Source organism: Bordetella tumbae (assembly GCF_054780995.1).
In genome coordinates this window covers 1-114,430 of record NZ_BAAGVG010000010.1, presented here as the reverse complement: position 1 = coordinate 114,430, position 114,430 = coordinate 1, and the positions used below count along the sequence as shown (strand labels likewise).

General features: G+C 60.9%; 99 protein-coding genes and 6 tRNA genes (1 of these 105 cut by a window edge). 55 read left to right on the top strand and 50 right to left on the bottom strand.

What is annotated here, in order from left to right; genetic code table 11:
- The 4 genes in view from ACYVI2_RS07795 to ACYVI2_RS07780 are tightly spaced (at most 50 nt apart) and all read right to left on the bottom strand, a layout consistent with a single transcriptional unit that may run on beyond the window.
- A protein-coding gene (locus ACYVI2_RS07795) for a citryl-CoA lyase (RefSeq protein ID WP_415822557.1) crosses the window boundary here: on the bottom strand, positions 1-10 show its 5' end (the start). Its footprint begins 797 nt before the window's first position; 10 of the gene's 807 nt are visible here — the first part of the coding sequence; it begins with the start codon at positions 8-10; its stop codon lies off the left edge, out of view.
- Between the two features lie 50 nt (positions 11-60).
- Positions 61-957 carry a dioxygenase family protein gene (locus tag ACYVI2_RS07790; protein ID WP_415822558.1) on the bottom strand — a complete coding sequence of 299 codons (897 nt, stop codon included), beginning with the start codon at positions 955-957 and terminating at the stop codon, positions 61-63.
- 31 nt (positions 958-988) lie between these two features.
- Entirely contained in the window at positions 989-2,290 is a 1,302-nt protein-coding gene (oxlT, locus tag ACYVI2_RS07785; protein ID WP_415822560.1) for an oxalate/formate MFS antiporter, read from the bottom strand.
- 48 nt (positions 2,291-2,338) lie between these two features.
- A complete protein-coding gene (locus ACYVI2_RS07780; protein WP_415822562.1) occupies positions 2,339-3,481 on the bottom strand; it encodes a CaiB/BaiF CoA transferase family protein in 1,143 nt (380 codons plus the stop codon).
- Positions 3,482-3,602: 121 nt separating this feature from the next.
- Here ACYVI2_RS07780 and ACYVI2_RS07775 point away from each other — a divergent pair, with 121 nt between their 5' ends.
- Positions 3,603-4,511 carry a LysR substrate-binding domain-containing protein gene (locus ACYVI2_RS07775; protein WP_415822563.1) on the top strand — a complete coding sequence of 303 codons (909 nt, stop codon included), beginning with the start codon at positions 3,603-3,605 and terminating at the stop codon, positions 4,509-4,511.
- A gap of 1,048 nt (positions 4,512-5,559) precedes the next feature.
- Here the strand turns inward: ACYVI2_RS07775 and ACYVI2_RS07770 are convergent.
- From ACYVI2_RS07770 to ACYVI2_RS07745, 6 genes are all read right to left on the bottom strand, one after another.
- Positions 5,560-7,221, bottom strand: a complete 1,662-nt coding sequence (locus tag ACYVI2_RS07770) for an OFA family MFS transporter (protein WP_415821313.1) — start codon at positions 7,219-7,221, stop codon at positions 5,560-5,562.
- Between the two features lie 156 nt (positions 7,222-7,377).
- Positions 7,378-7,632 (bottom strand): formate dehydrogenase subunit delta, encoded by a 255-nt coding sequence (locus ACYVI2_RS07765; RefSeq protein ID WP_415821312.1) that lies wholly within the window; start codon positions 7,630-7,632, stop codon positions 7,378-7,380.
- Between the two features lie 6 nt (positions 7,633-7,638).
- Positions 7,639-8,469 carry a formate dehydrogenase accessory sulfurtransferase FdhD gene (gene fdhD, locus ACYVI2_RS07760; RefSeq protein ID WP_415821311.1) on the bottom strand — a complete coding sequence of 277 codons (831 nt, stop codon included), beginning with the start codon at positions 8,467-8,469 and terminating at the stop codon, positions 7,639-7,641.
- Between the two features lie 28 nt (positions 8,470-8,497).
- Positions 8,498-11,383 carry a formate dehydrogenase subunit alpha gene (fdhF, locus tag ACYVI2_RS07755; RefSeq protein WP_415821310.1) on the bottom strand — a complete coding sequence of 962 codons (2,886 nt, stop codon included), beginning with the start codon at positions 11,381-11,383 and terminating at the stop codon, positions 8,498-8,500.
- 17 nt (positions 11,384-11,400) lie between these two features.
- On the bottom strand, positions 11,401-12,936 hold the full coding sequence (locus tag ACYVI2_RS07750; protein ID WP_415821340.1) for a formate dehydrogenase beta subunit: 1,536 nt from the start codon (positions 12,934-12,936) through the stop codon (positions 11,401-11,403).
- Between the two features lie 143 nt (positions 12,937-13,079).
- The gene (locus ACYVI2_RS07745) at positions 13,080-13,649 is read right to left on the bottom strand and encodes a formate dehydrogenase subunit gamma (RefSeq protein ID WP_415821309.1); all 570 of its coding nucleotides are present in this window, start codon (positions 13,647-13,649) and stop codon (positions 13,080-13,082) included.
- A 157-nt stretch (positions 13,650-13,806) separates the two neighbouring features.
- Between ACYVI2_RS07745 and ACYVI2_RS07740 the strand changes: the two genes are divergently transcribed.
- Complete coding sequence (locus ACYVI2_RS07740; RefSeq protein WP_415821308.1) at positions 13,807-14,889, top strand: substrate-binding domain-containing protein; 1,083 nt, start codon at positions 13,807-13,809, stop codon at positions 14,887-14,889.
- Between the two features lie 36 nt (positions 14,890-14,925).
- Positions 14,926-16,038: a GTP 3',8-cyclase MoaA gene (gene moaA / locus ACYVI2_RS07735; protein ID WP_415821306.1), complete on the top strand. Its 1,113-nt coding sequence runs from the start codon at positions 14,926-14,928 to the stop codon at positions 16,036-16,038.
- Between the two features lie 70 nt (positions 16,039-16,108).
- On the opposite strand, the gene ACYVI2_RS07730 is transcribed toward moaA, so the two are convergent.
- Genes ACYVI2_RS07730 through moaC form a run of 4 tightly spaced genes read right to left on the bottom strand, consistent with a single transcriptional unit; the run spans position 16,109 to position 18,563 of the window.
- Positions 16,109-17,314 carry a molybdopterin molybdotransferase MoeA gene (locus ACYVI2_RS07730; RefSeq protein WP_415821339.1) on the bottom strand — a complete coding sequence of 402 codons (1,206 nt, stop codon included), beginning with the start codon at positions 17,312-17,314 and terminating at the stop codon, positions 16,109-16,111.
- A 41-nt stretch (positions 17,315-17,355) separates the two neighbouring features.
- Positions 17,356-17,838, bottom strand: a complete 483-nt coding sequence (locus ACYVI2_RS07725; protein ID WP_415821305.1) for a molybdenum cofactor biosynthesis protein MoaE — start codon at positions 17,836-17,838, stop codon at positions 17,356-17,358.
- A 4-nt stretch (positions 17,839-17,842) separates the two neighbouring features.
- The gene (locus tag ACYVI2_RS07720; RefSeq protein WP_415821303.1) at positions 17,843-18,094 is read right to left on the bottom strand and encodes a MoaD/ThiS family protein; all 252 of its coding nucleotides are present in this window, start codon (positions 18,092-18,094) and stop codon (positions 17,843-17,845) included.
- The gene (gene moaC, locus ACYVI2_RS07715) at positions 18,075-18,563 is read right to left on the bottom strand and encodes a cyclic pyranopterin monophosphate synthase MoaC (protein ID WP_415821302.1); all 489 of its coding nucleotides are present in this window, start codon (positions 18,561-18,563) and stop codon (positions 18,075-18,077) included. The genes ACYVI2_RS07720 and moaC overlap by 20 nt, the downstream gene beginning before the upstream one ends.
- A gap of 144 nt (positions 18,564-18,707) precedes the next feature.
- Here moaC and ACYVI2_RS07710 point away from each other — a divergent pair, with 144 nt between their 5' ends.
- From ACYVI2_RS07710 to ACYVI2_RS07700, 3 genes are all read left to right on the top strand, one after another.
- Entirely contained in the window at positions 18,708-22,445 is a 3,738-nt protein-coding gene (locus ACYVI2_RS07710; protein WP_415821301.1) for a DUF748 domain-containing protein, read from the top strand.
- A 119-nt stretch (positions 22,446-22,564) separates the two neighbouring features.
- A complete protein-coding gene (locus tag ACYVI2_RS07705) occupies positions 22,565-23,068 on the top strand; it encodes a peroxiredoxin (protein ID WP_415821300.1) in 504 nt (167 codons plus the stop codon).
- Positions 23,069-23,230: 162 nt separating this feature from the next.
- Positions 23,231-24,631 (top strand): MFS transporter, encoded by a 1,401-nt coding sequence (locus ACYVI2_RS07700; RefSeq protein ID WP_415821298.1) that lies wholly within the window; start codon positions 23,231-23,233, stop codon positions 24,629-24,631.
- Between the two features lie 24 nt (positions 24,632-24,655).
- Here the strand turns inward: ACYVI2_RS07700 and ACYVI2_RS07695 are convergent, their stop codons facing one another.
- Positions 24,656-25,528, bottom strand: a complete 873-nt coding sequence (locus ACYVI2_RS07695) for a LysR substrate-binding domain-containing protein (protein ID WP_415821296.1) — start codon at positions 25,526-25,528, stop codon at positions 24,656-24,658.
- Between the two features lie 155 nt (positions 25,529-25,683).
- Here ACYVI2_RS07695 and ACYVI2_RS07690 point away from each other — a divergent pair, with 155 nt between their 5' ends.
- From ACYVI2_RS07690 to ACYVI2_RS07640, 11 genes are all read left to right on the top strand, one after another.
- Positions 25,684-26,682, top strand: coding sequence for a Bug family tripartite tricarboxylate transporter substrate binding protein (locus tag ACYVI2_RS07690; protein ID WP_415821295.1), 999 nt, complete (start codon positions 25,684-25,686; stop codon positions 26,680-26,682).
- Between the two features lie 32 nt (positions 26,683-26,714).
- A complete protein-coding gene (locus tag ACYVI2_RS07685) occupies positions 26,715-28,097 on the top strand; it encodes an MmgE/PrpD family protein (protein WP_415821294.1) in 1,383 nt (460 codons plus the stop codon).
- Positions 28,098-28,121: 24 nt separating this feature from the next.
- Positions 28,122-29,105 carry a Bug family tripartite tricarboxylate transporter substrate binding protein gene (locus ACYVI2_RS07680; protein WP_460490288.1) on the top strand — a complete coding sequence of 328 codons (984 nt, stop codon included), beginning with the start codon at positions 28,122-28,124 and terminating at the stop codon, positions 29,103-29,105.
- Positions 29,106-29,185: 80 nt separating this feature from the next.
- Positions 29,186-30,085, top strand: a complete 900-nt coding sequence (locus ACYVI2_RS07675; protein ID WP_415821291.1) for an NAD(P)-dependent oxidoreductase — start codon at positions 29,186-29,188, stop codon at positions 30,083-30,085.
- A gap of 189 nt (positions 30,086-30,274) precedes the next feature.
- On the top strand, positions 30,275-31,018 hold the full coding sequence (locus ACYVI2_RS07670; RefSeq protein WP_415821289.1) for an SDR family NAD(P)-dependent oxidoreductase: 744 nt from the start codon (positions 30,275-30,277) through the stop codon (positions 31,016-31,018).
- A 123-nt stretch (positions 31,019-31,141) separates the two neighbouring features.
- Positions 31,142-32,113: a branched-chain amino acid ABC transporter permease gene (locus tag ACYVI2_RS07665; RefSeq protein WP_415821288.1), complete on the top strand. Its 972-nt coding sequence runs from the start codon at positions 31,142-31,144 to the stop codon at positions 32,111-32,113.
- Complete coding sequence (locus ACYVI2_RS07660; protein WP_415821287.1) at positions 32,113-33,888, top strand: branched-chain amino acid ABC transporter ATP-binding protein/permease; 1,776 nt, start codon at positions 32,113-32,115, stop codon at positions 33,886-33,888. The genes ACYVI2_RS07665 and ACYVI2_RS07660 overlap by 1 nt, the downstream gene beginning before the upstream one ends.
- A complete protein-coding gene (locus tag ACYVI2_RS07655) occupies positions 33,881-34,588 on the top strand; it encodes an ABC transporter ATP-binding protein (RefSeq protein WP_460490291.1) in 708 nt (235 codons plus the stop codon). Before ACYVI2_RS07660 ends, ACYVI2_RS07655 begins: the two co-directional genes overlap by 8 nt.
- A gap of 47 nt (positions 34,589-34,635) precedes the next feature.
- Positions 34,636-35,853, top strand: coding sequence for an ABC transporter substrate-binding protein (locus ACYVI2_RS07650; protein WP_415821285.1), 1,218 nt, complete (start codon positions 34,636-34,638; stop codon positions 35,851-35,853).
- Positions 35,854-36,017: 164 nt separating this feature from the next.
- Positions 36,018-36,407 carry a cupin domain-containing protein gene (locus tag ACYVI2_RS07645; protein WP_415821284.1) on the top strand — a complete coding sequence of 130 codons (390 nt, stop codon included), beginning with the start codon at positions 36,018-36,020 and terminating at the stop codon, positions 36,405-36,407.
- A 28-nt stretch (positions 36,408-36,435) separates the two neighbouring features.
- Entirely contained in the window at positions 36,436-36,762 is a 327-nt protein-coding gene (locus tag ACYVI2_RS07640; protein ID WP_094822564.1) for an NIPSNAP family protein, read from the top strand.
- 41 nt (positions 36,763-36,803) lie between these two features.
- On the opposite strand, the gene ACYVI2_RS07635 is transcribed toward ACYVI2_RS07640, so the two are convergent.
- The 3 genes from ACYVI2_RS07635 to ACYVI2_RS07625 all read right to left on the bottom strand — a co-directional run bounded on the left by ACYVI2_RS07635 (position 36,804) and on the right by ACYVI2_RS07625 (position 39,972).
- On the bottom strand, positions 36,804-37,673 hold the full coding sequence (locus ACYVI2_RS07635) for an EamA family transporter (protein WP_415821283.1): 870 nt from the start codon (positions 37,671-37,673) through the stop codon (positions 36,804-36,806).
- Positions 37,674-37,846: 173 nt separating this feature from the next.
- Entirely contained in the window at positions 37,847-38,842 is a 996-nt protein-coding gene (bioB, locus tag ACYVI2_RS07630) for a biotin synthase BioB (RefSeq protein WP_460490287.1), read from the bottom strand.
- A 437-nt stretch (positions 38,843-39,279) separates the two neighbouring features.
- Entirely contained in the window at positions 39,280-39,972 is a 693-nt protein-coding gene (locus ACYVI2_RS07625) for a LytR/AlgR family response regulator transcription factor (protein WP_415821282.1), read from the bottom strand.
- A gap of 183 nt (positions 39,973-40,155) precedes the next feature.
- On the opposite strand from ACYVI2_RS07625, the gene ACYVI2_RS07620 reads away from it, so the two are divergent.
- Positions 40,156-41,232, top strand: a complete 1,077-nt coding sequence (locus tag ACYVI2_RS07620; protein ID WP_415821281.1) for a sensor histidine kinase — start codon at positions 40,156-40,158, stop codon at positions 41,230-41,232.
- Here ACYVI2_RS07620 and ACYVI2_RS07615 read toward each other — a convergent pair.
- From ACYVI2_RS07615 to ACYVI2_RS07605, 3 genes are all read right to left on the bottom strand, one after another.
- Positions 41,227-42,111: an HpcH/HpaI aldolase/citrate lyase family protein gene (locus tag ACYVI2_RS07615; protein WP_415821280.1), complete on the bottom strand. Its 885-nt coding sequence runs from the start codon at positions 42,109-42,111 to the stop codon at positions 41,227-41,229. The genes ACYVI2_RS07620 and ACYVI2_RS07615 overlap by 6 nt on opposite strands.
- 360 nt (positions 42,112-42,471) lie before the next feature.
- Positions 42,472-43,674, bottom strand: coding sequence for a CaiB/BaiF CoA transferase family protein (locus tag ACYVI2_RS07610; protein WP_415821083.1), 1,203 nt, complete (start codon positions 43,672-43,674; stop codon positions 42,472-42,474).
- A 6-nt stretch (positions 43,675-43,680) separates the two neighbouring features.
- Positions 43,681-44,652, bottom strand: a complete 972-nt coding sequence (locus tag ACYVI2_RS07605; protein WP_415821084.1) for a Bug family tripartite tricarboxylate transporter substrate binding protein — start codon at positions 44,650-44,652, stop codon at positions 43,681-43,683.
- A gap of 157 nt (positions 44,653-44,809) precedes the next feature.
- Between ACYVI2_RS07605 and ACYVI2_RS07600 the strand changes: the two genes are divergently transcribed.
- Both ACYVI2_RS07600 and ACYVI2_RS07595 read left to right on the top strand, forming a co-directional pair.
- On the top strand, positions 44,810-45,703 hold the full coding sequence (locus tag ACYVI2_RS07600; protein WP_415821085.1) for a LysR family transcriptional regulator: 894 nt from the start codon (positions 44,810-44,812) through the stop codon (positions 45,701-45,703).
- Positions 45,704-45,839: 136 nt separating this feature from the next.
- Positions 45,840-46,604: a fused MFS/spermidine synthase gene (locus tag ACYVI2_RS07595; RefSeq protein ID WP_415821086.1), complete on the top strand. Its 765-nt coding sequence runs from the start codon at positions 45,840-45,842 to the stop codon at positions 46,602-46,604.
- A gap of 123 nt (positions 46,605-46,727) precedes the next feature.
- On the opposite strand, the gene ACYVI2_RS07590 is transcribed toward ACYVI2_RS07595, so the two are convergent.
- From ACYVI2_RS07590 to ACYVI2_RS07560, 7 genes are all read right to left on the bottom strand, one after another.
- Positions 46,728-46,804, bottom strand: a tRNA-Asp gene (locus ACYVI2_RS07590).
- A 41-nt stretch (positions 46,805-46,845) separates the two neighbouring features.
- Positions 46,846-46,921: transfer RNA gene (locus ACYVI2_RS07585), tRNA-Glu, on the bottom strand.
- 18 nt (positions 46,922-46,939) lie between these two features.
- Positions 46,940-47,015, bottom strand: a tRNA-Ala gene (locus ACYVI2_RS07580).
- 61 nt (positions 47,016-47,076) lie between these two features.
- A tRNA-Asp gene (locus tag ACYVI2_RS07575) sits at positions 47,077-47,153 on the bottom strand.
- Positions 47,154-47,194: 41 nt separating this feature from the next.
- Positions 47,195-47,270 (bottom strand) — tRNA-Glu (locus ACYVI2_RS07570).
- A gap of 33 nt (positions 47,271-47,303) precedes the next feature.
- Positions 47,304-47,379: transfer RNA gene (locus tag ACYVI2_RS07565), tRNA-Ala, on the bottom strand.
- Positions 47,380-47,624: 245 nt separating this feature from the next.
- Complete coding sequence (locus ACYVI2_RS07560; protein ID WP_415821087.1) at positions 47,625-48,134, bottom strand: MarR family winged helix-turn-helix transcriptional regulator; 510 nt, start codon at positions 48,132-48,134, stop codon at positions 47,625-47,627.
- Positions 48,135-48,534: 400 nt separating this feature from the next.
- On the opposite strand from ACYVI2_RS07560, the gene ACYVI2_RS07555 reads away from it, so the two are divergent.
- The 11 genes from ACYVI2_RS07555 to ACYVI2_RS07505 all read left to right on the top strand — a co-directional run bounded on the left by ACYVI2_RS07555 (position 48,535) and on the right by ACYVI2_RS07505 (position 60,128).
- Complete coding sequence (locus ACYVI2_RS07555; RefSeq protein ID WP_415821088.1) at positions 48,535-49,791, top strand: amidohydrolase/deacetylase family metallohydrolase; 1,257 nt, start codon at positions 48,535-48,537, stop codon at positions 49,789-49,791.
- A gap of 8 nt (positions 49,792-49,799) precedes the next feature.
- The gene (locus tag ACYVI2_RS07550; protein WP_415821089.1) at positions 49,800-52,178 is read left to right on the top strand and encodes a xanthine dehydrogenase family protein molybdopterin-binding subunit; all 2,379 of its coding nucleotides are present in this window, start codon (positions 49,800-49,802) and stop codon (positions 52,176-52,178) included.
- Positions 52,175-52,990 (top strand): FAD binding domain-containing protein, encoded by an 816-nt coding sequence (locus ACYVI2_RS07545; protein WP_415821090.1) that lies wholly within the window; start codon positions 52,175-52,177, stop codon positions 52,988-52,990. The genes ACYVI2_RS07550 and ACYVI2_RS07545 overlap by 4 nt, the downstream gene beginning before the upstream one ends.
- Complete coding sequence (locus tag ACYVI2_RS07540; RefSeq protein ID WP_415821091.1) at positions 52,987-53,508, top strand: (2Fe-2S)-binding protein; 522 nt, start codon at positions 52,987-52,989, stop codon at positions 53,506-53,508. The genes ACYVI2_RS07545 and ACYVI2_RS07540 overlap by 4 nt, the downstream gene beginning before the upstream one ends.
- Positions 53,498-54,226 carry an SRPBCC family protein gene (locus ACYVI2_RS07535; RefSeq protein WP_415821092.1) on the top strand — a complete coding sequence of 243 codons (729 nt, stop codon included), beginning with the start codon at positions 53,498-53,500 and terminating at the stop codon, positions 54,224-54,226. Before ACYVI2_RS07540 ends, ACYVI2_RS07535 begins: the two co-directional genes overlap by 11 nt.
- A complete protein-coding gene (locus ACYVI2_RS07530) occupies positions 54,223-55,362 on the top strand; it encodes an oxamate carbamoyltransferase subunit AllG family protein (RefSeq protein ID WP_415821093.1) in 1,140 nt (379 codons plus the stop codon). Before ACYVI2_RS07535 ends, ACYVI2_RS07530 begins: the two co-directional genes overlap by 4 nt.
- A 59-nt stretch (positions 55,363-55,421) precedes the next feature.
- Positions 55,422-56,573, top strand: a complete 1,152-nt coding sequence (locus tag ACYVI2_RS07525; RefSeq protein ID WP_415821094.1) for an ABC transporter substrate-binding protein — start codon at positions 55,422-55,424, stop codon at positions 56,571-56,573.
- A gap of 80 nt (positions 56,574-56,653) precedes the next feature.
- Positions 56,654-57,514, top strand: coding sequence for a branched-chain amino acid ABC transporter permease (locus ACYVI2_RS07520; protein ID WP_415808824.1), 861 nt, complete (start codon positions 56,654-56,656; stop codon positions 57,512-57,514).
- Between the two features lies 1 nt (position 57,515).
- A complete protein-coding gene (locus ACYVI2_RS07515) occupies positions 57,516-58,580 on the top strand; it encodes a branched-chain amino acid ABC transporter permease (RefSeq protein ID WP_415821095.1) in 1,065 nt (354 codons plus the stop codon).
- The gene (locus ACYVI2_RS07510; protein WP_415821096.1) at positions 58,577-59,437 is read left to right on the top strand and encodes an ABC transporter ATP-binding protein; all 861 of its coding nucleotides are present in this window, start codon (positions 58,577-58,579) and stop codon (positions 59,435-59,437) included. Before ACYVI2_RS07515 ends, ACYVI2_RS07510 begins: the two co-directional genes overlap by 4 nt.
- Complete coding sequence (locus ACYVI2_RS07505; RefSeq protein WP_415821097.1) at positions 59,424-60,128, top strand: ABC transporter ATP-binding protein; 705 nt, start codon at positions 59,424-59,426, stop codon at positions 60,126-60,128. The genes ACYVI2_RS07510 and ACYVI2_RS07505 overlap by 14 nt, the downstream gene beginning before the upstream one ends.
- Before the next feature lie 35 nt (positions 60,129-60,163).
- On the opposite strand, the gene lnt is transcribed toward ACYVI2_RS07505, so the two are convergent.
- From lnt to miaB, 5 genes are all read right to left on the bottom strand, one after another.
- The gene (gene lnt, locus ACYVI2_RS07500) at positions 60,164-61,798 is read right to left on the bottom strand and encodes an apolipoprotein N-acyltransferase (RefSeq protein ID WP_415821098.1); all 1,635 of its coding nucleotides are present in this window, start codon (positions 61,796-61,798) and stop codon (positions 60,164-60,166) included.
- Between the two features lie 120 nt (positions 61,799-61,918).
- On the bottom strand, positions 61,919-62,821 hold the full coding sequence (locus ACYVI2_RS07495; RefSeq protein ID WP_415821099.1) for an HlyC/CorC family transporter: 903 nt from the start codon (positions 62,819-62,821) through the stop codon (positions 61,919-61,921).
- A gap of 149 nt (positions 62,822-62,970) precedes the next feature.
- The gene (gene ybeY / locus ACYVI2_RS07490; protein WP_415821145.1) at positions 62,971-63,453 is read right to left on the bottom strand and encodes an rRNA maturation RNase YbeY; all 483 of its coding nucleotides are present in this window, start codon (positions 63,451-63,453) and stop codon (positions 62,971-62,973) included.
- Positions 63,454-63,587: 134 nt separating this feature from the next.
- A complete protein-coding gene (locus ACYVI2_RS07485; RefSeq protein WP_415821100.1) occupies positions 63,588-64,613 on the bottom strand; it encodes a PhoH family protein in 1,026 nt (341 codons plus the stop codon).
- Positions 64,614-64,621: 8 nt separating this feature from the next.
- Positions 64,622-66,121 carry a tRNA (N6-isopentenyl adenosine(37)-C2)-methylthiotransferase MiaB gene (miaB, locus tag ACYVI2_RS07480; protein WP_415821101.1) on the bottom strand — a complete coding sequence of 500 codons (1,500 nt, stop codon included), beginning with the start codon at positions 66,119-66,121 and terminating at the stop codon, positions 64,622-64,624.
- Positions 66,122-66,290: 169 nt separating this feature from the next.
- Here miaB and ACYVI2_RS07475 point away from each other — a divergent pair, with 169 nt between their 5' ends.
- From ACYVI2_RS07475 to ACYVI2_RS07460, 4 genes are all read left to right on the top strand, one after another.
- Positions 66,291-67,070 carry a phosphatase PAP2 family protein gene (locus ACYVI2_RS07475; RefSeq protein WP_415821102.1) on the top strand — a complete coding sequence of 260 codons (780 nt, stop codon included), beginning with the start codon at positions 66,291-66,293 and terminating at the stop codon, positions 67,068-67,070.
- A 263-nt stretch (positions 67,071-67,333) separates the two neighbouring features.
- Entirely contained in the window at positions 67,334-68,032 is a 699-nt protein-coding gene (locus ACYVI2_RS07470) for a gluconate 2-dehydrogenase subunit 3 family protein (protein ID WP_415821103.1), read from the top strand.
- Between the two features lie 3 nt (positions 68,033-68,035).
- On the top strand, positions 68,036-69,805 hold the full coding sequence (locus tag ACYVI2_RS07465) for a GMC family oxidoreductase (RefSeq protein ID WP_415821104.1): 1,770 nt from the start codon (positions 68,036-68,038) through the stop codon (positions 69,803-69,805).
- 10 nt (positions 69,806-69,815) lie between these two features.
- Positions 69,816-71,174 carry a c-type cytochrome gene (locus tag ACYVI2_RS07460; protein ID WP_415821105.1) on the top strand — a complete coding sequence of 453 codons (1,359 nt, stop codon included), beginning with the start codon at positions 69,816-69,818 and terminating at the stop codon, positions 71,172-71,174.
- 466 nt (positions 71,175-71,640) lie between these two features.
- Here the strand turns inward: ACYVI2_RS07460 and secF are convergent, their stop codons facing one another.
- From secF to queA, 5 genes are all read right to left on the bottom strand, one after another.
- Entirely contained in the window at positions 71,641-72,573 is a 933-nt protein-coding gene (gene secF / locus ACYVI2_RS07455; RefSeq protein ID WP_415821106.1) for a protein translocase subunit SecF, read from the bottom strand.
- A 50-nt stretch (positions 72,574-72,623) separates the two neighbouring features.
- Entirely contained in the window at positions 72,624-74,504 is a 1,881-nt protein-coding gene (secD, locus tag ACYVI2_RS07450; RefSeq protein WP_415821107.1) for a protein translocase subunit SecD, read from the bottom strand.
- A 138-nt stretch (positions 74,505-74,642) separates the two neighbouring features.
- Positions 74,643-74,984, bottom strand: a complete 342-nt coding sequence (gene yajC / locus ACYVI2_RS07445; RefSeq protein ID WP_415808678.1) for a preprotein translocase subunit YajC — start codon at positions 74,982-74,984, stop codon at positions 74,643-74,645.
- Positions 74,985-75,212: 228 nt separating this feature from the next.
- A complete protein-coding gene (gene tgt / locus ACYVI2_RS07440) occupies positions 75,213-76,349 on the bottom strand; it encodes a tRNA guanosine(34) transglycosylase Tgt (RefSeq protein ID WP_415821108.1) in 1,137 nt (378 codons plus the stop codon).
- Positions 76,350-76,351: 2 nt separating this feature from the next.
- A complete protein-coding gene (queA, locus tag ACYVI2_RS07435; protein ID WP_415821109.1) occupies positions 76,352-77,404 on the bottom strand; it encodes a tRNA preQ1(34) S-adenosylmethionine ribosyltransferase-isomerase QueA in 1,053 nt (350 codons plus the stop codon).
- A 316-nt stretch (positions 77,405-77,720) separates the two neighbouring features.
- Here queA and dacB point away from each other — a divergent pair, with 316 nt between their 5' ends.
- Positions 77,721-79,166 carry a D-alanyl-D-alanine carboxypeptidase/D-alanyl-D-alanine-endopeptidase gene (gene dacB / locus ACYVI2_RS07430; RefSeq protein WP_460490286.1) on the top strand — a complete coding sequence of 482 codons (1,446 nt, stop codon included), beginning with the start codon at positions 77,721-77,723 and terminating at the stop codon, positions 79,164-79,166.
- 246 nt (positions 79,167-79,412) lie between these two features.
- Positions 79,413-80,051, top strand: a complete 639-nt coding sequence (gene upp, locus ACYVI2_RS07425) for a uracil phosphoribosyltransferase (RefSeq protein WP_415821110.1) — start codon at positions 79,413-79,415, stop codon at positions 80,049-80,051.
- Between the two features lie 225 nt (positions 80,052-80,276).
- Here the strand turns inward: upp and cysG are convergent, their stop codons facing one another.
- On the bottom strand, positions 80,277-81,692 hold the full coding sequence (cysG, locus tag ACYVI2_RS07420; protein ID WP_415821111.1) for a siroheme synthase CysG: 1,416 nt from the start codon (positions 81,690-81,692) through the stop codon (positions 80,277-80,279).
- Between the two features lie 525 nt (positions 81,693-82,217).
- Here cysG and ACYVI2_RS07415 point away from each other — a divergent pair.
- From ACYVI2_RS07415 to ACYVI2_RS07400, 4 genes are all read left to right on the top strand, one after another.
- Positions 82,218-82,883: a hypothetical protein gene (locus ACYVI2_RS07415; protein WP_415821148.1), complete on the top strand. Its 666-nt coding sequence runs from the start codon at positions 82,218-82,220 to the stop codon at positions 82,881-82,883.
- Positions 82,884-83,011: 128 nt separating this feature from the next.
- Complete coding sequence (locus ACYVI2_RS07410; protein WP_415808683.1) at positions 83,012-83,329, top strand: ElaB/YgaM/YqjD family protein; 318 nt, start codon at positions 83,012-83,014, stop codon at positions 83,327-83,329.
- A gap of 38 nt (positions 83,330-83,367) precedes the next feature.
- On the top strand, positions 83,368-83,847 hold the full coding sequence (locus ACYVI2_RS07405) for a phage holin family protein (RefSeq protein ID WP_415821112.1): 480 nt from the start codon (positions 83,368-83,370) through the stop codon (positions 83,845-83,847).
- Positions 83,848-83,850: 3 nt separating this feature from the next.
- Positions 83,851-84,261 carry a hypothetical protein gene (locus tag ACYVI2_RS07400; protein WP_415821113.1) on the top strand — a complete coding sequence of 137 codons (411 nt, stop codon included), beginning with the start codon at positions 83,851-83,853 and terminating at the stop codon, positions 84,259-84,261.
- A gap of 100 nt (positions 84,262-84,361) precedes the next feature.
- Here ACYVI2_RS07400 and ubiD read toward each other — a convergent pair whose 3' ends face one another.
- Entirely contained in the window at positions 84,362-85,906 is a 1,545-nt protein-coding gene (ubiD, locus tag ACYVI2_RS07395; protein ID WP_415821114.1) for a 4-hydroxy-3-polyprenylbenzoate decarboxylase, read from the bottom strand.
- 85 nt (positions 85,907-85,991) lie between these two features.
- On the opposite strand from ubiD, the gene ACYVI2_RS07390 reads away from it, so the two are divergent.
- A complete protein-coding gene (locus tag ACYVI2_RS07390; protein ID WP_415821115.1) occupies positions 85,992-86,825 on the top strand; it encodes a transglycosylase SLT domain-containing protein in 834 nt (277 codons plus the stop codon).
- 14 nt (positions 86,826-86,839) lie between these two features.
- Here the strand turns inward: ACYVI2_RS07390 and ACYVI2_RS07385 are convergent, their stop codons facing one another.
- Positions 86,840-87,820, bottom strand: coding sequence for a Bug family tripartite tricarboxylate transporter substrate binding protein (locus tag ACYVI2_RS07385; RefSeq protein ID WP_415821116.1), 981 nt, complete (start codon positions 87,818-87,820; stop codon positions 86,840-86,842).
- Between the two features lie 229 nt (positions 87,821-88,049).
- Between ACYVI2_RS07385 and ACYVI2_RS07380 the strand changes: the two genes are divergently transcribed.
- Together ACYVI2_RS07380 and ACYVI2_RS07375 are read left to right on the top strand one after the other, a co-directional pair.
- Entirely contained in the window at positions 88,050-89,033 is a 984-nt protein-coding gene (locus ACYVI2_RS07380; RefSeq protein WP_415821117.1) for a tripartite tricarboxylate transporter substrate binding protein, read from the top strand.
- Between the two features lie 22 nt (positions 89,034-89,055).
- On the top strand, positions 89,056-89,865 hold the full coding sequence (locus ACYVI2_RS07375; protein WP_415821118.1) for an aspartate/glutamate racemase family protein: 810 nt from the start codon (positions 89,056-89,058) through the stop codon (positions 89,863-89,865).
- On the opposite strand, the gene ACYVI2_RS07370 is transcribed toward ACYVI2_RS07375, so the two are convergent.
- Positions 89,813-90,766, bottom strand: coding sequence for a LysR family transcriptional regulator (locus ACYVI2_RS07370; RefSeq protein WP_415821119.1), 954 nt, complete (start codon positions 90,764-90,766; stop codon positions 89,813-89,815). The two genes, ACYVI2_RS07375 and ACYVI2_RS07370, sit on opposite strands and share 53 nt — an antisense overlap.
- Before the next feature lie 136 nt (positions 90,767-90,902).
- Here ACYVI2_RS07370 and ACYVI2_RS07365 point away from each other — a divergent pair, with 136 nt between their 5' ends.
- Genes ACYVI2_RS07365 through ACYVI2_RS07350 form a run of 4 tightly spaced genes read left to right on the top strand, consistent with a single transcriptional unit; the run spans position 90,903 to position 95,125 of the window.
- Complete coding sequence (locus ACYVI2_RS07365; RefSeq protein WP_415821121.1) at positions 90,903-92,348, top strand: FAD-dependent oxidoreductase; 1,446 nt, start codon at positions 90,903-90,905, stop codon at positions 92,346-92,348.
- 8 nt (positions 92,349-92,356) lie between these two features.
- A complete protein-coding gene (locus ACYVI2_RS07360; RefSeq protein ID WP_415821122.1) occupies positions 92,357-93,715 on the top strand; it encodes an MmgE/PrpD family protein in 1,359 nt (452 codons plus the stop codon).
- Positions 93,716-93,724: 9 nt separating this feature from the next.
- Positions 93,725-94,489, top strand: coding sequence for an SDR family NAD(P)-dependent oxidoreductase (locus tag ACYVI2_RS07355; protein ID WP_415821123.1), 765 nt, complete (start codon positions 93,725-93,727; stop codon positions 94,487-94,489).
- Between the two features lie 33 nt (positions 94,490-94,522).
- Complete coding sequence (locus ACYVI2_RS07350) at positions 94,523-95,125, top strand: cysteine hydrolase family protein (RefSeq protein WP_415821124.1); 603 nt, start codon at positions 94,523-94,525, stop codon at positions 95,123-95,125.
- Here ACYVI2_RS07350 and ACYVI2_RS07345 read toward each other — a convergent pair.
- The 7 genes from ACYVI2_RS07345 to ACYVI2_RS07315 all read right to left on the bottom strand — a co-directional run bounded on the left by ACYVI2_RS07345 (position 95,112) and on the right by ACYVI2_RS07315 (position 103,254).
- Positions 95,112-96,092: a Bug family tripartite tricarboxylate transporter substrate binding protein gene (locus ACYVI2_RS07345; protein WP_415821125.1), complete on the bottom strand. Its 981-nt coding sequence runs from the start codon at positions 96,090-96,092 to the stop codon at positions 95,112-95,114. The genes ACYVI2_RS07350 and ACYVI2_RS07345 overlap by 14 nt on opposite strands.
- A 16-nt stretch (positions 96,093-96,108) precedes the next feature.
- Positions 96,109-97,104, bottom strand: a complete 996-nt coding sequence (locus tag ACYVI2_RS07340) for a Bug family tripartite tricarboxylate transporter substrate binding protein (protein ID WP_415821126.1) — start codon at positions 97,102-97,104, stop codon at positions 96,109-96,111.
- 40 nt (positions 97,105-97,144) lie between these two features.
- On the bottom strand, positions 97,145-98,128 hold the full coding sequence (locus tag ACYVI2_RS07335; protein WP_415821127.1) for an electron transfer flavoprotein subunit alpha/FixB family protein: 984 nt from the start codon (positions 98,126-98,128) through the stop codon (positions 97,145-97,147).
- Positions 98,121-98,930, bottom strand: coding sequence for a hypothetical protein (locus ACYVI2_RS07330; RefSeq protein WP_415821128.1), 810 nt, complete (start codon positions 98,928-98,930; stop codon positions 98,121-98,123). The genes ACYVI2_RS07335 and ACYVI2_RS07330 overlap by 8 nt, the downstream gene beginning before the upstream one ends.
- A 5-nt stretch (positions 98,931-98,935) precedes the next feature.
- Positions 98,936-100,312, bottom strand: coding sequence for an FAD-dependent oxidoreductase (locus ACYVI2_RS07325; protein ID WP_460490285.1), 1,377 nt, complete (start codon positions 100,310-100,312; stop codon positions 98,936-98,938).
- Positions 100,313-100,343: 31 nt separating this feature from the next.
- Positions 100,344-101,822, bottom strand: a complete 1,479-nt coding sequence (gene tcuA / locus ACYVI2_RS07320) for an FAD-dependent tricarballylate dehydrogenase TcuA (RefSeq protein ID WP_415821130.1) — start codon at positions 101,820-101,822, stop codon at positions 100,344-100,346.
- Between the two features lie 277 nt (positions 101,823-102,099).
- A complete protein-coding gene (locus ACYVI2_RS07315) occupies positions 102,100-103,254 on the bottom strand; it encodes a pyridoxal phosphate-dependent aminotransferase (protein WP_415821131.1) in 1,155 nt (384 codons plus the stop codon).
- A gap of 31 nt (positions 103,255-103,285) precedes the next feature.
- On the opposite strand from ACYVI2_RS07315, the gene ACYVI2_RS07310 reads away from it, so the two are divergent.
- The 4 genes from ACYVI2_RS07310 (at position 103,286) to ACYVI2_RS07295 (ending at position 108,511) form a co-directional block, all read left to right on the top strand.
- The gene (locus ACYVI2_RS07310; RefSeq protein WP_415821132.1) at positions 103,286-104,407 is read left to right on the top strand and encodes a hypothetical protein; all 1,122 of its coding nucleotides are present in this window, start codon (positions 103,286-103,288) and stop codon (positions 104,405-104,407) included.
- A gap of 144 nt (positions 104,408-104,551) precedes the next feature.
- Positions 104,552-106,840: an NADP-dependent malic enzyme gene (locus ACYVI2_RS07305; RefSeq protein WP_415821133.1), complete on the top strand. Its 2,289-nt coding sequence runs from the start codon at positions 104,552-104,554 to the stop codon at positions 106,838-106,840.
- 46 nt (positions 106,841-106,886) lie between these two features.
- Positions 106,887-108,050: a patatin-like phospholipase family protein gene (locus ACYVI2_RS07300; RefSeq protein ID WP_415821149.1), complete on the top strand. Its 1,164-nt coding sequence runs from the start codon at positions 106,887-106,889 to the stop codon at positions 108,048-108,050.
- On the top strand, positions 108,047-108,511 hold the full coding sequence (locus ACYVI2_RS07295; RefSeq protein ID WP_415821134.1) for a barstar family protein: 465 nt from the start codon (positions 108,047-108,049) through the stop codon (positions 108,509-108,511). The genes ACYVI2_RS07300 and ACYVI2_RS07295 overlap by 4 nt, the downstream gene beginning before the upstream one ends.
- Before the next feature lie 241 nt (positions 108,512-108,752).
- Here the strand turns inward: ACYVI2_RS07295 and ACYVI2_RS07290 are convergent, their stop codons facing one another.
- A complete protein-coding gene (locus ACYVI2_RS07290; protein ID WP_415821807.1) occupies positions 108,753-109,493 on the bottom strand; it encodes a 16S rRNA (uracil(1498)-N(3))-methyltransferase in 741 nt (246 codons plus the stop codon).
- Between the two features lie 233 nt (positions 109,494-109,726).
- On the opposite strand from ACYVI2_RS07290, the gene tkt reads away from it, so the two are divergent.
- The 3 genes from tkt to ACYVI2_RS07275 are packed head-to-tail and all read left to right on the top strand — an operon-like array spanning position 109,727 to position 113,989.
- Positions 109,727-111,763 (top strand): transketolase, encoded by a 2,037-nt coding sequence (tkt, locus tag ACYVI2_RS07285; protein ID WP_415821777.1) that lies wholly within the window; start codon positions 109,727-109,729, stop codon positions 111,761-111,763.
- Positions 111,764-111,778: 15 nt separating this feature from the next.
- Positions 111,779-112,789 carry a type I glyceraldehyde-3-phosphate dehydrogenase gene (gene gap / locus ACYVI2_RS07280; protein WP_415821778.1) on the top strand — a complete coding sequence of 337 codons (1,011 nt, stop codon included), beginning with the start codon at positions 111,779-111,781 and terminating at the stop codon, positions 112,787-112,789.
- 6 nt (positions 112,790-112,795) lie between these two features.
- Positions 112,796-113,989 (top strand): phosphoglycerate kinase, encoded by a 1,194-nt coding sequence (locus tag ACYVI2_RS07275; protein ID WP_415821779.1) that lies wholly within the window; start codon positions 112,796-112,798, stop codon positions 113,987-113,989.
- Positions 113,990-114,430 lie beyond the last annotated feature (441 nt).

Sequence of the window (114,430 nt, the reverse complement as noted above, 5' to 3'; positions counted from 1 at the left end):
CGATTTTCATGATGTGTCTGGAGCGTAGAGGGAATATCGTCAAGAGATGAGGGAGTTGATTCACACGCGAACGGGCGCAAGGCAGAAATCGAACGATGCGCTCCAAAATGGGGTGGCGAGCGTTCGGCCATCATGCGCGGTGCCGGGAGGATGATGTTGGAAATCGACGATCAAACTGTCTCGAACACCGAAGACCACGTCGGAGTCGATGTATGGGCTGTTGGCGACGAATAGGTGGGTGGTGATATCGACATAGCCGGGGGCGGAGAGTTTGAAATGGATATGGCCGGGGCGATTCGGGTGTTGCCCTATTTTGTTGATCATGAGACCCACAGGACCGTCCATGGGAATAGGGTAGTAGTTGGGCCGGATCGACCAGAATGCGTAGCGGCCGTCGTCGCCTGTCGCGAAACGTGCGCGTGCCAGCATGTCGGTTTGGCCCTCGATCTGCATGTCATAGACGCCTTCGCCGTCGCCTGACCAGACATCCAGCACGACACCGGAAAGGGGATTGCCTTGCAGATCCGTGACGCGGCCATGGTAGTAGGCGGGTTCGCCAGCGACACCGGCTGCGATGTCGCTGCCCATTTCCTTGAGTGGGGCGCCGGCCCAGTAGTACGGGCCCTGAACCGTCGCCTCGGTTGCGGCCGTCGCTGCGGCGCAGGCGGGGGCGATGGCCGATGCGCGGGCTTGAGCCGCCATGACGACTTGCATGGACGCGCCCAGTGTGTCGGATAGCAAGATGAACTCCTGCCGTTTATCGGTACAGGTTTGGCCGGTTTGCGTCAGGAATTCAATCGCAGACATCCATTCTTCGGGTGTGAGATCGACTTCGCGGATGAATTCGTGCAGCTTGGTGACGAGAGCCGTCATTAGCGTCTTGAATCGCGCATCCTGCGTGTCTGCCAATCGCGCAATCACCGCTTGCGTCAGGTCCAGACTTTGCTGATCGTTCAACTGTGTTCTCCTTTGGTCGTGTTCCAGGGCTTTACGCTTGTTTCTGCAGATGGGCATTATTCACCCAACGAATGCGCATGGGTTGCAGCACAAAGAACGCCAGCAGCGCTGCCAGAATGTCGAGCCCGGCGATGGAATAGAAGATCAGATCCCAGGATTGCGTTTTCTCGTATAGCAGCGCGGCGAGAGGGCCTCCCAGGATGGAGCCGACCGCGGTGGCGATCAGCAGATAGCCGAAATTCCTGGCGGCATGTGTTGTCCCGAATGCGTCGGCCTGCAGCGAAGGAAACAATGAATAGATTTCACCCCAGCCAAAGAACACGACCGCAGACAGCAAGACGAACGCGACAGGGTTCGATCCGAATTTGAGCAATAGCAGAATGGAGGCTGCTTCCATCAGAAAGGCGATCAGCATGGTTGGCTCGCGGCCGATCCTGTCGGATATCCATCCAAAAAAAGGACGAGTCAGTCCGTTCGCAGCACGATCCAGGGTGAGCGCGAGCGGCAGTGCCGCCATTCCCAACACGAGTGTCTGATCCGATATGCCGAAATGCACCGCGAGTGCGCCAAGTTGAGAGATGGCCATGAGTCCACCCGTGGCGACCAGGGCCATAATGAAAAACATGAGCCAGAATAACGGGGTGCGCAGCATTTCACGCGAGTTGAAATCACGTGTAGACGCCATCCCCGGCTGGGAAGGGAGTTCGGCGCGCGGCGGTGCGCTTGCGCGTTTCATGCCCAAGGACGCGAGCACGATGACGGCCGATAGCATCATGCCGAAAACCACCAAAGTCGTTTGCAGGCCGTGATCACGAATACTGGACGCGATGGGGAATGTGGTGACAATCGCACCGAGCCCATAACAGCCTGCCGCCATGCCGACGGCGAACCCTCTGCGGCGTGGGAACCACTGCACCATGAGCTCGATGACGGCGACATACACCCATCCTGTACCGATACCCGAGAGCACGCCGTAGGTGATATACAGCAGCGGCAGCGAGGTGACATAGGCCGAGCTTATCCAACTGAGCCCTACCAGCAAGCCGCCTGCCGCTGCAAAGGCCCGAGAGGAAAATCGGCTGGCCAATTCGCCATGCAGAGGGCCGATACCGCATTGAAAAATGCTGAACAACGCAAAGGTGACTTGCAGGGCCGACAGCGAAACGTCCAGTGAGCTTTTAAACGGTTGAACAAAAAGCGCCCAGACATACTGGGGGCTGGAGATTGCCATCATGGCAATCATGCCGAGTACCAGTTGAATCCACGGTTGGCTGCTGCGGCTTTGATCGGCTGGCCCTGAGGCAGCGATTGCGGGCGTTGATGAGAGCGTCACGGTTGTCTCCATTCATTATTTTTTCGGGACCTGCCACTCAATGTCGGTTCAGTTTTGCTTTGTCTGCAGTGCGGCCCTGATTTCAGCGCTGTGTTCGCCAAGCAGTGGCGGAGGAACGACGTCCAGAGGCCTTTCGCCATCGAAACTCACTGGCGATCGAACGGTCCTCCAGGCGCCGAGCGTCGGGTGCAATCCCTGAATTTCAAGTTGCAGATGTTTCGCCTGGGGATCCTGCAGCGCCTCGCTGGTGTCGTACATGGGCGCATGCGGAACATCCTCGGCCTCGAGCCGCCTGCACCATTCTTCACGAGTACGCGTCGCGAAAATCGAGCCCAATACATCGATCAGCGTGGCTTGATTGCCAATACGCGCCTCACGCGTGGCGAACCGCTCGTCCTGAAAAATATTCGGACGCTCAATCGCCCGGGCCAGGCCTTGCCAGAACTTTTCAGGCGAGGACATGTGCAGCGCTACCCATTTCCCATCTGCGCATTTCAACGTATAAGACTGCGAAACGCTGGGCCGGCTATACGGGCCCATCACCTCGTCTTCGGCGAAGAAATGCGTGAACGCGTCCAGGTTAAAGTGGCTCATCGCCTCCAGCATCGACACCTCGACAGATCGGCCCGTGCCCGTCCGGCCTCTTTCGACCAGCGCACCCAGAATGCCGTAGGCCGCATAAAAGCCCGTCAAGGCATCTGCAATGGCGGGGCCGACAACGCGAGGGTTTTCGGGATTGATCAACAGATTGAGAAAACCGCTCGCCGCTTGCGCCACCGTGTCATAGGCAGGCCGCCCCGCGGCAGGGCCGGTTTGGCCGAATCCGCTGATCGCACAGTAAATCAATCGTGGATTGATCTCACGCAGCCGTGCTTCGCTAGCGCCAAGGCGGGCCGCTGCACCCGGTCGAAAATTCTGGATGTAGACATCCGCTTCGCGTATCAGCGCATCGAAAACCTCGGCGTCTTCCGCCTGTTTGGTATTGAGCGTAATGCTGCGCTTGTTGCGGTTATAGGTCTGGAAATGCGGGCTGTAGAGTCCTCCCTTGAATGCGCGGAACGGATCACCCGTGTCAGGCTGTTCGACTTTGATGACATCGGCTCCCAGATCGGCGAGCAGCATTCCTGCCGCAGGGCCAGTGATGAACGTACCTTGTTCTACGACGGTGATTCCATCCAATACTTTGGCCATGCGTGTCGTCCTCGAGCGTAAGAAGGAGTGAGAGCTTGAGCAAGGCTAATCGAGCCAAACAAAAGATAGAAATGATTATTTTCTCCAGTTATCATTGATGGCATCGATTGATGGGGCCAGTATGGAATTACGTCATCTCAGATACTTCATTGCGCTGGCGGGGACATTGAACTTCACACGTGCCGCTGAAAGCGTGCACGTCACGCAATCGACGTTGTCTCATCAAATTCGCCAACTGGAAGACGAAATCGGGCAATCGCTCTTTGACAGGATTGGAAAGCGAGTCTTTCTGACTGAGGCGGGCGAGGCATTTCTGGAGTACGCCTCTCGCGCGTTATCCGAAATAGATCAAGGCCTGGGTGAATTAAAAGCGCGTGACGTTTCGATGTCGGGCGTGCTGCGAGTCGGCACCACGCATACGTTTAATCTGGGATTCATCCCCGAGTGCGTCGCTCAATTTCTGTCGCGGCATGCCACCGTGAAAGTCGTGATCGAGGAACTGCCGGCCGACGCCATCGTCGCCAGTCTGGACGCGGGCCAATTGGACATGGGTGTGGCTTATCGTCCCGAATTACGTTCTGGCTTACGTTTTGAGCCCTTATTCAACGAGGAACTTGTCCTCGTCGTGGCTAAGGCACATCCCTGGGCGCGTCGGAAGCGAATTCGTATGATAGAACTGCATCGAGAACCCTTGGTCATGTTGCCGCGCAGCTTTTCCACCCGTCGCATGTTGGACGAATTTTTCAGCGCAGCCGGCGCAGCGCCCAACATCATTGCAGAGATGAACACCGTAAACGCCATGTTCGGATTGATTTCTCGCATGCACGTCGGCGCCATCGTGGCAACCAGCGCCGTAGGCGAAAATAAAGGGCTATGCGCCCTGCCTCTGGAAGGCCCAACCCCCATGAGAACGCCGGGCCTTCTGTTCAAGAATGACCAACCCCCATCCAAGCTCGCAAGAGCCTTCGCAGCCCTGATTCGCAAGACAGCAATGACCTCTACACACAGTTCCAAACGGCCGGCGAAATAATCCTTCACTCTGGCTCGGTCATCACTAAACGCTGTCTCCTTCCCAGATGCATGCGTTGCTCAAACGCTACTGCTGGGCGTGGGATGCATGAGTGCTATTGGACGTCGAAGCGGGGCAGTGACCGTGTTGGCGCTTCACGGAGTCGGTCGGCCGCCTGCGCGTCCGACTACCGCATCGCTCGTCTCGTCCGGCCCCTTCGGGCCTACCTACGACGTCCGCTCGCGCGACTCCGAGGCGCGCCAACACGGTCACTGCCCCGCTTCGACTCACAGCATCTCTGATTCCCTCGTCGCTGGGACGGGTGGTCTACGTAGGCTTCGTAGGCGATGATTTCTGCAAAGATGAAAATCTTGCAGGGCTGCTATTCATTGGCGCCTACGGGCGCGCCAATGAATAGCGTTCGTGATCGGCATGCGAGGGCTTTAGCATCGGAGATAAACAGAAGATCTCTCGAGCGACGATTTCTCATAGGCCATCATATTGTTCGCACCACGATTTCGCGATATTCAAAGATGTGCGACCCATCTCCGCATGCATCAACTCTAGCCAAGCAGATCTTCCAAACTGGCACCACGCCACCCCGCCGCATGCCCGGGCCAATCGCTATTCGCGCGTGTGCAGGGCACGCGCGAATAGCAGCCCTGCAAGATCTTCCTCTTTGCCAACACGGTTGCAGAAAAATGCCAAGCAAAACAGCCGTGCCAGCGATGTGATGAGCTTGAGTTACTGCGAGTCGAGCCGAGGCAATCGGGCCCTGGGGGCGCCTCAAAGCCGAGTGGAGCGGACGTTGAAGGGAGCGCGAAGGCGCGGACGAAACGAGCGAACACGGTGTCCGGCGCCCGCGCGCCGGACCGGCTTTGTGAAGCCCCCACGGCCCGATTGCCTCGGCTCGACGTCCAATAACCACACCAACCTCACCCCATCACCCAGACCACTCACAAAATTTGCAAGACACACCCGAGCAAGCACAACGCCTTCCACCCACCAAAAAACAAAAGGGCATCCAGTCCCCCAGATGCCCAAGACAACCTCCATTCCTACAGCGATATCAAAACAACACCGCCGTCTTCTGTATCGTCGTCCAAATCCCCCAAGCCAACGGAATCCCCACGCAACCCCATGCAAACACCACAAACGCAAATGGCGTCTTGAACGTAGAGATAGACTCCCCGCGAACCTCAGCCGCCACCGCCCGCTCGTGCGCCAACGCTTTCTCCCGTGCCAGTTCCTCGTCACTCATAAAGTATTTAGGATCCACCGGACGAATAGCCAGATTGCACAAGAACCCCAACACCAGCATCCCTGCCAGCACATACATCGTAATGTCATACACCTGCGCGCGCGGCACGCCGATAGACAACTGATACTCGCGGATATAGTTCACCAGCACCGGCCCAAAGATCCCCGCCGCCGACCATGCCGTCAAGATTCGGCCATGAATCGCGCCCACCATCTGCGTACCGAACAGATCCGCCAGATACGCCGGCACCGTCGAAAACCCGCCACCGTACATCGAGATGATGATGCAGAAGGCAATCACAAATAGCGCCAATGCCCCCAAATGCGCCGACCAGGGAATCGACGAGTACAGCACAAAGCCCAGCACCAGGAATACAAAATACGTCAGCTTGCGCCCCAGCTTGTCCGACAGCGTGGCCCAGAAAAAACGTCCGCCGATGTTAAACAGGCTGAGCAACCCCGTGAACCCTGCCGCCGTGGCCGCAATCGTCGCCAGCTGCGTCTTGTCCAACTGTCCATAGAGCAGCTCGGGATGCCCGATCAACGTGCCGCCAAACACCTCCTGCAGCAGCGGCGACGCCATCCCGAGGATGCCAATCCCTGCCGTCACGTTCAGGCACAGCACCAGCCATACCAGCCAGAACTGCGGAATGCCCCAGACACGATTCACATGCACGTGCCCCTTGGTAATCATCACGTTATTGGCGTGCTTGACCGGCTCTTTCCAGCCCTCCGGTTTCCAGCCGCTGGGCGGGATGCGATACCCCAGTGCGCCAGATACCATAAAGACAAAATAGATGATGGCCAACGCCAGGAACGTCTGCGCCACACCCAAGCCCTCTGGCGTGGCGAAGTAGCGCATCAGCATATCCGCCAACGGCGCGCCGATCATGGCGCCGCCGCCAAACCCCATGATGGCCATGCCTGTGGCCATCCCGCGCCGGTCGGGAAACCATTTGATCAGCGTACTGACCGGCGAGATATATCCCAGGCCCAAGCCAATACCGCCAATGACGCCAGATCCCAGCCACATCATCCACATTTGATGCAGATGAATGCCCGCAGCAGAAATGAGCAGGCCGCCGCACCAGCAGACGGCGGCCACGATACCTGCCTTGCGCGGCCCCGCGCGTTCCAGCCAGCCACCCCACAGAGCGGCCGCGCAACCCAGGAGCACGAAGAACAGCGTGAACATCCACCCCATGGTGGAAATGCGCCAATTGCATTGAGTCGTAAACAGCTCGGCAATCAGGCTCATATCGGCCGAGCAGGTCGCGACCGATCCGCCTAGCGATCTGGACAGCGGCAGCCAGAATACCGAGAACCCATAAGCCATCCCGATACATAAGTGGATCGCCAAGGCCGCAGGCGGTACCAGCCAACGATTGAAGCCAGGTCCGGCAATGGTGCGCTCTTTGTCCAGAAAGCCTGGCCGGGCGCCCGGTAAATCCAGTGTGGCGGTGTCGCTCATAGTGTCTCCTCAGGCACGGCGCAAGGGCCGCAATGGGTGCTCGCGCGATATGGCGGCAACCTCTAGGTGGTATTTATTGATATTGGAAATACGAGCAGCGAGGTGAAACATGAAATGAAAATCAGATGAAGCTTCGGGCGAAAACGGATACACGTATCAAACAGATCGGGCCGGGATCAGCCGCACGCGATGTCTCGTGACCGCCTCGACGATCAACGCATGCAGGCGGACATCGTCGGCCTGGCCATCCGTGTGCTCAGCCAAGAAATTCAGCAGCGCAATGCGCATGCGAGGTTCCCAGGATTTTTGAATATGAGTGGCGGCGCCTTCGAGGGCCTCTTCGCGGTCGGGCAGGGCATCGAAATAGTCGCCAATGCGATTGGCCATGCGGATCAAGTTGGCAATATCCATGACGGTTCAGCTCTGGATGCGTTCAGCGTGTGAGTAAATGGTGGCGTCGGCATTGCGCACGAAGCCGAGCAATGCCACGTTAGAGTTTTGTGCCAGGCGGACAGCCAGCGCGGTCGGCGCCGAGACCGCGGCCAGGACGCCTATTCCGGCGGCCGCGCATTTCTGCACCATTTCGAAACTGGCGCGGCTCGACACCAGGGCCAGGCCCTGCCGCAACGGTTCATCGCGACGGGCCAACGCACCAATCAGCTTGTCCAGTGCGTTATGACGTCCAACGTCCTCGCGCACCATGCGTACTTGTCCATAGGTATCGGCCCATGCCGCTGCATGGGTCGCCCCGGTGATATCGTGCAAGGTCTGGTTCGCCCGCATCGCTCGCATCGCCCGCAGGATCGCCGATATCGCGATAGGCGAGGCATCGGGAACGGGCGCGACTTCCCGCAATACCTCCGGCAGGGTTTCGACACCGCACAACCCGCAGCCCGTGCGGCCTGCCATCGCACGCCGGCGTTCTTTCAGGCGGACCTCGCAGGCGCTCGAAATCTCGATCTGCACGACGATGCCGTTGTGTTGCGGGACGATGTCTATGCCTCGCACGTCGGTGGGCCGGTCGATGATGCCCTCCGTCAAGGAAAAGCCCAGCGCAAAGTCTTCCAGATCGGCTGGCGAGGCGAGCATCGTCGCATGGCTGATGCCGTTGTATTCCAATGCGATGGGTGTTTCCTCGGCGACGCGATCGATCTGCGTGACAGGCTCGGCCGTGCCGCCGCGTACGCGCACGACAGCGGCTTGCGCGTACGCGGCGGGGTGCTGGGTAAACGAAGGCTGACGATCCATGAAATCAATACGTATCGAAGAAGACGATCTATTTACTGACGAGGGCGGCTTCGGTTTCACGGGCACGCTCTCGCAGCAGTTTTTGCTGAATGTCGGTAAAGCGTGACCATTGGCGTTGCCATTCAGACGGTTGCGAGACCCGCATCACTTGCACCGCGGTGACCTTGTATTCCGGGCAGTTGGTTGCCCAATCGGAATTGTCTGTGGTCACTACGTTGGCGCCGGACTCGGGAAAATGGAAGGTGGTGTATACCACGCCTGGCTGCACGCGGTCTGTAAGGGTGGCGCGCAGCACGGTTTCGCCCGAACGGCTTTGCACGCCGACCCAATCGCCTTCGGATACGCCGCGGTCTTCGGCGTCCTGAGGGTGCATTTCCAGCACGTCTTCGCTGTGCCAGGCCACGTTGTGCGTGCGGCGGGTCTGGGCGCCCACGTTGTACTGAGACAGAATGCGGCCCGTCGTCAGCAATAGCGGGAATTTGCGTGTGCTGCGCTCATCCGACGGGATGTACTTGGTGATCATGAATTTGCCCTTGCCCCGGACGAACTCATCGATATGCATGATGGGCGTGCCATCGGGCGCAGACTCGTTGCAGGGCCATTGCAGGCTGCCCATTTGATCGAGTTTGGCGTAGGTCACACCCGTGAACGTAGGCGTGAGCCGGGCGATCTCGTCCATGATCTCGCTGGGGTGCGCGTAGTTCATGGGATAGCCTAGCGCATTCGAGAGCGCGACGGTGACCTCCCAGTCGGCCATGCCGTTGCGAGGCTCCATGACTTTGCGCACGCGCGAAATGCGGCGTTCGGCATTGGTGAAGGTGCCGTCTTTTTCCAGGAACGATGAACCGGGCAGAAAGACGTGCGCGTATTTGGCCGTCTCGTTCAGGAACAGGTCCTGGACCACGATGCATTCCATGGCCGCCAGCGAGGCAGCCACGTGCTGTGTGTTGGGGTCGGATTGCACGATGTCTTCGCCCTGGCAGTACAAACCCTTGAAACTGCCGCCCAACGCGGCCTCGAACATATTGGGAATGCGCAGGCCCGGCTCGGGTTGCAGGGTGACGCCCCAGTCGGCCTCGAATTGCGCACGTGCCGCGTTATCGGAGACGTGACGGTAACCCGGCAGCTCATGCGGGAACGAGCCCATGTCGCACGAGCCTTGCACGTTGTTCTGGCCGCGCATCGGGTTCACGCCCACGCCTTCGCGGCCGATGTTGGCCGTGGCCATGGCCAGGTTGGCGATGGCCATGACGGCGGTCGAGCCTTGGCTGTGTTCCGTGACGCCCAGGCCGTAGTAGATCGATCCATTGCCGCCGGTGGCGTAGAGCCGGGCGGCACCGCGCACATCGGCCGCAGGCACGCCTGTGATATCGGCGGTGGCCTCCGGTGAATTTTCGGGGCGCGCGACAAAATCGCGCCATTCGTTAAAGGCTTTGGCTTCGCAGCGTTGCGCTACGAAGTCCTCGGCCACCAGGTTTTCCGTGACGATGACATGAGCCAGCGCGGTCAACAAGGCAACGTTGGTGCCGGGACGCACGGGCAGGTGATAGTCGGCCTGGATATGCGGCGAGTTCACCAGCTCGATGCGGCGAGGGTCGATGACGATCAAGCGCGCGCCCTGGCGCAGGCGGCGTTTCAGCCGCGAGGCAAAGACCGGATGCGCGCTGCTGGGATTCGAGCCCATCAGGACAACCACATCGGTATGCATGACCGAATCAAATGTCTGCGTGCCCGCGGATTCGCCCAGGGTTTGCTTCAGGCCATAGCCGGTCGGCGAATGGCAGACGCGGGCGCAGGTGTCGACGTTGTTGGTGCCAAAGGCCGCACGAACGAGTTTTTGTACGAGCCAGGTTTCCTCGTTGGTGCAGCGCGAGGATGTGATGCCGCCGATGGAGTCGCGGCCGTACGTGGACTGCAGGCGGCGGAATTCCGACGCGGTGTAGGCGATGGCTTCTTCCCATGAGACTTCACGCCAGGGATCCGTGATGTTCTTTCGGATCATGGGGTTGAGCACGCGTTCCTTGTGCGTGGTGTAGCCCCAGGCGAAGCGGCCCTTGACGCAGGCGTGGCCGCGATTGGCCTGGCCGTCTTTCCAGGGCACCATGCGCACGACTTCCTGGCCTTTCATTTCGGCCTTGAAGCCGCAGCCGACACCGCAATAGGCGCAGGTCGTGATGACCGAGTGTTCGGCCTGGCCCATCATGATGACGGATTTTTCTTGCAGGGTAGACGTGGGGCATGCCTGGACACAGGCGCCGCAGGAAACGCAATCGCTTTCCAGGAAGGACTGGTTCTGGCCGGCGGTCACGCGCGAGGCAAAGCCTTTGCCGGAGATCGTCAATGCGAATGTGCCCTGGGTTTCCTCACAGGCGCGCACGCAGCGGTTGCAGACAATGCATTTGGACGGATCGTAGGAAAAGTACGGATTGGACGCGTCGGTTTGGTCTTTCAGATGATTGGCGCCCTCGTAGCCGTAACGCACCGCGCGCAATCCCACGACGCCCGCCATGTCCTGCAGTTCGCAGTCGCCGTTGGCGGGGCAGGTCAAACAGTCGAGCGGGTGGTCGGAGATATAAAGCTCCATGACGCCGCGCCGCAGATCATGCAGTTTGGGCGTTTCGGTGGTGACCACCATGCCGTCCTCGACTGGCGTGGTGCATGAGGCGGGATAGCCGCGCCGACCCTCGATCTGCACCAGGCACAAACGGCACGAGCCAAAGGGCTCCAGGCTGTCGGTGGCGCAGAGTTTCGGAATGTTGATTCCCGCCTCGGCCGCGGCACGCATGACGGAGGTGCCTTCGGGAACGGAGATTTCCTGGCCGTCGATGGTGAGGGTGACGAGGCGGGCATCCGTTTGTGTGCCTCGGGCGGGCGTGCCCAGATCGCGGTCGCGTTTGATAACGGTTTCGAGCATGGCGGGTCTCGTTCGAATCAGGCCTGGTGAGAGGCGGTTGGGCTGCCGGACGTGGCGGATGCTGCGATGCCGAAGTCTTCAGGGAAATGGTTCAGCGCGGACAGCACGGGATAGGGCGTCATGCCGCCCAATGCACAGAGCGAGCCGCCCAGCATGGTGTCGCACAAGTCGCGTAGCAGATGAATGTGCTGCTCGTGTTGCGGGCCGCCGGCACGGATTTTGTCCAGCGTTTCCTGTCCACGTACCGCACCGATGCGGCAGGGCGTGCATTTGCCACAGGACTCGACGGCGCAGAATTCCATTGCATAACGCGCCATGCGGCTCATGTCGACGGTATCGTCAAAGGCGACAATGCCGCCGTGGCCTACCATGGCCGAGATCTTGACGTACGCCTCGTAGTCCAGCGGCACGTCCCATTGGGATTCAGGGAGGTAGGCGCCCAGCGGACCACCGACCTGTACCGCGCGCAGAGGCCTGCCCGAAGCACTGCCGCCACCATAGTCGTACAACAACTCGCGCAGTGTGATGCCGAATGCGACTTCGACGAGGCCGCCGTGTTTTAGATTGCCCGCCAGCTGGAAGGGCAGCGTGCCTTGCGAGCGGCCCATGCCGTAGTCGCGGTAATACGCGGCCCCTCGCGCCAGAATCACGGGCACCGTGGCGAGCGAAATAAGATTGTTGATGACGGTGGGTTGGCCGAACAATCCGGAGATCGCGGGCAACGGAGGCTTGGCGCGCACGACGCCACGTTTGCCCTCCAGGCTTTCGAGCAGCGACGTTTCCTCGCCGCAGATATAGGCGCCCGCGCCTTTGCGGACCTCGAGGTCAAAGCGTTTGCCGCTGCCGTGTATATCGTCACCTAGCCAGCCTGCGTGACGAGCCCGGGCGATGGCTGCGTTGAGCGTGGCGATGGATTGAGGATATTCCGACCGGACGTAGATATAGCCATAGGTCGCGCCGACCGCCAGGCCGGCGATGGTCATGCCTTCGATCAGCACAAAGGGATCGCCCTCCATGATGAGCCTGTCGGAGAATGTGCCGGAGTCGCCTTCGTCTGCATTGCAGACGATGTATTTCTGCGGCGCGGGTGTGGTCAGGACGGTTTTCCACTTGATGCCCGTGGGAAAGGCGGCGCCGCCACGCCCGCGCAATCCGGACGTCGTGATTTCCTCGACGATCTGCTCGGGCGTCATCGTCAATGCGCGCCGCAAGCCTTGCAGCCCCTCGTGAGCGACGTAATCGTCGGTAGACAGTGGGTCGGTGATGCCGACTCGGGAAAACGTCAGGCGCTGCTGGTTTTTGAGATAGGGGATTTCTTCGGTCAGTCCCAGATTCAGGGGATGTGCACCGCCATGCTGCCAATCGGCGGCGAACAGGCTGGTGACGTCTTCGACCTGAACGGGGCCATAAGCGATGCGGCCCGACGGCGTCACGATTTCGGCCAGCGGCTCCAGCCAGAGCATGCCGCGCGAACCATTGCGCACTAGCTGGACCGTGAGATTGCGGCGGCGGGCCTCTTGTTCGATGGCCAGCGCGACGGCGTCGGCGTCCATGGCCAGTGCCGCTGCATCGCCAGGCAGGTAGATGGTGACGACGTCAGCGCTGGCTGATATGCCTGTCGACGATGCAGCGGTGGCGCTATCAGTGGTCATCGTGGTGTCAACGGATGTGACAGCGGGCTGAGAGGGAGAGGCGTTCATGCTTTCGCCTCCTGAGTGTGTTGCATCGCGCGATCCAGGATGCGGTCAAGCTTGTCGGGCGTGACGCGCGCATGAGGTTTGCCGTCCAGCATGACGGCGGGGGATTGCGCACATAACCCCAGGCAATACACGGGCTCGAGTGTGACGGCGCCATCGCTCGTGGTGTGATGAAAATCGCAGCCCAGCGTTTGACGCACATGGTCGGCGAGACGCTCGGCACCCATGGCTTGGCAGGATTCTGCCCGGCAGAGTTCCAGCACATGCCGGCCAGCGGGTTCGGTACGGAAATGGGGATAAAAACTCACGACGCCATGGACTTCGGCGCGGGACAGGTTCAGGGCCTCGGCAATGGTGGGCACCGCGTCGGCCGGAATACAGCCGAGCTGGTCTTGTACGTCGTGCAAGATCGGCAGCAGTGCGCCGGGCTGGCCGTGCCACTGAGTGGCGGCCTGTGCGGCGGCTTTGACGGCCGGCGCGGCTGATTGGCGAGCGGCCGAAAGGGCCGAGTCACCGCCGCGTGCACCGGCACTGCCGGGGGGATTCGGCTTTGCCTGGGGGGTGGGCATGCAGGTCTCCTGGTGGCGGCCTCGTGAACGGGCCGCATCGGTTTTTATTGCCAGCAGGTTGCATTAATAATATGCTTTATAAAACATATAAAATGCGTGCAACTTGCTCGATGGGCGTACTCTAAACGCCTAATTTCCGACGTTCAATAGGAAATTAATGACATATAAGTTCCGAATCGGGCTGCGCCCGCAGTGGGTACTGGAGGGCGACGCCGAGCACCCGCCCCAGGCGCTGCATGACATGTTGGCGTTGTTATCCGCGATCGATGCGACAGGCAATATCGCCGGCGCCTGCCGGGCCTGCAGTTTGTCGTACCGGCACGCCTGGGGCGTGTTGCGCCGTTTCGAGGCCTTGTTCGGCACGCCCTTGTTGATCACCAATCGTCGTCAGGGCACGAAGCTGTCGCCATTCGCACAACGGCTGTTGTGGGCCAACCGCCGTATCGAGGCCCGGTTGATGCCCACGCTGGAGAGCCAGGCATCCGAGTTGCAGGAGGAGCTGGAAAAACTATTGCCCGAGGCGATGCCGCACCTGCGTTTGCATGCGAGCCATGGTTTCGCGGTCGAGGCATTGATGCAACACATGAGCGGACGGCAGCCCGGCCTGGAACTGCGTTATCGCACGGCAATCGAGGCGTTGGCTGCGCTGGAGCGCAACGAATGCGACCTGGCGGGTTTTCAGGTGCCGAGCGGTGCATTCGAGGGGCCCATCATGGCGCGTTACGCCCAATGGTTGTCGCCGGATGATTATCTGTTGATCCATCTGGCAGTGCGCAACACGGGCTTGTTCGTGATGCCCGGCAATCCGAAGCATATTCGCGGTATGGCGGATCTGGCGCGGCCGGATGTGCGTTTTGTGAATCGGCAGATCGGCTCCAGCACCCGTTATCTGGTGGGTTTGATGCTGGAGGAGGCGGGCGTATCGATCAGTGAGGTGCAGGGGTACGAGACCAATGAGTTCACCCATATGGCGATCGCGGCGCATATTGCGAGCGGGATGGCCGATACGGGTGTGGGTGTTGAGACGGCCGCGTGGCGGTTCGGACTGGATTTCATCCCGCTGGTGCTGGAGCGATATTTCTTTGCCATACGCCGCGAGTCGCTGGAAACGCCCGCCATGCAAGACCTGCTGGGCATCATGCGCGGCCGTGAATACCTGTCGTACGTGCGTCAATTGGTCGGGTACGACACGACGAATACGGGGCAGTTACAGACTTTGCGCGAGGCGTTCGGTGGATAGAAAGAGTTCCGCGCCATTGCGCGATATGATATTTGAATGAGCAAAGTTATTTTCCTGACCGATCACACTGCGTCGCGAGCCGCCCAGCTGCCGCAGTCAGCGTTGCCGCCACCAGGGCAGCCGGCGAAGGATAAGTTTGCCCGGCCGATGCGCGATTTGCGGATTTCGGTCACGGATCGCTGTAATTTCCGATGTACGTACTGTATGCCGCGCGAGGTTTTCGACGGCAATTATGCGTTCATGCCGCATTCGGCGATGCTGTCGTTCGAGGAAATCACCCGCGTGGCGCGACTGGGCGCACAACTGGGTGTCCAGAAAATTCGACTGACGGGCGGCGAGCCGCTGCTGCGCAAAAACATCGAGGTCCTGATTGGCATGCTGGCCGAATTGCGTACGCCAGACGGCAGGCCGCTCGAACTGACGCTGACCACCAACGGCACCTTATTGAGCCGTAAAGCGGCGGCGTTGAAACAGGCTGGGCTGACGCGGGTGACGGTGAGCCTGGACGCGCTGGACGCCGAGATGTTTGCACGGTTGAGCGATAGTACGTTTACGCCGGACGACGTGTTGCGCGGCATCGATGCTGCGGGCGAGGCGGGGCTGGCGCCTGTCAAGATCAACATGGTGGTGCGTCGCGGATTGAACGATAGCCAGATCGTGCCGATGGCAAAGCATTTCCGGCATAGCGGCCATGTGCTGCGATTCATCGAATATATGGACGTAGGTAACACCAACGGCTGGAATTTGCAGGAAGTCGTGCCCAGCGATGAGGTCTTGCGCCGGATTTCGGGCGAGTACCCGTTGCGGGCGCTGGATGCCGAGGTGATGGGCCGTGTGGCAGAGCGTTGGACCTATGCCGATGGCGGCGGCGAAATCGGCGTGATCTCCAGCGTCACCCATGCATTTTGCAGTGGGTGCACACGTGCACGGTTGTCGCCGGAAGGCAAAATCTTTCTGTGTTTGTTTGCGTCGCAGGGACACGATCTGCGTACGCTATTACGCAGTGGCGCCGACGATGAACAGGTCGCGCGTGCGATGGCCGGGATTTGGGCGCAGCGCGATGATCGATACTCTGAACTGCGAGGGCGCGGCGTGCCGGTCGTGCCGCAGGGTGAGCGCAAAGTAGAGATGAGTTATATCGGAGGTTGACTCGATTTGAGTCGATGCACAAAAAAGGCGGCTGTTAAATAGCCGCCTTTTTGCATGCTGATTTGACGGGTCACGCCAGCCAATGCGCGACGTCGTAGTACTTCACGATATCGCCATCGTTGACAGTTTCTCCTGCCGGGGTACGCGCCAGTCCGCTTGCCCAGGGCATGGAACTGATCACGGACGAGTCCTGATTCGCGTAAGGCACGAGTTCTGGTGCGCCGTCGGCAGTGTGGCGCCATTGCACACGCAGAAATTCCTCGCGGCTGTCTTTGTGCGGACGCGACAGGCGCAGCGCTGCGGTGCTGACTTGGGGGAATGGATTGGTCCGCCCTTGCATGCGTCGCACCAGCGGCGAGACCAGCATGGCATACACCGCATAGACCGAAACGGGATTGCCCGGCAGGCAGACAACGGGTTTGCCGTCGATATGGGCCAAGGCGACCGGCTTGCCCGGTTTCATACGGACTTTCCAGAGCGCCAGTTTGCCGCCCAGGGACTCCAGTACAGGTTTGACGAGATCCTTTTCACCGACGGATACGCCGCCGATACTCAACAGCAGATCGCAGTCGGCCAGGATGGTAGTGATGGCGGCGCGCAGGTCGGGTTCGTTGTCGCGGGCATGCAGCACGTGTATTGCCTGTGCGCCGGTTTTCTGCACCAAGGCGGCCAGCATGGGGCCATTGCAGTTGTAGATCTGTTGCGCGGCGCGTGCTTGGCCGGGATGAACCAGCTCGTCGCCGGTGGTCAGAATGCCTATGCGCAACGGCGCAAACACCTGAACCTGAGTCAGTCCCTGAGAGGCCAGGAGCGCGATATGCGCGGCCTCCAGCACGGTGCCGGCGGTCAGCAGGGGCTGTCCGGTGGTGGTGTCCATACCGCGTTTGCGTACGAATTCACCGGCTTTCGGGGCCTGCAGGATGTGGACCTGCCCATCGGATTCACGGGTGTTTTCCTGGATGACGATCGTGTCTGCGCCATCGGGGATCAGGCTGCCCGTAAACAGCCGTGTGGCTTGGCCCGGAACTAGCGCGGCGGGCATTTCTCCTGCATAGGTGCGCTGCTGAATAGGCAGGACGACATCAGGCTGGTAATCCGCGTAGCGAATGGCATAGCCATCCATGGCGCTGTTATCGGCTGGTGGCAGATCCAGCGTGGCTGCCAGATTGAGCGCCAGGACACGGCCCACGGCGTGGGCCAAGGATACGGTTTCGTGGCGAGTGATCGGCGCAGCGGCCTGGGCCAGCAGGGTTTGAGCACTGTCGAAATCTAGCAGATCGTTATTCATGCGGTGTCGGTCGGGCAGGACGGTATGGGCTAGCGGCGGAGGGAATTGGGGTCATGCGAGTCGTTCCAGGCCTCGGTACGTTCGTGGTCGGCTTGGCGCGATTCGACCCAGAAACTGCTGCCATCGGACAGGGTTTCCCGTTTCCAGAACGGCGCACGGGTTTTCAGGGCGTCGATCATGTACTCGCAGCCTCGGAACGCGTCGCCGCGATGGGCGCTAGCAGCGGCTACGAAGACGATCTGGGCGCTGCGGGGCAGGGCGCCGACGCGATGGGCAATGACGGTACCGGCCAGTTGCCAACGCTCGCGCGCCGTGTCGGCGATTTCATGCAACTCGCGTTCGCACATGCCTGGGTAGTGCTCCAGAAATAGCGTTTCGGTCGCTTTGTCGGAGGAAAAGTCGCGCACATAGCCCGTGAACGTGACGATCGCGCCAGCCTGAGCGCCGACTTGCTCGCGCAGGCCCGCCAGCAATGCCGTGCTGTCGAAGTCGGCTTCCTGGACGATGATCATGATGTCAGCCTCCTGTGACGGGTTCGAAAATCGCGACCTCATCGCCTGGCTGGATCGAGGCGGTGGCTTTGGCGTGGTTCTGGTTGATCGCCAATTTCAGGCGCGCCGCGGGTGCGAGGTCTGGATACTGGGCCTGCAGGGCTTGCAGCAGTTGGGTGCCCGTCGTCGGCTCGGCCAGCGGCCAGGCTTCGTTGCGCTTGCCCACCAGGTCGGCGACCCGCGCGAAATACAGCAGATTAATCGTTGCGCCACTCACCGCTTTTTCCTCCCGCCTTGTATTCAAGGTGTATTTGTTCAATCAGAATGCCTTTGTCGGCCGCCTTGCACATATCGTAAATAGTCAGCGCTGCGACGCTGCAGGCGGTCATTGCCTCCATTTCGACGCCGGTTTTGTAGCGGGTGCGGCAGGTGGCCCGGATCTCGACAGTATGGGTGTCGTCGTTCAGGGCGAACTCCACCCCGACAAAGGCCAGCGGCAGGCTGTGGCAGAGCGGGATCAACTCTGCGCAGCGCTTGGCCGCCAGAACGGCGGCGACCCGGGCGGTGTTGAGCACTTCGCCCTTTCCCTGGCCCGGCTGGGTCAACAGGCCATAGGCCACTGCGTTCATGCGTACGCGGCCAGCCGCAATGGCGATGCGGTCGGTTTCGGTCTTGGCGCCAACGTCAACCATGCGGATCTGGCCGGATTCGTCCAGATGGCTAAGCGTAGGAGAAGAAGAGGACATGGGTAGAAAAAATGTTAACGATTGAAAACGAAGGCGGGTTTTCGCCCGAGCCAGGCTGGTCTACACCCTATGATAGACGAGCTATGGCTCCGGGTGGATAATTGCCCTTGCCTATGCCCCGCTGTTCACACCAGGAGATGACGCATGGCCCTTACGATGCCCAGGTTGAGAATCACTCGGCGTCTTGGAAAAATCCTTCTGTGGATAGTGGCCATTATTCTCATTCTGTTCGGCGTGGCTGCCTGGCAGGTACCCAAGGTGCTGCGTTCAGCGCTGACCGGGGATGTCGCCCAACTGCTGGGCCGGCCGGTTCAGGTCGGTGATATCAGTTTTAATCCTTTTACGTTGACCGTGCGAGCGCAGGACCTGGCAATCGAACAGCCGGGTGGCGCGGCGCCGTTGCTGCAGGTCGGGCAGTTGGAGGCCAGCGCCTCGTGGGCGTCGTTGTTCTGGTTTGCGCCGGTCGTGGACTCTGTGCGCGTGCAGCGGCCGCAGATTGCGTTGGTGCGTGAGGACAAGACCACATTCAATTTCTCGGACATCCAGAAAAAACTGGCCGATATGGCGGCCGCCCAGCCCGAGCCGGAAAAGAAAGACGAGAATAGCGGGTTGCCCCGGTTTTCTTTGAATAACCTGGTGTTGGAGGACGGCGCGATCACTCTGGATGACAAGGTGACCGGCCGTAAACAACAGATCGACGAGATCAAGCTCGGTGTGCCTTTTATTTCCTCGTTCGGCTATGCCACGGATATCGACGTCGAGCCGCTGGTGCATCTGCGTATTAACGGCAGTCCGCTCGATATGAAGGGCGTGGCCCGGCCGTTTGAGCCCGTGCCCTCGTCGACGTTGAATGTGGATTTTCGGGGGCTGGAGCTGGAAAAATGGGCAGATGTCTGGCCCATGGCGTTGCCGATCAAGGTCGAGCGGGCGTTACTGGATTCGAATCTGAAGGTCGTGTTCGAGCAGCCGCGTGATGCTGCGGCAAAGATCCTGGTGACGGGTGATGTGGGACTGCGGCAACTGGATCTGCGCGAGGCCTCGGGCGCAGCGCTGGTCCAATGGAGCACGCTGGACGTGCAGCGGATCAGGCTCGATATGCTGGCCAAGCAGTTTTCGATTGGTCAGATCGAAATGTGGTCCCCGGTATTGCAGACCAGCCGGGATGCGAATCAGCAGTTGAATTGGCTGAGGGTGGTCGACAAGCTCAAGGCGCTGGGAGGGCCGGCGGCGGCTGCGAAAGCTGACAAGCCGGCTGCGGCTAGATCGGCGGATGGTAAATCGGCCAGTGCTACGCGCACTGCAGCAGCCGAGCCTGCGGACGGCAAGCCGGTCGGGGGCAAGCTTGCTGCTGCGCAGGCTGATAGCAAGCCGGTCAGCGATAAGCCTGCTGCAGCAGCCCAGACCGCGGACGCCAAGCCGACCGGGGGCAAGCCTGCTGCTGTTGCGCAGGCTGATAGCAAGCCGGCCAGTGATAAGCCTGCTGCGGCAGCTGAAGCCGCGGCGGCAACGACAACGGCCGCTGTTGCGCCTGCATCGGGGGGGCCGAGCGCGAACGCGGCTGACGGGAATGCCTCTGCGGCATCGGGAAATGCACCTGCCGCGCAGGCCGAGGCCGCTACACCACCCGCCAAGGCGCCGGACGAATGGCAGATCGCGGTCGATGCGATCAATATTCACGATGCTGAACTGCGTGTGCAGGACGCGGGGACCAAGCTCGATACTACCTTTGCGGGTGTGGCTGTCACGGTGGAAAGCGTGCAGTTTCCGCAGCCTGCGAAGCAGCCCATCAATCTGTGGCTGACGATGGATAACCCAGGCGACGGGGGCTGGATACGCGCGAAAGGTCCGCTGATGCTCAGCCCGCTGGGCCTGAAGCTCGATTTCCGCGCTGGTCATCTGGGGCTGGCTCAATATGCGCCGGCAGTGCGCAGCCTGTCGCCGATCCAGGTACTGGACGGTTTGCTCGGTGTGCAAGGGTTGATCACCGTGGCCCAACAAGGCAATGCGACGCAAGTCGCGGCGACAGGCGTCAAAGTGGATCTGTCTCAATTGGCTGCGCGTGACGAATCGCAGAAGCCGGCGGTGGATCTGGGCGTGAAACAACTCAGCCTGGCGGCCGATCGTGTGGCGCTCGATGCCACGCCGTCGCCGTTCACGCTGCAGGCCACGGGTGTGCAAGGCGATGGCAGCCTGGCGTTGCAAGGCAACTTGACCACGCAGCCCCTGGCGCTCCAAACCAAAGTGGATCTGCAGAATTTCAATGCGGCATCGTTGGCCGCCTATGGCGCATCGAGCTTGAACGCGACGGTGCGCTCGTTGGTCGTGGGTGCCAATGGCGAAGCAGCATTCACCGCGGCGACAGGGAGTGCCCCGATGAAGGCCAATTGGAAAGGCGGCGTGGACGTCACCGACCTGCATCTGGCCGATCGCGTGAACCGCGATGACTTTCTGCGATGGAAAGCATTGGATCTGAGCGGCATGCAGGTGTCGGTCAACGGCGATCAGTTTGCCGCCAATCTGGGCGACATCACGCTGGATGATTTTTATGGCCGCGTTCTGCTCAGTGCCGACGGCCGCTTGAATGTGATGGACTTGGTGGCCGAGCCGGGACAGGCCGGTGGGTCGATTACCCAGGATACCCAGACGCGTGGGCGCTCGGCGCGCGAGGCCCAAGCTGCCAAGACCGGAAAACTGCCGGATATCGCCCTGAACAGCGTTACGCTGAAAAATGGCCGCATGACGTTCACCGACCACTTCGTCAAACCGAACTATACGGCCCAGCTTTCTCGTATCGAAGGCGGTTTGTCGGCGGTGTCCTCGCGTGAGCCCAAACCGGCAAAGGTCAATGTGACGGGCCGTGTTTACGACACGGCGCCTTTGTCGATCGGCGGGACGGTGCAGCCTTTTGCCGAGTTCCTGTCGCTGGATCTGAAGGTCTCGGCCAAGGGGGTCGATTTGCCCCGCTTTACGACGTATTCCGCAAAATACGTGGGATATCCGATCAAGCGTGGCAAGCTGTCGGTGGACTTGCAGTACAAGCTGGAAGACCGTGCGTTGCAGGCTACGAACCATGTGGTGCTGAACCAATTGACATTCGGCGACAAGACGAACAGCCCGGATGCGACGACCTTGCCTGTAATGCTGGCCGTGTCGTTGTTGAAAGACAGCAAGGGCAACATCGATATCAACCTGCCGATTTCAGGTTCGCTGGATGATCCTGAGTTTTCGGTGGGCGGGATTATTTTGCGGGTGTTGGGCAATTTGCTGGTCAAGGCGGTGACCTCGCCGTTCTCGTTGCTGGCTTCTGCGTTTGGCAGTGACGAAGAACTGTCGTATATCAATTTCGAGCCGGGCAGCGCGACGTTGGCAGCGGACGCGGACGAGCGTATTTCGACCTTGGCCAAGGCACTGAATGATCGGCCGGCCCTGAAGCTGGACATCATTGGCCGTGCAGACCCGGCGACTGATGAGGAGGGTTTGCGCCAGGCCTGGGTTGATCGTCAGATTCGCAAAGCCAAGGCCGAAGACACTTCGGGCAAGGGTAAAAAGCCCGATCTCTCTACGGTGACGGTCTCTACCGCCGAGCGCGATAAATACCTGGAAGATGTCTACGACGATACGGATATCGAGGAAAAGCCGCGCAATTTCATTGGCATGGCCAAGTCGATCCCGGCCGATCAGATGGAGTCCTTGTTGCGCAAGGCGGCACCGGTCAATGAGCAGTCGCTGGAACGATTGGCGCAGGCCCGTGCGCAGGCCGTGTATGAAAAACTGCAGGAGGTCGGGCCCGCCGATCGTATTTTCATTGTGACGCCTAATCTCGAGGGCGGCGCAGGCGAGGGCGATGCGCTGCCGTCACGTGTGGAGTTTTCGTTGCAATGAGGCGTGGCAGGTAGTGTGGTTCTTTCGCTGTCATCAAACGCAAGCCCTCGACTTGGCACTATGATGAGGGTTTGGCGGACGGCTCGCGTCCGCGTTTCTGCGTTCACTTGGAGATGTAAATGACGATCAAAGTCGGCGATCGCGTGCCTGATGGCACCCTGACTGAGTTTTTCGAGACCGAAGCCAATGGCTGCTCCCTGGGGCCCAATGCTTTTCAGGTCGCAGATCTGGTCAAGGGCAAGACGATTGCCCTGTTCGCCGTGCCGGGCGCTTTTACGCCGACCTGCTCGGCCAAACATCTGCCAGGTTACGTCGAGCAAGCCGCAGCCCTGAAGGCCAAGGGCGTGGATGAAATCTGGTGCGTGTCGGTCAATGATGCGTTTGTGATGGGTGCATGGGGCCGCGAGCAGCAGACGGCGGGCAAGGTCCGCATGCTGGCCGATGGCGCGGCGCATTGGACGCGTGCTTTGGGTCTGGAACTGGATCTGGATGCGCGCGGCATGGGCATTCGTTCGCAGCGTTACTCGGCGTTATTGAAAGACGGCGTTGTGACGCAATTGAATGTCGAAGCGCCTGGCAAATTCGAGGTCAGCGACGCGGCCACGATGTTGTCGCAGCTTTAATTTTTCCGCCCGGGGCTATCCCTTGCGCCGGGCCGTCCCAGGGCAATAACATGACCTGGGGGTGCGCCCGGACACAGGTACAGTCCTTGCGGGCGGCTTTGCGCCTGGCAAAATTTGAGCGGCTTGCGCACCGCGTAGTGTGATGGCACGTTCCTGCATCCCATGTTGACCACGATTTCTTCTTTTTCGTCGCTTTATCTGGCGACGCTGCTGATGTTGATTGGCGGCGGCCTGTTCAATACTTACATGGGGTTGCGGCTGACTGCGCAGTCAGTCAGTGAGATCTGGATCGGTACCTTGATTGCCGGGTATTACCTGGGGCTGGTGTGCGGCGCACGGCTGGGACACAAGCTGATCATCCGGGTTGGGCATATCCGGGCTTTTGTGGCCTGTGCGGCGATTTCGACTTGCATGATTCTGGCGCAGATCGTGGTCGACTATATGCCGGTGTGGCTGGTATTTCGCCTGGTGGCCGGGATCGTGATGGTGACTGAATTGATGGTCATCGAAAGCTGGCTCAACGAGCAAACAGAAAATCATCAACGCGGCCGTGTGTTTTCGGTCTATATGGTGGTGTCTGGATTGGGCACGGTGCTGGGGCAACTGGTGTTGACCGCGTATGGTCCGCTGGATGAGCAGCCGTTGGTGCTGGTGGCGGCCTGCATGGTGTTGTGTTTGGTGCCTATTGCCGTGACGGCGCGTTCTCACCCGCCGACGCCTGTGCCGGCACCCCTGGATCTGCCATTTTTTCGCGAACGGGTACCGTTGTCGTTGACGGTGCTGTTTGTTGCGGGGAATCTGTCAGGGGCGTTTTATGGCCTGGCCCCTGTTTTTGCGTCGAAGTATGGGATGACGACGTCGCAGTCGGCGCTGTTTGTAGCGGCGGGGGTAACGGCGGGGCTGTTGTCGCAATGGCCGATGGGGTGGTTGTCGGATCGGATCAATCGGGCGGGGTTGATTCGTTTTAATGCGTGTTTGTTGGTGTTGTTGCCTGCGGTGTTGTGGGGCTGGGTGACATTGCCGTTTTGGGCGTTGGTGTTGCTGTCATGTGTGTTCGGCGTGTTGCAGTTCACGCTGTATCCGCTGGGGGCGGCGTTTGCGAACGACCATGTGGAGTCGGACCGGCGGGTGAGTCTGAGCGCGATTTTGTTGATGACTTATGGGGTGGGGGCGTGTTTGGGGCCGCTCATCGCGGGTGCTTTGATGTCGGCGGGCGGGCCGAATATGTTTTATGTGTTTGTGTCGGCTTGTGCGTTGATCCTGGTGTGGCGGGTGCGGCCGGCGCGGGTGACGGGGGCGCATCAGGTGGATGAGGCGCCGGTACATTTTGTGCCGATGCCCGATAGTTTGCAGAGTTCTCCGGCCTCTGTGACGTTGGATCCGCGGGTGGATATTGAGGCGGATGCGGCGATGGAGATGGTGTCGCCGGAGCCGGATGTGGTGCAGGTGCCGGCTTCTGCGGATGTCACGGAGACCGCTGCGGATGATGCGGCGCTCAAGGCGGCGACGGCCGCGGCTGAGGCTGACGACGAACGTTCAGCGCAGGCTGGCGGGCGGCCTTGAGGCGCGGGGCAGAGCCTTCGTTGCCTACTTCTGGCCAATCATCCAGTTGGCAAAGGTGCTGAAGGGCAGTGTGGCCGCTCGCGCCGGATCGCTGACCAGGTAATAGCCGTCGCCGCTGCGCGCACTGTGCGCCAGGGGCTGCACCAATTGGCCGGTAGCGAAATCCTGTGTGATATAGACACGCTGGGTCACGGCGATGCCCAGGCCCTCGGCCGCGGCCTGTAGGCACAGCACCGCGTTCGCCAGCGAGATAAAACGCGTGTCGCTGTTTGAGGCCAGGCCGATCGATAGCAGCCAGCGATCCCAGCAGTCCGGCGCAATCATCGAATTCAACAGGGTTTCGCCCAACACGTCCTCGGGCTTGCGCAGGCGCTTGGCCAGCGACGGTGCGCAGGCCAGTACCAACTCGTCAGGAAACAGCAGATCGGCGCGCAGTCCCGGCCAGTTGCCATTGCCCCGGCGCACGACGAAATCGGCGTTGTGCAGGTCGGTGTCATCGGCGCGAGCGACGGTGGCGACCTCGATGTCGATGTTGTCGTGCTGTGCGTATAGCGAGCCCAGCCGCGGCATGAGCCATTTGATGGCAAAACTCGGGATGACTTTGACTCGGATGCGGGGGTTGGCGCCGGCTTCGCCGGCCTTGGCGAATACCGACTCAAGCTGGTCGAACAATTGGGCGGCCTGTATGGCCAGTTCGGTACCTGCCGTCGTGAAGCCAATGTCGCGGCCACTCTTGTGCACCAGTCGCACTCCCAGTTCGGTTTCCAGTCGGCGCAACTGGTGGCTGACCGCGCTCGGCGTGATGTGCAGGAGTTCGGCGGCCCGGCCAACACCGCCCCCGCGATGCACGGCATCTAGTACACGTAGCGGGCCGAGGCGGTTTCTCAGTTTGTGCATTGTTGAGATGGATTCAATGGTTGAACAATAAGTTTCGACAGACATCAGCGAGGAAGCGGCCTACAGTCTGTCCTATCCAATAAAACCAAATCAAGTGTCGGATCGGTGTTTGCGCTGCGGTATCGCCGCAGGCAATCCTGCCACGAGGAGACAGAATGACCAAGCTTCATCGACGCCGGGCAATCGCCCGCGCATTGATCCCGTTTGCCTGCATCGCGCTGTGGTGCCTGCGCGCCGAGGCGGCTTATCCCGAGCGTCCCATCAAACTCATTGTGCCGTTCGCCGCGGGCAGTGCGGCCGATACGTTGTCGCGCGTGGTGGCCACGGCATTGAGCGAGCAACTCGGCCAGCCTCTGGTGGTAGACAACAAGGGGGGCGCGGGCGGCACGATCGGCACGGTGGACATCGCGCGTTCCAAACCCGATGGCTATACGCTAGGTATCGCCGCGCAGGGGACTTTTGTCAATAACCAAGTGCTCTACAGCTCGCCAGGGTACGACTCCATCAAGGATTTCAGTTTCATCAGCGAGATCGCTGATGTGCAGAACCTGTTGGTCGTGTCCGAGAAATCGCCTTATCAAAGTGCGCCGGCGCTGCTGGAAGCGATCAAGGCCAAGCCGCCGGAGACTTTCCGCTATTCATCCAGCGGCGTGGGCACCAGTCACCATATCGCCGGCGCTACTGTCGCGCAATATCTAGACAAGCCGCTCATGCATGTGCCCTATACCGGCGCGCCGCAAGGCTTGAGCGCGATCCTGAGCGGTGATGTGGACATGGGCCTCTACAACATGCCCGCGGCCATGGGCCTGGTGAAATCGGGCAAGCTGAGGCCGCTCGCAGTCACCGGACCCAAGCGTTCGAGTTTGTTGCCTGACGTTCCCACGCTGGACGAGAGCGGTTTGCAAGGCTATTCGGTCACGCTCTGGTGGGGCCTGGTGGGCCCGGCCCAGCTACCGTCCGACATTTCTGCGCGTCTGTATGCCGCGCTGGACAAGGTCATGAGCAATGCGGCGTTGCGTGACAAGCTGATCGGCCTGGGGTTCACTTTGCCCGATACGCCTATCCCCCAGCCCGCCGCTTTCGAATCGCTGGTGCGCCGGGACCTCGCCACATGGATTCCGGTCCTCCAGAAATTGGGCACGGCGGCGCAGTGACGCCGCGATAACTTCCGAAGGAAACTCCTACTGTGCGATCCCTTTTAGTGACGCCGCCTTTGGCGCGTCAACTGGCTGACCTCGTCCTGTCGACCCGTGGCGGCGACCTCCCGGCCTTGGCTCTCGAACATGCCAAGATGAGCTTGGCCAGCACGCTTGCCAGTGCCGCCGCGGGGTACGGTATCGAATCGGCCCGCATTATCCGCGAGCTGGATCTGGCAGATGGCGGTACGCCGGTGGCGACTGTGTGGTTTGACAATGCCCGGTTGCCACTGGCGAGCGCTGCGCGTGTGAACGCAGTGGCCAGCGATGCGGCCGCGTCCGATGATAGCGATATGCGTAGCATCGCGCACATCGGCACCATTGTCTCCAGTGCGGCGTTGGCCGTGGGCGAACGTGAGGGGGCGAGTGGCCGGGATGTGCTGACCGCTATGGTGCTGGGCTATGAGATCGCCGGACGCGTTGACGAGTCGCTGACACCCGGACGCATGCAGCGTGGCTTTCATGGTTCGTTTTCTACGGTGTTTGGCGCCTGTGTGGCCGCTGGGCTGTTGTTGCGGCTGGATGCGCATCGGCTCGCTCATGCTATCGCCCTTTCGGCGACCTCGATCGGTGGTATGGCGATCGCAGCCGACACCAGTTGTGCACGGGAGTATCACGCTGGGCTGGCCGCCAGCACGGGCATCCGAGCCGCGTTGGCGGCGCAGTCCGGTTTCGAGGGCGAGCTGGGTGTGTTCGAGCAGCCGCGCGGGTTTCTCGATGCGTTAGGCGGGCAGGCGCGCGAGGACATCGTGCGTGACTGGGGAGTGTCTTGGGACATTGTGACCGACATGGCCATCAAGCTGATGCCCGGTGCGCATCCCTTTCATGCAACTGCCGAAGCCGCGGCCGAGGCCGCACGGGCTGGCGGCCGCATCAGTCCTGACGACATTGCGCGCATCGTTGTGTCGGCGGCAGTGCAGTGGACTGATTTCAAGGGCGAACCCCATCCTCGTAATCTGGTCGACGCCGCTCACAGTCTGCATTATTTCGTCGCCGCGGCCATTGCCGACGGCGGCTTTGCCTGGCAACACATGGACGCGGCCAAGATGGCCGATCCCGTGATCGCTGCGTTGCAGGACAAAGTCGAGTTTGATCCCGAACCGCCACCACTACCGGATCGCTTTCCTCATCGGCATGGCGGCAGCGTCACGATACATATGAAAGACGGCGCCATGCATCACGCCGCCTGCGTAGCGCCGCGTGGCGCAGGCGTGCGTGGCATCGATTGGCACGATGTAGAAGACAAGTTTTTGCAGCTATTCCCGCGTGCTGGACTGCCAACGGGTGCGGCCGATAGCTGCCTGGAAGCAATCGCGCATCTGGAGCGCACCGACTCCATCCGTTCGCTGACGCGCTTGTTAAGCAGGCGTTGAGGGTTTTTTGAAGAAGGAGACAACATGAAACGACGCATCGCATCCGCGCTTGCCAGTATTGCTTTGTGTCTGGGCGTGAATCACGCGGCCCGGGCCGACGACGGCTTTCCTTCCAAGCCGGTCACTATCATCGTCGGCGTGGCTCCCGGCGGCAGTCTGGACGCACTGGCCCGGCTGTTGGCCACCGAACTCGGAAAAGTCACGAATAACACCTTTGTCGTAGAAAACGTCACCGGGGCGGGCGGGCTGCTGGGGTTTCAGCGCCTGACTCGATCGGCGCCTGATGGCTACACGCTGATGTTCAGTAATCAGTCCATGGTGCTGATTCCTTTGCTCTATCCCAAGGCCGGTTTGAACATCGTCAAGGACACGACCGCGATCGGCACAGTCGCCAATGTTCCCATGGTGCTCAGTGTGAGCAATCAGAGCGGCATCCAGGATCTGCCCTCGATGTTGGCGGGCATGCGTAGTGGTGCGCTCAAGCTGTATTTTGGCTCGGGCGGCCCGGGCACCACTGCGCATCTGGCCGAGGCGTTGTTCTTGCGCATGGCCAATGTGCAGGCCGAACTGCTGCAGTATCGCGGTTCGGGGCCGGCGATTACCGATTTGATGGGGGGCACCATTCAGTCGGTGCTGGATCAGACAGTCACCATGTTGCCGCTGCACAAGGGCAAACAGATCAAGGCCATCGCTGTGGCGTCCAAGGAGCGTTTGCCGCAGATGCCGGACGTGCCGACTTTTGCCGAAGGCGGCCTGCCACAGTTCGATCTGCAGATATGGAACGGCTTGGTCGGGCCCAAGGATATGCCCAAGGATGTGGTCGACAAACTTTCCGAGGCAGTGACCAAGGCGGTGCAGACCCCGGCGTTCCGCGAGCGTATCGATACGCTCGCCGCGCAGATTCCCGCGGATGACGAACGCAGCCCCGCGGGCTTTGCGCGCACGCTGCAACGCGACCAAAAACAATTCGCCGAGCTGGCCAAGCAGATTGGGCTGGAGCCTCGCTGATCCCGCACGTGGGATGCGGCAGCAACGCGATGGCGTAGCGTGGACGCGGTTTTCTGGATCAACACAATTGGAGGACAGATATGAGTGAGACGATTTACGGATTCATTGGATTGGGAAATATGGGCGGCCCCATGGCGAAGCGTTTACTCGATGCGGGCAACGTGCTTCACGTGACCGATAGCGATCCAGCGGTGATGCGCCGCTTGGTGGAGCACGGCGCCGTGGCTCACGACAGCGCTCAGGGTGTGGGCAACGCGGCCGATGTGGTATTCCTGAGCCTGCCCGATGGCAAGGTGGTCGAGCGTGTGCTGAGTGGCGAGCAGGGCCTGGCGTGGGCGAATCGCGCCAAGTGCGTGGTGGATTTGTCGACCATCGGTCCCGCCGCGGCGCAGCGCGCGTTCGACATTCTGGCTGAGCAGGGTATCGAGTACGTCGATGCGCCCATCAGCGGTGGTCCGACCGGGGCCGAACGCGGCACGCTGGCGGTCATGGTCGCTTGCGCGCCGGCGCGCTACGAGGCGTTGAGACAGGTGTTAGGCCATTTCGGCAAGCCGTTTTATCTCGGCTCCGAGGCAGGCCAGGCTCAGGTGATGAAGTTGGCGAACAATCTGCTGTCGGCGACCGCTGTTGCCATTACGTCAGAGGCCATGGCGCTGGGAGTCAAGGCGGGCTTGGACCCGAGCGTCATGATCGACGTAATCAATGCGGGCTCCGGCCGTAACTCCGCCACCATGGAAAAATTCCCCAAGGCGGTGCTGACTGGCACGTTCAATGTGGGCTTTGCGGTCCGCCTGGCACACAAGGATGTGCGCCTGTGCCTGGAAGAGGCCGAGCGCCACGGCGTGCCGATGGTGGTGGGATCATCTGTGCGCGAGATGCTGGTGATGACCACCGCTATCTGCGGCCAGGACGCGGACTATACCGATGTGGCCCGCGTGGTGGAGGATTGGGCCGGCGTGAAAGTGCGTGCGAAATCCTAGGAGGCAGGCGCGACGTCCAGCCGCACGACCCATACGAAGTAGTCGGATCAGGGTAAATCCGTAGGCAAAATCCCAATTTATTCACCATTCAATCATACAATCAGTCTATATTACAAGAATACAAAATATATGAAGCCCTCGATACGTCGGCAACATCCTGACCGGCGCGCGGGAAAAGGAGACGGTGGTATGGGAGTGCTGGAAGGAAAAGTCGCGATCATCACCGGTGGCGCGGGCGGCATCGGCCGAGCTATCGCGCGAGCCTATGCCCGCGAGGGTGCCAAAGTGGGATTACTGGATATCAACGCGGACTTGTTGGCCGAGGCCGAGCAGGAGCTTGAGGACGTCCAGGCGCTGCCTTGCGATGTATCTGATCGCGCACAAGTGCAGCGCGTGATCGATGCCTATGCGGATCAATCGGGCGGGTTGGACATTTTGGTGAACAACGCGGCCTATTTCCACTACGCGCCGCTGGTGGAAATGTCCGAGGAGCAGGTCTGCAAAATGATCGACGTCGGGCTGAAGGGCGCGCTGTGGTCGTTGCAGGCTGCCACGCCGCACCTGATCTCACGGGGCGGAGGTTCTGTCATCAATCTCTCGTCGGTGGCCGTGTCGGTATCGATCAAGAACGCGGCGGTCTATAGCGCTATCAAGGGCGCTCTGGACACCCTGACCCGGCAACAGGCCGTCGAATTGGGCGGGCACGGTATCCGCGTCAATGCGCTGGCGCCCGGGCCCGTGATCACGCCGGGGGCGAGTTCGGTGATTTCCGAGGAAGGCTGGGCCACGCGTCGACGCCGCACGCCGCTGAATCGGTTGTCGACCAGCGAGGATATTGGCGAAGTCGCTGTGTTTCTGGCTTCGTCCGCCAGCGCGACGGTGGCGGGGGTCACGCTCAAAGTGGACGGCGCCATGACTGTCCTCGGCTACTAACGCGGATTCGCACGTTCCCGAGGGGAGCAGGATGACGCTTCCTGACAGACAAGGCGCGGGCGCAGCGCGGGCAATTCTGCGCCTTGCGGCCGGATACGACACCGACCTGGGACGAGGCCTGACATGATGGACATGACAGAACTGCAAATTCATCTCGAAGCATTCTTGCAGGCACTCACCGCTGGTGTGCTGGTGGGTGGGCTATATGGATTGATGTGCGTCGGATTGGCAATGATCTTCGGCATCATGCGCGTCATCAATTTCGCCCAGGGCGATTTCATGATGCTCGGGATGTATGTGACGTACTACTTTTTCATCCTGTTGGGTGCGCACTGGCTGGCGGGCTCTGTGCTGGGGCCCTATGTCTCGGTGTTGCTGGCGGTGCCTGTGATGTTCGGGGTGGGCTATCTGGCGCACCGGCTCTTGATTTCGCGCGTCACGGGCCGGCGCGGTGCGGCGCTCGATGGCGATGGTCATTACGCTCAACTGGTGCTGACGCTGGGCATTGCCCTGATTCTGCAAAACGGCGGCATGATGGTGTTCGGTCCGCAACTGGTGTCGTTGCGCACGCCGTTGTCGAGCAGTGCCTGGGAAATCGGACCGCTATGGGGAGACTACGTCAGCGTGTTCGCCAACAAGGGCCGGGCAGTGGCGGCGTTGATCTCTGTGGCCGCCATTGTGGTGCTCGGCGCATTGATTACGCGCAGTCGGCTTGGCAAGGCCTTGCGCGCCTCGGCCGACAATCCGGTCGCCGCCTCCTACATGGGCATCGACGTCAACCGTTCGTACCGCATCGCCTTTGCGTTGGGCACCTGCGTGACTGCGCTGGCCGGCGGCCTCTTGGCGACCAACTTTCCGTTTCATCCTTTTGTCGGCCTGGAGTACGTGATCATCATGTACGCCGGCGTGGTGCTGGGTGGCATAGGCAGCATCTTTGGCGCGTTCTGGGGAGGCATGGTGATTGGACTGGTGCAGCAGTTGTCGTCGCTGGTGCTGCCCACGCAATTGCAGAACGCGGCGATTTTCGTGTTCTTTCTGTTGATCGTGATGTTGCGGCCGCAAGGACTATTCGGCCGCGTGTCGGAGCGAACCTGATGAAACGATTGCCGACTTCTTTGACGTTGCTGCTGGTCGCCGCAATCTACTTGGCCGCCGCGTTGCTGGCGAGCAATGCGTACCATCAACTGATCTTTACGCTGGTGCTGGTGTGGGCGTGCTTTGGCCTGTCGTGGAACATGCTGAGCGGCTATACGGGCCTGGTCTCGTTTGGCCATGCCGCATTTTTTGGCCTGGGAGCCTACGCGGCGGTATTGGGACAAGTCTATCTGGGCCTGTCGCCCTGGGTGATGTTGCCGCTGGCCGGTGTGATCGGCGCGGTGGCCGGAATCCTGGTGGGGCTGCCGACGTTCCGGTTGCGCGGGCATTATTTCGCGCTGGCGATGTTGGCGTATCCACTGGCATTGTTATATGTGTTCGAGTGGCTGGGGCTGCAGGAAGTGACCTTTCCGATGCAGCGCGAGCATCCGGCGCTGTATATGCAGTTTGCCGACCGGCGTTACTACACGGTGGTTGGCCTGATCATGCTGCTGGTGTTTGTGCAGATCACCCTGTATGTGGAGCGAACGAGATTTGGTATGGCGCTCATCGCCATCAAGCAAAACGAAGCCGCGGCTGAAGCCGCCGGTATCGACACGCTGCGCTGGAAATTGCGCGCCATCACGTTGAGCGGAGCCATTGCTGGCGTCACGGGGGCGTTTTACGCCGTGGTGCTGCTGGTGGTCACGCCGGTGTCGGTGTTTGGCATGCTGGTGTCGGCGCAGGCGCTCACGGTATCGATGTTCGGTGGCGTGGGGACGGTGTGGGGACCAATCATCGGCGCGGCCATTCTGGTACCCTTGGGCGAGATCCTGCATGCCGAGCTGGGCTCGACCTATCCGGGTATTCAGGGTGTGATCCTGGGCGTTGCTATCATCGCCGTGATTCTGGTGGCGCCGGAAGGCGTGTTCTGGAAACTGCGCGACATGTTGCAACGGCGCCATCGCGCGCCAACGCCAGCTGCGCCGTTAGAACAGACTGCTTCTGCACAACGGCCCACCAAGCCGCCGCGGCCGGTGCGGCCTGCGATATCGGCCGACGACATCATTCTCGACGTACAGTCTGTCTCGCGCAGCTTTGGCGGACTCAAGGCCGTGCAGGATGTCAGCTTTTCGGTGCGACGAGGCATGATCCTGGGCATTATCGGCCCCAATGGCGCGGGCAAGACCACGTTGTTCAATCTGCTCAACGGTTTTTTGCAGCCGGATACGGGCAAGGTGATCGTCAATGGTGTGGATATGGCGGGCCGCAAACCGCACGTATTGTGCGCGGCGGGGGTGGGGCGAACTTTCCAGATAATGCGGCCTTTCATGCGGCTGACGGTGGCGCAGAACGTCAAGGTGGGCGCCTACGTGAGCGCCAAAAATGAGGTGCAGGCCGAGGCGTTCGCGGCGCAGGCCATCGCGCGGGTCGGTCTGTCCGATTGCGCCGACAAAATCGCTGCACTGCTGACCACCCGTGAATTGCGACTGATGGAGCTGGCTCGCGCGGTGGCCGGGCAACCCGAGTTGTTGCTGTTGGATGAAACCCTGGCGGGCCTGGGGCACGGCGAGGTCGATGACATTGTCGATGCGATCCACGCGCTCTCGGCCGAGGGCGTCACGATTGTCATCATCGAGCACACCATGCAGACCATGGTGCATCTGGTCGATGAGTTCCTGGTGCTGGATCATGGGCAGGTGCTGACCCGTGGCGACCCACAGTCGATCACGCAAGATCCGCAAGTGGTGCAGGCCTATCTGGGCAAGAAGTGGAGCGCGCAACATGCTGCTTGAAATCAATGAACTGACGGCCGGTTATTCCGCGGTGCCGGTGCTCAAGGGGGTGTCGGTGGTCGTTGACGAGGGGCAGTTCATCTCTGTTGTCGGCCCAAACGGCGCAGGCAAAAGCACCTTGTTCAAGACCATTTCCGGCAGCGTGTCGGCCCGTTCGGGGAGCATTCGTTTCGATGGGCGGGACCTGTTGACCGTGCCCAGCGATCGGCGGCCTCACTTGGGCATCGCCCACGTGCCCGAGGGGCGGCAAGTGTTCGCCTCGATGAGTGTGTTGGAAAACCTGGAAATGGGCGCTTATACCGCGGCCGGCCGGCGCGATTGGGAAAGCAACCTGGAACGCATCTATGCGTGGTTTCCCGTGCTCAAACAGCGCAGCCGGCAATTGGCGGGCACGCTGTCGGGAGGCGAGCAGCAAATGGTGGCCATTGGCCGCGGGCTGGCATCGTCGCCACGCTTGTTGATGCTTGATGAGCCGTCAATGGGGCTGTCGCCCGCCATCGCCGATTTTATTTTTGAACGCCTGATCGACATTCGCCGAGAGGCGAATCTGACCCTCCTGTTAGTGGAGCAGCGTGTAGCGGAAGCGCTGCAATATGCCGACCGGGGCTATGTGCTGGAAACCGGATGCGTGGTGTTGGAAGGTACGCATCAAACACTGCAGGCTGATGACCGGGTGCGTCGCGCCTATCTTGGGATGTAGCACACATGCCGCCCGAACCAAGGCGGAAGAAAAGCGAGGAGATCAACATGAAAAAGCAATCCATGGTGGCCAGTGTCGTGAGTATGGCCTTGGGCGCTAGTTTGTTGCTGGGCGGCAGCGCCCTGGCCGAACCGGCCCCCGTGAGCGTCGGCCTGATCGCGCCCATGTCGGGTATTTACGCGCGTTATGGCCAAGTCATGCGTATGGGCGCTGAGATGGGTGTCAAAGACATTAACGACCAAGGTGGAATCAAGGCGCTGGACGGTGCCAAGCTGAAGCTGATCGTGGTGGATTCCGGCGACTCCACCGAAAAGGCCAAAAGTGCAGCGGAACGAATGGTGGCCGATTATCCCGGCCTGGTCGCAGCGACGGGCGCCTACCTGAGCTCATTCACCTTGGCCGCAACCGAGGTGACTGAGCGTGCCGAGCTGCCGATGCTGACGTTGTCGTATTCCGACCTGATCACTTCGCGCGGATTCAAGTACGTGTTTCAGACCTCGGCGCCAGCCGGCAAGCAGGCCGAGATCGCGCTGCCCAGCATCCTGGACCTGGCGCAGCAGGCCTCGGGCAAGCGACCCAAGACGGTGGCCATCGTGACCGACAATACCGCCGCCTCGCTGTCGACGGTCAAGGCCCTGAAAGATGGCCTTTTGAAGAAAAATGGCTTGGAGCTCGTTGTCGACGAGACTTTCACGCCTCCGCTGGCGGACGCGTCATCCTTGATCCAGCGCGTGCGTTCGCGGCGTCCCGATCTGCTGTTTTTCCTGCCCACCGTGATCTCCGATGCCAAGCTCATCCTTGAAAAGATGAACGAGACCAATGTAAAGGTGCCGGTGATTTCTTTTGGCATCGCCATCGCCGAGCCCGAAGTGCTGAACACCGTCAGTCCGGCGTTGCTCAATGGCGTTATGTCGGCCGTGGGCAATTGGGGAGCCAAGGGCCAGGAAGCCCTGATCCAGCGGATGAAGACCGAATACAAAGAACCGTGGATGACGCAGAACGCCATCTCGACCTATGGTGATATGTGGATCATGAAGGCGGCCTTGGAACGCGCCGGCAAGGCCGATCGCGAGGCGGTCGGGCAGGCGATGCACACCCTGGACGAAGGTCCCAGCCGGTACTTTCCAGGGGGAGAGATCAAGTTTGATGAGGCGGGGCACCGCATCGGCGCGACGCTTACCGTGATCCAGTGGCAGGACGGTGTGCCGGTGACCGTATTCCCGCAGGAACAGGCCGTTGCCCAGCCGATTTGGCCCGGCAAATAACAGGCTCTCGCCATGGCGGCACATGATGGCGCATCGATGGCGTTGGAGGTAATGTTATGCGGCAATCTGATCGGTTCCGTGCTCGGCAATCGTGTGGTGGACGCCATCGGCGACGTGTCGGCGGTGTTCGTTCGAAAAGCGCTTCAACAGAGGAGTAAAACGTCATGCAAGTATTTCACGGCAGAGATCAGGGCAAGCCCTCCGAGCAACGCGGTGCGACGTTCACAGGGGTTGTGTGGGCTGATCCGGTCATGCCCCCTGAGGACAACGTTGGCATCAATCACGTATTTTTTTCGCCGGGCGCGCGTACATTCTGGCATACCCATGAAGACGGCCAGGTGTTGCATGTGACATCCGGCCGCGGCTGGATATGCACCGATGGTGACGAGCCTCAGGAAATCCGCCAAGGCGACGTGGTCTGGATTCGGCCCAACGAACGTCATTGGCATGGTGCGGCCGCCGATACGTTCATGACACACTTGGCCATCTCGCTGGGCAAGGCGGATTGGCAGGAGGAATTGCCCCAGTCCGAGTACCCCAAAGCGCAACGCTGAGCCACATTTGATACCGCAAGGAGACGTCATGATTATCGAAACGCGTATTTACCATTGTTTGCCAGGTCGCCTGCCGGCGCTGCACGAGCGCTTTACCAAGACGACGCTGGATTTCTTCAAGAAATACGGCATCAAGCCCATCGGGTTCTGGACAACGCTGATCGGTCCCAGCAACCACGCGCTGACATACTTGTTGGAATGGGAAAGCCTCGACGAACGAGAGCGCAAGTGGAACGCCTTTCAAGCCGATCCCGAGTGGATCGCCAAACGGGCCGCCAGCGAAGCCGAGAAGCCCATCGTGGAGCGCGTCGAAAACCATATTCTCGTCCCGACCGATTATTCTCCCATGCGTTGATCGACCGGCGGCGCGCGCGGTGGCAAGAGACGATTCGTGGCTCAAGCGGGCATCATCAGGAAAATGGCCGCTGCCGCGATCAATAGGCCCAATATGTTGATGCGGCTGAGTGGCTCGCGAAAGGCCAGCGCTCCTACTACTGTGCCTACTGCGATGACGCCCATGTTCATGGAGGCGAAGACCAGGGCGGGGTTGTCGGGCAGGGATTGATGGGCGCGGATGTAGGTGACGATGTTGCCGAAGTTCAGCAGGCCCAGAATGACGCCGGCAAGCAGGTGGCGGGGATGCCAGGTGATGCGGCGGATGAGCAGGTAGGCGGTCATGGCGATGCCGGCCAGAATGAAGGCGATGAGGAGTGCGCCGGCAAAGGCGGTACCGGTTTTGGCGACTTGTTTGAATAGGATGTCTACGAGACCGTAGGTGATCCAGACGCCCAGGGGCCATATCGAGGTGTGCGGGCCGGCGGCGGCGTCGTTTGCATGGTCGCGCCGGCGCAGGACGCAAAACAGCGCGGTAAAGGCCAATGCGATGGCGGCGGCTTTATGCCAGGTGAGGTTTTCGCCAAATAGCAGGAAGGCCGCCAGCAAAGGCAGGAATAACGATAAACGCTGTGCGGCGTCGCTGCGGACGATGCCGGCATGACGCACGGATTGCGCCATGGCGATGAAGCCTGTGGGCAGGATGATGCCCAGGGCCAGCAGCAGGGGCCAGGACTGGATGGCGGATTCGACTTGGGCCGCCGTGGGGCCCAGCACGATCGCACTGAGTGTGGCCGTGACGGCGTAGTTGGCGGCGATGGCTTGGCGTATGTCGATGTCGTATCGGCGAGCGAGCTTGAGCAGGACGGCAACGCTGACGCTGCAGGCGACGCTGGCGATCAGGTACAGCAGTCCGGATGTGAGATGAGGCATGGGCTGCGATTCGAGAGTCAGATGGTTGTCCGGGGGGATGAGCGAGGCTCGTCAGGGGTGAGTCAAATGTGTGATCAGGGGGCGAGCCAGGCTCCCACCGCGAGGAACCGGGCTTCGACAAGAATGAACTAGGCTTGTACTCAAGGATGAGGCAGACCCCGAGGAATAAGCCATCAAGCGGCTTCGGCGTGCAGGCCCAGGCGTTCCATCAGGCGCTGGTCGGCTTGTACCTGTGGGTTGCTGGTGGTCAACAGCATGTCGCCGCAGAAAAGCGAGTTGGCGCCAGCCAGAAAGCATAGGGCTTGCAAGGTGTCGCTCATGGTTTCGCGGCCGGCGGACAGGCGTACGTGTGCGCGCGGCATGGTGATGCGGGCGACGGCGATGGTGCGTACGAATTCGAATGGGTCCAAGGCGTCGATGCCGGCCAGTGGGGTGCCTTCGACTTGTACGAGGTTGTTGATGGGCACGGACTCGGGATAGGGCGTCAGGTTGGCGAGTTGGGCAATGAGGCCCGCGCGTTCGTCGCGCGATTCGCCCAGGCCGACGATGCCGCCACAACAAATGTTCAATCCGGCGTGGCGTACGCGGTCCAGTGTGTCCAGGCGATCCTGGTAGGTGCGAGTCGAGATGATCTGGCCGTAGAACTCCGGCGAGGTATCGAGGTTGTGGTTGTAGTAGTCCAGTCCGGCGGCTTTGAGTTGCTCTGCCTGCCCTTCGCGCAGCATGCCCAGGGTGACGCAGGTTTCCAGCCCCAGGGCTTTGACCGCGCGGATCATTTCGGCGACTTGGTCCAGGTGATGGGGCTTGGGGCTGCGCCAGGCGGCACCCATGCAGAACCGCTGCGCGCCGCCCGCCTGGGCGGCGCGGGCGGCCTGCAGGACGTCGTCCAAGGGGATCAGTTTGTCGGCGGCGAGGCCGGTGTCGTAGTGCGCGGATTGGGGGCAGTAGGCGCAGTCCTCCGGGCAGCCGCCGGTCTTGATCGAGAGCAGGCTGGATAGCTGGATCGCGTTGGCATCGAAATGTTGGCGATGAATCTGCTGGGCTCGGTACAGCAGGTCCATGAACGGCAATTCGAACAGCGCCAGGATGTCTTGGTGGGGCCAGGCTATACCGGTGGGAACAGGCAGCGGTTTGGCGATATCGGAAACGGGAACAGTGGCGATTTGCAAGGCGATCCTCCAGCGAGAACGATGCCGCGGCAATGGTTGCGGCTTGAGCAATAGCGGCGGATCGTAAGAACGGCACCCGAGAATGGCAATGGCTGGTTTTTGGCTGAAATTGATGGGGTGTTGGTGGTAGTAGGCGGAGGTTGGCTGTGTGTTATGCGAGGAGGGTCATTAACGTGTCGTGATCTTCCGGGATAAATTTTGCTGAGTTTTATGTGTCTTTTTGTAAAATTTCTCTGCGCCGCATGACGGCACAGGCAGGCCAGGCCATGGATTCGTCGAGGGTTTATGCGCATTCGTCGAAAAACAGTAGCCGGCTTTTGCGGCTGGGCATACTGTCAGTCTGGCCGCGGTCTCAGATCACAGTGCAATGTAGATCGAGGGCGGTGGCCGCGATGTCGAGTCATGACGACGTGGACGCGCAGACGATGGCCTCCATGTCACACCATTGCGCGGCGCAGGCGCAGGGACGCGGTGCGGCCCAGGATGATGGGGGCAATGCTGCTGTGAGTGAAGGTGATTTCGGCCTGTTCGCCGGGCCGTTGGGAGACGTGGGCAATATGGTCCAGATTGATGATCATCGACCGGGAGACCGCGCAGAATGGGGGCGTGGGCAATTGCGGCACCAGGCGCTTGAGCGTGATGTGCATCAGTTCGTTGGCATGCGCGGCGCTGCACAGCAGGACATAGTCTCCCTGTGCCTGAGCGATGGTCAGGTCCTGGATTTTGATGATCCGCGTGCCGTTTTTGGTCTTGGTGGTCAGGTAGTTGCCGCTGCTGCTGTTGCGCGATTGCAGACGAGTCAGGGTCTGGGCCAGGCGTTCGGGACTGACGGGTTTGAGCAGATAGTCCACCGCGGCGATATCGAAGGCCTGCGCACCGTAGTCGTCGTGCGCCGTGACGAAAACGACGGCCGGCGAGGGATCCAGTCCGGGCAGCAGGTCGAATCCGGTGCCGCTGGACAGTTCGATATCCAGGAACAGGACATCGGGGCGGAATTCGCGGATCATCGCCTGGGCTTGATCCGGGGTGGCGGCTTCGCCCTCGATTTGAACCGTGGGGAATTGTTCGAGCAATCGACGCAAATAGCGGCGCGCGGGCGCTTCGTCATCGATGATCAGCACGCGTAACATTGGTTCTCCTTGGGAGCCTGATGATGGCGAGCCAGCTGAGCGTGGGCAGCGAGCGACCAGACGGTAGGGCGCAAATGGGCAGCGCCTGCACAGCAGGGGCTAAATATAGGCCATGTTGAGCTTGTCGGAAATCCGTAGCGGCCCGTAGTCGGTACGGCCAATAAGGTGTAGGGAGATGTTCTCATGATTTTTGTGCCCATCGGTCAGGCGTTGAGCCTGGGGGAATCGTCGGCGGCATTCTGGCGCGCCCAGGTGGTTGGGTGGTGCGTGCTGGCGATCATCGGCTTTTGTATACGGCTGGTGGTGTTTGCGAATGCGACGGTCGCGTTTTGGCTGACCGTGGGGGTGGAGCCGCTGGCGTTTGCGATCACGAGCGCCGTGGCTGTGCTTCATGGCCGCCATCCCAGGCCGAATGCATCGATCCAGGTGCTGGCCAGTGCGGTGTTGCTGTGCCTGGCGACGTCGGCGGTGCTGGCGGGCATCGCTTATGGGATACATCAGATGTTCGGCCCGGAGATCCGGTATGTGATGCCGGTCGATCAGTATCGGCTGGGCTTTATCTACTACATGGGTATCTTGTCGATCTGGACGCTGATTTACTTTGGCGTGTCGGCGGAGCTGGCAGTACGCACTGAGCGTATTTCGAAGATGAAGGCCGAGACTCGTGCGTTGCGGCTGGAGTTGGAATATCTGAAACTGCAGATCGAACCGCATTTTCTATTCAATGCGTTGAATACGATTGTGGCGGAAATCACGGATCGCCCGGTGATTGCCGAGGAAATGACGCGCGGGTTGGCGGCCTATCTGCGTTATTCGCTGGATCGGCGCGGGCGCGGGATGTGCCGGCTGGAAGAGGAAATCGAAGCAGCGGAAACGTATATCCGCATTCAAGCGCTGCGTTTTGATAAGCGGCTCGAGTATCGCTGCCAGGTGGATCCTGCGTCGCTGGAATTACTGGTGCCGCACATGACGATGCAGGGGCTGGTGGAAAATGCGATCAAGCATGGCATGCGTTCTGAGCACGATCATTTTTTGATTAATGTCAGGACGCGGGTGCAGGGCGATGAGTTGATTGTCGAGGTGGACAATCCGGGACAATTGCATGCGCCGTATGATTTGGCGCGCAGCGGTGGCGGGCTGGGGAATCTGTGCCGCCGGTTGGCGTTGCGTTACCCGGATCGGCACAGTTTTTCTCTGGAACAACGTGCGGACAAGATTGTGGCTGAGGTCCGTATGAAGGGCGAGCCGTTGTTGTTATAGGCCGGCGATCCCGAAGGCCTCGCCTTTTTCTACGATGCGTTGGGCCTGTTTGACGACGGGCGCATCGACCATGCGGCCTTCGAAGGTGCAGGCCGAGCGGCCTTTGGCTTCTTCTTCCTTGAATGCTGCGATGAGGCGGCGTGCGCGTGTGACGGCCTCGGACGAGGGGGCGAATGCGGCGTTGGCGATGGCGACTTGGGCGGGATGGATGCAAAAGGCGCCTTCGAATCCCAACGCTGCGCCGCGTTCGACGGTTTTCTGAAAGGCTTCGCGGTCGGCGAAGTCGGCGACTGAGCCGACGAAGCCGATGGGGGCGATGCCTGCGCGCCGGCATGCGGCGACGGCCATGACGTTGGGTACGTAGAGGGTGTCGGCGGTGACGGCCATTTGCAGGGAGACGGCGAGGTCTTCGGCACCGACGATCAGGCCGCAGATGCGTGGGTGCGCGGCGGCGATGTCGTGCATGTTGTGCAGCCCTTCGGCGTCTTCGACCATGACGATCAGGCGGGTGGTGCCCAGCGGTATGCCGCGTTCGATTTCCAATTCGTCGATGATTTCTGCGACGGATTGTACGAAGGCGGGGTTGGGGACTTTGGGCAGGGTCAAGGCTTGTACGTGCGGGCCTATGCTGGCTTCGATGTCGCGTAGCAGCTGACGCCAGGGGCGGTTGACGCGCACGATGACGTCTTTGCCTTGGTCGTGGCATAGCTTGGCGACGCTGGTGACGCGTTCGCGGGCTTGTTCTTTTTGATCGAGGGCGATGCTGTCTTCCAGGTCTAGCTGGATGGCGTCGGTGGGTTGTTTTAGGGCGCTTTGGATGAAGCGGTCGTTGATGATGGGGACGAAAAGCATGGAGCGCCAGGTGAAGACTTTGCTCATAGTGGGCCTCTTTTCTGGGGAGTGAGTGGGGAGTTCTTGTTTCCGAGGGTGGGGTTCTTAAGTCGCAGGGGGCCGTCATATCAAGGCCGCGCCGGCCCTGTCGTCCGGTCTGGCCGCCTGCGCGGCCAGACTGCCCTTCACCAAGCATGCCAGGCGGGGCGGCTGGGCAAACTCGCTCCGCTGCGCTCCACTCAAACATGCCCAGCCGACTGCCCCCCGCCTGGCATGCTTGGTTCGGCGGACTCTACGGGCCGGCGCGGCCTTGATATGACGGCCCCCTGCTGGCGATTGTTGAACGTCGCCGGGTGTTCGGTTTTGCGTTCGGGGGATTTGGAGTTAACCCTCGTGTTCGGCTTCGCGTTAGGGGGATTCGGGGGCTAACTGGATGTGTTCCAGTTCGGCCAGGATGTCTGCTGTGTGTTCGCCTAGGGTGGGGGCGGGGCGGCGGAATAGGCCGGGGCTCGCGGATAGGCGAGGGATGATGTTGTGCATGGGGACGCTGCCCATGTCGGCGTCGGGGACGTGGACGATGGCTTCGCGGCCCGTGACGTAGGGATGGTCGATCAGGTCGGCGACGGAATAGACGGGGCCTGCGGTGACGCCGGCTTTTTCGAACAAGGCCAGGTTGTCGTTTTGATCGCGCTGGGAGACGAAGCTCTGGATGATTTCGTCCAACAGGTCCTTGTTTTGTACGCGCACGTCGTTGTTCTCAAAACGTGGGTCGGTCTTGAGTTCGGGCATGCCGATGGTGTCGAAGATGCGCATGGCCATGGATTGCATGGAGCCCGACATGGCAATGTGTTTGCCGTCTTTGCAAACGTAGACGTTGCGCGGCGCGGTGTGCGCGGACTGATTGCCCGAGCGTAGTGTGGGCGTGCCGGTTGCCTGGAATTTTGCGGCTTCGGATGAGATCAGGGAAAAAATCGGTTCGAAGAGCGACAGGTCTACGATTTGGCCGACGCCGGTTTTTTCTGCGCTACGCAATGCGGTCAGGACGCCTGCTGCGCCGTACATGCCGGCGATCATGTCTGCCATGGCCAAGGGGGGCAGGGCGGGAGGCTTGTCGGGGAAGCCGTTCAGGTAGGCGTAGCCGGACATGGCTTCGACCAATGTGCCAAAGCCGGGTTTGTGGCTGTAGGGGCCGGTTTGGCCCCAGCCTGATACGCGTGCGATGACTAGTGCAGGATTCAATGCGTGCAGGACGTTGGGCGACAGGCCCATTTTTTCGAGGCCGCCGGGCACGAAGTTTTCGATGAGCACGTGCGAGCACTTGATCAGCTTTTTGAGCTGTGTCAGGCCGTCTTCGGATTTGATGTCCAGTGCCAGTGAACGCTTGTTGCGGCCGTAGACTTTCCAGTACACCGCCTGGCCGCCTTCGCGCCAATGACGCAGGTCGTCGCCTTTTTCGGGGCGTTCGACTTTGATGACGTCGGCGCCGAAATCAGCCAGGAATACGGACAGCATATTGCCGGCGACCAGGCGCGACATGTCGACGACTTTGATGTCTTTGAGCGGGCCTTCCTGGTCGGGGGTGAAGGCGTGAGTTTGAGCGGTTTGTGTCATGGGTGTTTAGTTCACTTCTGCGCCGGTGGATTTGACGATGGTGCTCCAGAGTTTCAGGTCGTCGTCCAGGCGTTTGGCGAGTTGTTCGGGGTTGTCGTTCAGCGGTTCAACGCCCAGGTCGGCATATTTTTTCTTGACGTCGGGATCTGCCAATACGCTCTCGGTGGCTTTGTAGAGCGTGTCGATGACGTCTTTGGGGGTGTTCTTGGGTACGTACATGGCGATCCACAGTTCGCCGTTGTAGCCGGGGATCTGTTCGCCGATGGCCGGGACGTCCGGCAGCGCGGGGTTGCGTTCTTTGGTGCTGACGCCCAGGGCGCGCAGTTTGCCGGCTTTGATCGTGGCGATCGAAGAGGGCAGGCTGGCAAAGATGATGGGAACCTGTCCGCCGAGGACATCGGTCATGCCGGGGGCGACGCCGCGATAGGGGATGTGTTCCAGTTTGAGGCCGCCTTTTTCGTCCAGCATGGCGCCGAGCAGGTGGTTGAGCGTGCCGTTGCCCGCCGAGGCGTATTGGTATTTGCCGGGATTGGCTTTTATCAGCGTGATGAATTCGGCCAGGGTATTGGCTGGAAATGAGGGGTGGACGCACAGCACGTTGGGCACGCTGCCGACGGCGGCCACGGGCGCAAAGTCTTTGATCGGATCAAAGCCGGGATTTTTGTAGATGGCCGGATTGATCGCTTGGGCACTGCTGATTGTGAACAGGACGGTATAGCCGTCGGCGTTTTCACGGGCGGCCTGGGCGGTGCCGATATTGCCACCTGCGCCGGGCTTGTTTTGTACGACAAAGGGCTGGCCGAGTTTCTGTGCCAGTTTGTCGGAAATCAGACGCGCGACGATGTCATTGGTGCCGCCCGGCGATTGCGGGACGATGACGTTGACGGGTTGGCTAGGGTAGGCTGCGTGTGCGCTCGTGCTGGCTACGCCCATGCCAACGGTGATGGCCAAGGCGGCGGCGAGTTGCTTTAGGAACATGATCAATGTCTCCGGAATGTTTTCGCCTATTCTTCATGCAAATCTGCTATAGGTAAAATAGTATAAAAATATGGTTTATATAAATGATTATGTATGGATCTGACGTCAGGCTGCGGCGCCCTGGATTCAGGGGCCGTGCGGGTAACGGAAAAGCATCATGACGCTGACACAACTGCGCTATTTTCTGGCGATCATCCGCTGCGGCAGTATCTCTGGCGCGGCGGCGCAGATTCATGTGGCGCAGCCGGCGATTTCTCAGCGCTTGCGGCAGTTGGAGGAGGAATTGGGCCAGGTGCTGTTCAAACGTCTGCCGCGCGGCATCGAGCTGACTCCAGCCGGCCATCACCTGAAAGCGCATGCCCTGGAAATCCTGCGCCGAGTGGACTCGGTGCAGGACGATTTCAAGTCCTCTGACGTCAACCCCATTGGGCAGGTCACGTTGGCCATGTCGACGGCTATCAACACTAAGTTCTGCGTCACTGTGCTGGACGAGGCCAGCCGCAGCTATCCCAACATCAAGCTCACGCTGACCGAGCATATGAGCGGTACGTTGCTGGAGTGGGCCGAGAGTGGCCGCGTGGATTTGGCCGTGGTGTATGACGTCCCGGGCAATACGCCTTTGGCGGTGCACAGTTTGGGCAAGGAGGATTTGTACTTGGTCACGGATCCTGCGTTCAAACGACAGTTACCGGCGGTTGTATCGTTGGCGGAGGTGGCGCAGTTGTCTTTGATCCTGCCGGCGTTTCCGCAGACGTTGCGATTGATGATTGAAAGAACGTTTTCCGAGCATGTGGGCCGCGCGCCCAAGGTGCTGTTGGATGTGGATTCGACCTACGCGATCAAAAAACTCGTCGCTGCGGGCAAAGGCCAGAGTATTTTGTCCGTGCATTCCGTTGGCGATGAACTCGAGCGTGGCGAGCTGGCTATCACGCCGATTGTGGATCCAGCCGTGAGCCGCACGATCAATTTGGTCGCTTATCGTCCGCGTGCAAATGACGCAGCGGTTCGAGCGGTACATCGTGTGGTGCAGGCTGCACTGGCGAAGGGATAACCAAAGCGATTTCGAAAAATCTATAGCGTCTGAGGTGACGTCTTGGTGACGGTTGTGCAGCTCGGCCCTTGTAGGCGTGCTGTTAGGCGGAAAGTCAGTAAGATGCTGTGGTTGTTGATCGCTTTCGCCATGCACGATGTCCTTGCCTGATTCCACTCCTGCCGATTTTCATTCCGGACCACCCGAATTGCGCCGTACGCGTGATGCGCTGACATTGCAGTTCGCGGGGTCCGCTGCCGTGCAAAGCATCATGTCGGTGCTCAATCCGCATGCTCTCGAGCTCGAGTACACGCGCTTGATGATGGGTTTTCTGCTGTTCGACAGCGATCCCCGGCGCATGTTGATGATAGGCCTGGGTGGCGGGTCTTTACCCAAGTTTTGCCATCGCTATTTGCCCAACGCATCGATCGATGTGGTGGAGATCGATCCTGAGGTCATTGCGTTGAGAGACGCTTTTCACGTTCCGCCTGATGATGCGCGTTTTCGTGTGATAGCTGCCGATGGCAGCCAGTATCTGCAAATGGATCCTGAGCCGGTCGATGTCTTGTTGGTGGATGCCTATGACGGGCGCGGTATGCCGGCGGCGTTGTGTGAACAGACGTTTTTCGAGGATTGCGATGCGGCGTTGTTGCCAGATGGCATTCTGGTGGTAAACCTGCATCTCGAGAGCGAGTCGTATCCGATCTGCCTCGCTCATCTGCGAGAGGTCTTCGGCACGTCACTATTCGAGGTTATCGACGACGATATGACCAACAGCATTGTTTTCGCCTGCAAGGGCGAACGTTTTGATGACACGGATCTGCGGAGGGCGCTGCGCAAGCCAGAGCGCATGAGCAAGGATGCATGGCGGCAATTGCAGCCGACCTTCAAGCTGATCGAGGCGACGCTGATTTTGCGCTGAGACTGTTGGGCTCATGGTGAGGCAGGCGCTACTGCAGAAAAAAAGCCCTTGAATAAGGGCTTTTTTGCCGCTGGGCCGCCCCAACGCAAAAACGCCCCGTTTGGGGGCGTTTGTTGAATTCTGTGGCGGAGCGGACGGGACTCGAACCCGCGACCCCCGGCGTGACAGGCCGGTATTCTAACCAACTGAACTACCGCTCCGCAGCGGTGACCTACTGATACTGCAGCCAACTAAAAAAAGCTGGCGTCCCCTAGGGGATTCGAACCCCTGTACTCACCGTGAAAGGGTGATGTCCTAGGCCTCTAGACGAAGGGGACTCGGACTGCTGTACTAACTGGTGGAGGTAAGCGGGATCGAACCGCTGACCTCTTGCATGCCATGCAAGCGCTCTCCCAGCTGAGCTATACCCCCAAACATCCTACTTTTACTGCGAAGGGCCAGCGGCGTAAGCGCGCTGGCCCTTGGAATTCTGTGGCGGAGCGGACGGGACTCGAACCCGCGACCCCCGGCGTGACAGGCCGGTATTCTAACCAACTGAACTACCGCTCCGCAGCGGTGACCTACTGATACTGCAGCCAACTAAAAAAAGCTGGCGTCCCCTAGGGGATTCGAACCCCTGTACTCACCGTGAAAGGGTGATGTCCTAGGCCTCTAGACGAAGGGGACTTGGACTAACTGTACTGCAACTTCGCTGTCGACTGGTGGAGGTAAGCGGGATCGAACCGCTGACCTCTTGCATGCCATGCAAGCGCTCTCCCAGCTGAGCTATACCCCCGTTTCCCTAAGGCAAAATCTGCAATTTTTGGGGTTTTTATTCCCGTCGTTGCCGGTTTTGTTTAGTGCCGTTGGCGAAGAAACGAGATTATGCACGAGTTTTTTTGTGTGTGCAAGTCACAGTGCCGGCCCTGATGATCCCGCTCCGCGTCACGGCCGCAATCCCCGTTGTGGGAGAGTGTTTGGGCCCTCGGCCACCACGTGTTTGCGGCCGCGTGAGCTTTCCCTGTATGACGGGGCAGGCCTTTAGCGTACCCGCAGTGGCGCCACGGCATGCGAGTTATTGGCTTCTACCAATCGGACCATCTGCAGCATGAACAGATCTCGGGCCTCCTCGGGCAATTGTTCGATGGTGCGGTCATGGGCCCGTTGCACGGCGGGCTGCATGCGTTTGACGAGTGTGCGGCCTTCGCGCGTCAGACGGACCAGTTTTACACGGCCGTCTTGCGGCGATTGATGCCGTTCGATCAATCCGCGCGCCTCCAGTCTGGGCAGGACTTCGGCCACGCTGCTGCGTTCCAGTCCGATATCCAAGGCCAGGGAGTTCTGGTCCAGTTCGCCCCGCTCGCGTAATGCTGTCAGGAGGCTGTATTGCACCGGCGTGATGTTGAACGCGCTGGTTTCTTCGGAAAATAGCCAGCTGTGGATTTGATGCAGCCGGCGTATCAAGAAACCGGGACGGGTGTAGAGCAGCGTGCGGTTTTGGTAGGACTGCAGTTCTGCGCGCAGGGCGGCATTCTGATTGAGATCATTCATTACTGGACTGGGCGCATATGCGCCATGCGTCAACGGGCGAATTATTAGTGTAAGTGGTACACCACGTATTTGTCATTGGCTATGCAGAATACAAAGGGATATCAGCCTCTGTTTGGGTCTGTACCTTGCACCAATATAGGTGGTGTACCACGTAAATGCGCCATGCTGGTGCCAAATGTGGTGCCGCAGTAATGCGGTATAGGTCAGCGTCGGCGCTCCAAGTGCACCGCTCTGATAGGGGGAAACGCTTGATTAGGTGGTGCACCACATATTTTAATAAAAATATAGTTTTTTTATATCAATGACTTAAGAGGATTTCAGCTAGGCTGTTCGGCTGATTTGGCATGCATATTGCTTTGTTGTCTCTCGGGGCCGGACAGGTCAGATGGGAGAAACAGTCATGGTTACAACGGTATTGTTGGGCGGGCACATCATGGATCCCGCCAACGGTGTGGATCGCGTCGGCGATCTGGTGATACGGGATGGACGGGTTGCTGGCATAGACGTGCCCTATGGCGCCGATACGGCGACAGTGGACTGCCGGGGAGACCTGGTCTTGCCGGGGCTCATCGATACGCATGCGCATGTCTATCGGTATGTCACTGGCCGATTTGGGTTGGACGCAGACACGTGCGGAATTAAAAGCGGGGTCACCACCTTGATCGATCAGGGTGGCGCCAGTTGCATCACGATTCCGGGATTCAGGCATTACGTCGCCGAGCCGGCCACGTCGCGCGTGCTGTCCTTTATCTCGGCGTATCTGGTGGGCGGGCTGGAAGGGCACTATTACCCCGAGTTGTATCGTCCGTCCTGTCTGGATGTGGATGCGACGGTCAAGGCGGCGCTGGCCAACAAAGATCTGGTGCGCGGCGTCAAGGCTCATGCCGAACTAGGCGGATTTCAGCGCTGGGGCATGGATGTCATGCGCATTGCTGCGCAGATTGGCCGCGAGGCGGATTTGCCGGTGTATATCCATTTTGGACAGTTGTGGCCGTCGCCTGATTCGGGTCTGGATATTGATCCCGATTCGATCTTTCGTGATGTGCTGGAGCTGACCAAGCCCGGCGATGTGCTGGCGCATCCGTTCAGCAGACACCCGGGCGGATTTGTTGGTACGGATGGCAAAGTGCATCCTTTGCTGGGCGAAGCGGTGGCGCGCGGGATGAAGATTGATGTGGGCCACGGCTCGCATTTCAGTTTCGATATGGCGCGCCGCGTGTTGGAGGCGGGCTTTCTGCCGGACACGCTGGGTGCGGACATGCATGGCTATAACACCAAGGTGCCGCATCCTCCGGCCACGCCCGATATCCATCCGGACGAAGGCGACCACCTATTCACCAGCGCGATCCGGTTTTCGCTGGTGTCGACGATGACCAGCATGCTGGCGCTCGGCGTGCCGCTGGAGCAGGTTGTGCCGATGGTGACGAGCGAGGCCGCGAAACTGGCAGGCATGGAGGGCGAGATCGGCCATCTCGGTGTCGGGGCGGTGGCCGATGTGTCGGTCCTGTCCGATGAGCGGGGTAAGTGGACGCTGCGCGATAACGAAGGCAATCAGGCGGTGACCTCGCGCATGCTCAACCCGCGGTTTTGCCTGCGAGAGGGAGTGCGTCACGACGCCGACGCGCCTATCCTGCCTGTCCTGAAGGCCGCCGCCTGAGCCCCGCCATGACGCAGCAACATCCTCCAATCATCGGTCAAGGCATCGGTGCGCGCTTGACTCGCAAGGAAGACGAGCGCTTTCTGCGCGGCCAGGGGCAATACGTGGGCGATATGCGTATGCCGGGTGCGCTGGACGTGGCGTTTGTACGTTCGCCGCTGGCGCATGCGCGCGTAGGCCACATTGAAAAGCCGCAGGGATACGAGCATCTAGTCTATACGATGCAGGACATGGCGGGCGTAAAACCCATCCTGGCGGCGTCGCGTTTGCCGGGTTTTCGCACCTCGGTCCAGTATCCCTTGGCAATGGAAAAGGTGCGTCATGTAGGAGAAATGGTCGCCATGTGTGTGGCGCCGTCGCGAGCGCGTGCCGAGGATCTGGCTGCGCAGGTCTGGGTCGACTATGAAGAGCTGCCAGTCATTGCCGACATGCATGACGCCGCCAACGGCGTGGCACCGCAGCGCATCCATGATGAATGGGATGGCAATGTGTTTCTGGAAACTCGGGTTGAACGCGGCGACGGGCAAACCCAGCGTCCAGGGACGGTGACGGTATCACGCAAACTATCTACCTCTCGCCAATGCATGATGCCCATGGAAGGGCGCGGGGTCTTGTGCTGGTGGGATACGCGGATGGATCAACTCGTGATGGTGAGCGCTGCACAGCTGCCGCATATCAATCGCACCGGGCTGGCGGAATGCCTGGGCCTGGACGAAGGCCGCATTCGTGTGGTCTCCCCCGACGTGGGGGGAGGGTTTGGATACAAGGGCATTCTGCTGCCTGAAGAAATCTGCTGTGCGTGGCTGGCCATGCACCTGAAGCGTCCGGTGCGCTGGCTGGAGGATCGCCGCGAGCATTTGAGCGCCAACGCGAATTGCCGCGAACATGCTTATGACATCAGTGTCAGCGTGAATGCCGATGGACGTTTGCTCGGGATCGAGTGCGATGCGATTGTGGATTCGGGCGCCTATTCCTCGTATCCGTTTTCGGCCTGTCTGGAGGCCGCGCAGATCGGTTCGATCTTGCCAGGGCCATACCGCATGGATGATTTTCTGTGCCGTACCCGCTCTGCCGCGACGAACAAGCCTCCTATCCTGCCGTATCGCGGTGTGGCGCGCACCGGTGTGTGTTTTGCATTAGAAGTGATGATGGATATGGCGGCGCGTACGCTGGGTGTGGAGCCGTATGTATTGCGTCAGCAAAGCCTGGTGCGCCCGCAGGATATGCCGTACACCAACATCACGGGAAAGACGTTCGATTCCGGGGACTATCTGTCTTGTTTGAATCGTGCGGTGGAGGGCTTGAACTGGGCGCAGTGGCGCGCGCGCCAAGCGCAGTTGCAGCCCGCGGGCGCGCGTCCGCAACGCCGCATTGGTATCGGCCTGTCGATATTCTGCGAGCAGGGCGCGCACGGCACGTCGGTGTATCACGGCTGGGGTATTCCCATGGTGCCCGGATATGAGCAATGCCATGTGCGCCTGACACCGGACGGCATCCTGGAGGTCCAGATTGGCGTGCATTCGCATGGGCAGAGTCTGGAAACCACCATGGCGCAGATTGCGAACACGGTGCTGGGCATGGATGCGGCACATGTGCGCGTACTGCATGGGGATACGGCCACGTCACCGTATTCCACTGGCACCTGGGGATCCCGCTGTGCGGTGATGGCCGGAGGCGCTGTGGGAACGGCTTGCGAGGAACTCGGGGCGCGGATGAAACGCATCGCGGCCAGCCTGCTGGAGTGTTCTGAAAACGACCTGGTGTATGTGCAGGGTGGCATCGCGCTCAAGGATGGTTCGCAGCGCGTGAGTTACGCCCAGATTGGCCACACCTGGTATCGCGCGCCGCAGAAACTGCCGGCGGATGTGAATCCTGGCGGCCTGGCGCTCACAGCGGGCTATCGCATGCAACCGGATGGCGGCACGTTCAGCTACGCCTGTCATGCTTGTGCGGTCGAGGTCGATACGGCGACGGGCTTTGTCAAATTGCTGGATTACGTGGTGTGCGAAGACGGCGGCGTATTGCTCAATCCCATGGTGGTAGAAGGACAGCTACTGGGAGGGTTGGCGCAAGGTATCGGCACGGCGTTGTATGAGGAAATGCCGTTTGATGAACAGGACCAGCCGCTGGCATCGACGTTGGCGGATTACATCGTGCCTGGTGCGGGCGAAATGCCGCGGGTGCGTATCGATCATATGCAGACGCCGAGCCCGTTTTCCAAGTTCGGGCAAAAAGGGATAGGCGAGGGCGGCGCGATCGCACCGCCGGCCGCGATCGTGAATGCGATCAATGACGCGTTGGCCGATCTGGGGGCGGAGGTACTGTGCGTGCCTGCCAGCCCGCTTCGGGTGTTGGCCGCTATCGAACGGGCGGAGGCTGTGCGATGAAAGCAGTTGCCTACGAGTTGGAGCGCGTGAGCAGCGTGAATGAAGCCCTGTGTGCGCTGGCGCGCGACGAGTTCTATAAAGCCATCGCGGGCGGGCAGTCTTTGGGCGCCATGTTGAATCTGCGATTGGCCCAGCCTGAGCGCTTGATCGACCTGGACGCGATTGCCGAACTGCGCGCCAGCGCCGCGCAGGGGGATGAGCTCGTTTTGGGAGCGATGACGACCCACGCTGCGATCGAAGATGGCAAGGTTCCCGACGTGACACATGGCATGTTGGCTCATGTCGCTCATGGTATTGCCTATCGCGCTGTGCGCAATCGGGGCACGGTGGGGGGGAGCTTATGTCATGCGGATCCCGCTGCAGACTGGGTCAGTGCCATGGCGGTCATGGGCGCTATATGTGAGGTTGTGGGGCCGCAAGGTGCGCGCATGGTGCCTGCCGAGCTGTTTGTCCGGTCGGCCTTTGAACCCGATCTCAGTCCCGGGGAAATCCTGGCCCGGATTCGGGTGCCGCGACTCAGTACGAAAGCGCGCTGGTCCTATCGCAAGCATTGCCGCAAAACCGGTGAGTTCGCATTGGCGATCGTGACTGGTGTGGTGGACCCTGATCGAGGCATCGAGCGTTTGGTGTTGGGCGCGTTGGATGGGCCCGTAAAAGTCCACAGTGGTCCGGGTCTGTATGCACGTCTGGCTGACCCTGCGGTACGAGCAGCTTTGCTGGATGCGCCGGAGTCCGGTTTGTCGTATGAGCGTCGTGCCTGGCATGGCGATCTGTTGGCCAGTGTTGTGGCTGATTTGGGAGCAAAGCAATGACGGTGCCTCTCGATTTTCCCGAGGTGAACGAGGTTGATGTCGCGTTGACGGTCAATGGGGCGCGTTATCGCATTCATTGTGAACCGCGCACGCATCTGGCTGATGCGTTGCGCGAGCATTGCGGACTGACGGGCACGCATATCGGGTGTGAGCATGGGGTGTGCGGCGCCTGTACGGTGGACGTCGACGGTGCACCGCAGCGGTCCTGCCTGCAGTCCGCTGTGCGTTTCGAAGGCAAGCACGTCACGACGGTCGAGGCGTTGGATGACGATGCGTTGACGGCGGCATTGCGTGCGGCCTTTTCAGCGCATCACGCGTTGCAGTGCGGCTATTGCACACCCGGCATGTTGATCACTGCACGCGATATTGTGCGGCGCCTGCCGCAAGCAAACGAGGCTCGAGTGCGCGATGAACTGGCTGGAAATCTATGTCGATGCACGGGATATCAAGGCATTGTCGATGCCGTGATGCACGTGTTGTCGACCTATCACACGGGGGAACAGAGACATGCAGATTGAACAGTCTTTTGACGTGGCCATGCCTTTGGCAACGGTATGGGCCGCGTTTCATGAGCCTGCGCTGCTGGTGCAATGCTTGCCAGGAGCGTCGTTGCGGGGCGAGCCCGTTGGCGATGAGTTGCCCTTGCTCTTCAAAGTGAAGCTGGGGCCGATTGCCGCTGCATTTTCGGGCCTCGGGTCGCTGTCGCTGGATGAGGCGGGGCACTCGGGTGAGATGACCGGCCAGGCCACGGATGGGAAAAGCAATAGCCGTGTCAAGGGAGCAGCCCGATTCGCCGTCGTATCGCAGGATAGCGCTGTCACCAGCGTCAATGTCACCGTGGACTTCAGCATCACCGGATCGCTGGCTCAGTTCAGCCGCGAGGGCATTGTGCGTGCATTGGGCGATCAGTTGACAAAGCAGTTCGCGCAGAATTTGCAGGCGATGTTGAGCACTCAGAGTAATACGTCGCCTGCGGATGACATTCGCAGTACGAGCTCGGTCTATGTGATCGGGTCCGAGTCAGGTGCCGTGGTGATCCCGGCGGACGGGCCCAGCGCGTCCTCGGAGAGGATGCCTAAGAACGCCGCATCGCAATCAATGGGCCAGGCTAAAACCGTGCAGCAACCCTCGGAGGCGCCTGCATTGAATTTGTTTGCTCTCGTGCTGGCCATGATGCGTGATGCCTGGAAAAAATGGATAGGCCGGGACAAGCAGGCAAAACGGAGTACGACATGATACCGGCCGCCGTCGCACCAACGCGTGATATCGGGCGCATGCTGGCGCCATTGCAGCATGCGTATTGGGTAGACGTCGTGCGCCTGCGAGATGCGTTGCCTGATCTGGATTCCCACGTGCTGTTGCATGCGGGGCCCGAGTATGCCGCCGATGCCGTGATTCCCGCGCCGGTGATGCAGGCAGCGGCACAGGCGTTGGTGTTTGAGGGGGCGGCAGCTGACGTCCCGACCGCTCTACAGCTGTTGGTGTCGGGGACCTATCGTTTTGAGCCTGCGCAAAATCACGGCGTGGTGACGCCGTTGGCCCAGGTCGTGTCTGCGCGGATGCCTATGGCGGTGGTGCGCCTGGGGGATAGGGTCCGGTATGCGCCGCTATTGGAGGCAGGCGTGCCTTCTTTGCGTTTTGGTTCACAGGATCCCTCATGCGTCATGGCATTACATGCCATCAGCCGTTTGGGGCTGGGGATACTGGCGCCCTGTCTGCGTTCAGCTTCGTTGGCCGTTGCGCCATGGCTGAGCAATGCCTTGCAGCAGGGTGACGAGTGTCATTCACGCACCGGCGTTGCCAACCAATCGATGATTGAGGCGTTGGTCACCACGTTTCCTGCGTTGAGCGACGAACTGCTTTCCACGTTGTCGAGCAATCCCAATTTCGTGCTGACGTTGATCATGGCAGCCTGCGCTTGCGTGCTGGAAACGCAGGATGGCGATATCAAGGCAGCGGGCGGCAATGGGGTGGAATTTGGCGTCCGGATGGCAGGCGAGACTCGCTGGCGCACAGTGCCTGCCACTGCACCCACTGGTTGCTTTATTCCCGGTCATGAAAACACGGTGGTTTTAGGGGCAATCGGTGATAGCGCGGTGATCGATTTTTGTGGACTGGGTGGTCAGGCATTAAGTCTGGCGCCAGCGCTGTTGAGTTTGTGGCAAGGCCAATTGCCCACGGATGTGGCCGATCGTGCCCGGCACGTGCTGAACGAGCAGACGGGGTTGGTGTGCGCGAGGTCTATCGCGCAGAGCCGGGTGTCGCCCATTGTGCATCTGGCGATGGTCGATGCGCACGGAGTGCAGGGATTGGCGGGGCGGGGATTTTATGCGCCACCAGTGTCTTTATTTACGTCGTTGTTGCAGGGTTAGGGCCACGAACGCATACGTGGGTGGTCATCGTTTCGCAATTGCTCATTTTGGAGTGTTCCATGTTTACGAAATACCGGCTTTATGCCCTGATCGCAGCAGGCACGTTGTTGGCAGCGCCTGCGTTGGCGCAGGAAACCATCAAGATTGGCGTCTCGCAGCCGTTGACTGGCCCAGTGGCGGCGGCTGGCACCTATGTCGCCAACGGCGCGAGACTGGCTGCAGAGCAGTTGAACGCGCAAGGCGGCGTGCTGGGCAAGAAAATCGAATTGATTGTCGAAGACAACAAGTCCAATCCGCGTGAGGCCGTGAATACGGCAGAGAAACTGATATTGCGTGACAAGGTACCCGTGATGATAGGCGCGTGGGGATCGACGTTCACACTGGCGACCATGCCTAAACTGCAGGAGTACGGCGTCCCCATGGTGGTAGAAACCGCGTCGTCGTCCAAGATCACGACGGCGGGCAATCCCTGGGTGTTTCGCATCAGTCCCACCTCGCGCATGGAGGCGCTGGCATTCGCGAAGCAGCTGCAATCCTTTTCGCCAGCGATCAAGAAAGTCGATTTTCTGGCGGTGAACAATGATTGGGGATTGGGCGCCACGACGGAATTCAAGAATGTGTTTGCACAGCACGGTATCGAGGTCGGCCGCGTAGAAACGATGTCGCCTGATGCAACCGACTTGTCGGCGCAGCTGGCAGCGTTGCGCGAAACGGGCAGCGATACCTTGATCGTGACATCCGGTGTCGAGCAGTTGACGCTGGCCATTCGGCAAGCGTCTGAACAACGGTTGAAGCAGCGCATCATCACCACGGGCGGCTCGTTTCCCGAGCCTCTGATCCAGAATCCGGGGCCGAAGGGTTATGTCAGCACGCATCTGCTGTTTTTCTCGCCATGGACGGCCGACAAGGCCTTGCACCCGGAAATCGCGAAGGCCTATATGGATGGCTGGAAGCAAAAAGGCTATCCGTTTCCAGGCCTGACGGAAGGGTTTCGCGGTTATGACGCGGTGCTGACGGTAGCCGACGCGATCAAGCGTGCAGGCAAGGCCGAGCCTGAAGCGATCCGCCAAGCGCTGTGGGAAACCAAGGTCGCAGGGGTGAACGGCGATGTCTCGTTTATCAAGGATGGCCCGGCAGGAAAGGAAAGCGGCCAGAACGAACCCAATATCTACATCGTGCAGTTAAAGGATGGCGTCGTGTCGGCGCAGTAAGGGTTGGCGCTGTTGCCGCGGCCGTTGCAGGGCCGCGGCGCGTAGAGCAAGCACACAGGAGTTCTGTCTTGGATCAAATCATGCAACACGCCGTCAACGGCCTGGTGCTGGGCGCGACCTACGCGCTGCTGGGTATAGGGTTGACATTGGTGTTCGGCATCATGCGTGTGGTCAATTTCGCGCACGGGGAACTGTATGCATTAGGCGCCTATGTCGCCTATGCGCTGGTGTCATTGTTGGGATTGGATTTTTTCAGTGCCTTGCTGTTTTCGGCTGTCGCCGGGTTTCTGATTGGCAGTGTGATCGAGTTTGTCCTGCTGCGCCGCTGCAAACTGGAAAATATAGATGAGGTCATGCTGATCATGATCGGTGTGATGATCATCATGCAGAACGCAGAGCTGATGTTATGGGGCGGTGTGGCCAAGGTAGTGCCCACCCCGTTTTCGCAAGAGCCGTTGATATGGGGCGGCGTGGCATTGTCGCCGACACGGCTGTTCGTATTGTGTGCCGCCGCGGTGTTGTTGCTGGTGTTTTATCTGGTGATCGAACGGTCCAGATTGGGGATGGCCATGCGGGCCACGTTCCAGGACAAGGATGCGGCAAAGATCGTGGGAGTAAATGTCTCGAGCATTTATACGCTGACATTCGCGTTGGGCTCGTGCCTGGCGGCGGTGACGGGGGCGCTGTTGGCTCCTATCTTTGTGGTCAGTCCCACGATGGGTGATCTGGCCAGCCTGAAGGCATTTGCGATCGTGATTCTGGGCGGCTTGGGCAATATCGGCGGCGCCGCGTTGGGGGGATTTGCATTGGCAATGATAGAGGAGTTCGGCGCCAGTTATATCTCGACCTCGTATCGCGATGCGTTGGGGTTCATCGTGATTCTGATCGTGATGGTCATGCGTCCGCAAGGCCTGTTTGCGGTCAAGGAAAGGGTGGGTTGACGTGAAACGTATCGTGTTTCTGATTTGTGTGGCGGCGCTCGCACTGCTGCCTCTGGTGTGGTCCGATCCGTACATGTTGTCGGTGGTCTCGGCGGCCGGCATCATGATTGTGGCAGCCATCAGTCTGAATCTGCTGTTGGGTTTCACGGGCCAGCTCAGTCTGGGGCATGCCGCGTTTTTCGGCATAGGCGCCTATACCAGCGCGCTGCTGTCCTTGGGTTTCGATGTGGATCTGGGGTGGGGCCCCGTGGTGGTTGATCCTAAACCCGTATGGCTTGCTTTTGTGATGGGCATGGTGGTTGCCGGCCTGGCTGGATGGCTGGTGGGCAAGCTGGCTTTTCGCGTGCGCGGCGCCTATTTCGTGATTGTCACGATCAGTTTTGCCCAGGTGATGCGCATGGTGGCGTTGAATTGGGTGGACTTGACCGAGGGGCCCATGGCGCTGACTGCCATTCCTGCGCTGACATTCTGGCTGCCAGGACAAGGCGTGATTGAACTGGTCAGCAAGGCTGCCACGTATTGGCTGGTGCTCGCCGCTGGCGTGGTGGCGTATGTGCTGGTGGCGCGGTTGGTGCACAGCCGCGCGGGACGCGCGGTGATGGCATTGCGCGAGAACGAAACCCTGGCTAAATCCATCGGCATTCCCGTGACGCGATATCTCGTGATCGCGTCGGTGTTGTCGGCTGCTATTGCGGGCGCAGCGGGCGGGTTGTACGCGCACACGGTGCGCATTATCGATCCCGATGTGTTCTTGTTCGTCTATACGATCACGATGGTGATCATGGTGGTGGCTGGCGGCAAAGGAACCTTGGCCGGCCCGGTCGTAGGGGGAGTGATCTTCGGTCTGATGCCCGAGGTCCTGCGCGGTGTGGTGCCGCCAGAAGTCCAATGGATGTTGTACGGCGCGTTGATGATTCTGATTCTGTTGTTCCTGCCTAAAGGCATTGTGCCTGCCGGTGCCCGCGTTGTGCAATCGTTCAAAAGCCGGGGCAGGGCAGATACGGTGGTTGATGCAAAGTCTGCGATCGCGGTGCGAACCGCTGTATCAGAAGGAGGGCGAGCATGAGTGTGGTGATGTCGCATAGCGCAGCGCCGGGCAGGGCGATGGGTAATATCGCGTCTGGCATGCCGCAGCCGTCTCTGGATCGACCGGTCTTGTCATTGCATGACATTACGGTGCGTATTTCGGGCCTGGTGGCACTGAACAATGTCAGCTTCGATGTGATGCCGGGGCAGATCGTCAGCCTGATTGGCCCCAACGGCGCTGGCAAGACAACGGCATTCAACGTGATATCGGGCTACATGAAGCCGACCTCGGGCCGCGTGGTGTTGTTTGGTGACGATATGGTGGGCATGAGCCCGAACCAGATTGCTGCCCGTGGGCTGGTGCGCAGTTTTCAACGCACCAGCGTGTTCGGGCAATGTTCTGTGGCGGACAATATTTTGATGGCATTGCACATGCAGGGGCGTGCAGGATTGCTGTCGTCACTGTTGCGCTTGCCGTCTTTCAAGCGCGAGGAACTCGCGTTGCAGGATCGGGTGCATGACGTCTTGACGTTTGTGGGCCTGACGCATCGCGCGGCAGACATCGCCGCGAATCTCTCGTACGGAGAGCAACGCCTGTTGGGTGTGGGGATCGCCCTGGCGGCGAGGCCCCGGCTGCTGCTGCTGGACGAGCCGGCAGCGGGATTGAATCCCTCGGAAACGGAAGACTTCAAGGCCATGATCCGCCGCATCGGCGACAGCGGCGTCACGATTCTCTTGGTCGAGCATGACATGCATATGGTCATGTCGATCTCGGATTACATCGTCGTGTTGAACCAGGGAGTGCGTATCGCCGACGGCGGACCGCGCGAGATCCAGGAACATCCCGAAGTCATACGCGCTTATCTAGGATCAGGACTGAAACGTGCTAAAGGTTGATGACATCGTTGTGCATTATGGCGCCACACGCGCCGTGGACCACGTATCGCTGAGTGTGGAAGAAGGCGAGTTCGTGACTTTGATCGGCTCGAATGGTGCGGGTAAATCCAGTACCTTGCGAGCGATCAGCGGGCTGGAGCCGGTGGTGTCAGGATCCATCACGTTCGATGGTTATCCGATCGCGCAGGCGAGCGCGCAGAATATTATCGAGCGCGGCATCGCGCATTGCCCGGAAGGCCGGCGCGTGTTTGCGCAGCTGACGGTGCGCGAGAACCTGGAAATGGGCGCCTATCGGCGCAACGACCGGCAGCGGATCCGTGATGATATCGAACGCATGTTCGACAAGTTTCCGCGTTTACGTGAACGGGTTGCACAACCTGCCGGGACCTTGTCGGGAGGCGAGCAGCAAATGCTGGCTATCGCGCGTGCGCTGATGTCGCGGCCACGGTTGGTGATGTTTGACGAACCGTCGTTAGGATTGGCACCGAATTTCGTCGAACAGGTATTCGAGCTCGTTGCGGATATCCGCAAAAGCGGCACCACGGTGCTGATGGTGGAACAGAATGCCTATGCCGCACTGGAACTGTGCGACCGGTCGTATTTGCTGGAGACCGGCCGCGTGGTTTTTCATGGATCTGCGCAGCAGATGCTGGACAACCCGGATATACGGAAAGCCTATCTGGGTGGTTAGTAGCCCACCTATGCAGCCTCGGTGCTGCACTGCATTTATTTCCTGCGTCCCAGTGCCGCCGCGGCGATGAGGATCAGAGCGATGATGACGAGTACGGGCTTGTCACCAAAACGTGCGTAAGGCGTCAGGCCTGTCATGCCTTGGACGGAGACGGGCAGAATGCCGGCTTGGTGTGCCGGCAGTTGCGCGGCGACAGCGCCATGTGCGTCGATGGCTGCCGTGATGCCTGTGTTGGTTGCCGCCAGCATCGGACGGGCGGTTTCCAGGGTACGCAAGCGGCCGATTTGCAGATGCTGACGCAATGCCCAGGTATCACCGAACCAGCCCAGATTGCTGACATTGACCAGGATGGTGGCACCGGGCTCGCCATTGGCGCCGGGATGCAGCGCGGGCAGGAGTTCGACGCCGAACAGGTCCTCGTAGCAGATGTTGAAGGCGACGTGTTGGTCGCGTACGTGAAACGGTGCTTGCCGTGGTCCACCACGATCGAAATCGCCCAGGGGGATGCTGAGCATGTCGACAAACCAATGGAATCCGGGAGGGACGTATTCTCCCCAGGGCACGAGATGGTGCTTGTCATAGCGCTGTTCCGTAGTGCCCAGGCGCAGTTGTTCCAATGGGGTGTCGGCATCAAAGCCGATGACGCTGTTGGTGTAGCTGTCGTTGCCGTCGGTGCCCTTGGTACGCAGCGGGACGCCCATGGCGATGGTGGCCGAGTTGCGTGCAGCCAGGGTGCGCCAGGCTTCCCAGACGGCAGGGTCCAGACGGTCTTGAAAAATGGGCAGTACGGTTTCGGGCAGGATGATCAGTTCTGCGGGAGGGGCCGGCAACGCTGCCAGCTCGAGGTGACGGCGTATGCCCAGCTCCAGCAGCTGAGGATCGAACTTTTGAGATTGTTCGACGTTGCCTTGTATGAGCCGAACTTGCAGTGGCGACCCGCTGGGCTGCGACCAGTTGACGCCACTTAAGGGCCAACCTGCAATGACTAACAAGAGCGCCAGCGCGCAGGCCAGATTGCGGCGTGCATCTCCGGTTTTGATGTTGCCGCGGGCCGAGCGCAGGGCTTGCCACAACCCCGCCAGGGCGGCGGCGGCAAAGGCTGCCAGTAACGCCATGCCGTGAATGCCCAGTACGGGGGCCCAGCCGGCAAGCGGACTATCGACGTGGGCGTAGCCGATATTCAGCCACGGAAACCCCGTCAGGACGGTGGCGCGGATCCATTCGAGCAAGGCCCAGGCCGCTGCCCAGGCTGCGGCCGTGATCAATAGCCGACGGGCAGGGGAGGGATTGGGTTCGCCAGGGGCTACTGGCGGGCACAGCCAGCGCGCCAGCATGCAAGCCGCAGCAGGAAAAAGGGCGAGAAAGGCCGACAAGGCCAGCACGCCAGCGACGGCCAGTGGCGCGGCCAAGCCGCCGTAGTAATGCAGGCTGACGAAAATCCAGTACAACCCGAGCGAGTAGCTGGCAAAGTTAAACAGCCAGCCTCGCAGCAGGCTCTGGCGCAGGCTGGCCGCTCGCAAGGTGGCGTGCGCCGCGCAGGCCAGCGCCAGGATTTGTACCAGTGCCAGGGCCCACGCAGGTAAGGGGCCTGGCGCGAAGGTCAAGGCATGTACAGCGCCTGCGGCCACCAGGCCCAGTACTGCCCAGCGAGGGGCGCGGCCGAACGTCATCCGTTGTTGCTCCGAGAAACCCCGGTATTGATGCCGGGGAGGAAAGAGATACTGCAGCAGGGCTGCACCAGGGGGCTGATCACGGTCTGCGAAAACCCTCGCCAATCGTGGCCAGGGCAATCAAGGGGCGGGCGAGGCCGCGTCAGCAGTGCTGTTCGCATCAGCGTCCGGGACGCGTTTGGCGCGCAGCCATAGTGCACGGCGCGCGTCGGCCCGTATGACCTCGATCATCATATCGCCGTGCGAGGCGCTGTCGCCTCGGCGCGGGATGCGTCCCAGTTGGCCGCCCAGCCACCCGCCTACGCTGTCGTATTCGTCGTCGGGCAAGTCCGTCGCAAAGGCTTCGTTGAAGTGGCTGATTTCGGTGGTGGCCATCAGGCGCCACTGATTTTCGCCTTCGGGGAAAATGCTTTGCTCGTCTTCTTCGTCGAATTCGTCTTCGATGTCGCCGACGATCTGTTCGAGGACGTCTTCCATGGTGACCAGGCCCGAGATCCCGCCGTGTTCGTCGATGACGATGGCCAGGTGGTTGTGACTGGCACGGAACTCGCGCAGCAGTACGTTCAGGCGTTTGGCTTCAGGGATAAAGACGGCCGGCCGGATGAGCGAACGCAATTCCATATCCGCGTCCAGCATGCCGCGCAGTAGGTCTTTGGCCAGCAAAATCCCGATGATGTTGTCGCGATCGTCTTCGTAGACCGGAAAACGCGAGTGCGCAGTATCGATGATAAAAGCCAGCTGTTGCGGCAGGGGCAGGGATACGTCAAGCAAATCCATGCGCGAGCGCGGCACCATGATGTCGGCGACCGTGCGTTCGGAGACGGCCAACGCGCCTTTGATCATGCCGTACGATTCGACGTCCAGCAGGTCTCGATCGTGGGCGGCATCCAGGACGGCTTTAATGCCCTCGCGGTCCTCGGGCTCGCGCCGGACGAGGGCCAGAATGCGGTCTAGCAGGGATTTCGTTGCGGTTTTGGGCGCGCGGGCGGCGTTCGCCTCGGTGGTAGGGTAAGGGTCAGACATCGTCCTAGCGGACAAGTTATAGAAAGGTCAGCATAACCGAATATCGGCTGCAAATTTGTTACGAGGGCAGGGATGCTAGGGGAAACGAGAACGGATTGCGCGGCGGATGAGGCCTGCTTACGGGCCCGTCCTCGCCCGAGGACCGTGCCTCAGGCGTATGGATCGGCAATGCGCATGCCGGCCAGAATCTCGGTTTCGAGGGTTTCCATGCGGCGGGCGTCGCGGGCCTTGATGTGGTCGTAGCCCAGCGCGTGCAAGACGCCATGTACGGTCAGGTGGGCGGCGTGGTCCAGCAAGGTTTTGCCCTGTTCGCGAGCCTCGCGTACGAGCACGGGGATACAGATCACGATATCGCCGCGGGCAGTGCCGAGCGGATCGGTGCCGTATTCGAAAGTGAGCACGTTGGTGGCGTAGTCCTTTTCGCGATAGGCGTGGTTGAGCTTGCGGCCCTCTGCCTGGCCTACCAGACGCAGGCTGAACTCTGCCCGAGTGCAGTCGATCAGGCCGTCTTGCGCGGCGCCATCCAGCGCGCGGCGCGCCCAGCGGCGCAGGCGCCAGCGCGGCAGGCGCGGCTCGGCGATGCCGTATTGCACGGAGAGGGAAAGTTCGGGCAGAGTCAGCTCGGCGTTCATGGTGGTGGTGTGAGCGGCAGGCGTGGACCGGTTGGCGTTCATGTTCTTTTGCGGGCGGCCGCAAGGGCCGGATGCGTTGGCCGGCTTGTTAAGGCACCGTTTTTTGTCGGCGCGTTGCCAGGCTGGCGGGACGCTCAGGATTCTTCTTCGGCGGCTTTGTCGTAGGCGTCCACAATACGGGCGACCAGCGGGTGGCGCACCACGTCGCGGCTCGTAAAGCGGGTGGTCGCGATGCCTTGGACGTCTTCGAGTACTCGCACGGCATGCGCCAGGCCGCTCTGCTGGCCACGGGGCAGGTCGACCTGCGACGGGTCGCCGGTAATCACGGCTTTGCTGCCAAACCCGATGCGGGTCAGGAACATTTTCATCTGCTCGGGCGTGGTGTTCTGCGCTTCGTCCAGGATCACAAAGGCGTGATTCAAGGTGCGGCCACGCATATAGGCCAGCGGAGCGATTTCGATGGTCTGTTTTTCGAACAGCCGCTGGACTTTGTCAAAGCCCATCAGGTCGTACAAGGCATCGTAGAGCGGACGCAGGTACGGGTCGACTTTTTGTGCCAGATCGCCGGGCAGAAAACCCAGGCGTTCGCCTGCCTCGACCGCGGGGCGGGTCAGCACCAGCCGTTGCACTGAATCGCGCTCCATGGCGTCAATGGCGCAGGCAACGGCCAGCCATGTTTTGCCCGTACCGGCAGGGCCGATCCCGAAGGTGATGTCGTGTTTGAGAATGTTTTCGAGGTATTCCCGCTGCCGAGGGGTGCGCGGGCGCAGATCGCTGCGCCGGGTCCGCAAGGCGATGCCGCCGTCTTCGCTGGCGGCGGGCGGGGCGGCGGGCTCGATGCCGCGCGGGTCTGCCGCCGGCTGCGGCTCGTTGCGGCCCACGCCCATTTCGACCAGGCCGAGCTGGATATCATCGACCGACAGGGCGCGATGCACGGCCTGTTCGTGAAAGCGTCGCAGGGCGCGGCCGGCTAGTTCGGCGCGTTCGCCCTCGAGGGTGACGCGGTCGCCGCGGCGTGCCAGGGTGACACCCATGCCATCGGCGAGCTGACGGAGATTTTCGTCGAGCGGGCCGCAGAGATTGGCCAAATGGGTGTTGTCGCCTTCCAGGTTGACGATGGTCGGCATGGTGCGTCGGGTGCGGCTGCGTGGTGCGGGCATTCGTGGCCTTAAATTGGGCTGTGTGCAGAGTGTTGCGCGGCGGGTGCCGATACGTCGTGATCCGGGCCGTCGACGTCCGCGACGCGGGCGCGCAGCGAGTTGGGATAGGCTTCGGTGATGATGACATCCACCATCTGGCCGATCAGCCGGGCCGGCGCGGGGAAGTTGACGATCCGGTTGTTTTCCGTGCGGCCCATCATCTCGTTAGGGTCGCGCCGAGACGGGCTTTCTACCAGGATGCGTTGGCGCGTGCCCACCATGGATTGAGCGATGGCGGCGGCCTGTTGGTTGATCAGGGCTTGCAGCTGTTGCAGGCGGCGCAGTTTGACGTCCTGGGGGGTGTCGTCGGTCAGGTCGGCGGCAGGGGTGCCGGGGCGGCGCGAATAGACGAATGAGAACGAGGTGTCAAAACCCACGTCCTCGATGAGTTTCATCGTTTTCTGGAAGTCTTCTTCGGTTTCGCCCGGAAAGCCCACGATGAAGTCCGATGACAGGGTCAGGCCGGGGCGCGCCGCGCGCAGGCGCCGCACCACGGATTTGAATTCCAGCGCGGTATAGCCGCGTTTCATGCCAGCCAGCACGCGGTCGCTGCCGGCTTGTACGGGCAGGTGCAGGAAGGACACGAGCTTGGGCAGGCGAGCGTAGGCATCGACCATGCGCTGCGTCATTTCCTTGGGGTGCGAGGTGGTGTAGCGGATGCGCTCGATGCCGGGGATTTCGTGCACGTATTCCAGCAGCATCGCAAAATCGGCGATTTCGCCCGAGTCGCCCATGGGGCCGCGGTAGGCGTTGACGTTTTGGCCCAGCAGGGTGACCTCTTTCACGCCCTGATCGGCCAGATCGGCAACCTCGATCAGCACGTCGTCAAAGGGACGGGAGACCTCGACGCCACGCGTATAGGGCACGACACAGAAGCTGCAGTATTTGCTACAGCCTTCCATGATGGAGACGAAGGCCGAGGCGCCGTCCACCCGAGGGGGCGGCAGTGCGTCGAACTTTTCGATTTCGGGAAAACTGATGTCGACCTGGGAGGCCCCGGAATCGCGGCGGCGCTGGATGAGCTCGGGCAGGCGGTGCAAGGTCTGCGGGCCGAACACGACGTCGACGTAGGGCGCACGCTTGACGATGGCCGCGCCTTCCTGGCTGGCCACGCAGCCGCCCACGCCAATCACCAGATTGGGGTTGGCTTTTTTCAGGTGCTGCACGCGGCCCAGGTCGGAGAACACCTTTTCCTGCGCCTTTTCACGCACCGAACAGGTGTTGAACAGGATGACGTCGGCGTCTTCGGGGTTGTTGGTGAGCTCCAGGCCCTGGTCGCCACGCAATACGTCGGCCATTTTGTCCGAGTCGTACTCGTTCATCTGGCAGCCAAAGGTGCGGATGTAGAGCTTGCGGACCCCGGACGGGGTTGCCGTGATGCCGCTGTCGGGCACTGGGGAATTCGAGGTGGCGGGGGCGGATGCCGCGGGCGCAGGGGCGCCAGCGCGCTTGAGTGAGGTTTCTTGCATGATGTGCGCCGTGACGGGTGTAGATCCCGGGGGCGAAAGGAAAAGAAACAATCATTTTACCGCGTGCGGGTATTTCAGTCTTGGTCTGGAGACAATTGGCGTATACGATGTGGGCCGCGCGGCACTGCCTTGATGGGTCGTGAATGTGCCGCTATCTACTCTTATCCCCATGACATCTACTCAAGGTTTGCCTCCTGTCTCCCCCGTGGAGGCGATTCCGACGACCGAGGCCGAGGTCGTCGCGGCCCCTCATGTGACTTCTCATGCTATGGCACATTTTCCGCGCAGACCTTTTCGTGGCGTGTTGTTGACCGCGTGTCTTGCGCTGCTGCTGCTATTGATGAGCCGCTGGGTCGATCAGCCGTTGACCCTGGCTATCGAAAGGCATATGTCGCCGGTGGTCAATGAGGTGTTTGACTACATTGGTTATCTAGGCGATAGCGAGGTGTATTTGTTCGCGGCGCTGTTTGTCTACGTGGGGTCGCTGATCGGTATTCGCCGCGGCTGGGTTTGCCCGGTCCGAGCGGGTTTTGAGCGGTTGGCTCGCTATGGCATGCTGGTGATCAGCTCGATGGCAGTGGGCGGTTTGATTACGCTCATTCTCAAAAAACTGGTCGCGCGCACGCGGCCCGAGGTGTTGCTCGAAGATGGGTGGCACGGTCTGGTTGAGCCGTTTACTCGGGGCCATGACTACACTTCTTTTCCGTCCAGCCACACGCTGGCGGCGTTCGCGGTCGCTGCTGCTATCGGTGAATTCGCGCCGCGTTGGCGGATGCCGGCGTTGTTGTTGGCTGCCTTGGTGGCGATCAGCCGTGTGATCAATCGGGATCACTTTCTTTCGGATGTCACGGCCGCCGCGGCGATTGGCATCATGGTGGCGCATTATCTGGCGCCTTATGTGTTGGATGAGCGGCATCGTTGGATGCTGCGCAAGCCCTGGCGGAAGTAACTTTTCTGCTGGCTGGCTCAGGGGCCGAGAGGGATTCAAGCTCGGCCGAACGCTCCTTCTTCCGCATCGTTTTCAGATCCCGTCAACCGGTCCGCTCAGAGCGCGGACGACATACTCCTGCCTGTAACGCTAAAATACAGGTGCTCCTTTGCAGTCTGCCACAAAGCGTTCTCTGCAGAGCAGTGCGGGTAATCTGACACAAAAAAGCAAAGATTTAAACGGGGGGATCATTTCACGGTGGTCTCTGGAAGAAGGAATTCAATATGCCTGACTCGCGTCCTCACAGCCGCAGAACTTTTCTGCTCGCCTCCAGTGCCGGCATGGCACTCACTGGCTTGGCCATGCCTCTGCGTGCCAATGCCAAAGAAGCCGCAGTTCAGCTTGATAAGTACAAGCCTGTGTATTTCACACCCGAAGAATGGGGGTTCGTGCTTGCGGCCACCGCTCGGCTGATCCCCTCTGAGGGCGACGGTCCTGGCGCACTGGAAGCGCACGTTCCGGTGTTTATCGATCGTGAATTGGCGGGCGAGTATGGCAGCGCCAAGGATTGGTATATGCAGGGTCCGCATGACCCTGCTGCGAGCGCTGACCGAGGCTGGCAAAGCCCGCTGAATCCTGCGGAACTCTACCGTAAGGCGATACCCGCGTTTAACGCCTGGTGTGAGTCGCGCTGGAGCAAAGATTTCAAAAGCCTGACCCCCGAACAGCAGGACGAGGCGCTCACCGCGCTGCAAAAAGGCGAAGCAAAGCTGGCGCCGGAGCTCAGCTTCTTCTTTGCTACGTTGTTGAGCAACACCAAAGAAGGTTATTTCGCCGATCCCATGTATGGCGGCAACTATGGCATGCAAGCCTGGAGCTATATCGGTTTTCCGGGCGCACGCGCCGGTTTTACGGAGTGGGTGGACCAGCACAACGTGAAGTATCCGCTGGGTCCGGTTTCCATCAAAGGCGAAAGGGCTTGAACCATGGCACGCACTGAAAAAAAGAAAGACGTGGTGATCGTCGGCTTGGGCTGGACGGGTTCCATCGCAGGCATTGAACTGGCCGCTGAAGGGCTGGAAATCGTGGCACTGGAGCGTGGCCGCGACCAGAACACTGTGCCTGAGTTCAAGTATCCCAACCAGATTGATGAGCTGAAGTATGGTGTGCGGCTCAAGAACATGCAGCATCCCAGCCAGCAGACGGTGACGGTTCGCCGTCGCGATTCGGAAGTCGCTTTGCCGTATCGTTCCATGGGCTCATTTTTGCCCGCCAATGGCGTGGGCGGTGCCGGTACTCACTGGAACGGTCTGCTGTGGCGGCCGCAGCCTGAAGAAATCCAGTTGCGCAGCTACGTGAAAGCGAAATGGGGCGAGTCCATTATTCCAGAGGGAATGAACTTGATGGACTACCCGGTGACCTACGATGAGCTGGAGCCGTTTTTCACGCGGTTTGACCACGTCGCCGGCATTTCTGGCAAGGCAGGTAACCTCAAAGGCAAGATCCAGGAAGGCGGGAATCCATTCGAAGGCTGGCGCTCGGAGGACTATCCCATGCCGCCCCTGCCGCGTACCTACGACTCGACCAAGTTCGAGGCCGCCTGTAAGGCCATGGGCTATCACCCGTTCCCCGCGCCGGCAGGGGTCGCGTCTACCGCCTATGTGAACCCGTATGGCATGCAGATGGCGCCCTGTAATTTCTGTGGTTTCTGCGAACGCTTTGGGTGTTATCAGTATTCGAAGTCCTCGCCGCAGACCGCTATCCTGGACGCGCTCAAGCGCAAGCCGAATTTCACCTATCGCACGCATGCCGAGGTGTTGCGTGTAGAAATCGCAGCCGATGGCAAGACGGCCACGGGCGTGACTTACTTCGATGCCATCAATCAAGAAGAAGTCTTTCAGCCTGCCGATCTGGTGATTCTGTCTGCGTACCAGCTGAACAACGTGCACCTGTTGCTGGTGTCGGGCATTGGCAAACCCTATGACCCTGCCACGAATGAAGGCGTGACGGGCAAGAACTACGCCTATCAGATGAACGGTGGCGTGACCATGTTCTTCAAGGATGCCAATTTCAATCCCTTTATCGGGCACGGTTCGAACGGCATCTGCATCGACGACTTCAGCGTCAACCAGAACGATTTTGGCAAGCTGGGCTTTATCGGCGGCGCCTACTGGCGCTCGGGTACCTTCAATGGACAGCCCATTCGCTCCATGAGTTTGCCCAGCGGTACGCCCACCTGGGGCGGGAAATGGAAGGAAGCCATCAAAGAATATTATGGCCGCTCCATGTCGATCGGCTCGCACGGTTCGCATATGTCGTACCGCGCCAATCACTTGGATTTGGACCCGACTTACAAGGACCCGCATGGCCGCCCGTTGATGCGCATGACCTTCAATTGGCAGGAAAACGATCTCAAGATGAACCAGTACATGAAGCTCAAGGCCGCAGAGGTGGGACGCGCGATGAAGCCGGACCTGATGCAGCTGGGATTCAAGGATATCGGCGCGCAGTACGACGTGCGCCCCTATCAGACTACGCACAACACGGGCGGTCACATCATGTCCGACAGCCCGCTCGAAGGGGTGGTGAACCGCTATTGCCAGGCCTGGGACAAGCACAATGTGTTCGTCATGGGCGCAGGCAATTTTGTGCAGAACACGCAGTACAACCCGACCGGTATGGTCGGTGGCTTGGCCTACTGGACGGTGAACGCCATCCGTACGCTGTACCTGCGCAACCCACGTCCCCTGGTTTGAGGAGAATGCAATGAAAAAAATGCTCCGCATTCTGGGTGTCTTGGTGGTACTGGCGATTGTCGGTCTGCTGGCCTTTATCTACGTCCCTGTCCAAACCACGCCGCCCAAGGAGATCTTGGCGGCCGACGGGAAAATCGAACCTGGCCGTGGCGAGTATGTCATGCGCGCTGGGGACTGTATGGCGTGTCATACGGCGACTGGCGGCTCGCCCTTGGCCGGTGGCCGGGGCATCGAGAGCCCCATGGGCACTATCTGGTCGTCCAACATCACTCCCGACAAGGAAACCGGTATCGGTAACTGGACGCTGGATCAGTTCCGCTCGGCGATGGTCGATGGCGTGGTCAATGGGAAGCACCTGTACCCGGCCATGCCCTACGAGAACTATCGTTTCATGAGCGAGAGTGATATCCAGGCTTTGTACACGTACTTGATGAACGATGTGAAGCCGGTGAAGAACGAGGTGCAAGCTACGGAGCTGGCATTCCCGTTCAATTTGCGCTTTGGTATCCGGGCCTGGAACTGGTTGGCTTTGAGCGGCGATTCGTCCTTCAAACCGATGGAGGGCGGCAATGATCAGCAGCTCCGAGGCCAGTATCTGGTTGAAGGCGCGGGTCACTGCGCGGCCTGCCATAGTCCGCGTACGGCTTTCATGGCACAGGATGGCACGCGCTTGGGTGATGCCAATTTCCTGACGGGTGGCGAGCTCGAGGGCTGGAGTGTTCCTGCACTGCGTGGTCCTAACTCGGGCATTGAGAAATGGTCTGTTGCGGATCTGGCGGCGTATCTGGGCACGGGGCGTAACGTGCACGCTATCGCGAACGGGGAAATGGCATTGGCGGTCGAGCATTCGTTGCAGTATCTGAATGATCAAGACTTGAATGCCATGGCGGTTTTCCTCAAGTCTGCGGATGGTCAGTCTGTGCAAGAGGCGCCCAAGCAGGTGGCCGCGCCTGGTCCTCGCCCGATGCCGGCGGCGCCGGCCGATGAGGCTGGGCAAGCGACGGCCAAAATGCTGACGGCTGCTTCGCCTGATATGCCTCTGGGGGCGCGTCTGTACCTGGACAATTGCGCTGCTTGCCACTTTGTTACTGGCAAGGGGGCTCCGGAGATATTCCCCGAGCTCCAAGGCAATGCGATGGTCCAGGGAAAGGATCCTAGTCCGCTGCTGTCAGTCATTCTGAATGGGACCTCTGTTCCGTCGACGGATCGCCGCCCTATGCATCTGGTGATGCAGGGGTATTCGGATCGTTTGAACGATGAGGAAGTTGCGGCGCTGGCTAGCTTTGTGCGTTCTGGATGGGGCAACAAGGGCGGTGAGGTGTCCGCGGATCAGGTGGCTAAGGTTCGCTCGGCAGCTGTTCAGCATTGAGGGTGAGGGGGCTGGCTTTGCTGTGTTCACAGTTAGGCCGGACTGCATGTTTGGGGTTGTGTGAGCTGGGTTCTTGAGCCGTTTGCCGCAGCCGGGTAGGTGTGGTGGGCGGGCCTGGTCGGCTGACTCGTCCCCTCTACGGGGACTCGACCTTCGCCCGCGCACCATCGGCGGGCCGGGGGGCCAAACTCGCTTCGCTCAAACATGGCCCCCGGAATTCCCCCGCCGATGGTGCACGGGCTCGGCAGCCTCCAACAGGCCCACCCACCACACCTACCCGGCTGCGGCAAACTCACGGTCAATGAGGTGCCAACAGTCTTGGTAGATGTGTGTTTTGCTTTTAAAGGCGTTGAGGCGTGTGGGCGTTGACGTTTAGTGGCAAATGCGGCTTGCGTTTCCTCGAAAAAAATCGGGCACCTGAGTTCAGGTGCCCGATTTTTTTGCGGGGTGAGAGATCAATCAGCGATCAGGCGATCTCTGCGTCGCCCTCTTTTTTGACCGGCTTGACCAGGTCTTCACGCTTGACGCCCATCCACATGGCCAGTGCGGCGGCCACGAAGACTGAGGAGTAGATACCGAACCAGATGCCGATTGTCAGCGCCATGGCGAAGTAGTGGAGCGACGGGCCGCCGAAGAACAGCATGGCCAGCACCATCATCTGGGTGGAACCGTGGGTAATGATGGTCCGTGAGATGGTCTGGGTAATGGCGCTGTTGATCACCTCGTGCACGTCCGCTTTACGGTATTTGCGGAAGTTTTCGCGGATCCGATCCATGATCACCACGGATTCGTTCACGGAGTAGCCGAGTACCGCCAATACGCCAGCCAGCACCGATAGGGAGAATTCCCACTGAAAGAACGCGAAAAAACCCAGGATGATCACCACGTCATGCAGGTTGGCGATCACCCCGGCCACTGCGAATTTCCATTCGAAGCGTATGCCCAGGTAAATCATGATGCCCAGCACGACGAAGAGCAGTGCCATCAGGCCGTTGTGCAAGAGCTCCTGGCCGACCTGAGGGCCGACGAATTCGACACGGCGCAGGTTCGCCGAGGCGTCCGCTGCCTTGAGGGCGCCCATGACGGTTTCGCTTTGCGTTGCCGAGGTTTGACCCTCGGTCAACGGCAGACGAATCATGACGTCGTGCGAGGTGCCGAAGTTCTGTACCTGGAAATCAGAGTAGCCGAGCTTGGATACGGCAGTACGCACGCTGTCCAACTGCGCAGTCTGCGCGTAGTTGACTTCCATGACCGTGCCGCCGGTGAATTCGATCGACAGGTGAAAGCCGCGGGTGATGATAAAGAACACCGCCGCCACGAATGTGACCAGGCTGATGATGTTCAGCACCAGCGCGTGGCGCATGAACGGTATGGTGCGATGGATACGGAAAAATTCCATGTTTCGCCTTGATTTTTATCGATGTTGGGCGGCAGGGCCGCCCAACCAGGTCAGTTTGCCTTGGGTTTCCAGACGGTGCCGATGGACAGGCTCGCGAGTTTTTTCTTGCGGCCGTACCACAGGTTGGCCAGCGCACGTACGCCTACCACCGAGGTGAACATCGAGGTCACGATACCCAGGCAGTGCACCACGGCGAAGCCGCGGATGGGGCCGGAGCCGAAAGCCAGCAATGCCAGGCCCACGATCAATGTCGTCAGGTTCGAGTCCAGAATCGTGCCCCAGGCGCGTTCGAAACCGTGGTGAATGGCCTGCTGTGGCGAGGCGCCGTTACGCAGTTCTTCGCGGATCCGTTCGTTGATGAGTACGTTCGAGTCGATGGCCATGCCGAGGGTCAGCGCAATAGCGGCAATACCAGGCAGGGTGAGCGTGGCTTGCAGCATCGACAGCAGCGCCAGCAGCAGCAACACGTTCATCGTGAGGCCAATTGTCGAGAAGACCCCGAACAAGTGGTAGTACAGAATGATGAACACGGCGATGGCCAGGAAGCCGTACAGCGTGGAGTGGAAACCCTTGGAGATGTTGTCTGCCCCGAGGCTCGGGCCGATGGTGCGTTCTTCGATGATGGACATCGGTGCAGCCAGGGCGCCGGCGCGCAGCAGCAAAGCGGTGTCGGCGGCTTCTTCGGCGGTCATGCTGCCGGAAATCTGCACTTGGCCGCCTGCGATTTCGCTGCGGATGACCGGTGCGGTGACGACTTCGCCTTTGCCGTTTTCGAACAACAGGATCGCCATGCGCTTGCCGACGTTGTCACGCGTGACATCGCGGAAAATGCGGGCGCCCTTGCCATCGAGGGTCAGGTGCACTGCAGCCTGCTGGGTCTGCGAGTCGCGGCCGGGTTGGGCGTCCTGGAGGTTTTCGCCGGTCAGGACGACTTGGCGGCGCACCAGCAGGGGACGGCCATCGCGGTCGGTGTAGCGTTCCAAGCCAAAGGGCACTGTGCCGCCCATCAGGGCGGTCTGCGCGGCCGGGGAGTCGTCCACCATGCGGATTTCCAGCGTGGCGGTACGGCCCAGCAGTTCTTTGGCTTTGGCGACGTCTTGCACGCCAGGCAGTTGGACGATGATGCGATCCGAACCTTGTTGTTGGATGACGGGTTCGGCTACGCCCAACTCGTTGATACGGTTGTGCAGTGTGTTGATGTTTTGCTTGAGCGCGGAATCCTGGACGCGGGTGACGGCCGCCGGGCTGAGCATGCCGGTCAGCGTTGCGCGATTGCCGTCTTCGCCGGTGGTGAATTCCAGGTCCGGCAGGCGGCCGCGCAGAACGCTCTGAGCACGGTCGCGCTCGTTGGCATTGCTGAACGTGGCGATGACGGACGAGCCGGAGCGTTCGACCCCTTGGCTGGGGACTTTTTCATCGCGTAGCGAGGTGCGTACGTCGGCGGCCAGCGAATCGTAGCGGGCTTGCAGTGCGCCTTGCATGTCGACTTGCAGCAGGAAATGCACGCCGCCACGCAAATCCAGGCCCAGATACATGGGTTTGGGCTCGAACCAGCCCAGCGCACGCATCCAGGGCGGCGAGGCGGGCAGGAGGTTCAGCGCCACGGTGTATTGTGGGTCGCCGGGAGTGGTGTTCAGGGATCTGTCGAGCAGGTCGCGTGCTTGCAGTTGCACGTCGGTGGAGGGCAGTCGGGCGCGGATGGTGCCCAGCGTACCGTTTTGTTCGTAGTAGACGCTGGAGACGGGAATATTGCCGGCAGTCAGTATTTGTTCGACTCGGCCGAGCATGGCTTCGTCGACTTTGATCGTGGCTTTGGCGCTGGAGACCTGCACGGCGGGGGATTCGCCGTAGAAATTGGGCAGGGTATACAGCAGGCCAATAATGACCGCGACCAGCACCGTGATGTACTTCCAGAGGGGATAGCGGTTCATTGGCGGCTAGTTCATGCGAGATAACGGAAAATGCCCCTGTGCTGCGCCTTTGGCTTGTAGCCCCATGCGAGGGGCTTTTGCTTTGGGGCGGCCCGGTGGCAAAAAGGCCCCCTTAGGTGAGGGGGCCAGATGAGACGCTTACAGGGCCTTGATGGTTCCCTTGGGCAGCACGGTCGAGACCGAGGTTTTTTGCATCAGGACTTCAACGGGCTTGTCAGCCAGGTCGGCGATTTCGACGGTGATGTAGGTGTCGGTGACCTTGGATACTTTGCCCAGCATGCCGCCGGCGGTCAGGACTTCGTCGCCTTTGGCGAGGTTGGCCACCAGGTTGCGGTGTTCTTTCTGGCGCTTCATCTGCGGACGGATCATCAGGAAATAGAGGATCACGAACATCAGCACGATGGGCAGCATGCCCATCAGCGCGCTGCCTTCGGGGGCGGCCTGGGCCAGAACGATGCCGGCGGTATCGATAACGGACATGGTAAATCTCCTGAATGAGGTGTTCGGGTCGAATTATGAAAGGTTTTTGTAGCGCCCGTCCCCGCGCGAGCCTTGGACAGGGCAAGCCGACTATTGTAGCGAGGTTATGTGGTCGGCAGGGTCAGGCGGAAAATCCAGGGTGTTACGGGGCCGTACAAGGCCCGATCTGAGCAGGCCCGAAACGTCCCCGAGGCGGCTTTGGGACAATATTGGGGACGCCAGGAATCGCTACTCAATCCCGCGTGCCCGGTCAGCCGCGAACTTGGCGCGCCAGGCCTGGAATGTGCCTGCGGCGATGGCTTCGCGCATTTCGCCCATGATGGTCAGGTAGAAATGCAGGTTATGCAGCGTGTTCAGGCGTGCGCCGGTGATTTCGTTGGCCCGCTGCAGATGATGCAGATAGGCGCGCGAGAAATGGGCGCAGGTGTGGCAGGCGCAGCTCGGGTCCAGCGGCCGGGTGTCGTCACGGTATTTGGCGTTGCGGATTTTGATGTCGCCGTAACGAGTAAAGAGCCAGCCATTGCGGGCGTTGCGCGTAGGCATGACGCAATCGAACATGTCGACGCCACGCGATACGCCCTCGACCAGGTCCTCGGGGGTACCTACGCCCATCAGGTAGCGTGGTGCGTGTGTGGGCAGGCGCGGGGTGACGTGCGCCAGGATGCGCATCATGTCTTCCTTGGGCTCGCCTACCGACAGGCCGCCGATGGCGTAGCCATGGAAACCGATATCTGTCAGGCCGGCCAGAGACTCGTCGCGCAACGATTCGTACATGCCACCCTGCACAATGCCGAACAGAGCATTGGGATTTTCGAGGCGGTCGAATTCCTCGCGCGAGCGGCGTGCCCAGCGCAAGGACATGCGCATCGAGCGGGCGGCTTCTTCGGTCGTGGCGGGACGGCCATCGATCTGGTAGGGCGTGCACTCGTCGAACACCATGACGATGTCAGAGTTCAGCGAGCGCTGAATCCGCATGGATTCTTCGGGCGTCAGGAACAGCTTGGCGCCGTCGATGGGCGAGGCGAATTTCACGCCTTCTTCGGTGATTTTGCGCATGCCCTGCAGGCTGAACACCTGGAAACCGCCCGAATCGGTCAGGATCGGCTTGTCCCATTGCATGAATCCGTGCAGGCCGCCGTGACGATCCAGGATGTCTGTCCCAGGGCGCAGCCACAGGTGAAAGGTGTTGCCCAGCACGATTTGCGCGCCGATTTCCTTGAGCTCGTGCGGCAGCATGGCTTTGACGCTGCCGTAGGTGCCCACCGGCATAAAAATGGGGGTCTCGACTACCCCGTGGTTCAGGGTGACGCGGCCGCGGCGGGCTTGGCCGTCGGTCGCCAGGAGTTCGAAATTCAGTCCAGTCATGGTCAGGCAGAGGGGGATTCGATGAACATTGCGTCGCCATAGCTGAAAAAGCGATAGCGTTGGGCGACGGCATGGGTATAGGCGCGGCGGATGGGCTCGACGCCGGCCAAGGCGGACACCAGCATGAGCAGTGTCGATTGCGGCAAATGGAAATTGGTGACGAGCGCGTCCACGACCCGATAGCGATAGCCCGGGGTGATGAACAGGCGGGTGTCGCCCTGAATGGGGGCCAATGGCGCGTCGGGACCGGCCGGGTTCTGGGCGGCGGCGGACTCCAGGGCGCGCACGCTGGTAGTGCCTACGGCGATCACGCGCCCGCCCTGGGCACGAGTACGTGCAATGGCGTCAATCACAGGTTGGCCGACGGTGTACCACTCGGCATGCATGATGTGATCGGTCAGGTTCTCGACACGCACGGGCTGAAACGTGCCGGCGCCGACGTGCAGTGTGACAAAGGCGCGGTCGACGCCCAGTTCCGCGACGCGGTCCAGCATGGCCTGGTCAAAGTGCAGCCCGGCCGTTGGCGCGGCGACAGCCCCCGGTTCGCGGGCATAGACGGTCTGATAGCGGTCTTCGTCGGTGGCGTCGGCTGCGTGGGTGATGTAGGGCGGCAGGGGCGTAGCGCCGTGGGCGTCCAGCAAGTCCAGGACGGGAGCCGGAAATTGCAGGTCAAAGAGCTCGCCCTCCCGGCCCAGCACCGTTACATCAAAGGCATCGGCCAGACGTAGCGTCGTGCCTGGCCCAGGCGATTTGCTGGCGCGCACGTGGGCCAGCGCACGCTGTGGTTCGACGATGCGCTCGACCAGGACCTCGACTTTGCCGCCGGTGGCCTTTTGGCCAGTCAGCCGGGCCTTGATGACGCGGGTGTCGTTGAACACCAGCAGGTCGTTCGGGCGCAGCAAATCGGCCAGATCGAGGAACTGGCGATCATGGAGCGCGCCTGTTGCATCCAAATGGAGCAGGCGGCTGCCGTCGCGCTGTGCCGCAGGCGTCTGGGCAATCAGCTCGGGCGGTAATTCGTAATCGAAGTCGGAAACAGTGAGGGTCGAGGACACGCGATGCAATTCAAGTAAAGCGCCAGGGATCGCCGCCCGATTGGGGGGGCGGAGGGCGCGGACAGGGCCATATTGTAAGTGCCTGGCCGCGCATCCTCTAATGGCGCCATCCCGCCGGCCCTTTCGTGGTTCATCCGCTGTGCACTGATCGCGGGCCGGTCGCACGTTCTTTTCGTCGGTGGTCGAGTGCTCGAGTCTCTATTCTGTTGCTGCCACCCCACCAGATCGCATGGACGCGCTGACGCTACAGCCACTTGTCAATCAGGTTCGGTATGCTTGCGTTTTTGAACATCATCGGCATGGCGGCGGGCACAGCATGACAGGACAGGCGGACAAGCGACACGGGCGACTCAAACGATGGTTCGTGGCGTGCGCACTGTTGGGGGCGGCGGCCATGGCGCAGGCGCAGGATGTCATGCCCGATGATCTGACGCGAGCCTGGAAAGCATCGGGGTTGCCCGGCACCTCACTGTCGTTGGTCGTGCAAGAGCTCGGCGGCCAGCGCATGGTGGCGATCAACGCCAACGAGCCACGCAATCCCGCATCGGTTATGAAGCTGGTGACTACCTGGTCCGCCTTGTCGGAACTGGGGCCGAATTATGTCTGGCGTACGGATTTTCTGTTGGAGCCAGGCGCCGGGCCGGATACCCATGGCGCGTTGCGTGGTCCCCTGTATTTGCGGGCGGGGGGAGACCCGTATTTGCTGATACAGGATATGTGGACGCTATTGCGGGAGCTGCGCCTGCGCGGGGTCAAACAGATCGGCGATCTGGTGATCGACCGCAGTATTTTTGGCAACGTGGCGACGGATCCCGGCGCCTTTGACGGTGCGCCGGATCGTGCTTATAACGCCAGTCCCGATGCGCTGATGGTGGGATTCGGCGCCTTGCGCCTGCTGTTCACGCCCGACCAGGCGGCCCAGAAATGGGTGCCGATCATCGATCCTCCGTTGCCGGGCATACGGCTGGAAGGACAGGTGGGTTGGAGCACGGCGCGCTGTCCCGGCCCTCCTGTGGTGACGACAGATCCCGTGCTGACGCAGCAAGGCGTCTCGATCCGCCTGGGCGGCACGGTGGCGGGGTCTTGCGGGGAATTCAGCTTGTACCGCTTGGCGCTGTCACAACCGGAGTTCAGCGAGTCGCTATTCCGCCAGCTGTGGCGCGAGCTGGGCGGGACTTTCAAGGGGAAAATCCGTGCCGGCACGGTGCCTGCCGATGCGGTGGTGCTGGCCTCGCACGAGTCTCCGTCGTTAGGCGAAGCCATTCGCCAGATCAATAAACGAAGCAATAACGTGATGGCCCGCACGGTGTTGCTGACCTTGGGGGCAGAGCGCGGCACGCGGCCGGCGACCACGCAGACCAGTGAGGCGGTAGCCAAATCGGTGTTGTCGTCCCAGGGGCTGAATATGCCTGAGCTGGTCATGGATAATGGGGCAGGCCTGTCGCGCGACGCGCGGGTGTCGGCCGAAAGCCTGGCATCCATGTTGACGCTGGCCTGGCAATCGCCGTTGATGCCCGAATATCTGTCTTCACTGTCGATTGCTGGCGTGGATGGCACCATGCGTCGGCGGTTGAAAGGGGAGGAAACCATCGGCATGGCTCATCTGAAGACGGGCTCGTTGCGCGACGTACGCGCCGTGGCGGGCTATGTGCTGGGCGCCAGTGGCAAGCGCTATGTCGTGGTCAGCATCGTCAATGATCCCAATGCGGCAGCGGTACGAAAATTCGATGATGCGTTGATCGCTTGGTTGGCGGCCAAATAAATCAATGGCGCCAGCCGTTGCGTCCAGTTGTATCTCTTGACCAGGTTACGCCCATCGAGCCGTCCCATTGACCGCATGATCGGCAGTGGCGTGGAGGGGGCATAGAAACGAACGGCGTCGGCTGGCAGCGGCGGCGTCATCAACAAATAGCGCACTCAGAGGCGGCAGCGCGACCTTGTAGCGCTAAAATTCATTTTGTTTTGACTTGGCCGCCTTGCTGCCCATTGTTTTTGGAGACTTCCGCACATGCCCGTGCACGAAATCCGTCATCCGCTGATTCGCCACAAGCTCGGCATCATGCGTCGTGCTGACCTCAGCACCAAGAGCTTTCGCGAGTTGTCTCAAGAAGTCGGCGCTTTGCTGACCTATGAGGCGTCCAAAGATCTGCCTTTGGCGGCCGCGACGGTCGAAGGCTGGTGCGGTACGGTCGAGGTCGAGAAAATCGCCGGCAAGAAAGTCACCGTAGTGCCGATTCTGCGTGCCGGCATCGGCATGCTGGATGGGGTGTTGAGCCTGATACCCGGCGCCAAGGTCAGTGTCGTTGGCGTTGCCCGCAACGAGGAAACGCTGCAGGCGCACACGTATCTGGAGCGCCTGGTCGGGGAATTGGATCAGCGCCTGGCGCTGATCGTCGATCCCATGTTGGCCACGGGCGGCTCGATGGTGGCGACGATCGATATGCTCAAACGCGCCGGCTGTCGCGAGATCCGCGCCTTGGTTCTGGTGGCCGCACCGACCGGTATTAAAGCGGTATTGGACCGCCATCCCGATGTGCATATCTACACTGCGTCGATCGACCAGGGATTGAACGAAAACGGCTATATCATGCCGGGCCTGGGGGATGCGGGCGACCGGATCTTTGGTACGAAGCAAAAAGCAGAATAAGAAATAGGCCGCGCCGCCGGCAGCTTCGGCGGACAGTTGGCCAGCTTGTATATCGCTGGTTCCTATCAATGACATTGGCACCCGTGACCGGTGCTGATGCCGACGCGCAGAGACGGCCCTCGCGACAGGCCACTGCCAGCCTGATTGAGGCTAGCCCAGTCGCCTTAACAAAAAAACGGCATTGGGCGAGGCGGGTGCGCTGTACCCGCACCCCCCAGCGTCATGTCAGGCCGCCAACGCCTCTCGCTGGCCTTCCTCGTAGCGGCCAAACCAATGCAATTGGCGGGCGAGTCCGGCGACTTCTCCTATCACCAACAATGCAGGCGCGCGCACGTTGTGGCTGCGTGCCACGGCGGCGAGCTCATCCAGGCGGCCGGTGATGACCCGCTGCTCGGGGCGGCTGCCGTTTTCGATCAAGGCGAATGGCGTCGCGGCAGAACGGCCGTGGCTGATCAGCCGGGTAGATAACGTTTCCAATTGCCCGACGCCCATATAGAACGCCAAGGTCTGGTGTTCGCGAGCCAGCCCGGCCCAATCCAGCGTGTCTTCGTCTTCGCGGCAATGGGCGGTGACCAGGCGTACGGATTGCGCATGGTCACGATGGGTGAGAGGGATGCCGGCATAGGCTGCACAGGCCAGCGCCGCTGTGATGCCGGGTACGACTTCGTAGCGGATGTGGTGTGCGCGCAGATATTCCAGTTCCTCACCGCCGCGTCCGAAAATGAATGCATCGCCGCCTTTGAGGCGCACGACGCGCCGGCCGGCCTGCGCATGTTTGACCAGCAGGGCATGAATACGGGATTGCGTAGCGTTGTGGTCTTCGCCGAGCAGTTTGCCCACGGAGACGCGATCGGCATCGCGACGCGCCAAGGCCAGCACAGCAGGGCTGACCAGACGGTCGTACAGGATGACATCGGCCTCGTTGAGAGCGCGTAAGGCCTTGAGGGTCAGCAGGCCAGGGTCGCCAGGACCCGCGCCGACCAGCACGACGCTGCCTTGGCTGGCAGGTTGCGGACTGTCGAGCTCGGCCTTGAGCACGCGTTCGGCTTCGGCGGGTTGTTGTTGGCGCAGCAGGCTCGCGACAGGGCCGTCCAGCAGCCAGTCATAGAACCGCCGGCGCTGTTTCAGGTCAGGGCGGCGTTCGCGGATACGCGGACGATGGCGAGCGGCCAATGCGGCCAGAGATCCCAACGAATGATCGAACAGTGACTCTATCCGTTCGCGCAGGCGGCGCGCCAGCACGGGCGCTACGCCGGACGACGAAATCGCCACGATCAAGGGGGAGCGGTCGACGATGGACGGGACTTGAAACGACGATAGCTCCGCATCGTCTACGACATTGCTGAAAATGCGGCGGGCTTCGGCAGCCTCGGACACTGCCGCATTGACTGACCGGTCGTCAGTGGCGGCAACGACCAGCCACGCCTCGTCCAGCCACGCGGGTTGAAACTCGCCCTTGAATACGCGAATGCGGCCTTGGTCGGCCAGCTCGGCCAGTTCCGGCACGAGTTCAGGCGCGCCAACCTGCACATCGGCCGATGCCTCTAACAGCACCTGGACCTTGCGCGCAGCGACTTCGCCGCCGCCGACTACCAGCACGCGGCGACCTTGTAGATCGGCAAATAAGGGGAAAAGCTTCATGAAATGATCAGCCTGGCGGGACGGACCCGCGTACATCGAGAATCATAGGGACAAGCAATACATCCCTACAACTTTTGATTTATTGGATTGATATAGCTAGAAGTGATTAGTCGTCGATATCAAGCCTCGGTTTAGCCAAAAGATGCAAGATTCATGCCATTGAGACGGGTGTGTGCCCGATTTGGCGCCTGCGCTGTCCTGGTGCATGGCTGTCCAGGAAGATGCCCCTTCGTGGGGCAATAAGCACTGCCGTGGTGCCGGAGCCGGCGCCATGTACGGTATGGGTTTGCCGCCAGCGAGATGCTGAGGGTTCAGCATGGCCGATCGGCGATAGGACAGGTTTCGGGTCCAGCAGAAGTCTTTCTCTGGTCTTGCACACAGCGCGAATTAAACACGGCTTGAAACGTGGAAATCAGACAAACGGTGTAGCATCCAGATGTCATATTTCAGTCTGGAGTCCCGGTGGCGGCACGATATCTTTCTTTCCTGATTCTGGCGGGTTGCGCCAGTCTGACGGCGCCCGCGATGGCCGGCGTGTGCGATGCGCGGTTTATGCACGACGGCGGGGCGGTGCAACTGACGGGGTCCGGCAATTTAAAACTGGGCGCCGATTTGACGTTTGCCGAAGTGTCCAAAACGGATTCGGCCAACTGCCGTGCGCGGGTGCAAGGCACGGCGTTGTTCAGCTATGCCGGTTTGCCGGCGAGCCAGTCCAAGCTGGACTATCTGATGACGATCAAACAAGGCCAGGCGAGCTTTGTGCGCTATGCCCAGGCAGGTGAACAGCCTGCGTCGCAAGGGCAATTCGATCTGCGCATGTTGGGCTTGTTTGCCTACGATGGCGCTATCACCGGGCAGGGGCAGCGCATGCCGGGCGCGACGTATCGATTGAACATCGGCAAAGAGGCGCCGGTTGGCGGGCAGCCCAGCACGGTGGTACGCATCGGCGAGAAAACTGTCGGCGCCAAATCCACGCTCGACACCGCCTTGGGGCGTCAATCATGCTGGCCGATCCGTTATACGCGCGATACCGACCCCACGATGGCGACGTTCAAGGGGCTGACCTTGCCGATACCCGGCATGAATACTACGGTCACCGATTGGTTTTGTCCCGCAGTGAATCTGGTCATGCGGCAGGACATCGATCAGGGCGGAGTGAAGTCCGCGGTGGAAATTACCCAAGTCAAATAAAAACCGGGCTTGTGAACCAAGCCATGTGCCCATAGGTATATATCGTCATGTCATAGTTGCCTGGCTGCGAGAGTCGCAACAGGCTGGTATGATGAACCTGTCATCGACCTTACTCATAGGGAGCTTTTATGCCTACACGACGTTCCGAGGAAGCCGCTAAAGAAAAACTCATCGATAGCGTGAAAAGCAGCCTGAGCGATGCCGAAGACCTGTTGCGCGAGGCAGCGTCCAGTTCCGGCGACAAGGCCTCCGAATTGCGCGACCGCGCATTGGCCTCGCTGAAACGCACGCGCGAGGCGCTGTACGACGCGCAAGACGCCGTACTGGAACGTGGCCGCAAGGCCGCACGCGCGACCGATGATTATGTGCACGACAATCCCTGGCAAGCCATCGGCGTTGCAGGCGTGACCGGCCTGCTGCTTGGTTTGCTGATCGCTCGCCGATAAAGGCACGGGCCGGCCTTCAGGCTGGCCTGGTCCTATTTATGGGCTTGCGGACTTCTGTATCCAGCGTGGCCAGCAGCCTGGTAGGGATGCTGCGCACGCGCCTGGAATTATTCTCCCTCGAGGCGGCCGAAGAAAAAACGCGGTTGATCAAGCTATTGGGCTCGGCATTTGCCGCGTTGCTGTTTTTGACGCTGGCGGTACTGGTGTTCACGGTCACCATCGCGGTGGCGTTCTGGCCTACAGAAAATCGTTATGTAGCGCTGGGGCTGTTGGCCGCGATATATGCCTTGATCGGTCTCGTATTGCTGCTGTCGATACGCCGTCAATTGCTGTTCGGCCCCATGCCTTTTGCGGCGACGGTCGAGGAGCTCGGCCGTGACGCCGAGTTGCTGGATCGTGTTCGCGCCGCACAGGATGAGGCCGAACAAGCCGAGCAAGACGAACGTGACGAGAGAGCCGAACAAGAGGCGCGCGCCTCGCGTGCCCGGCAGGCGGCGGCTCGGCGAGCACGGAGCTGACCTATGGCGAAACCCACGACTGCTGTTGACCGTGCCGTTCGCATTGAATTGCTGCGTGCCCGGGCGGCGCTCGAACGAGAGTCGCTGGCGCACGATATTGTGTCGACGACCCGCTCGCTCAGGCCCGGCAATCTGGTCAAGCGTTGGCTGCCGAGTTTGACGCAGGGCAATCTGTCCAAACTGTTATGGCAGGGCTTTACGCTGGCCCGGCGCTACCCTTTTGTCAGTTCCACGCTTTCCGCCCTGGTCATGGGACGCGGCAAGCGCTCGGGTTTGATCAAGCTGGCGGGGGGCGCGTTGTTGGGTTGGCAGGCCTTCAAGGCCTGGCGCGATTCACGTGGGACGTCATCGTCTGATGCCGAGGATCACGTCAGTCCGTCTGGTGGACGGGTGAGGCAGGACGATCAGGACTGATTTCCGATACCGGAGTGCTTGTACGCACCCGTTTTGTCGGATGATGCCGGATTCAGCCAGTGCTTTGTTGCACTGGCTCGCGCGATTCACGGTGCTGTTACTACAGCCCCAATTCACCCCATATCGCATCCACGCGTTGTTTGACGTCTTGATCCATGGTGATCGGCCGGCCCCATTCTCGGTCGGTTTCACCCGGCCATTTATTGGTGGCGTCCAGCCCCATCTTGCCACCCAGGCCGGATACCGGCGAGGCGAAATCCAGATAATCGATCGGCGTGCGCTCGACCATGACGGTATCGCGCACCGGGTCCATGCGGGTTGTGATCGCCCAGATGACCTCTTTCCAGTCGCGTACGTCGATGTCTTCGTCCACGACGACGATGAATTTGGTGTACATGAATTGGCGCAGCACGCTCCAGATGCCAAACATGATGCGCTTGGCGTGTCCGGCGTATTGCTTGCGTATCGAGACCACGGCCAATCGATAGCTGCAACCCTCTGGCGGCAGATAAAAATCGACGATTTCCGGGAATTGGCGGCGCAATAACGGCACAAAGACTTCATTCAGCGCGACCCCCAAAACCGCCGGCTCGTCCGGCGGTTTGCCCGTGTAGGTCGAGTGATAGACCGGGTTGCGGCGCATGGTGATGCGATCCACCGTAAAGACGGGGAACCAGTCTTGCTCGTTGTAGTAGCCCGTATGGTCGCCATACGGGCCCTCGAGCGCCATCTCGTAGCCCGTGTCGGGTGGCGGCGAGACCCCGTCAGGGATCGTGGGCGCAACAGCACGCGGATCCGTAGCGGGCAGCAAGTGGCCCTCCAGGACGATTTCGGCCCAGGCCGGTACCGAGAGCTCGCTGCCGATGGCTTGGGCGACTTCTGTGCGCGAGCCGCGCAGCAGGCCGGCGAATTGATATTCGGACAGGCTGTCCGGGACGGGGGTGACGGCCCCCAGGATCGTGGCCGGGTCTGCTCCCAAGGCGACCGCGACGGGAAAGGGCGTACCTGGATAGGCGCGCGCGTGCTCACGAAAATCCAGCGCGCCGCCGCGATGCGACAGCCAGCGCATGATCAATTTGTTGGGCGCGATCGGCTGTTGGCGATAGATGCCCAGATTCTGGCGCCGCGCATTCGGCCCCCGGGTGACGACCAGCCCCCAGGTCAAGAGCGGCGCTACATCGCCGGGCCAGCAGGTTTGCAGCGGCAGCCGGCTCAGGTCCACGTCCGCGCCTTCCCAGACGATTTCCTGGCAGGCCGGGCTGCGCACGCGTTTGGGCGCCATGTCCCAGAGAGCGGATTTCAGCATGGCGACTTTGCCGAAGGCGTCACGCAGGCTGCGCGGGGCCTCGGGCTCGCGTAGCGAGGCCAATAGTTCGCCGGTCTCGCGCAGGGCACTGACGTCCTCGGCCCCCATGCCCCACGCGACGCGCTTGGGCGTGCCAAACAGGTTGGCCAGCACCGGAATCTCGGCTCGCGTGCCATTGTGGACGGCATTTTCGAACAGCAAAGCAGGCCCTTCGGCGCGCAAAACGCGATCGGCGATCTCAGTTATTTCAAGATGTGTCGATACTGGCGTGGCAATGCGTTTGAGCTCACCGCGCTGCTCCAGTTGCTGTAAAAAGTCTCTCAGGTCACGGTATTTCACTACAGATCCAGGTCAATTCGTTACATTTTAAAGTCAGAACAGAGGTTAACATCCAGGCCTCTTCTTTATCACGCAGGAGGTCACCATGCCCGATGCGTCAGTGGCAGGTCTGTTCCGTCAGTCCGCCCAAGGAGTGCACCACCGTCTTGCTGAATGGTTGCGTATCTGCTGTACCTATCTGGGTATTGCCGTCATTGTCACCATAAGTATGAGCCTCGCTTTGCCCGGTTTGCGCGACCAGGCCCTGCAGGTGCACAAAGCCTTGTTGACCGCTTTAGCGCCTACATCCGTGCCGTCCGGTTCGCTAGCCGATACCAGTGACGATCCCCTCTATGACACCCCTTCAGCGGTAGCCATGGCGATTCCCGCTGCGCCGTCCAGTAATGCCACCGGCTTTCTGGGCCCACTGCGTAGCGAGCTGCCTCCGGCTCCGCCTAAAAAGGTGTTACGTACTGCCGTGTCCGGCCCGCAGGCCGAGGCGCTGCGCAACTATATCTCGCGCAAGTACCGTGTGGCCTATGACGCGACCGGTGTCTTGGTCAATACAACGTATCGTGTTGCACGCGAAAAAGATCTGGATCCGCTATTGCTGTTGGCGGTCATCGCGATCGAATCCCGCTATAACCCCTTTGCGGAAAGCTCGGTGGGCGCGCAGGGCCTGATGCAGGTCATGACGCGTGTGCACCAGGATAAATTCGATAAATTGGGCGAGGGCGCCAGCGCACTCGATCCGATCTCGAATATCCGCGTCGGCAGCACCATCCTGAAAGACTGCATCACGCGTCGCGGATCGGTGGAGGGCGGCTTGGCCTGCTATGTGGGGGCGACAGGTCCCAGCGATGGCGGCTATGGCGCCAAGGTTCAGGCCGAGCGTCGCCGGTTGGCCTTGGCTGCCGGGATCGCGTTAGCACGCGATTGATCGACGGTCTGCGCTCAGTTCGTGTCCACGCCGCCGATCTGCTGCACCAGGTTCTTCCATTTTTGGGTGTCCTCACGCAGATAGGCGTTGTAGTCCTGTGGCGTGTTCATCACCATGCGTCCGCCCTGTTTGATGATGCTTGCATTAAAGGCAGGGTCGGCGCTGGCCTGTTTCAGGGCTTGATACAGCGTGTTCACGGCGGACGCGGGTGTGCCTGCGGGCGCCAGCAGGCCAAACATGGTTCCTATCTCGATATCCAGCCCTTTTTCGGCAAAGGTAGGCACGTCGGGCTGCACCGGCAATCGCTGGTCGCTGGCGACGGCCAATGCCTTGAGCGCACCGGCGGCGAGCTGGCCCTGGGCCGAGATATACGTGGTGAACGTCATCTGCACTTGGCCGGCTAGTACGTCGGCCAGCGCCGGCGCCGCGCCCGAGTAGGGGATGTGCACCATGTCCAGCTTCGCCGCGCGCTTGAACATCTCGCCTGCCAGATGCGGCGCGCCGCCTGCCCCGCTGCTCGAGAAATTGAGCTTGCCTGGGTGGGCTTTGCCATAGTCCATCAGACCTTGCAGCGTATCGCCGGCAAAGCCTGATTTGGTCACCAGCATCATGGGCGCGAATGCCACCATGGTGATGCCGGTGAAGTCCTTTACCGGATCGTAGGGGGTGTGCGCAATGACGGCAGGGTTGAGCGTGAGGTTCGTGCTGGTAAAGAGCAGCGTGTAGCCGTCGGCCGCTGCACGCGCCGCCGCCTCGGCGCCGATATTGCCGCTGGCGCCGGCGCGGTTCTCCACGATGACAGGCTGCTTGAGCGCCTGGCTCAAGCGTTCCGCCGTACTGCGGGCCAGAATGTCGGTGCTGCCGCCGGGCGCCCAAGGAACAATGATTTTGATGGGCTTGTCGGGATAGGCAGCGTGCGCCGATGTGCCGGTAATCGTTACGCCCAGAATGGCCGCGCATAAGTACGCCAGAGTGTGGCGCCGGGTAGTTCTCATGTCGATCTCCTCCAGGGCATGGATGCCCTTGTTTATGGATGGCGTTCATTGTGCGCGGAGGGGCGTGCGATAAAGAAGGGCGCACGTTCGAATGCCGATTTCGAGAATTTCGAAAACTCCGAGGCACTGGCACTTTCAAGATTAGTGAATCCTGTCTTCATGTTCTTGCCATGTTTGACCTGCGTTGTTATGGGCAAAATGGCAAAAAATGAGGAAGGAGACATTCACTATGCATCGAATCAGTCGTGCTTTTTCGCGAATACTGCTGGTAGGCGGTTTGGTGGCGTTGTCGGCCGTGAACCCCAGCATGGCCAGCTATCCCGAAAAGCCGCTTAAATTGATTGTGGGCTTTCCCGCTGGGGGAGCGTCCGACGTGGCGGCACGCGCGGTAGCCGAGAAGATGAGCCGCTTGTTGGGCCAGCCGATCGTGGTCGAAAACAAGGCTGGTGCTGCCAGCAATATCGCGTCGGATTTCGTGGCGAAGTCGACGCCCGATGGCTATACGGTGTTGTTTGGAACGATCTCGTTGGCGGTAAATCCCAGTCTGTACCGCAGCCTCAGTTACGATCCGCTCAAGGATCTCATGGCCGTCTCGCAGGTGGCATCCACGCCTTTTATGTTGGTGACCAACACCAGCACGCCTTATCGTTCTGTCGGAGATCTTGTGGCAGCGGCCAAAGAGGCTGGCGATAAGCCTTTGCAATTCGCCAGTGCGGGCAACGGATCGGGCGCGCATCTGTTTACCGAATTATTTGCCGAGCAAGCCGGCATCAAGCTGCAGCACGTGCCATATCGTGGTGCAGCGCCAGCCATGGCTGACGTGTTGGGTGGCCATGTGCCCATCACATTTGACAATATGGTCACTACTCTGCCTCTGATCAAGAGCGGGCAACTGCGTGCGCTGGCCATTAGCACCAAGACTCGTTCATCAGCCGTGCCTGATGTACCGACGCTGGCCGAGTCGGGTGTGCCGAATTACGACGCTACGGCCTGGTTCGGTTTGTTTGTGTCCGCAGGGACACCCACTGATGTGGTGGCAAAGCTCAGCGATGCCGCTCGCCAGGCTGCGCAGGATCCCGACGTGAAAGCGAAGCTCGACAGCTTGGGCTGCGTGGCAATAGGTTCGACACCGGGCGAGTTCGACGCGTTCTTCAAGTCCGAGGTCGACAAATGGGCACAAGTGGTCAAACGGGCCAATGTGCAGCTCGATTAGCTATTCTCCGACATAGGACATCATGAAAATCTGGCATCAAAGCTTTACGGTTCTGAGTGATCTGGGCGCATACAACGACGCCCTCAAGCAGCATTTCGCTCGCGTGGCGCGCCCGGACACCGAGATTGTGATGCATGGCATGCAACCGGGCACGTATCGCAGCAACTATCCGGGCTCGGATATTCGACACGCGGCCTTTCAGTATGTACACGGTCTGCAGTTCATGGCGGCGGCGGTCAAAGCCCAGCAAGAGGGCTACGATGTGTACGCCCTGAGTACCTTGCCTGAGCCGGCGCTGCGTGAGATTCGCGCGCTGGTGGATATCCCCGTGGTGGGTTATGGCGAATCTGCCATGTTGACGGCCTGCATGCTGGGCCGGAAGTTCGGCGTGCTGTTGTTCATCGATGATATGGACGAGCTCATTACGGAGAACGCGCTGCGGCATGGGCTGGAGTCGCGCTTCGCAGGTGCGCAGCCGGTGGGGTTCACGTTCAATGATGTGCTGGCGGCCTTCGAGGATCCTTCCGAGTTGATCGAGACCTTTCGTGATTCCGCACGAAAACTGATTGCGCGTGGCGCCGATGTGATCATTCCCGGCGAGGCGCCCATGAATGTCTTGTTGGCTCGCAATGGGGTGTCCGAGGTCGATGGCGTGCCCGTGCTGGATTCGCTGGCGACATGGGTCAAGCAGGCGGAGACCTTAGGGGACCTGCATCGACTGTGCGGCATCAAGGCCTGCCGCAAGGGCTACTACCATCGCCTGCCCGATCCAGAACGGGTCAACGAGATTTTTTCGTTTTACGGTCTGAACCGATTGGAACAATCGTCTTGATATCGGGACGGCGGCGCGAGTCGAAGACTTCGAGCAGAAAGTCGACGAACGTCCGCACTTTAGGCGCCGCGAAGCGTGATTTCACCGTGACGGAGTGAAAGGTGCGCTTGGCGGTGTCCCATTCCGAAAATATGGGCGTGAGCTTGCCTTCGTCGATCAATTGGGCAACAAAAATATCCAGCACGCAGATCAATCCACGACTTTGCAGTGCGCAGTGGATCAACGACTCTGTGTTGTTAAAGCTCAATGGCCCCTGCGGGCGCACTACGACTTCTTCGTCACCTCGCGTAAAGACCCAGGGGTTGGGAGTATGGCCGCCTTCTGGAAACAGGCCCAGGCATAGCGTAGGGTCCAGATCGTTTGGCGAGACGGCATGCAGCGAGTTCACCAGTGCGGGTGTGCCGCACACGAGATACTTTGCTTCATAGATAGGGCGGCCCACCAGATCGGCGTCTTCCACCTTGTCCATGCGTATGGCCACATCGGTGGCGTGTTCAATCAGATTGTGTGGCGAGTTGGTGAGTGTCAGCGCCACCGACAACCCCGGATAACGATGCGAAAACTCGACCAATGCCGGGCAGAGCAGATTCTGGCCGATGGCGAAGGGGGCCTCCACGCGCAGGTGGCCGCTGATGTCGGCCGTACGCGTTGTGATCTCGGATTCGGCGCGCGCCACGTTGCGCAGAATTTCCTGGCAACGCGGCAGGAATAGTTGGCCTTCTTCGGTGAGGCGCAGATGGCGCGAGTTGCGCTGTATCAGCGTGGTGCCCAGGTGCTTTTCCAGATTGCGCAGGCTCGACGTGACAGTGGCATTGGCCAAGTCGAGCGACTCGGCGGCTCGAGATAGGCTGCCGCATTCCATCACTCGCACAAACACCTCCATGGCCCAAAGCTTGTCCATACGTCTCCTTTCGATTTTTTTAAATAGCGCATTAGGCGCCGATGTCTAACGCAAGCGCCGCCATAAGCCTAACCTAGCCGCTGCATTTAACGACGATGATACGGCGAAGCATCGGTATACGACAAAGGTGGAGAGCATGGAAGAACGTTTTGATGTAGTGGTGGCGGGGTGTGGCGTGGCTGGCCTGTCGGCCGCGGTGACCGCGGCGGAGCTGGGGCTGAAGGTAGCCGTGCTGGAGCGTGCCAGCCGCGAGGAGCGTGGGGGGCAAAGTCGGTATACCGAGGCCTATCTGCGGATGAAGGCGATCGACCAGGTGTCGGACGATTTCGAGACGCATCTGGCCGAGCACGCGGGCGTGTATATGGACCCGGATTTTGCGGCCGAGATGGGCGGTGATCGTGCGGGGTGGTCGCATGCGGCGCGTGCGCTGGCTTCGCCCGATCCCGAGCTCATCATGAGTTTCGCGGATCAGGTGCCCGGCACCATCGGCTGGTTGCAAGAGTTGGGTGTGAAGTTCGATTTTCTGCCCACTCAGTTCCTGACCAAGACGCAACCGCGTCTGTTGCCGGTCGGAGGCGGCGAGGCGCTGGTAGAGGCATTGGCGGCTCGCGCGGAGAGTTTGGGAGCGGTGTTTTTCTATTACACCACTGCCCGGAGTTTGTTACTCGACGAACGCGGCGAGGTGCAGGGATTGCACGCGTATCGCGCCAACGAAGGCGGTGTGCGTTTCCTGGGCAAGGTGGTGTTGGCCTGCGGTGGTTTTGAAGGCAACCCGGCCATGATGGCTCGCTATGTGGGCCCGCGTTCGGTGTATCTGCGTCCGGTGTGCAAGGGGGCGTATTTCAATCGCGGTGAAGGGATCGAGATGGCGCTGGACGCCGGCGCCGCGCCTTGCGGCGAGTTCGGCAGCTATCACGCCGAGCCGGTGGATCCGCGCTCGGGCGTGTCTGAACCCTCGATATTTATCTTCCCGTATGGGGTGTTGGTGAACAAGCGCGGCCAGCGCTTTACCGATGAGGCGCCGGGCACGGTGGATGCCTACTACGAGCGCGTGACACGGCGGATTTACGAGCAGGAAGAAGGCATTGCCTATGTGATCCTCGATCAGCGCGTCAAGGATGTGCCGAACTATCGCTTGGCCATTCGCACTGATCAACCCGCCATCGAGGCCGATAGCCTGGCAGCGCTGGGCGCGAAGCTGGGTATGCCGGCGGGCGAACTCGAAACGACGGTGGCGCGTTACAACGAGGCCTGCCCGGGTGAGGAGGGTTTCAAGCCATTGGAACTCGATGGCCTGGCGACTCGGGATTTGTCGCCCGTTAAATCGAATTGGTCGCGCCGCATTGATCAGGCACCGTTCATGGCCTATCCCATCATCTCGGCCAATGTCTTTACCTTTGGCGGCCTCAAGATCGATGCGTCGGGCCAGGTGCTGGACACCGATGGTAATCCTATGAAGAACCTCTACGCGGCAGGGGAAACCGTCGGCATGTACTACACCAACTATACCGGCGCTACATCCGTCCTCAAAGGGTTGGTGTTCGGCCGTTTGGCGGCGCAGCATATCGCGAATGCGCAATAGGGGCGGCCATGGTCGATGAGCCGATCTCGCTCAGTGCAGAACTGGCCCATGCACTGCTGCAAACATATCGGGCCGGCGTACCGGAGTCGATGCGGACCAAGACCCGTTTGCATATCGCCGACGCGATGGGGATTGGGTTGGCGGCGTGCGATACGGAGCTGGCGCGGCAAGTGGTGGCCGCGCAGCGTCTGGGTGCCGGAGACGGGCGTCATGGCTTGATCGGTGGCGGCCAGGTTTCGGCGCTGGCTGCCACGTTCGTCAACGCCGCGCTGATTCATATCCAGGATTACGACGACATTCATGACGCCGGCCGTCTGCATCCGTCCGCCTGCGTGATTCCGGCTGTGTTGGCCGCCGCCGCGTTGCGCGATGTGAATGACGAGGCAGTCATTGACGCCGTGGCGATCGGCAACGAGTTGATGTGCCGCCTCGGTACGGCATGCGCGCCGCAGGGCGAGGGCCCGGGCTCGGAATGGTTCCTCACGCAGCTATTCGGTTATCTGGGCGCGGCCATGGGAGCAGGGCTGGTACTGGGGTTGGACGCGCCAGCACTGGTGTCGTGTCTCGGGTTGGCCTATATGCAGCTTGCGGGCGGCAAGGAGGCGGGGTTCAGCACGGGCGCCACGGCGCGGGGCATCTATCCCGCCTTTGCCGCACAAGGTGGCCTGCAGGCTGCGCTGCTTGCCGAGGCTGGCGTGGCGGGGCCTGCCGGGGCGCTCGATGGCGAGGCGAGTATGTTCCGTCTTTACCTGGCGGGTGCATTGTCCAGCCGGCAGCGCCGCACGCTCTTGGATTTTTCGGTGTGGCACGCGGCGCAGGTCGATATCAAACCGTGGCCCAGTTGCCGTCTGTCGCATCCCTATGTGGCCGTGGCGTTGGCCGCGCGCGAGAGCTACGCACATCATCCGGCTGCGAGTGTTCGCGTCGCGGTAAATGCATCGGCTGGCCGATTATGCCGCCCGCTGGCTCAACGCCGGCGTCCGCGCACGCTGCAGGATGCCAAGTACAGCATCCCGTTCATGACGGCCTACGCGCTCGTGCATGGTGAACCGACTCTCAGTGGTTTTGCGCACGACGTGTTGCGCGATGGTGAGGTACTGGATGTGGCGGATCGCATCGAACTGGAGGACGGTCTGCCCGACAATCCCGGTCATCCGCAGGCTGTGCTCACGTTGATATCGGGTTCCCGGGTTTTGCATCGAGCCGTATTCGATCCGCTGGACCTGCAACTCGACACGCAGCGCGTACAAGCGAAGTTCGTCGATTGCCTGCGTCATGCAGGACGCGAGCGGGACACGCAAGCGCTGTGGCAAGCGTTGATGCAGGGCAAGGTCCAATCCGCGTTTTCATCCATTTGTGCATCATGAGAGGATTCCATGTATACGGCTGATTTATACGCTGGCAAGGTCGCGCTGGTAACGGGTGGTGCGGGTGGCATAGGCCGGACGGTGGCCGCCGCGCTGGCCGCGCATGGCGCACGCGTCGTTGCTGCCGATCTCGATGGCGCCGACCGGATCGACCCTGCATGTGTCGACGTGCAGACGCTGCGCTTGAACGTGACCCGGCGTGATGATGTGGCGCGCGTGATGGCGGACATCACCGCCACGCTGGGCCGTCTCGATATTCTGGTGAACGTGGCGGGTGTGGTGTCGATGGGCAGCGCCGAGCATTTGCAGGAGGCCGAGTGGGATCGCGTCATTGACATCAATCTCAAAGGCACTTTTCTATGCTGCCAGGCTGCCATCGAGCCTATGCGACACCAGGGCGGCGGACGCATCATCAATCTGGGGTCGGTCATCGGCAAAAATGGCGGCAACCCGCGTCCGTGGATCGATCCCGCCGAACAGGAACGCGCCAGCAACGTGGCCTATGGCGTATCCAAGGCGGGTGTGCACATCATGACTTCATTTCTGGCCAAGGAGCTGGCCACGTCGGGCATCACGGTAAACGCCGTGGCGCCTGGCCCGGTCGCCTCGGCCATGACCACTAATTTTCCGCCATCGCTCAAGAATCTGATTCCCGTGGGCCGCATGGGGGCCGCGGATGAAGTCGCTGCGGCGGTGCTGTTCCTGGCATCGCCGCAGTCGGGTTTCATCACCGGTGAGGTGCTGGACGTCAATGGCGGCATCTGGTGCGACTGATTTTTTCCTTTTCAACTGACATAGGTATTCGATATGAAAGCTCCCCGTTCCATCTATCTCGTGCTCGATATGCAGAATGATCTCGTTCACGCCGAAGGCCCCAACGGCAAGAGCCCATTGGGCGAGCAGGTACAAAGCCGTCGGATTCTGGCCAAGACGGCCAAGGCCATCGCCCAGGCGCGTGCGGCCGATGTCCTGGTGGGGTTTGTACGCGTGGGCTTTTCGGAGGGTTACCCCGAGTGCCCCGAGGGATCTCAGGTGTTCTCGGGCGCACCCAAGGCCGGCATATTCAAATTAGGCGCATGGGGGACGGAAATCCATCCCGATCTCGAACAGCGGGTCGGCGACATTCAGGTGACCAAGCACCGCGTCAGCCCGTTCTACTCCACGACGCTCGAGGCGCAATTGCGCGCCAACAACGTGCAGCGTATTTATTGCTCTGGGGTGTCTACGCAGGCCGTAGTGCAGGCTACCGTACGCGACGCTCACGACCGGGACTATGAAGTGATCGTCCTGGAGGACGCATGCGCCGCGCACAGCGAACAGGAGCATGCAAATTCCATGGGCAGCCTTGCGCGATTTTGCAAGGCTGAAACCACGGACGCGGTGAAGTTCTCCAATCCTACTCAGCTTTGATGTTGGCTGCGTGAACGGTATCGCCCCAGGCCTTGTAGTCTTCGACGAGGTAGGCGCCAAAATCTTTGGCGTTTTGTGGGGCGATTTCCAATCCGCCTTTGGTCAGGGCCTCGGCGACCCCAGGGATGGCAGTGGCCTTGATGATGGCGTCGGACAACACGTTGATGTTGTCAGCCGGTGTCCCGGTGGGCGCCAGGATGCCTATCCATGGCGACGCGATGACCTGGATGCCTTGTTCGACCATGGTGGGCACCTCGGGCGCGTCCACAAAGCGTTTGGGCGCGGCCAAGCCCATGATCAGGACCTTGCCCGCGTCGGCGTTGGGCTTGGCCAGACTCAAGGGCACGAACAAGGCATCGACTTGCCCGCCGATGAGCGCAGTCATGGCGGGCGCCGCGCCGGTATAGGGCACGTGCAACACGTCTAGCTGTTGGTTGACGTTCAGCATTTCCATGGCTACATGGCTGGAGCTGCCTACGCCCCATGAGGCATAGGTGAGTTTGCCAGGGTTCTTTTTGGCCAGGTCGATATAGCCTTGGATATCCTTGATGCCCAGGCGTGGGTTGACCACCATGGCATAAGGCAGGTAACCCACACGCGCCACGGGGACGAAGTCCTTTGGCGCGTTGTAGGGGATCTTGGGATAGACATGGGGATTGATGGTGTGCGTGTCTGACGCCGTGGCTACCAGCGTGTAGCCGTCTGGCGCGGCCTTGGCGACCATGTCCGCGCCTATCATGCCGCTGGCGCCGGGACGATTGTCGACCACGATGGATTGGTTCAGGACCTTGGAGGTGCCTTGGGCCACTGCGCGAGCCAGCACGTCGGTGCCGCCGCCCGCGTTATAGGGCACGACGAATTTGAGGGCGTGTGTGGGATAGGTCGCTGCGACTGCGCCCAGGCTGGCCGTGGTCAGGCACGCGGCCAGCAGGGTGCGCAGGGCGTATTTACCGTATTTGCTGTGCATGATTTTGTGCTCCGCTTCAGTTCATTTCCACGCCCGCGTCGCGCAGGATCTTGCCCCAGCGGGCATAGTCGTCAGCGACCTGTTTCTGGAAGGCGGCCGGAGAATCCTGTGTGACGGGAGATAGCGCGACGGCCTCCAATGCGGTCTTCACCTTGGGTTGGGTGACGGCTTTGCGCACGGCTTGATCGAGCGTGGTCAATACGCTGGCAGGTGTCTTGGCCGGGGCGAAAATACCGACCCAGTTTTCTACGTTGAAACCGGGCAGGGACTCCTGTGCGGTGGGCACTTGCGAGAGGAAACTCACGCGTTGCTCGCTGGTGACCGCCAGGGCCTTGAGCTTGCCTTCCTTGATTTGGCTGTAGAGCGGCGGCAGATCCATGACGATGCCGTCAACGTGACCCGCGAGCGTGTCGGTCAGCGCGGGACCTGCCCCCTTGTAGGGGACGTGTTCGATATTGGGCCGCACTTTCTTGAGCAACTCGATGGTCAGATGGGGCAGTCCGCCCGAGCCTGATGATGACAACGTGATGCGCTCTTTTTTGGCCAGATCGAGCAGCTCGGGCAGTGTGTTGATGCCCTGGCGTTTTGGCCCCATGGCGATGGCCTCGGGCGTGAGTGCCATCGTGTTGACAGCCGCGAAGTCCTTGAGCGTATTGAAGGGCGGCTGCTTCATGGTCTGCGGCGCCAGGATCACGGGACTCATGCTCGATAGCAGCAGGGTGTAGCCATCGGGTTCGGCCTTGGCGACATGGTCGGCGCCGATCACGCCGTTGGCGCCGGCTTTGTTCTCAACGACTACCGATACGCCCAGCAATTGGCTGAGCTCGGGAGCGATGATGCGGGCGGCGATATCGTTCGAGCCGCCGGGCGGGTAGCCGACGATCAGCCGGATCGGCTTGGAGGGGTAGGTTTCGCTGGCCAGGACGGGGCCGGCATTCAGCAATGGAGTGACGATGATGACGCCGGCTAGGGCACGTAGCGTGCGGCGGCGGATGGCGCGGTTGGGCTGCAAGGAAGTCTCCTGTGTTGTTATTAATGACGAGAGGGATGCGCTAGTGCGCGGGGGAAGTATCCAGTGCCTGAATCAGCGCGGGGATGAGGCTCTGCCATTCAGCCACGACGCCGATCTGCGCCACGTTGAAGATATTGGCGTCCGCGTCTTTATTGATGGCCACGATGCGGGTGTGCGGATCGATGCCGGCCAAATGCTGCGGCGTGCCGGAAATGCCGACGGCTACGTAGATGTGCGGGCTGACGTATTTGCCCGAGATGCCTATCTGACGGGTGACTGGCGCCCATCCCGCATCCACCGCAGGCAGACTGGCGCCCACGGCGCCGCCTACCTTGGCGGCTAGTTCGTACAGTGCGGGAAACGCCGCCTCGCCACTGCCGCGCCCGCCCGAGATGACGATGCTCGCGCCTTCCACACTCGCATGCTGTTCGGTGCGAGGCACGGTGCTCACCGGATAGGCGGCGCGCGCGTTGCAGGCCTCGAGTGCATGGATCTCGGTCGGTCTGCTGTGACCCGAGGGCAGCGCTTGGGGACGTACTGCGGCAATGGCTGGCCCGGCGTTGGCAGACAGTGTGATGTCCAAGCGATTGCCGTAGGCGCTGCGCTGCGCGGATATACCGCTTGGCTCGTCAAAGGCAAAGCCTGTACAGCGCCCTAATGGCGCACCGCCGAGCCGTGCGGCCAGCGCGCCAGCGAGAGCCTCGTTGTCCGGATTTGCGATCACCAGCACCAGCGCCTCGCGCAGGCCATCGGCCAGGCCCGGCGTCTGCAGCGCCGTGGCAAACACATCGACGTATTGATGGACTTGCAGGCCAACGGGTGTGGCAATGTGCCAGGCATGGTCCAGACCTGCGGCGCGCGCCTGGGCCAGGGCGTGCTCGGTGGCGGATCCCGCCATCACGACATGTGCATGGCCGCCGCGCTGATCGGCCAGCTTGCGAGCCTCGGCCATGAGCGCGAGTTCTGCGTCAACGTCGGTGCCGCACGCGGGGATGAGCGCGTAGATCGGACGATTGTCAGGCATGGTGGTTTTCCTGTGCGAGGGGCGCGCGCAGATAGGCGGCCAGCGCGGTGGCTTGTTCTTCCACGGATCCGGACAGCATGCGGCAGGCGTTCTCTCCACGCGCGGCGGTCTGTGGAAGTGCCGCGTCGGTCAGAGCGATGGCTGGCGCGGGTGACGCGCCGTCAGGCACCGCTTGTGAGAACGTCATCTGTTTGGCCAGCGCCACGTTTTTCATTAATGGATGACGCAGTCGATTGCTCTTGTCGTTGCTGATGCTGGCCAACGCGGGAGCGGGCAAGTGCAGCGATTCGTCGTTCAGCGCACCGCTGCGCAACAGCGTCCAGCCACCATCGGGCGAGGGTCGTACTTGCAGGGCTTGGCCTGCATACGGCAGTTGCCAGGCATCGGCCAGATAGGCGGCTGTCATGCCATCGTCCAGGTCGCCATGTTCGCGGCCGATGAGCACCAGGCTGGGCCAGGTGTCGTCTTCACGCAGCAGGCCGGCGGCGTGCGTCGCCAGCCAGGCCGGATTGCCGCGTTGGGCTTGCGGGGGATTGAGACCACGTACCGTGTCGGGCTTGAGTGCCGCCACGGCGCGCAGCAGCGTTACATCGTAGGCGCCGTCGGTGACGATGGCGGTGACTCGTGTGGCGACGCCTTGATCGCGCAGCTTGAGCGCGATTTCCAATGCGGCTTCGTCAAAGGGGCTGAGTTTGTACGAGACCGCTGTGTCGGCAGGGAGGTCGCGCCAGTTACTTGACGCAGGCTTGGGCAGCAGTTTCTTGGGATCTGCGACGCCGGCCAGTAATACGGCGATATGCATGGCGCTCAGATCCGAGTGGCGCTGCGAGCAGCGATGCGGCCGAAAATCGCGGCCTTGCCCAGCGCAGAGCCGGTCATGTATGCGGCACCGTGCAGTCCTCCCACCATTTCGCCAGCGGCATACAGGCCGGGAATCACGTCGCCATAGACATCCAGAACATGCATGGCGGCATCCACACACAAGCCGCAGTAGGTGCCATACACGGCCGCGGTGGACGGGTAGGCATAGAACGGGCCGGTCTCGATGCGCACGAGTTCGCCGTGCTGGTGCACCAAGTGCGCACGGCCAAAGTCGGGGTCATGCCCCGCGTCCACGTAGCCGTTGTAGGTGTTCACGGTGTCTATCAGCACGTGTGCTGGCACCTCAATCTGCTCGGCCAGTGCTTCAATCGTGTCGGCTTGGATCACCAGGCCTTCTTCCAGGCGCCGTTCGATGTCGAGGATGCGCACGGCGTTGTCGCCGCTTTGCATGATGGGGTGATCGAAAATCTGGAACGTGGCGCCGTACGGCTGGGTGATACACGCGTCCCCCAGGAGCTTGTACGAGATGGACTCGTCCACGTAGCGCTTACCGTCCTGATTGACGGCGATCGCGCCTTTGTAGACGGCCAGCAGGCTGTGATGGTTGGTCTCGTCGGTGGGGTGTTTGCCGTAGGTGCCCTTGATGTAGATCATGTCGCGGCAATCGGCGCCGATGAGTAACGCCATTTTCAGTCCGTCGCCGACATTGCCTTCGCCACCGATGAACACGGCGTCGTCATACTGCGGCGCGTAGCGGTGTACCAGTTCGGGGTTTTTGCAGAAACCTCCGCTGGCCAACACCACACCGTGCTTTCCCGATGCCGTGAATGTGTTGCCTTCTCGCTCGGCGCTCACGCCGACGACTGTGCCGTGCGCATCGCGAATCAGCCGCAGCGCGCTGGTGTTCAGTAACAGCCGCACCTTGCCCGTGTCCTTGGCTCGGCCCGCCAGGGCGCGCACGGTATCGGCCGGGTCTACGGTATGGACGCGCGGCACGGATTGACCCGAGGAGGTTTCCATGACGGGGCTGAATTCAACGCCTGCCTGTTTGAGCCAGTCGTAGGTCTCGAGCTGGTGGTCCACGTAGGCGCGCACCAGGGCAGGATCGTTCTCGTGCTTGCCCACCTCGATCAGGTCGGCATAGAGCAGCTCGCTGGAGTCTTCGATGCTTGCGGCTTTTTGCAGATCGGTGCCGGCAAACGCCAGGCAGCCGCCGCTCATGGCGGAGGATCCCCCGATCTCTCCGAGCTTTTCCAGCAGAATCACGTCGGCGCCGTCTTGCGCGGCTTGCAGCGCGCAAGCAAAGCCGGCCAGGCCGCCGCCCACCACGACCACGTCGGCCTGGATATCGTTGTTGTTCATGGGTGTTTGAGATTGATTGAGCATAGGGTTGTCAGGCTTGGCGAACGCGGGCGGCGGCATGAGCACCCGCCTTGCGGCCCAGCACCGAGCCAGCGGTCAATCCAATGCCGCCCGCGTATTTCACGTAATACAGGCCGCCCACCATTTCGCCAGCCGCGTACAGGTTGGGAATAGGCTGATCGGTGTCATCCAGCACCTGAGCGTGCGTGTTCACCTTGACGCCGGCGTAGGCAAATGTGATGCCGCAGGTGACGGCATAGGCCACATAGGGGCCGGTGTCGAGGGGAGACGCCCAGTTTGATTTGGGAATAGCCAGCCCACGCGTGCAACGTCCATCCTTGATAGCCGGGTTGTAGGGCACGCTTTGATCGACGGCGGCGTTGAATTCAGCCACCGTCTGCAAGAAGGCCTGCTTGTTGATGCCGTCCATCTGGTCGGCCAGGCCTTCCAATGTGTCGGACACCAGCCGTGTGGCGTGCCGCACCCGGTATTCGTCGGGCAGCAGGTTTGACGTCTTTGCGTCAAACACTTGCCAAGCCACCGCGCCGGGTTGTGACAGTACGCGTGCACCCATGCCGGAGTAGGTGTAGTTGCGGAAATCCGTGCCTTCGTCGACGAAACGTTGCCCGTCCGCATTGACGACGATGCCCAGGGTGTAATAGTTTTTTTGCTGGTTGAGCAGGTTGATATCGCCATAGGCCGGGGCGTTGAGGTCGTAGAACACGGCGTGGCAGCCGGTCCAATTGCCGTGCGCCACGGCGCCCACGCTCAGCGCCATGTCGATACCGTCGCCGGTGTTGTAGCGCGAGCCGCGCACCTTGGCGAGATCCCAGTGGGGACCCAGGTATTCTGCACGCCGCTTCAGATTGGCATGGAAACTGCCGCTGGCCAGCACCACGGCATGAGCGCGCAACGAGCTGTCCTGGCCATCTTGTTGCAGGGTTACGTTCCAGGTTTCGCCATCGCGGGCCAGGCCATGGGCGCGGGCGCCATAGCGGATGTCAATGCCGAGCTTTTCGGCGCGAGCAAAGAGCGCGTCGATCAAGCCCAACCCGCCACCCGATACCTCGACGGTGAGGCCGCCCCAATACTTATTTTTGCCATCCACCTTGAACGACTGACGGCCGTAGATCGGAATGAAGCGCACGCCGTGGCTGCGCATCCAATGCATCGTGGGCATGCTTTCCTTGACCACGACATCGAGCACGTCGGCGTCGGCGCGGTAGCCGCTCATGGTCATGCTTTCTTCGAAAAACTGCGTTTCGGTATAGGAGCTGAAATCGTTGTCGCGCAACTCTTCGGTCGACAGGTCGGGGATCAGCGTCTTGAGGTCGTCATTTCCGTCGTAGGCGATGCGGAATGCACCACCCGCGAACGCGGAGTTGCCTCCGCGGGTTTCTCTGGGCGCGCGTTCGATCAGCACGACGCGGGCACCGGATTCGTGGGCCGAAATGGCCGCACACAAGGCCGCGTTGCCACCACCGATGATGGCTACATCAAAAGTTTCCACGCTTCGTCTCCTGATAGCTGGCGTTGCGTTGCGCCGGCTTGTCGGTATGAGTGCCAGTTCACACTGGACAACAGATCAGAGACGATTGTGCGGGGTGGTGTTTCTGTGGGGAATCCCGACTAGTCGAAAGCTTTTTTCGATTTAATTGAACTTAGTCGGTCAAGTTGATGCAGATGGGATGAGCTGGACTGGGCAGCGCTGGGCTGGGTAGAGCGGGGCCCGGGTGCATGGGAGGAAAGGGCATGCCCGTTTGAATGAGCAGCCCTGCGCTCGACATCTACAGCACGGTGCCTATGCGTCGCACGGCCTCTTGCAGGCGGTCCAATCCCGTGGCGTACGAGAATCGCATCGTGTGGTGACCATGCGCCGGACCGAAATCCAGACCGGGCACTGCTGCGACGCCTGCGTCGTGCAGCAGCCGGTGAGCGAAAGCCGAGCTGTCAACGCCCATCGCGGCAATGTCCGCATAGATATAAAACGCACCATCCGGTTTGACAGGCACATGCAGGCCCAGCCGTTCGAACTCGGGCAGCAAATAGTCGCGGCGTTGTTTAAAGGCCTCGCGGCGGTGTTCGTAGATCTTGAGCGTGTCGGGCGCAAAGCAGGCGAGGGCGGCATGCTGCGCCAGTGTGGGCGCGCAGATCGCCAGACTGGCGGCCATTTTTTCGATGGGGCCGGCCAGGCGTTCGGGCACGATCATCCAGCCGAGCCGCCATCCCGTCATGTGGAAGTATTTTGAGAAACTGTTGATGACGATGATGTCATCATCCAGCGTCAACGCCGAGCGCGCTTCGTTTTCGTAACTGAGTCCCAGATAGATTTCGTCGACGATGGCAAAGCCCTGGCGCTCGCGCACGGCATGCAGCAAGGCGGCCAACTCGTCGCGCGCGATGCTGGTGCCGGTCGGATTGCTGGGCGAGGCAACCAGCACGCCGCGTGTTGCGGGCGTCCAGTGGTCCCGTACGTCTTGCGCCGATAGCTGAAACCGTTTTTCCGCCGCGCTGGGGATCAGGCGGGGACGGCCGCCGGCGGCCAGAATGAAATTGCTATTTGCCGGGTACGAGGGGTCGGGCATCAGGACTTCCGCGCCGGTATCCACCATGGCGGCGCACGCGAGCGACAGGGCGCCGGACGCGCCAGCGGTGACGATGACGCGCGCGGGGTCGATCTTGGCGCCGAACTCAGTTGCGTAGAATTGGGCAATGGCCTCGCGCAATCCGGCCAGGCCGGCGGGGGCGCTGTATCCGCTCAGGCCGGCTCGCGCGGCGCGGTCCAGGGCTTCCACGACCTGCGCGGGCGCGGTAAAGTCCGGCTCGCCTATCCCGAGGCTGACGATGTCACGGCCGGCGGCTTGCAATGCCTGGGCCTCTTTAAAGACTTCGACGGCGTGAAAGGTCAGGAATTCTTGGGCGCGTGAGGCAAGGCGCGACATGGCAGTTCTCGTAACGAAAAAGGAATTGTAGATGCAGCCATCGCGGCGCGCATTTCTGTTTGGCCGGCAAACGCCACGCACGCCCTGGGACGCTTTTTTGCAGCGTCTGGGGCGGCTGGTGCAAGGGCAGGTGCGCAATCTCCGGACTGAGGCGCCTCAGCAAGGGCGGACGCACAATCCCGGGGCTCAGGCGTCGGGACCCACTCTCACGGCGGAGACACCGGCGCATGGTCCAGGCGTCGAGCCGCCGAATCGCGCCCGTCTGATACCTGTACATCGCGACGACGTGCGGCAAGCGCGAGCGCTCTGTGCCGAATACGGCGTGGTGTTGCAACTCGCTGGCCTGACCGGCGGCACGCGTCCCTCGACGCCGAAGGCGGGTGACCCGCACGATGCGCTTGATCATCGTCCGCCTGATGAGCCAGGGCAGGAATACACCGATGCACTGATCCAGGGAGATGTGCTGGAGGTCGATCCGTCAAGCCTGGACACGTTTACCCATGATCCCGAGACAGGCCAGTGGGTAGCGCAGCCGGGATGCCGGGTCGGCGAGCTGGCGGCATCCGGGCTGCCGCAATTTCGTGAGGCGCCGCCTGATTGGACCTTGGCCGCCTGGTTGGCGAAATCTCACGCTTGGATGCCCGGGGGCACTGCCATGAGCGGCGTAGTGGAGGCCGAATTGTTGTTTTCCGACGGCACGACCGAGACGCTGGGGCCATTTGGCGCCGCCGGGGTGAGGCCCTTGCGCTCCGCGATGGTGCAGCGCCTGGTACCCGCGCTGTTTCAATTGTCGTCGTCTCCAGATGCGGTGATGTGCCGCGAGGCTCCTCAGTGGCCGTGTCGTTATCGATTGGATGCGTTGCAGCCAGCGGCGCCTGCAGAGGTCAACCTCGCTCAATTGTTACTGGGGCACGGCGGTGCGTTGGCCTGGGTGGAGTCTGTCACATTGATTCCGGTCGAGGTCCGGCAGGCAGGGCAAGAGGGAGCTGATCCAGGCGCATCGACCGTTGCCTGGTCACACGCTGCCGGAGCGCCGCCCGGCCCCGCGGCCTTGCCAGGACCGGCATCCTCGGGCGATAAAGTGGCCAATGCAGCTCGCAGGCTGCAGATTCGCATCAAAAACGCGTTTGATCCTTTGGATATCTACGGGTGAGCCGCGATGCCGTTTCCGTCCGCGCCATTTCTGTCACGCCAGCGGTGCCGTTTTTACCGGACGCGCCTGTCATCTGGAAGTAAGATAATCGCCTCTCTAAGCTAGAATTCCCCACTTTCGTGGACCAACTGAGTAGCCCGCCATATGGACGCCAATTTTCGCAAAGCCGCACTTGATTATCATGAGTCCGGCCGCCCCGGCAAAATCGCTGTCACGCCGACCAAACAATTGTCGAACCAGCGTGATTTGGCGCTGGCCTACTCACCTGGGGTGGCAGCAGCCTGTGAAGAAATCGTCAACGACCCCGTCAATGCGGTGCGCTACACGGCGCGCGGCAACCTGGTCGGCGTGATTACCAACGGGACCGCTGTGCTGGGCCTGGGCAACATCGGCGCGCTGGCCTCCAAGCCCGTCATGGAGGGCAAGGCCGTCTTGTTCAAGAAGTTTGCCGGCCTGGACGTGTTCGACATCGAGATCAACGAAACCGATCCGGACAAACTGGTCGAAATCATTGCGGGGCTGGAGCCGACTTTCGGCGGCATCAACCTCGAGGATATCAAGGCCCCCGAGTGCTTCACCGTAGAGCGCAAACTGCGCGAGCGCATGAAAATCCCGGTGTTCCACGACGACCAGCACGGCACGGCCATCTGTGTCTCGGCGGCCTTTATCAACGGCCTGAAAGTGGTGGGCAAAGCGATCGATCAAGTCAAAGTCGTGGCCTCGGGCGCCGGTGCGGCCGCGCTGGCTTGCCTGGACCTGATGGTGGATCTGGGCGTGCCCATTGAAAACATCTGGGTGACCGACCTCGAAGGCGTCGTCTACGAAGGGCGTGTCGCGTTGATGGACCCCGACAAGGCCCGTTTTGCTCAAAAGACCGAACAGCGCAAGCTGGCCGAAGTCATCCAGGGCGCAGACGTGTTCCTGGGGCTGTCGGCAGGCGGCGTGCTCAAGCCCGAGATGGTCGCCTCGATGGCGGCTCGCCCGGTGATCCTGGCGCTGGCCAACCCCAATCCCGAGATCCTGCCCGAAGACGCGCACGCGGTACGCGACGACGTCGTGATGGCAACGGGCCGTTCCGACTATCCGAACCAGGTCAACAACGTTCTGTGCTTTCCCTATATTTTCCGGGGCGCGCTGGATGTTGGCGCGACGACGATTACGCGTGAAATGGAAATGGCAGCCGTGCACGCCATCGCCAAACTCGCCCAGGAAGAGCAAAACGAGGTCGTGGCCGCTGCCTATGGCACGTACGACATCAGCTTTGGCCGTGAATACCTGATTCCCAAGCCGTTCGACCCGCGTTTGATCACCCGCATCGCGCCCGCCGTGGCCAAGGCCGCCATGGAAGGCGGGGTTGCGACGCGTCCGTTGGCCGATCTGGAGGCTTACGTCGAGCAACTGCAGCAATTCGTGTACCACTCCGGCGCTTTCATGAAGCCCCTGTACTCGGCGGCCAAGACCCTGGTACGCGACGGCGGCAAGGCGCGAATTGTCTTCACCGAGGGCGAAGACGAACGCGTGCTTCGCGCCGTGCAGGTCGTGGTTGACGAGGGGCTGGCCAAACCTATCCTCGTGGGACGTCCGGCAGTGCTGGCCGCCCGTATCGAAAAATATGGCCTGCGCCTGCGCCTGGGTGAGGACGTCGAGGTCACCAACCCCGAGTACGACGAGCGATTCCACCAGTACTGGACGACGTACTGGGAAATGATGTGCCGCCGCGGCATCACCAAGGAAATGGCGCGCGTCGAAATGCGCCGCCGCCTGACGCTGATCGGCGCCATGATGCTGCATCGCGGTGAGGCAGACGGCATGATCTGCGGTGTGGTCAGTTCCTACGCCGAGCATCTGCGCTTCATCGACGAAGTGATCGGCAAGCGCCCCGGCGCCAACGTCTATGCCGCCATGAACGTGCTGTTGCTCAATGAGCGTGTGGTGGCCTTGGTGGACACGCACGTCAACGACAATCCTACGGCCGAACAGATCGCAGAGATCACCATCGCCGCGGCCGAGCAAATGAAGCGCCTGAACCTGGCGCCCAAGATCGCGTTGCTGTCGCGTTCGAATTTCGGTACAGGCAGCTCGTCCTCGGGCGCGAAAATGCGCGAAGCACTTGCCCTGGTGCGCGAAGCCGCCCCGGACCTGGAAATCGACGGCGAAATGCACGGCGATTGCGCATTGGACGAGGCCCTGCGCACTCGCATCCTGCCATCGTCGACCCTCAAAGGTGCAGCCAACCTGTTGGTTTGCCCCAACGTGGATTCCGGCAATATCGCCTACAACCTGCTCAAGACAGCGGCGGGCGGCAACGTCGCCGTGGGACCGTTCTTGCTCGGGGCCAACGCGCCCGTGCATATTTTGACGTCCAGTTCCACGGTGCGCCGTATCGTCAACATGACCGCCCTGGTCGTCGTTGATGCCAACATCCCCAAATAGCATCGCGCAGGCCGCCAGCCAGCCCCGTTCTCCGACGGGGCTGGTGTTGACCGGCGGTGGCGCGCGTGCGGCCTACCAAGTAGGCGCGCTGCGCGCTGTATTGGATATTCTCGATCCCGAATCCCATCCGGGTTTCCACAATCCCTTTCCGATCATCTGCGGCACCTCAGCGGGCTCTATCAACGCCACCGCCCTGGCATGCCGTGCCGATCGTCCGCACTTGGCGGTGCGCCGCATTCAACGTCTCTGGGAATCTTTGCACACCAGCATGGTGTACCGTGCCGACGCACCGGGTTTGATCAAGACCGGCGTGCGTTGGCTGGGCTTGCTGGCTTTGGGATGGATGTTTTCCGGTCTGGGCCGCGAACGGCCTCGATCGTTGCTGGATAACAAGCCGTTGGCCGAGCTGCTGACGCGCGTACTCGATTTCGAGCATTTGCATGCCAACCTGCAGCACAACGCCTTAAGCGCCTTGGCGATCACCGCTTCGGGGTTCACCAGCGGCGAACATCTGACCTTCTATCAGTCGAACCACGCGATTGAACCCTGGCATCGTTCACTGCGGCGCGCGCTGTCCGTACGCATAGGCGTCCAGCATCTGATGGCGTCCTCATCCATTCCGTTCATCTTTCCTGCGCAGCCTGTCGATGTGCAGGGCCAGCGCGAGTGGTGCGGTGATGGTTCCATGCGACAGTTGGCCCCCATCAGCCCGGCCATCCATCTGGGGGCTGAGCGCGTGTTGGTGATAGGAACCAGCTTTCGTGATGAGACTCATCCCGAAAAACGCGAGGCCGCGCCGCCTTATCCCAGCTTGGCGCAAGTGGGCGGGCATGTGCTGTCCAGCATCTTTCTAGACGGCTTATCGATGGATTTAGAGCGTCTGGAACGGATTAACGAACTGGTCACTTACATCGGCCATGATCCGGCTGTTGGCGGGGGTGTCCGGCGTGTGAACGTTCTGACCTTGACCCCCAGTCAGTCGTTGGATCTGTTGGCACTCGATTATTTATCTGAAATGCCCCTCGAAGCCCGTACCCTTTTTCGCGTACTCGGTGTATCGTCCGACCCTGATCGTTCGGGTGGTGGCGCGCTGTTGTCTTATTTATTGTTCGAAGGCGCTTACACACAACGATTGATTGAACTGGGGTATGCCGATACGATGCGGCGTAGCGAAGATGTCGCGGGTTTTTTCAAGGAGGGCCAGGCATGACGCACAATGGCCAGTCTACGTTGCAGCGCCAATTGAGCAGCGGTGGCGCGATCGATCATGGCGATCTGCACAAAGAGGCCGTGAATGAGGCTGCGCGTGAGCTCGGATTGGCGTTCATGGTGGCCGAATGCGACCGGGCGCGCAGCCGGTCGGCGGTATTGCGGGCGATCGCCAAGGCGGTCGATTTTCCTGAATATTTTGGCGGGAATTTCGATGCGCTGTACGACTGCTTGTGCGACACGGTGCTGGATCAAAAAACCGGTGTCGTGTTGTGGTTGGTAAAGCTGCATTCGGGGGATCCCGCGTTGGCCGATGACGCGGCGCGGATCGAATCCGTGTGCGCGGATGTGGTGACGTTCGCCGAGGAAAATGGACGGGCGTTCAGTTACATCGTCGAGCATGCGGGCAAGCATCCGGATCCTGAGCCGGGAGTGGCTGCGGCGCGCTACGGAGAAGGGTGAGGTTCGCGATTGCCTGGGGTGTCTCTGTTTAGGCGTCCCAGCCGGGTGCCTGGAAGCCGCACCGGGCCTATCGCGGCGACTCGGCCCATGACCAGGGGCCTCGGCCCGCTTCGCGGGCTGAATCGCCGCTCAACGGCCCGGTGCGGCTTCCAGCCACCCGGCTGGGACTCACAGTAGTGGCATGATGGCCCCTGGCGCTAAAGAACTCCTACGACGAATAATTCCAACACTCCCCGCCGCATTACCAACCGAGCATCGCCGTCACCGCCGAGATCAAGGCGAGCCCTGCCGTTTCGGTACGCAACACACGTGGCCCGAAACGCACAGACTGGACGCCACATTGAGCAGCCAGAGCCAGTTCGGCCTCTGACCACCCGCCTTCCGGCCCAACGAGCAGGCTGAGCGATTGCAGCGGTTCGCGCTCAGCCGACGCGGTGAGGACATCGGCCAATGTCGCAATAGCATCCGGATGGCAGAGCACACGCAAGCCAGTGCCTGGTTGTTCCAGCCATTCACGTAATCCCATCGGAGCATCGACGGCCATGAGCCGATTGCGCCCACACTGTTCCGCGGCGGATTGAGCGATGCGAGTCCAATGTGCCACACGCTTTTCCAGCCGAGCACCGCTGAGTTGCAACACGCTGCGTTGCGCGGCAATGGGTATGACACGGCTTGCGCCGAGTTCGACGGCTTTTTCTATCACCCAGTCCATTTTGTCGCCTGAAGGCAAGCCCTGCACCAGCGTGATGCTGCCCGCCAACTCGGCCTCGCGAGGGTCATGATCGCCCAATTGCGCCCAGGCCGATTTGCCGTCGACGCCGAGCGTCGCGGGATACTCTCCGCCCTGGCCGTTAAAGAGCACAATAGGCTCGCCATCTCGCAGACGCAGCACGCGTACGGCGTGATGCGCCAACGCATCGGGCAGAGTCAGGCGGACGCCCGGGGAAAGCGGGGTATCGCAGAAAAAGCGCGGCAACGGCATGGCGGTAGAGGTAAAAAGGCGCGTAAGGCACGGACGAGCGAGCAAGTGTGTAGCCTACCACTCTGATCACGCGATGGTTGGGGGCTCTGTCCAGCCGCTCGACGGCCAGGCGAAATCCAGGGTTCGGCTCGGCTCCACATCGGGGTATCCCCGGATGCTAAAATCGTAAGCTTCACAATTCCTGTCACCTGGCCCCATTTTTTGACTGGCCAGAGCCTACGAGCCTTTTCCGCATGAGCCCATCCACTGCCCAACCCTTGGCCCTGGCCGACGCCATTCGCGTTCTAGCCATGGATGCTGTCCAACAAGCAAATTCGGGACACCCCGGCGCACCGATGGGGATGGCAGAAATAGCCCAGGCGCTGTGGCTGGGCCATTTGCGGCACAATCCGGCCGATCCGGCATGGGCCAACCGCGACCGCTTCGTGCTGTCCAATGGCCACGGCTCGATGTTGATCTACGCGCTGCTGCATCTGAGCGGCTACGATCTGCCGATCGAGGAATTGAAACAATTCCGTCAATTGCATTCCCGCACGCCGGGCCACCCCGAGGTCGGTATCACCCCGGGCGTCGAGACCACCACCGGTCCCTTGGGCCAGGGCGTGGCCAATGCCGTGGGCATGGCGCTGGCCGAGGCGCTGCTGGCCGCCGAGTTCAACAAGCCCGGCCTGCCGATCGTAGATCACTACACCTACGCATTCGTGGGCGACGGTTGCCTGATGGAAGGCATTTCGCACGAGGCTTGTTCCTTGGCCGGCACACTGAAGCTCTCCAAGCTCGTCGTGCTGTACGACGACAATGGCATTTCCATCGACGGTCATGTCGAACACTGGTTTGGCGACGATACCGGCAAGCGTTTCGAGGGCTATGGCTGGAACGTCATCCGTGGCGTCGATGGCCATGATGTGGCTGCCGTCGATGCCGCGATTGCCCAGGCGCGCGCACAGTCTGACAAGCCCTCGCTGATCATTTGCCGCACCATCATCGGCAAGGGCGCGCCCACGATGGCGGGCACGCACAATGTGCATGGCGCACCGTTGGGCGCCGAAGAAATCGCAGCGACGCGTGCGGCGTTGGGCTGGACGGCTGCGCCGTTCGAGCTGCCGCAGGCCGTGCGCGAGGGCTGGGATGCCCGCCAGGCTGGCGCCGAGGCGCAAACTGCGTGGCAAACCGGCTTTGATGCCTACGCGGCAAAATACCCCGCAGAGGCGGCTGAGTTCACCCGCCGCATGAAGGGCGAGCTCCCCGCAGACATCACCGAAAAACTTCAGGCCTTCATCCAGGCCACCGACGAAAAAGCCGAGACGGTCGCTACCCGCAAAGCCTCTCAGTTCGCAATCGCGGCACTGGCTGCTGCATTGCCCGAACTGCTGGGCGGCTCGGCCGACCTGACGGGCTCGAACTACACCGACTGGAAGGGCGTTGCACCGGTGCGTGCCGGCGAGCAGGGCATTCAGTTTGGCCGTCACATCAACTACGGCGTGCGTGAGTTCGGCATGTCCGCCATCATGAACGGTATTGCGCTGCATGGCGGTTACCTGCCGTTCGGCGGCACGTTCCTGACCTTCTCCGATTACTCGCGCAATGCCATCCGCATGGCCGCGTTGATGAAACAACGTGTGGTGCACGTGTTCACGCACGACTCCATCGGCCTGGGCGAAGACGGCCCCACGCACCAATCCATCGAGCACGCCTCCAGCCTGCGTTTGATACCGAATCTATCGGTATGGCGTCCCTGCGATACCGTCGAGACGGCCGTGGCCTGGGCTACTGCCGTGTCGAGTCCGGCCAGCATCGGCATGGACGTGCACGATGGCGGTCCGACCGCATTGCTGCTGTCGCGCCAAAACCTGCCTTTCGTCCCGCGCGACGCTGACACGCTGAAAGCGATTGTCCGCGGTGGTTACGTTCTGCGAGACGCAGAGGGCGCGCGTGCCGTTATCATCGCCACGGGCTCCGAGGTCGCTATCGCGCTGGCTGCACAAGAGCAGTTGGCCGCACAGGGGATCGCGGTACGTGTGGTGTCCATGCCCAGCACTGACGTGTTCGACCGTCAGGATGCCGAGTGGAAACGCAGCGTATTGCCGCCGGGATTGCCGCGCGTCGCCGTCGAGGCGGGCACCACGGCGCTGTGGCACAAATACGTGGGTCTGGAGGGCGCCGTGGTCGGTATCGACCGTTACGGCGAATCCGCACCTGCGGGAGCCTTGTTCAAGTTCTTCGGTCTGACTGCCGACAAGGTAGCCGAGACTGTCAAGCAAGTTTTGTAAAAGGAGCTCTTAGTCATGACCATTCGCGTCGCCATTAACGGATACGGCCGCATCGGCCGCAACGTCCTGCGTGCCCACTACGAGGGCGGTAAAAAACACGACATCGAGATCGTTGCCATCAACGACCTGGGTGACCCCAAGACCAACGCGCACCTGACGCGCTACGACACCGCCCACGGCAAGTTCCCCGGCACCGTCGAGGTCGAAGGCGATTACATGATCGTCAATGGCGACAAGATCCGCGTCTTGGCTAATCGCAACCCGGCCGAATTGCCCTGGGGCGAGCTGAAAGTCGACGTCGTGATGGAATGCACGGGCTTTTTCACCTCGAAAGAAAAAGCCAGTGCGCACCTGAAAGGCGGCGCCAAGAAAGTCATCATCTCGGCCCCCGGCGGCAAAGACGTGGACGCGACCATTGTGTATGGCGTGAACCACGGCGTGCTGAAAGCCACCGACACCGTCATCTCGAACGCTTCGTGCACCACCAACTGCCTAGCCCCGCTGGTCAAGCCGCTGCACGACGCCCTGGGCCTGGAAAGCGGCCTGATGACCACGGTGCACTCGTACACCAACGATCAAGTCCTGACCGACGTCTATCACGAAGACCTGCGCCGCGCCCGTTCGGCCACCATGAGCATGATCCCCACCAAGACCGGCGCTGCTGCTGCTGTGGGCCTGGTATTGCCCGAGTTGAATGGCAAGCTCGACGGCTTCGCTATTCGCGTGCCGACCATCAACGTATCCCTCGTTGACTTGTCGTTCGTAGCCAAGCGCGACACTACCGTTGACGAAGTCAACAGCATCCTCAAGGCTGCCTCCGAAGGCGAGCTCAAAGGCATCCTGAACTACAACACCGAGCCTCTCGTCTCGGTCGACTTCAACCACAACCCGGCTTCCAGCACCTACGATTCCACGTTGACCAAGGTCTCGGGCAAGCTGGTCAAGGTCTCGTCGTGGTACGACAACGAGTGGGGCTTCTCGAACCGCATGCTCGACACCACTGTCGCGCTGATGTCGGCCAAGTAATCCGCCATGGCCAAGGTCAATACCCTGTCCGCGCTGGCCAAGGCTGGCGCGCTGCATGGCAAGCGGGTGTTCATCCGTGCCGATCTGAACGTGCCGTTTGACGACGCGGGCCAGATCAGCGAAGACACGCGCATCCGCGCTTCGGTGCCGGGCATCCGCCTGGCACTCGATAGCGGTGCCGCTGTCATGGTGACCTCGCACCTGGGGCGCCCCACCGAGGGTGTACTGACCGACGCCGACTCGCTGGCCCGTGTGGGCCAGCGTTTGTCGCAACTGCTGGGCATGCCCGTGCAGTTGGTCAAAGACTGGGTCGACGGCGTGACCGTCAATCCGGGCCAGGTCGTGCTGCTGGAAAACTGCCGCGTCAATCCCGGCGAAAAGAAAAACGACGAAACCTTGTCGCGCAAGATGGCGGCATTGTGCGATGTCTACGTCAACGATGCTTTCGGGACAGCACACCGTGCCGAGGCCACCACGCACGGTATCGCGCGCTTTGCGCCGATCGCATGCGCGGGGCCGTTGCTCGAGGCTGAGCTGGACGCCCTGGGCCGTGCGCTGCACGATCCCAAGCGTCCGCTGGTGGCCATCGTCGGCGGTTCCAAAGTCTCTACCAAGCTCTCCATCCTGCAATCGCTGGCCGACAAGGTCGACCAGTTGGTGGTGGGCGGTGGTATCGCCAATACCTTCATGCTGGCGGCTGGTTTGTCCATTGGTAAATCTTTGGCCGAACCCGATCAGGTCGAACAGGCCCGTGCCGTGATCGACATCATGAAAAAGCGCGGCGCGGAAGTCCCCATCCCGACGGATGTGGTGTGCGCCAAGTCGTTTTCTGCCGATGCCGAAGCCACCGTCAAGGCAGCTGATGCGGTTGAGGACGATGATCTGATTCTGGACATCGGCCCGCAGACTGCACAGCGTCTGGCTGGCATTCTGCAGCAGGCAGGCACCATTGTCTGGAACGGCCCCGTGGGTGTGTTCGAGTTCGATGCGTTTGCCAACGGCACCGAAGTCCTCGCCAAAGCGATTGCCGAATCACCGGCGTTTTCGATCGCAGGTGGCGGTGACACGCTGGCAGCCATCGCCAAATATGCGATCGCTGACAAGGTCGGGTATATCTCCACCGGTGGTGGTGCGTTCCTGGAATTCCTGGAAGGCAAATCCTTGCCGGCTGTGGCTATCCTCGAGGAACGGGCTGCCTGATTGTCGATGGGTTGTCGCTGTTGTTAGCTGGAGAAATGCCAGGCATGTGAAGTGCTTGGCATTTTTTTGTTGATCGGTGTTCAGTGTTCTGTTGGTCGTCGAGCCGAGGCAATCGGCCCGGCCGGGCTTCACAAAGTCGGTCCGGCGCGCGGGCGCCGGACATCGTGTTCGCTCGCCTCGTCCGCGCCTTCGCGCTCCCTTCGACCTCCGCTCCACTCGACTTTGAGGCGCCCGGCCGGGCCGATTGCCTCGGCTCGACTCGCAGTAATTCAAGCTCATCACACCGCTGGCACGAGTCTCTTGCTTGGCGTTTTTTTGTTGCCCTGATGGTAAAGAGAAAGATCTTGCAGGGCTGCGATTCGCGTGTGCCCTGTGAACTGACCCCCAGAAGTTGGACAGTTTAGAACACTAAACACCCAAGGCCTGGGCCCGATATTGCAC

What these genes read in the sequence shown, in the direction of transcription:
- ACYVI2_RS07780 (WP_415822562.1), bottom strand. Translation starts at nt 3,481, where the DNA reads ATGGCCAAAGTATTGGATGGAATCACCGTCGTAGAACAAGGTACGTTC.
- ACYVI2_RS07775 (WP_415822563.1), top strand. Translation starts at nt 3,603, where the DNA reads ATGGAATTACGTCATCTCAGATACTTCATTGCGCTGGCGGGGACATTG.
- ACYVI2_RS07770 (WP_415821313.1), bottom strand. Translation starts at nt 7,221, where the DNA reads ATGAGCGACACCGCCACACTGGATTTACCGGGCGCCCGGCCAGGCTTT.
- ACYVI2_RS07765 (WP_415821312.1), bottom strand. Translation starts at nt 7,632, where the DNA reads ATGGATATTGCCAACTTGATCCGCATGGCCAATCGCATTGGCGACTAT.
- fdhD (WP_415821311.1), bottom strand. Translation starts at nt 8,469, where the DNA reads ATGGATCGTCAGCCTTCGTTTACCCAGCACCCCGCCGCGTACGCGCAA.
- fdhF (WP_415821310.1), bottom strand. Translation starts at nt 11,383, where the DNA reads ATGCTCGAAACCGTTATCAAACGCGACCGCGATCTGGGCACGCCCGCC.
- ACYVI2_RS07750 (WP_415821340.1), bottom strand. Translation starts at nt 12,936, where the DNA reads ATGGACGCCGACGCCGTCGCGCTGGCCATCGAACAAGAGGCCCGCCGC.
- ACYVI2_RS07745 (WP_415821309.1), bottom strand. Translation starts at nt 13,649, where the DNA reads ATGCCCACCCCCCAGGCAAAGCCGAATCCCCCCGGCAGTGCCGGTGCA.
- ACYVI2_RS07740 (WP_415821308.1), top strand. Translation starts at nt 13,807, where the DNA reads ATGACATATAAGTTCCGAATCGGGCTGCGCCCGCAGTGGGTACTGGAG.
- moaA (WP_415821306.1), top strand. Translation starts at nt 14,926, where the DNA reads ATGAGCAAAGTTATTTTCCTGACCGATCACACTGCGTCGCGAGCCGCC.
- ACYVI2_RS07725 (WP_415821305.1), bottom strand. Translation starts at nt 17,838, where the DNA reads ATGATCATCGTCCAGGAAGCCGACTTCGACAGCACGGCATTGCTGGCG.
- moaC (WP_415821302.1), bottom strand. Translation starts at nt 18,563, where the DNA reads ATGTCCTCTTCTTCTCCTACGCTTAGCCATCTGGACGAATCCGGCCAG.
- ACYVI2_RS07710 (WP_415821301.1), top strand. Translation starts at nt 18,708, where the DNA reads ATGGCCCTTACGATGCCCAGGTTGAGAATCACTCGGCGTCTTGGAAAA.
- ACYVI2_RS07705 (WP_415821300.1), top strand. Translation starts at nt 22,565, where the DNA reads ATGACGATCAAAGTCGGCGATCGCGTGCCTGATGGCACCCTGACTGAG.
- ACYVI2_RS07700 (WP_415821298.1), top strand. Translation starts at nt 23,231, where the DNA reads ATGTTGACCACGATTTCTTCTTTTTCGTCGCTTTATCTGGCGACGCTG.
- ACYVI2_RS07695 (WP_415821296.1), bottom strand. Translation starts at nt 25,528, where the DNA reads ATGCACAAACTGAGAAACCGCCTCGGCCCGCTACGTGTACTAGATGCC.
- ACYVI2_RS07690 (WP_415821295.1), top strand. Translation starts at nt 25,684, where the DNA reads ATGACCAAGCTTCATCGACGCCGGGCAATCGCCCGCGCATTGATCCCG.
- ACYVI2_RS07680 (WP_460490288.1), top strand. Translation starts at nt 28,122, where the DNA reads ATGAAACGACGCATCGCATCCGCGCTTGCCAGTATTGCTTTGTGTCTG.
- ACYVI2_RS07675 (WP_415821291.1), top strand. Translation starts at nt 29,186, where the DNA reads ATGAGTGAGACGATTTACGGATTCATTGGATTGGGAAATATGGGCGGC.
- ACYVI2_RS07670 (WP_415821289.1), top strand. Translation starts at nt 30,275, where the DNA reads ATGGGAGTGCTGGAAGGAAAAGTCGCGATCATCACCGGTGGCGCGGGC.
- ACYVI2_RS07665 (WP_415821288.1), top strand. Translation starts at nt 31,142, where the DNA reads ATGATGGACATGACAGAACTGCAAATTCATCTCGAAGCATTCTTGCAG.
- ACYVI2_RS07660 (WP_415821287.1), top strand. Translation starts at nt 32,113, where the DNA reads ATGAAACGATTGCCGACTTCTTTGACGTTGCTGCTGGTCGCCGCAATC.
- ACYVI2_RS07650 (WP_415821285.1), top strand. Translation starts at nt 34,636, where the DNA reads ATGAAAAAGCAATCCATGGTGGCCAGTGTCGTGAGTATGGCCTTGGGC.
- ACYVI2_RS07645 (WP_415821284.1), top strand. Translation starts at nt 36,018, where the DNA reads ATGCAAGTATTTCACGGCAGAGATCAGGGCAAGCCCTCCGAGCAACGC.
- ACYVI2_RS07640 (WP_094822564.1), top strand. Translation starts at nt 36,436, where the DNA reads ATGATTATCGAAACGCGTATTTACCATTGTTTGCCAGGTCGCCTGCCG.
- ACYVI2_RS07635 (WP_415821283.1), bottom strand. Translation starts at nt 37,673, where the DNA reads ATGCCTCATCTCACATCCGGACTGCTGTACCTGATCGCCAGCGTCGCC.
- ACYVI2_RS07625 (WP_415821282.1), bottom strand. Translation starts at nt 39,972, where the DNA reads ATGTTACGCGTGCTGATCATCGATGACGAAGCGCCCGCGCGCCGCTAT.
- ACYVI2_RS07620 (WP_415821281.1), top strand. Translation starts at nt 40,156, where the DNA reads ATGATTTTTGTGCCCATCGGTCAGGCGTTGAGCCTGGGGGAATCGTCG.
- ACYVI2_RS07615 (WP_415821280.1), bottom strand. Translation starts at nt 42,111, where the DNA reads ATGAGCAAAGTCTTCACCTGGCGCTCCATGCTTTTCGTCCCCATCATC.
- ACYVI2_RS07610 (WP_415821083.1), bottom strand. Translation starts at nt 43,674, where the DNA reads ATGACACAAACCGCTCAAACTCACGCCTTCACCCCCGACCAGGAAGGC.
- ACYVI2_RS07605 (WP_415821084.1), bottom strand. Translation starts at nt 44,652, where the DNA reads ATGTTCCTAAAGCAACTCGCCGCCGCCTTGGCCATCACCGTTGGCATG.
- ACYVI2_RS07600 (WP_415821085.1), top strand. Translation starts at nt 44,810, where the DNA reads ATGACGCTGACACAACTGCGCTATTTTCTGGCGATCATCCGCTGCGGC.
- ACYVI2_RS07595 (WP_415821086.1), top strand. Translation starts at nt 45,840, where the DNA reads ATGTCCTTGCCTGATTCCACTCCTGCCGATTTTCATTCCGGACCACCC.
- ACYVI2_RS07560 (WP_415821087.1), bottom strand. Translation starts at nt 48,134, where the DNA reads ATGAATGATCTCAATCAGAATGCCGCCCTGCGCGCAGAACTGCAGTCC.
- ACYVI2_RS07555 (WP_415821088.1), top strand. Translation starts at nt 48,535, where the DNA reads ATGGTTACAACGGTATTGTTGGGCGGGCACATCATGGATCCCGCCAAC.
- ACYVI2_RS07550 (WP_415821089.1), top strand. Translation starts at nt 49,800, where the DNA reads ATGACGCAGCAACATCCTCCAATCATCGGTCAAGGCATCGGTGCGCGC.
- ACYVI2_RS07545 (WP_415821090.1), top strand. Translation starts at nt 52,175, where the DNA reads ATGAAAGCAGTTGCCTACGAGTTGGAGCGCGTGAGCAGCGTGAATGAA.
- ACYVI2_RS07540 (WP_415821091.1), top strand. Translation starts at nt 52,987, where the DNA reads ATGACGGTGCCTCTCGATTTTCCCGAGGTGAACGAGGTTGATGTCGCG.
- ACYVI2_RS07535 (WP_415821092.1), top strand. Translation starts at nt 53,498, where the DNA reads ATGCAGATTGAACAGTCTTTTGACGTGGCCATGCCTTTGGCAACGGTA.
- ACYVI2_RS07530 (WP_415821093.1), top strand. Translation starts at nt 54,223, where the DNA reads ATGATACCGGCCGCCGTCGCACCAACGCGTGATATCGGGCGCATGCTG.
- ACYVI2_RS07525 (WP_415821094.1), top strand. Translation starts at nt 55,422, where the DNA reads ATGTTTACGAAATACCGGCTTTATGCCCTGATCGCAGCAGGCACGTTG.
- ACYVI2_RS07520 (WP_415808824.1), top strand. Translation starts at nt 56,654, where the DNA reads ATGCAACACGCCGTCAACGGCCTGGTGCTGGGCGCGACCTACGCGCTG.
- ACYVI2_RS07510 (WP_415821096.1), top strand. Translation starts at nt 58,577, where the DNA reads ATGAGTGTGGTGATGTCGCATAGCGCAGCGCCGGGCAGGGCGATGGGT.
- lnt (WP_415821098.1), bottom strand. Translation starts at nt 61,798, where the DNA reads ATGACGTTCGGCCGCGCCCCTCGCTGGGCAGTACTGGGCCTGGTGGCC.
- ACYVI2_RS07495 (WP_415821099.1), bottom strand. Translation starts at nt 62,821, where the DNA reads ATGTCTGACCCTTACCCTACCACCGAGGCGAACGCCGCCCGCGCGCCC.
- ybeY (WP_415821145.1), bottom strand. Translation starts at nt 63,453, where the DNA reads ATGAACGCCGAGCTGACTCTGCCCGAACTTTCCCTCTCCGTGCAATAC.
- ACYVI2_RS07485 (WP_415821100.1), bottom strand. Translation starts at nt 64,613, where the DNA reads ATGCCCGCACCACGCAGCCGCACCCGACGCACCATGCCGACCATCGTC.
- miaB (WP_415821101.1), bottom strand. Translation starts at nt 66,121, where the DNA reads ATGCAAGAAACCTCACTCAAGCGCGCTGGCGCCCCTGCGCCCGCGGCA.
- ACYVI2_RS07475 (WP_415821102.1), top strand. Translation starts at nt 66,291, where the DNA reads ATGACATCTACTCAAGGTTTGCCTCCTGTCTCCCCCGTGGAGGCGATT.
- ACYVI2_RS07470 (WP_415821103.1), top strand. Translation starts at nt 67,334, where the DNA reads ATGCCTGACTCGCGTCCTCACAGCCGCAGAACTTTTCTGCTCGCCTCC.
- ACYVI2_RS07465 (WP_415821104.1), top strand. Translation starts at nt 68,036, where the DNA reads ATGGCACGCACTGAAAAAAAGAAAGACGTGGTGATCGTCGGCTTGGGC.
- ACYVI2_RS07460 (WP_415821105.1), top strand. Translation starts at nt 69,816, where the DNA reads ATGAAAAAAATGCTCCGCATTCTGGGTGTCTTGGTGGTACTGGCGATT.
- secF (WP_415821106.1), bottom strand. Translation starts at nt 72,573, where the DNA reads ATGGAATTTTTCCGTATCCATCGCACCATACCGTTCATGCGCCACGCG.
- secD (WP_415821107.1), bottom strand. Translation starts at nt 74,504, where the DNA reads ATGAACCGCTATCCCCTCTGGAAGTACATCACGGTGCTGGTCGCGGTC.
- yajC (WP_415808678.1), bottom strand. Translation starts at nt 74,984, where the DNA reads ATGTCCGTTATCGATACCGCCGGCATCGTTCTGGCCCAGGCCGCCCCC.
- tgt (WP_415821108.1), bottom strand. Translation starts at nt 76,349, where the DNA reads ATGACTGGACTGAATTTCGAACTCCTGGCGACCGACGGCCAAGCCCGC.
- dacB (WP_460490286.1), top strand. Translation starts at nt 77,721, where the DNA reads ATGACAGGACAGGCGGACAAGCGACACGGGCGACTCAAACGATGGTTC.
- upp (WP_415821110.1), top strand. Translation starts at nt 79,413, where the DNA reads ATGCCCGTGCACGAAATCCGTCATCCGCTGATTCGCCACAAGCTCGGC.
- cysG (WP_415821111.1), bottom strand. Translation starts at nt 81,692, where the DNA reads ATGAAGCTTTTCCCCTTATTTGCCGATCTACAAGGTCGCCGCGTGCTG.
- ACYVI2_RS07415 (WP_415821148.1), top strand. Translation starts at nt 82,218, where the DNA reads ATGGCCGGCGTGTGCGATGCGCGGTTTATGCACGACGGCGGGGCGGTG.
- ACYVI2_RS07410 (WP_415808683.1), top strand. Translation starts at nt 83,012, where the DNA reads ATGCCTACACGACGTTCCGAGGAAGCCGCTAAAGAAAAACTCATCGAT.
- ACYVI2_RS07405 (WP_415821112.1), top strand. Translation starts at nt 83,368, where the DNA reads ATGGGCTTGCGGACTTCTGTATCCAGCGTGGCCAGCAGCCTGGTAGGG.
- ACYVI2_RS07400 (WP_415821113.1), top strand. Translation starts at nt 83,851, where the DNA reads ATGGCGAAACCCACGACTGCTGTTGACCGTGCCGTTCGCATTGAATTG.
- ACYVI2_RS07390 (WP_415821115.1), top strand. Translation starts at nt 85,992, where the DNA reads ATGCCCGATGCGTCAGTGGCAGGTCTGTTCCGTCAGTCCGCCCAAGGA.
- ACYVI2_RS07385 (WP_415821116.1), bottom strand. Translation starts at nt 87,820, where the DNA reads ATGAGAACTACCCGGCGCCACACTCTGGCGTACTTATGCGCGGCCATT.
- ACYVI2_RS07380 (WP_415821117.1), top strand. Translation starts at nt 88,050, where the DNA reads ATGCATCGAATCAGTCGTGCTTTTTCGCGAATACTGCTGGTAGGCGGT.
- ACYVI2_RS07375 (WP_415821118.1), top strand. Translation starts at nt 89,056, where the DNA reads ATGAAAATCTGGCATCAAAGCTTTACGGTTCTGAGTGATCTGGGCGCA.
- ACYVI2_RS07370 (WP_415821119.1), bottom strand. Translation starts at nt 90,766, where the DNA reads ATGGACAAGCTTTGGGCCATGGAGGTGTTTGTGCGAGTGATGGAATGC.
- ACYVI2_RS07365 (WP_415821121.1), top strand. Translation starts at nt 90,903, where the DNA reads ATGGAAGAACGTTTTGATGTAGTGGTGGCGGGGTGTGGCGTGGCTGGC.
- ACYVI2_RS07360 (WP_415821122.1), top strand. Translation starts at nt 92,357, where the DNA reads ATGGTCGATGAGCCGATCTCGCTCAGTGCAGAACTGGCCCATGCACTG.
- ACYVI2_RS07355 (WP_415821123.1), top strand. Translation starts at nt 93,725, where the DNA reads ATGTATACGGCTGATTTATACGCTGGCAAGGTCGCGCTGGTAACGGGT.
- ACYVI2_RS07350 (WP_415821124.1), top strand. Translation starts at nt 94,523, where the DNA reads ATGAAAGCTCCCCGTTCCATCTATCTCGTGCTCGATATGCAGAATGAT.
- ACYVI2_RS07345 (WP_415821125.1), bottom strand. Translation starts at nt 96,092, where the DNA reads ATGCACAGCAAATACGGTAAATACGCCCTGCGCACCCTGCTGGCCGCG.
- ACYVI2_RS07335 (WP_415821127.1), bottom strand. Translation starts at nt 98,128, where the DNA reads ATGCCTGACAATCGTCCGATCTACGCGCTCATCCCCGCGTGCGGCACC.
- ACYVI2_RS07330 (WP_415821128.1), bottom strand. Translation starts at nt 98,930, where the DNA reads ATGCATATCGCCGTATTACTGGCCGGCGTCGCAGATCCCAAGAAACTG.
- ACYVI2_RS07325 (WP_460490285.1), bottom strand. Translation starts at nt 100,312, where the DNA reads ATGAACAACAACGATATCCAGGCCGACGTGGTCGTGGTGGGCGGCGGC.
- ACYVI2_RS07315 (WP_415821131.1), bottom strand. Translation starts at nt 103,254, where the DNA reads ATGTCGCGCCTTGCCTCACGCGCCCAAGAATTCCTGACCTTTCACGCC.
- ACYVI2_RS07310 (WP_415821132.1), top strand. Translation starts at nt 103,286, where the DNA reads ATGCAGCCATCGCGGCGCGCATTTCTGTTTGGCCGGCAAACGCCACGC.
- ACYVI2_RS07305 (WP_415821133.1), top strand. Translation starts at nt 104,552, where the DNA reads ATGGACGCCAATTTTCGCAAAGCCGCACTTGATTATCATGAGTCCGGC.
- ACYVI2_RS07295 (WP_415821134.1), top strand. Translation starts at nt 108,047, where the DNA reads ATGACGCACAATGGCCAGTCTACGTTGCAGCGCCAATTGAGCAGCGGT.
- ACYVI2_RS07290 (WP_415821807.1), bottom strand. Translation starts at nt 109,493, where the DNA reads ATGCCGTTGCCGCGCTTTTTCTGCGATACCCCGCTTTCCCCGGGCGTC.
- tkt (WP_415821777.1), top strand. Translation starts at nt 109,727, where the DNA reads ATGAGCCCATCCACTGCCCAACCCTTGGCCCTGGCCGACGCCATTCGC.
- gap (WP_415821778.1), top strand. Translation starts at nt 111,779, where the DNA reads ATGACCATTCGCGTCGCCATTAACGGATACGGCCGCATCGGCCGCAAC.
- ACYVI2_RS07275 (WP_415821779.1), top strand. Translation starts at nt 112,796, where the DNA reads ATGGCCAAGGTCAATACCCTGTCCGCGCTGGCCAAGGCTGGCGCGCTG.